109 protein-coding genes, 3 tRNA genes and 1 pseudogene (2 of these 113 cut by a window edge) are annotated in these 112255 nt (G+C 58.8%); 58 read left to right on the forward strand and 55 right to left on the reverse strand.

All coding sequences use genetic code 11. From position 1 onward, the window contains the following. From uvrA to PLUT_RS08600, 3 genes are all read left to right on the forward strand, one after another. Positions 1-30, forward strand: the end of a protein-coding gene (uvrA, locus tag PLUT_RS08590) for an excinuclease ABC subunit UvrA (RefSeq protein WP_011358388.1). Its footprint begins 2847 nt before the window's first position; 30 of the gene's 2877 nt are visible here — the last part of the coding sequence; its start codon lies beyond the left edge, outside the window; the stop codon is at positions 28-30. A 27-nt stretch (positions 31-57) separates the two neighbouring features. Beyond that, positions 58-507, forward strand: coding sequence for a PPC domain-containing DNA-binding protein (locus PLUT_RS08595; RefSeq protein WP_011358389.1), 450 nt, complete (start codon positions 58-60; stop codon positions 505-507). An 83-nt stretch (positions 508-590) separates the two neighbouring features. Next, positions 591-1217, forward strand: coding sequence for a DUF1003 domain-containing protein (locus tag PLUT_RS08600; protein WP_157858249.1), 627 nt, complete (start codon positions 591-593; stop codon positions 1215-1217). A 15-nt stretch (positions 1218-1232) separates the two neighbouring features. Here the strand turns inward: PLUT_RS08600 and PLUT_RS08605 are convergent, their stop codons facing one another. From PLUT_RS08605 to PLUT_RS08640, 8 genes are all read right to left on the reverse strand, one after another. Continuing rightward, the gene (locus PLUT_RS08605; RefSeq protein WP_011358391.1) at positions 1233-1745 is read right to left on the reverse strand and encodes a UpxY family transcription antiterminator; all 513 of its coding nucleotides are present in this window, start codon (positions 1743-1745) and stop codon (positions 1233-1235) included. A 177-nt stretch (positions 1746-1922) separates the two neighbouring features. Continuing rightward, positions 1923-2663 carry a YdcF family protein gene (locus tag PLUT_RS08610; protein WP_011358392.1) on the reverse strand — a complete coding sequence of 247 codons (741 nt, stop codon included), beginning with the start codon at positions 2661-2663 and terminating at the stop codon, positions 1923-1925. Continuing rightward, a complete protein-coding gene (gene recQ, locus PLUT_RS08615) occupies positions 2657-4504 on the reverse strand; it encodes a DNA helicase RecQ (RefSeq protein WP_011358393.1) in 1848 nt (615 codons plus the stop codon). Before recQ ends, PLUT_RS08610 begins: the two co-directional genes overlap by 7 nt. Before the next feature lie 123 nt (positions 4505-4627). Further along, positions 4628-6466 carry a B12-binding domain-containing radical SAM protein gene (locus tag PLUT_RS08620; RefSeq protein ID WP_011358394.1) on the reverse strand — a complete coding sequence of 613 codons (1839 nt, stop codon included), beginning with the start codon at positions 6464-6466 and terminating at the stop codon, positions 4628-4630. Positions 6467-6686: 220 nt separating this feature from the next. Beyond that, positions 6687-8315 (reverse strand): hydroxylamine reductase, encoded by a 1629-nt coding sequence (gene hcp, locus PLUT_RS08625; protein WP_041463893.1) that lies wholly within the window; start codon positions 8313-8315, stop codon positions 6687-6689. Positions 8316-8335: 20 nt separating this feature from the next. Further along, positions 8336-8752: a hypothetical protein gene (locus PLUT_RS08630; protein WP_011358396.1), complete on the reverse strand. Its 417-nt coding sequence runs from the start codon at positions 8750-8752 to the stop codon at positions 8336-8338. A 19-nt stretch (positions 8753-8771) separates the two neighbouring features. Next, positions 8772-9626 carry an ATP-binding protein gene (locus PLUT_RS08635; protein ID WP_011358397.1) on the reverse strand — a complete coding sequence of 285 codons (855 nt, stop codon included), beginning with the start codon at positions 9624-9626 and terminating at the stop codon, positions 8772-8774. A gap of 14 nt (positions 9627-9640) precedes the next feature. Next, positions 9641-10114 (reverse strand): RrF2 family transcriptional regulator, encoded by a 474-nt coding sequence (locus tag PLUT_RS08640; RefSeq protein WP_041463894.1) that lies wholly within the window; start codon positions 10112-10114, stop codon positions 9641-9643. Positions 10115-10340: 226 nt separating this feature from the next. On the opposite strand from PLUT_RS08640, the gene PLUT_RS08645 reads away from it, so the two are divergent. The 9 genes from PLUT_RS08645 (at position 10341) to nth (ending at position 19932) form a co-directional block, all read left to right on the forward strand. Continuing rightward, a complete protein-coding gene (locus PLUT_RS08645) occupies positions 10341-11285 on the forward strand; it encodes a class I SAM-dependent methyltransferase (protein ID WP_238974579.1) in 945 nt (314 codons plus the stop codon). 43 nt (positions 11286-11328) lie between these two features. Continuing rightward, positions 11329-11781 carry a heme-binding domain-containing protein gene (locus tag PLUT_RS08650; protein ID WP_041463895.1) on the forward strand — a complete coding sequence of 151 codons (453 nt, stop codon included), beginning with the start codon at positions 11329-11331 and terminating at the stop codon, positions 11779-11781. 15 nt (positions 11782-11796) lie between these two features. Next, a complete protein-coding gene (locus PLUT_RS08655; protein WP_011358401.1) occupies positions 11797-12750 on the forward strand; it encodes a site-2 protease family protein in 954 nt (317 codons plus the stop codon). A gap of 13 nt (positions 12751-12763) precedes the next feature. Further along, positions 12764-13675: a dihydropteroate synthase gene (gene folP / locus PLUT_RS08660; protein ID WP_011358402.1), complete on the forward strand. Its 912-nt coding sequence runs from the start codon at positions 12764-12766 to the stop codon at positions 13673-13675. Between the two features lie 125 nt (positions 13676-13800). Next, positions 13801-17334 (forward strand): chromosome segregation protein SMC, encoded by a 3534-nt coding sequence (gene smc, locus PLUT_RS08665; protein WP_011358403.1) that lies wholly within the window; start codon positions 13801-13803, stop codon positions 17332-17334. Positions 17335-17352: 18 nt separating this feature from the next. Further along, a complete protein-coding gene (locus PLUT_RS08670; RefSeq protein ID WP_011358404.1) occupies positions 17353-18054 on the forward strand; it encodes an HAD family hydrolase in 702 nt (233 codons plus the stop codon). 10 nt (positions 18055-18064) lie between these two features. Continuing rightward, on the forward strand, positions 18065-18556 hold the full coding sequence (gene nusB, locus PLUT_RS08675) for a transcription antitermination factor NusB (protein WP_011358405.1): 492 nt from the start codon (positions 18065-18067) through the stop codon (positions 18554-18556). 18 nt (positions 18557-18574) lie between these two features. Beyond that, the gene (locus tag PLUT_RS08680) at positions 18575-19282 is read left to right on the forward strand and encodes a metallophosphoesterase family protein (RefSeq protein ID WP_011358406.1); all 708 of its coding nucleotides are present in this window, start codon (positions 18575-18577) and stop codon (positions 19280-19282) included. Between the two features lie 11 nt (positions 19283-19293). Then, positions 19294-19932, forward strand: a complete 639-nt coding sequence (gene nth, locus PLUT_RS08685) for an endonuclease III (RefSeq protein WP_011358407.1) — start codon at positions 19294-19296, stop codon at positions 19930-19932. Positions 19933-20011: 79 nt separating this feature from the next. Here the strand turns inward: nth and PLUT_RS08690 are convergent, their stop codons facing one another. From PLUT_RS08690 to PLUT_RS08700, 3 genes are all read right to left on the reverse strand, one after another. Beyond that, positions 20012-20464 (reverse strand): hypothetical protein, encoded by a 453-nt coding sequence (locus PLUT_RS08690; RefSeq protein ID WP_011358408.1) that lies wholly within the window; start codon positions 20462-20464, stop codon positions 20012-20014. Between the two features lie 61 nt (positions 20465-20525). Further along, complete coding sequence (gene pabB, locus PLUT_RS08695) at positions 20526-22373, reverse strand: aminodeoxychorismate synthase component I (RefSeq protein WP_011358409.1); 1848 nt, start codon at positions 22371-22373, stop codon at positions 20526-20528. A gap of 1 nt (position 22374) precedes the next feature. Next, a complete protein-coding gene (locus PLUT_RS08700; RefSeq protein ID WP_041463896.1) occupies positions 22375-23934 on the reverse strand; it encodes a Ppx/GppA phosphatase family protein in 1560 nt (519 codons plus the stop codon). A 192-nt stretch (positions 23935-24126) separates the two neighbouring features. Between PLUT_RS08700 and PLUT_RS08705 the strand changes: the two genes are divergently transcribed. Both PLUT_RS08705 and PLUT_RS08710 read left to right on the forward strand, forming a co-directional pair. Next, on the forward strand, positions 24127-24783 hold the full coding sequence (locus tag PLUT_RS08705; RefSeq protein ID WP_011358411.1) for a diacylglycerol/polyprenol kinase family protein: 657 nt from the start codon (positions 24127-24129) through the stop codon (positions 24781-24783). A gap of 15 nt (positions 24784-24798) precedes the next feature. Continuing rightward, positions 24799-25746 carry an L-threonylcarbamoyladenylate synthase gene (locus tag PLUT_RS08710; RefSeq protein ID WP_011358412.1) on the forward strand — a complete coding sequence of 316 codons (948 nt, stop codon included), beginning with the start codon at positions 24799-24801 and terminating at the stop codon, positions 25744-25746. Here the strand turns inward: PLUT_RS08710 and PLUT_RS08715 are convergent, their stop codons facing one another. Genes PLUT_RS08715 through hisH form a run of 5 tightly spaced genes read right to left on the reverse strand, consistent with a single transcriptional unit; the run spans position 25747 to position 30678 of the window. Beyond that, a complete protein-coding gene (locus tag PLUT_RS08715) occupies positions 25747-27825 on the reverse strand; it encodes a hypothetical protein (protein WP_011358413.1) in 2079 nt (692 codons plus the stop codon). It abuts the gene before it with no gap. Between the two features lie 28 nt (positions 27826-27853). Next, positions 27854-28606 carry a pseudouridine synthase gene (locus tag PLUT_RS08720; RefSeq protein WP_011358414.1) on the reverse strand — a complete coding sequence of 251 codons (753 nt, stop codon included), beginning with the start codon at positions 28604-28606 and terminating at the stop codon, positions 27854-27856. Next, positions 28575-29216 carry an SMC-Scp complex subunit ScpB gene (gene scpB / locus PLUT_RS08725; RefSeq protein ID WP_011358415.1) on the reverse strand — a complete coding sequence of 214 codons (642 nt, stop codon included), beginning with the start codon at positions 29214-29216 and terminating at the stop codon, positions 28575-28577. The genes PLUT_RS08720 and scpB overlap by 32 nt, the downstream gene beginning before the upstream one ends. 43 nt (positions 29217-29259) lie before the next feature. Beyond that, the gene (hisA, locus tag PLUT_RS08730) at positions 29260-30030 is read right to left on the reverse strand and encodes a 1-(5-phosphoribosyl)-5-[(5-phosphoribosylamino)methylideneamino]imidazole-4-carboxamide isomerase (RefSeq protein WP_011358416.1); all 771 of its coding nucleotides are present in this window, start codon (positions 30028-30030) and stop codon (positions 29260-29262) included. A 42-nt stretch (positions 30031-30072) separates the two neighbouring features. Further along, complete coding sequence (hisH, locus tag PLUT_RS08735) at positions 30073-30678, reverse strand: imidazole glycerol phosphate synthase subunit HisH (protein ID WP_011358417.1); 606 nt, start codon at positions 30676-30678, stop codon at positions 30073-30075. A gap of 145 nt (positions 30679-30823) precedes the next feature. On the opposite strand from hisH, the gene PLUT_RS08740 reads away from it, so the two are divergent. Together PLUT_RS08740 and gltA are read left to right on the forward strand one after the other, a co-directional pair. Beyond that, positions 30824-31669, forward strand: a complete 846-nt coding sequence (locus PLUT_RS08740; protein WP_011358418.1) for a sulfide/dihydroorotate dehydrogenase-like FAD/NAD-binding protein — start codon at positions 30824-30826, stop codon at positions 31667-31669. Positions 31670-31722: 53 nt separating this feature from the next. After that, on the forward strand, positions 31723-33174 hold the full coding sequence (gltA, locus tag PLUT_RS08745; RefSeq protein ID WP_011358419.1) for an NADPH-dependent glutamate synthase: 1452 nt from the start codon (positions 31723-31725) through the stop codon (positions 33172-33174). A gap of 10 nt (positions 33175-33184) precedes the next feature. Here gltA and PLUT_RS08750 read toward each other — a convergent pair whose 3' ends face one another. Together PLUT_RS08750 and PLUT_RS08755 are read right to left on the reverse strand one after the other, a co-directional pair. After that, positions 33185-34090 carry an AEC family transporter gene (locus tag PLUT_RS08750; RefSeq protein WP_011358420.1) on the reverse strand — a complete coding sequence of 302 codons (906 nt, stop codon included), beginning with the start codon at positions 34088-34090 and terminating at the stop codon, positions 33185-33187. 24 nt (positions 34091-34114) lie between these two features. After that, complete coding sequence (locus PLUT_RS08755) at positions 34115-35197, reverse strand: efflux RND transporter periplasmic adaptor subunit (RefSeq protein ID WP_011358421.1); 1083 nt, start codon at positions 35195-35197, stop codon at positions 34115-34117. 166 nt (positions 35198-35363) lie between these two features. Here PLUT_RS08755 and hisI point away from each other — a divergent pair, with 166 nt between their 5' ends. The 3 genes from hisI to PLUT_RS08770 all read left to right on the forward strand — a co-directional run bounded on the left by hisI (position 35364) and on the right by PLUT_RS08770 (position 37819). Then, positions 35364-35777 carry a phosphoribosyl-AMP cyclohydrolase gene (gene hisI / locus PLUT_RS08760; RefSeq protein WP_011358422.1) on the forward strand — a complete coding sequence of 138 codons (414 nt, stop codon included), beginning with the start codon at positions 35364-35366 and terminating at the stop codon, positions 35775-35777. Further along, positions 35761-36510 (forward strand): bifunctional demethylmenaquinone methyltransferase/2-methoxy-6-polyprenyl-1,4-benzoquinol methylase UbiE, encoded by a 750-nt coding sequence (gene ubiE, locus PLUT_RS08765; protein ID WP_011358423.1) that lies wholly within the window; start codon positions 35761-35763, stop codon positions 36508-36510. Before hisI ends, ubiE begins: the two co-directional genes overlap by 17 nt. Before the next feature lie 172 nt (positions 36511-36682). Next, positions 36683-37819 carry a putative porin gene (locus PLUT_RS08770; RefSeq protein ID WP_011358424.1) on the forward strand — a complete coding sequence of 379 codons (1137 nt, stop codon included), beginning with the start codon at positions 36683-36685 and terminating at the stop codon, positions 37817-37819. A gap of 109 nt (positions 37820-37928) precedes the next feature. On the opposite strand, the gene ligA is transcribed toward PLUT_RS08770, so the two are convergent. The 8 genes from ligA to PLUT_RS08810 form a co-directional block, all read right to left on the reverse strand. Further along, on the reverse strand, positions 37929-39953 hold the full coding sequence (gene ligA / locus PLUT_RS08775; protein ID WP_041464183.1) for an NAD-dependent DNA ligase LigA: 2025 nt from the start codon (positions 39951-39953) through the stop codon (positions 37929-37931). Between the two features lie 8 nt (positions 39954-39961). Continuing rightward, a complete protein-coding gene (locus PLUT_RS08780; RefSeq protein ID WP_011358426.1) occupies positions 39962-41506 on the reverse strand; it encodes a hypothetical protein in 1545 nt (514 codons plus the stop codon). Between the two features lie 18 nt (positions 41507-41524). Next, positions 41525-42247 (reverse strand): ABC transporter ATP-binding protein, encoded by a 723-nt coding sequence (locus tag PLUT_RS08785; RefSeq protein ID WP_011358427.1) that lies wholly within the window; start codon positions 42245-42247, stop codon positions 41525-41527. Positions 42248-42317: 70 nt separating this feature from the next. Then, positions 42318-43388, reverse strand: a complete 1071-nt coding sequence (arsB, locus tag PLUT_RS08790; RefSeq protein WP_011358428.1) for an ACR3 family arsenite efflux transporter — start codon at positions 43386-43388, stop codon at positions 42318-42320. After that, a complete protein-coding gene (locus PLUT_RS08795) occupies positions 43381-43818 on the reverse strand; it encodes an arsenate reductase ArsC (protein ID WP_011358429.1) in 438 nt (145 codons plus the stop codon). The genes arsB and PLUT_RS08795 overlap by 8 nt, the downstream gene beginning before the upstream one ends. A gap of 22 nt (positions 43819-43840) precedes the next feature. Beyond that, the gene (locus tag PLUT_RS08800; protein WP_011358430.1) at positions 43841-44866 is read right to left on the reverse strand and encodes a permease; all 1026 of its coding nucleotides are present in this window, start codon (positions 44864-44866) and stop codon (positions 43841-43843) included. A 13-nt stretch (positions 44867-44879) separates the two neighbouring features. Continuing rightward, positions 44880-45164: a thioredoxin family protein gene (locus PLUT_RS08805; protein WP_011358431.1), complete on the reverse strand. Its 285-nt coding sequence runs from the start codon at positions 45162-45164 to the stop codon at positions 44880-44882. A gap of 91 nt (positions 45165-45255) precedes the next feature. Then, positions 45256-45591, reverse strand: coding sequence for an ArsR/SmtB family transcription factor (locus PLUT_RS08810; RefSeq protein WP_011358432.1), 336 nt, complete (start codon positions 45589-45591; stop codon positions 45256-45258). Between the two features lie 324 nt (positions 45592-45915). Between PLUT_RS08810 and modD the strand changes: the two genes are divergently transcribed. The 11 genes from modD to PLUT_RS08865 all read left to right on the forward strand — a co-directional run bounded on the left by modD (position 45916) and on the right by PLUT_RS08865 (position 56223). Beyond that, entirely contained in the window at positions 45916-46773 is an 858-nt protein-coding gene (gene modD, locus PLUT_RS08815) for a ModD protein (protein WP_011358433.1), read from the forward strand. Between the two features lie 12 nt (positions 46774-46785). Next, positions 46786-47559 (forward strand): molybdate ABC transporter substrate-binding protein, encoded by a 774-nt coding sequence (gene modA, locus PLUT_RS08820; RefSeq protein WP_011358434.1) that lies wholly within the window; start codon positions 46786-46788, stop codon positions 47557-47559. Positions 47560-47572: 13 nt separating this feature from the next. Continuing rightward, positions 47573-48259: a molybdate ABC transporter permease subunit gene (modB, locus tag PLUT_RS08825; RefSeq protein WP_011358435.1), complete on the forward strand. Its 687-nt coding sequence runs from the start codon at positions 47573-47575 to the stop codon at positions 48257-48259. Then, complete coding sequence (modC, locus tag PLUT_RS08830) at positions 48256-49311, forward strand: molybdenum ABC transporter ATP-binding protein (RefSeq protein WP_011358436.1); 1056 nt, start codon at positions 48256-48258, stop codon at positions 49309-49311. The genes modB and modC overlap by 4 nt, the downstream gene beginning before the upstream one ends. Before the next feature lie 9 nt (positions 49312-49320). Beyond that, a complete protein-coding gene (locus PLUT_RS08835; protein WP_011358437.1) occupies positions 49321-49749 on the forward strand; it encodes a TOBE domain-containing protein in 429 nt (142 codons plus the stop codon). Further along, positions 49746-50645 carry an ABC transporter ATP-binding protein gene (locus PLUT_RS08840; protein WP_011358438.1) on the forward strand — a complete coding sequence of 300 codons (900 nt, stop codon included), beginning with the start codon at positions 49746-49748 and terminating at the stop codon, positions 50643-50645. Before PLUT_RS08835 ends, PLUT_RS08840 begins: the two co-directional genes overlap by 4 nt. A 41-nt stretch (positions 50646-50686) precedes the next feature. Beyond that, positions 50687-51424 (forward strand): SDR family NAD(P)-dependent oxidoreductase, encoded by a 738-nt coding sequence (locus PLUT_RS08845; RefSeq protein WP_011358439.1) that lies wholly within the window; start codon positions 50687-50689, stop codon positions 51422-51424. 74 nt (positions 51425-51498) lie between these two features. Next, positions 51499-51774 carry a DUF883 family protein gene (locus PLUT_RS08850; RefSeq protein WP_011358440.1) on the forward strand — a complete coding sequence of 92 codons (276 nt, stop codon included), beginning with the start codon at positions 51499-51501 and terminating at the stop codon, positions 51772-51774. A gap of 1 nt (position 51775) precedes the next feature. After that, a complete protein-coding gene (locus PLUT_RS08855; RefSeq protein WP_011358441.1) occupies positions 51776-52153 on the forward strand; it encodes a phage holin family protein in 378 nt (125 codons plus the stop codon). Then, complete coding sequence (locus PLUT_RS08860; RefSeq protein WP_011358442.1) at positions 52146-52571, forward strand: hypothetical protein; 426 nt, start codon at positions 52146-52148, stop codon at positions 52569-52571. Before PLUT_RS08855 ends, PLUT_RS08860 begins: the two co-directional genes overlap by 8 nt. 154 nt (positions 52572-52725) lie before the next feature. Continuing rightward, positions 52726-56223, forward strand: a complete 3498-nt coding sequence (locus tag PLUT_RS08865) for an alpha-amylase family glycosyl hydrolase (protein WP_011358443.1) — start codon at positions 52726-52728, stop codon at positions 56221-56223. A 332-nt stretch (positions 56224-56555) separates the two neighbouring features. Here PLUT_RS08865 and PLUT_RS08870 read toward each other — a convergent pair whose 3' ends face one another. From PLUT_RS08870 to gltX, 5 genes are all read right to left on the reverse strand, one after another. Then, positions 56556-57845, reverse strand: coding sequence for a cytochrome b (locus tag PLUT_RS08870; RefSeq protein ID WP_011358444.1), 1290 nt, complete (start codon positions 57843-57845; stop codon positions 56556-56558). A gap of 37 nt (positions 57846-57882) precedes the next feature. Then, a complete protein-coding gene (locus PLUT_RS08875) occupies positions 57883-58428 on the reverse strand; it encodes a ubiquinol-cytochrome c reductase iron-sulfur subunit (RefSeq protein ID WP_011358445.1) in 546 nt (181 codons plus the stop codon). 191 nt (positions 58429-58619) lie between these two features. Beyond that, positions 58620-59762, reverse strand: a complete 1143-nt coding sequence (locus PLUT_RS08880; RefSeq protein ID WP_011358446.1) for a carotenoid 1,2-hydratase — start codon at positions 59760-59762, stop codon at positions 58620-58622. Positions 59763-60333: 571 nt separating this feature from the next. Beyond that, positions 60334-60406 (reverse strand) — tRNA-Phe (locus PLUT_RS08885). A gap of 114 nt (positions 60407-60520) precedes the next feature. Next, the gene (gltX, locus tag PLUT_RS08890) at positions 60521-62029 is read right to left on the reverse strand and encodes a glutamate--tRNA ligase (RefSeq protein ID WP_041464184.1); all 1509 of its coding nucleotides are present in this window, start codon (positions 62027-62029) and stop codon (positions 60521-60523) included. A gap of 248 nt (positions 62030-62277) precedes the next feature. On the opposite strand from gltX, the gene ftsH reads away from it, so the two are divergent. Genes ftsH through PLUT_RS08905 form a run of 3 tightly spaced genes read left to right on the forward strand, consistent with a single transcriptional unit; the run spans position 62278 to position 64988 of the window. Next, positions 62278-64263 carry an ATP-dependent zinc metalloprotease FtsH gene (gene ftsH, locus PLUT_RS08895; RefSeq protein WP_041463897.1) on the forward strand — a complete coding sequence of 662 codons (1986 nt, stop codon included), beginning with the start codon at positions 62278-62280 and terminating at the stop codon, positions 64261-64263. Further along, complete coding sequence (locus PLUT_RS08900) at positions 64260-64643, forward strand: sulfite exporter TauE/SafE family protein (RefSeq protein WP_238974580.1); 384 nt, start codon at positions 64260-64262, stop codon at positions 64641-64643. Before ftsH ends, PLUT_RS08900 begins: the two co-directional genes overlap by 4 nt. 36 nt (positions 64644-64679) lie before the next feature. Beyond that, complete coding sequence (locus PLUT_RS08905) at positions 64680-64988, forward strand: HU family DNA-binding protein (RefSeq protein ID WP_011358450.1); 309 nt, start codon at positions 64680-64682, stop codon at positions 64986-64988. A gap of 43 nt (positions 64989-65031) precedes the next feature. On the opposite strand, the gene PLUT_RS08910 is transcribed toward PLUT_RS08905, so the two are convergent. From PLUT_RS08910 to PLUT_RS08925, 4 genes are read right to left on the reverse strand one after another with little or no spacing between them, the layout of a single operon-like run. Continuing rightward, complete coding sequence (locus tag PLUT_RS08910; protein WP_011358451.1) at positions 65032-65418, reverse strand: hypothetical protein; 387 nt, start codon at positions 65416-65418, stop codon at positions 65032-65034. A gap of 38 nt (positions 65419-65456) precedes the next feature. Then, the gene (locus PLUT_RS08915) at positions 65457-66860 is read right to left on the reverse strand and encodes a sodium:proton antiporter (RefSeq protein ID WP_011358452.1); all 1404 of its coding nucleotides are present in this window, start codon (positions 66858-66860) and stop codon (positions 65457-65459) included. Further along, positions 66861-67394, reverse strand: coding sequence for an adenine phosphoribosyltransferase (locus PLUT_RS08920; protein ID WP_011358453.1), 534 nt, complete (start codon positions 67392-67394; stop codon positions 66861-66863). Between the two features lie 39 nt (positions 67395-67433). Continuing rightward, on the reverse strand, positions 67434-68750 hold the full coding sequence (locus PLUT_RS08925) for a MiaB/RimO family radical SAM methylthiotransferase (protein ID WP_011358454.1): 1317 nt from the start codon (positions 68748-68750) through the stop codon (positions 67434-67436). Between the two features lie 267 nt (positions 68751-69017). Here PLUT_RS08925 and PLUT_RS08930 point away from each other — a divergent pair, with 267 nt between their 5' ends. Continuing rightward, complete coding sequence (locus PLUT_RS08930) at positions 69018-69464, forward strand: hypothetical protein (RefSeq protein ID WP_011358455.1); 447 nt, start codon at positions 69018-69020, stop codon at positions 69462-69464. Between the two features lie 51 nt (positions 69465-69515). Here PLUT_RS08930 and rodA read toward each other — a convergent pair whose 3' ends face one another. Continuing rightward, on the reverse strand, positions 69516-70739 hold the full coding sequence (gene rodA, locus PLUT_RS08935; RefSeq protein WP_011358456.1) for a rod shape-determining protein RodA: 1224 nt from the start codon (positions 70737-70739) through the stop codon (positions 69516-69518). Positions 70740-70836: 97 nt separating this feature from the next. Here rodA and era point away from each other — a divergent pair, with 97 nt between their 5' ends. Continuing rightward, positions 70837-71754 (forward strand): GTPase Era, encoded by a 918-nt coding sequence (gene era / locus PLUT_RS08940; protein WP_011358457.1) that lies wholly within the window; start codon positions 70837-70839, stop codon positions 71752-71754. A 135-nt stretch (positions 71755-71889) separates the two neighbouring features. Here the strand turns inward: era and rpsA are convergent, their stop codons facing one another. Both rpsA and cmk read right to left on the reverse strand, forming a co-directional pair. Next, positions 71890-73659: a 30S ribosomal protein S1 gene (gene rpsA / locus PLUT_RS08945; RefSeq protein WP_011358458.1), complete on the reverse strand. Its 1770-nt coding sequence runs from the start codon at positions 73657-73659 to the stop codon at positions 71890-71892. A gap of 98 nt (positions 73660-73757) precedes the next feature. Beyond that, positions 73758-74474 (reverse strand): (d)CMP kinase, encoded by a 717-nt coding sequence (gene cmk, locus PLUT_RS08950; protein ID WP_011358459.1) that lies wholly within the window; start codon positions 74472-74474, stop codon positions 73758-73760. 108 nt (positions 74475-74582) lie between these two features. Here cmk and ychF point away from each other — a divergent pair, with 108 nt between their 5' ends. The 4 genes from ychF to PLUT_RS08970 all read left to right on the forward strand — a co-directional run bounded on the left by ychF (position 74583) and on the right by PLUT_RS08970 (position 79530). Further along, entirely contained in the window at positions 74583-75674 is a 1092-nt protein-coding gene (gene ychF / locus PLUT_RS08955; RefSeq protein WP_011358460.1) for a redox-regulated ATPase YchF, read from the forward strand. Between the two features lie 13 nt (positions 75675-75687). Further along, positions 75688-76503 (forward strand): glutamate racemase, encoded by an 816-nt coding sequence (gene murI / locus PLUT_RS08960; RefSeq protein WP_011358461.1) that lies wholly within the window; start codon positions 75688-75690, stop codon positions 76501-76503. A 103-nt stretch (positions 76504-76606) separates the two neighbouring features. Then, positions 76607-77569 (forward strand): 4-hydroxy-3-methylbut-2-enyl diphosphate reductase, encoded by a 963-nt coding sequence (locus tag PLUT_RS08965; RefSeq protein WP_011358462.1) that lies wholly within the window; start codon positions 76607-76609, stop codon positions 77567-77569. Further along, positions 77566-79530: an FAD-dependent oxidoreductase gene (locus PLUT_RS08970; protein ID WP_011358463.1), complete on the forward strand. Its 1965-nt coding sequence runs from the start codon at positions 77566-77568 to the stop codon at positions 79528-79530. The genes PLUT_RS08965 and PLUT_RS08970 overlap by 4 nt, the downstream gene beginning before the upstream one ends. Here PLUT_RS08970 and PLUT_RS08975 read toward each other — a convergent pair. Beyond that, positions 79510-79785, reverse strand: coding sequence for a hypothetical protein (locus PLUT_RS08975; protein WP_157858175.1), 276 nt, complete (start codon positions 79783-79785; stop codon positions 79510-79512). The two genes, PLUT_RS08970 and PLUT_RS08975, sit on opposite strands and share 21 nt — an antisense overlap. A 22-nt stretch (positions 79786-79807) precedes the next feature. After that, a complete protein-coding gene (gene lpxB, locus PLUT_RS08980) occupies positions 79808-80956 on the reverse strand; it encodes a lipid-A-disaccharide synthase (protein ID WP_011358465.1) in 1149 nt (382 codons plus the stop codon). 183 nt (positions 80957-81139) lie between these two features. Between lpxB and PLUT_RS08985 the strand changes: the two genes are divergently transcribed. The 5 genes from PLUT_RS08985 (at position 81140) to PLUT_RS09005 (ending at position 85052) form a co-directional block, all read left to right on the forward strand. Beyond that, a complete protein-coding gene (locus PLUT_RS08985) occupies positions 81140-82522 on the forward strand; it encodes a phosphoglucomutase/phosphomannomutase family protein (protein ID WP_011358466.1) in 1383 nt (460 codons plus the stop codon). 75 nt (positions 82523-82597) lie between these two features. Continuing rightward, positions 82598-83140 (forward strand): RNA polymerase sigma factor, encoded by a 543-nt coding sequence (locus PLUT_RS08990; RefSeq protein WP_011358467.1) that lies wholly within the window; start codon positions 82598-82600, stop codon positions 83138-83140. 96 nt (positions 83141-83236) lie between these two features. Further along, the gene (locus tag PLUT_RS08995) at positions 83237-83614 is read left to right on the forward strand and encodes a hypothetical protein (RefSeq protein WP_157858176.1); all 378 of its coding nucleotides are present in this window, start codon (positions 83237-83239) and stop codon (positions 83612-83614) included. A gap of 24 nt (positions 83615-83638) precedes the next feature. Then, entirely contained in the window at positions 83639-84202 is a 564-nt protein-coding gene (locus tag PLUT_RS09000; protein WP_011358469.1) for a periplasmic heavy metal sensor, read from the forward strand. A 28-nt stretch (positions 84203-84230) separates the two neighbouring features. Further along, positions 84231-85052 (forward strand): DUF4405 domain-containing protein, encoded by an 822-nt coding sequence (locus tag PLUT_RS09005; RefSeq protein ID WP_011358470.1) that lies wholly within the window; start codon positions 84231-84233, stop codon positions 85050-85052. On the opposite strand, the gene PLUT_RS09010 is transcribed toward PLUT_RS09005, so the two are convergent. Both PLUT_RS09010 and PLUT_RS09015 read right to left on the reverse strand, forming a co-directional pair. Then, entirely contained in the window at positions 85049-86572 is a 1524-nt protein-coding gene (locus PLUT_RS09010; protein ID WP_011358471.1) for a lipopolysaccharide biosynthesis protein, read from the reverse strand. The genes PLUT_RS09005 and PLUT_RS09010 overlap by 4 nt on opposite strands. Before the next feature lie 20 nt (positions 86573-86592). After that, on the reverse strand, positions 86593-86946 hold the full coding sequence (locus tag PLUT_RS09015) for a hypothetical protein (RefSeq protein ID WP_011358472.1): 354 nt from the start codon (positions 86944-86946) through the stop codon (positions 86593-86595). A gap of 113 nt (positions 86947-87059) precedes the next feature. Here PLUT_RS09015 and PLUT_RS09020 point away from each other — a divergent pair, with 113 nt between their 5' ends. Further along, positions 87060-88040 (forward strand): KpsF/GutQ family sugar-phosphate isomerase, encoded by a 981-nt coding sequence (locus PLUT_RS09020; protein WP_011358473.1) that lies wholly within the window; start codon positions 87060-87062, stop codon positions 88038-88040. A gap of 129 nt (positions 88041-88169) precedes the next feature. Here the strand turns inward: PLUT_RS09020 and sucD are convergent, their stop codons facing one another. Both sucD and gatA read right to left on the reverse strand, forming a co-directional pair. Continuing rightward, a complete protein-coding gene (gene sucD / locus PLUT_RS09025; RefSeq protein WP_011358474.1) occupies positions 88170-89069 on the reverse strand; it encodes a succinate--CoA ligase subunit alpha in 900 nt (299 codons plus the stop codon). 12 nt (positions 89070-89081) lie between these two features. Beyond that, positions 89082-90539, reverse strand: a complete 1458-nt coding sequence (gene gatA / locus PLUT_RS09030; RefSeq protein ID WP_011358475.1) for an Asp-tRNA(Asn)/Glu-tRNA(Gln) amidotransferase subunit GatA — start codon at positions 90537-90539, stop codon at positions 89082-89084. 226 nt (positions 90540-90765) lie between these two features. On the opposite strand from gatA, the gene PLUT_RS09035 reads away from it, so the two are divergent. The 3 genes from PLUT_RS09035 to PLUT_RS09045 all read left to right on the forward strand — a co-directional run bounded on the left by PLUT_RS09035 (position 90766) and on the right by PLUT_RS09045 (position 94850). After that, positions 90766-91641 carry an isoprenyl transferase gene (locus PLUT_RS09035; RefSeq protein ID WP_011358476.1) on the forward strand — a complete coding sequence of 292 codons (876 nt, stop codon included), beginning with the start codon at positions 90766-90768 and terminating at the stop codon, positions 91639-91641. Beyond that, positions 91638-94100, forward strand: coding sequence for an outer membrane protein assembly factor BamA (bamA, locus tag PLUT_RS09040; RefSeq protein WP_011358477.1), 2463 nt, complete (start codon positions 91638-91640; stop codon positions 94098-94100). Before PLUT_RS09035 ends, bamA begins: the two co-directional genes overlap by 4 nt. A gap of 177 nt (positions 94101-94277) precedes the next feature. Beyond that, positions 94278-94850 (forward strand): outer membrane protein, encoded by a 573-nt coding sequence (locus tag PLUT_RS09045; RefSeq protein ID WP_041464187.1) that lies wholly within the window; start codon positions 94278-94280, stop codon positions 94848-94850. A 107-nt stretch (positions 94851-94957) separates the two neighbouring features. Here the strand turns inward: PLUT_RS09045 and PLUT_RS09050 are convergent, their stop codons facing one another. The 9 genes from PLUT_RS09050 to rpsT form a co-directional block, all read right to left on the reverse strand. Continuing rightward, positions 94958-95563: a bifunctional nuclease family protein gene (locus tag PLUT_RS09050; RefSeq protein WP_011358479.1), complete on the reverse strand. Its 606-nt coding sequence runs from the start codon at positions 95561-95563 to the stop codon at positions 94958-94960. Positions 95564-95619: 56 nt separating this feature from the next. Next, on the reverse strand, positions 95620-96582 hold the full coding sequence (locus tag PLUT_RS09055; RefSeq protein ID WP_011358480.1) for an electron transfer flavoprotein subunit alpha/FixB family protein: 963 nt from the start codon (positions 96580-96582) through the stop codon (positions 95620-95622). Next, positions 96582-97331: an electron transfer flavoprotein subunit beta/FixA family protein gene (locus PLUT_RS09060; protein WP_011358481.1), complete on the reverse strand. Its 750-nt coding sequence runs from the start codon at positions 97329-97331 to the stop codon at positions 96582-96584. Before PLUT_RS09060 ends, PLUT_RS09055 begins: the two co-directional genes overlap by 1 nt. Before the next feature lie 77 nt (positions 97332-97408). Further along, a tRNA-Leu gene (locus tag PLUT_RS09065) sits at positions 97409-97490 on the reverse strand. 36 nt (positions 97491-97526) lie between these two features. After that, positions 97527-97599, reverse strand: a tRNA-Lys gene (locus tag PLUT_RS09070). Between the two features lie 253 nt (positions 97600-97852). Further along, on the reverse strand, positions 97853-99142 hold the full coding sequence (rho, locus tag PLUT_RS09075; RefSeq protein ID WP_011358482.1) for a transcription termination factor Rho: 1290 nt from the start codon (positions 99140-99142) through the stop codon (positions 97853-97855). A 265-nt stretch (positions 99143-99407) separates the two neighbouring features. Then, positions 99408-100709, reverse strand: coding sequence for a bifunctional folylpolyglutamate synthase/dihydrofolate synthase (locus PLUT_RS09080; RefSeq protein ID WP_041463898.1), 1302 nt, complete (start codon positions 100707-100709; stop codon positions 99408-99410). 10 nt (positions 100710-100719) lie between these two features. Continuing rightward, complete coding sequence (ruvA, locus tag PLUT_RS09085; protein WP_011358484.1) at positions 100720-101322, reverse strand: Holliday junction branch migration protein RuvA; 603 nt, start codon at positions 101320-101322, stop codon at positions 100720-100722. Between the two features lie 41 nt (positions 101323-101363). Further along, on the reverse strand, positions 101364-101639 hold the full coding sequence (gene rpsT / locus PLUT_RS09090; RefSeq protein WP_011358485.1) for a 30S ribosomal protein S20: 276 nt from the start codon (positions 101637-101639) through the stop codon (positions 101364-101366). A gap of 234 nt (positions 101640-101873) precedes the next feature. Between rpsT and glmM the strand changes: the two genes are divergently transcribed. The 3 genes from glmM (at position 101874) to PLUT_RS09105 (ending at position 105668) form a co-directional block, all read left to right on the forward strand. Next, the gene (gene glmM, locus PLUT_RS09095; protein ID WP_011358486.1) at positions 101874-103286 is read left to right on the forward strand and encodes a phosphoglucosamine mutase; all 1413 of its coding nucleotides are present in this window, start codon (positions 101874-101876) and stop codon (positions 103284-103286) included. Further along, complete coding sequence (locus tag PLUT_RS09100) at positions 103279-105114, forward strand: ABC transporter ATP-binding protein (RefSeq protein WP_011358487.1); 1836 nt, start codon at positions 103279-103281, stop codon at positions 105112-105114. The genes glmM and PLUT_RS09100 overlap by 8 nt, the downstream gene beginning before the upstream one ends. Before the next feature lie 263 nt (positions 105115-105377). Further along, the gene (locus PLUT_RS09105) at positions 105378-105668 is read left to right on the forward strand and encodes a nucleotidyltransferase family protein (protein WP_041464188.1); all 291 of its coding nucleotides are present in this window, start codon (positions 105378-105380) and stop codon (positions 105666-105668) included. Positions 105669-105798: 130 nt separating this feature from the next. On the opposite strand, the pseudogene PLUT_RS11565 reads toward PLUT_RS09105, so the two are convergent. Then, positions 105799-105876: pseudogene (locus tag PLUT_RS11565) on the reverse strand (ISAzo13-like element transposase-related protein); the annotation flags it as partial. A gap of 1 nt (position 105877) precedes the next feature. Then, positions 105878-107146, reverse strand: a complete 1269-nt coding sequence (locus tag PLUT_RS09110) for an ABC transporter permease (RefSeq protein WP_011358489.1) — start codon at positions 107144-107146, stop codon at positions 105878-105880. 108 nt (positions 107147-107254) lie between these two features. Here PLUT_RS09110 and fni point away from each other — a divergent pair, with 108 nt between their 5' ends. From fni to PLUT_RS09145, 7 genes are all read left to right on the forward strand, one after another. After that, positions 107255-108340, forward strand: coding sequence for a type 2 isopentenyl-diphosphate Delta-isomerase (fni, locus tag PLUT_RS09115; RefSeq protein WP_011358490.1), 1086 nt, complete (start codon positions 107255-107257; stop codon positions 108338-108340). 11 nt (positions 108341-108351) lie between these two features. Further along, positions 108352-109344, forward strand: a complete 993-nt coding sequence (locus tag PLUT_RS09120) for a polyprenyl synthetase family protein (protein ID WP_011358491.1) — start codon at positions 108352-108354, stop codon at positions 109342-109344. A gap of 50 nt (positions 109345-109394) precedes the next feature. Further along, positions 109395-110279 (forward strand): DNA-processing protein DprA, encoded by an 885-nt coding sequence (gene dprA / locus PLUT_RS09125; protein WP_275245743.1) that lies wholly within the window; start codon positions 109395-109397, stop codon positions 110277-110279. A 164-nt stretch (positions 110280-110443) separates the two neighbouring features. Further along, positions 110444-110992, forward strand: a complete 549-nt coding sequence (locus PLUT_RS09130) for an OmpH family outer membrane protein (RefSeq protein WP_041464190.1) — start codon at positions 110444-110446, stop codon at positions 110990-110992. 27 nt (positions 110993-111019) lie between these two features. Continuing rightward, positions 111020-111604, forward strand: a complete 585-nt coding sequence (gene lptC, locus PLUT_RS09135) for an LPS export ABC transporter periplasmic protein LptC (RefSeq protein WP_011358494.1) — start codon at positions 111020-111022, stop codon at positions 111602-111604. Between the two features lie 25 nt (positions 111605-111629). Continuing rightward, positions 111630-112016 (forward strand): aspartate 1-decarboxylase, encoded by a 387-nt coding sequence (panD, locus tag PLUT_RS09140; RefSeq protein WP_011358495.1) that lies wholly within the window; start codon positions 111630-111632, stop codon positions 112014-112016. Positions 112017-112079: 63 nt separating this feature from the next. Continuing rightward, on the forward strand, positions 112080-112255 hold the 5' portion of the coding sequence (locus PLUT_RS09145) for a sugar phosphate nucleotidyltransferase (RefSeq protein ID WP_011358496.1). It continues 559 nt past the right edge of the window; only the first 176 of its 735 coding nucleotides appear in the window; it begins with the start codon at positions 112080-112082; its stop codon lies off the right edge, out of view.

The raw sequence follows: 112255 nt of genomic DNA on the forward strand, positions 1-112255 counted from the left end.
AAACGGGTTGAGGCCTGCACGGCAGGCTGAGGACAGCAAACCAATAAAACAGTCACTATGGCAATACGGCAGGCCGTTGAAGGGCAGCGCCGCATCATGGGGCGGCTGGAGAAGGGAGCGGATATCCTTGAGGGGCTCAGTGCCGTCTGCAGGGAGGAAAACGTGAGCATGGGGCGCATTGAGGCGATCGGTGCCGTCACCGGGGCCCGGATAGGCTACTACGACCAGCATGCGGGAACGTACCGCTACAGCAGCATCCACGGAGGCAGGGAGATCGTCTCGCTGACGGGCAACATCTCCCTTTCAGAAGGGAACCCGATGATCCACGCCCACATTGCGCTGGCCGACCGGGAGGGAAGGATGAACGGAGGCCATCTGGCGCCCGGCACCACGGTGTTCGCCTGCGAATACCTCATTGAGGAGTTCAGCTCCGTCGGAGGCACACCGCTTAGCCGATCTCCGGACCGGGAAACGGGACTGCTGCTCTGGGGAGGAGAAGAACGGTGAGCGGGACGGGGGAAGAGCCGGAACAGCATGAGGCGGCCTGCCAGATATGCGGAAAGACAGAGAAATCCGCACTCCGCAGGGCCATGACCGTCCGACCGGCGATATCACGCATGATCGAGCAGCAGTGGGGCGGTTGGGATGAAAACGGATGGATATGCCTCGACGACCTGCATGACTATCAGCATCGCTATGTGCAGAAACTGTTAGAGGAGGAGCGGGGAGAGATCAGCTCGCTCGACAAAGAGGTGCTGCAGGCGCTTGAGGAGCAGGAGCTGCTCTCACGCAACCCCGACATCGACTTTGAAGCAGGACTGAGCACCGGCCAGCGGCTTGCCGACAGGATTGCAACATTCGGCGGCAGCTGGACCTTCATTATCGCCTTCGGCATCTTCATCCTGCTCTGGATGGGGCTGAACACCTGGCTCATCACAACCCGGCCTTTCGACCCATTTCCCTATATCCTCCTCAACCTCGTCCTCTCCTCTCTGGCCGCCCTGCAGGCACCGGTCATCATGATGAGCCAGAACCGCCAGGAGGCGCGAGACAGGGCGCGCGCCATCAATGACTACCAGGTCAACCTCAAGGCTGAACTGGAAATCCGCCAACTCCACCAGAAGATCGACCACCTGCTCTCCCGCCAGTGGGAACGCCTGATGGAAATCCAGGAGATCCAGATTGAATTGATCAACGAAATAAAGAAAGAGCGGTAGGGAGGGAACGGGACTTCACTTCAGCTGCAGGAGAAGGTCGGGGCTGATCGACACTTCGATGCCCTGCATGATGCTCTCGAAAAACACCACCAGCCGCTCTTCGCGGCCCTCTTTGACCACCACTCCCTCAAGGTCCTTGAAGGGGCCGGCCAGCACGCGGACCTTTTTGCCGTAAGGGATCGATGAAACGGTCTGGTGCAGCGCGTCGGGCTCACGGACCAGCGTTTTGAGCCACTCGATGTCACGCGGGCTGATCACTGAAGGGTTCCGGCCGATGCCGATGAACTTCACTACCCCTTCGGTTTCAAGCACCTTCACGTGTTCGTGCTTCATGTCTATCTGGACGAACACATAACCCCGGAACAGGGGTTCGTAGACTTTTTTCTTCCGGTCGCTCCACTGACGGACCGTCTCCAAAAGGGGAAGGAAACTGTTCAGCTCCTTTTCCAGCATCCACTGATGAACCTTTTTTTCGTACCGCGACCGGACATATACCGCATACCAGTGCGGATCCAAACCTTCAATCATACACTAACAGCCTAAAATTTACAGTCTCCCCCTCCGGCGGACGGAAACTCCCCGCAATTCCGGCGGCTCACTGCGTAAAACCATGCGCAACAAGGGGGGGGCAAAGTAATCACTGCCGGGCTAAATACAGCACTGTACATCAAAATAATCGCAAAAATCGCGAACACAGTCAAGTTCTCACAGCGAAAGCACACGGTACCATACAATTCCCATAATCTCCCGCAACGCTATGAACGACTGCTGGAGCGCTTCAGGGTCCGGCATGAATGAAAGAACAGTCATCCGTTCAGCAGGCTGGACCCTGTAATCAACCCGGCAGGGCACCACGCTGAACCCCGCACGATGGAACAGCAGAATCGAACGGGGCATGTGGAACGCACTGGTGACGAGGATGATCTTTTTTGACGGGCCAAGCAGTTCAGCTGCAGCACCGGCTTCATCCGAAGTATTGCCGGCAATGCCTGTGACCAGGACCGAAGCGCGGGGGATGTCCAATTGAAGGGCACGCAGGGCGAGAAGCTCACCCTCAGGCACGAAATTCTCCCGCCAGGGAAGACGGCCGCCGGTGAAGACCAGAAGCGGAGCCTTTCCTTCGCGGTACAGATCGATGCCCGCCTCGAAGCGGTCGGCAGCCTCACCCCACTCGCCAAGGGGGGCTCCGGGAAGCTGCATTGTCATCCCGCCGAGCACCACGATGGCATCGGCATGCGCCACAGAAGCTGCCGGCACCCTTCTGGCGGGGCCTTCGAGGATCCCAATGAGCGAATTACCCACGACAGGCATGGAGGCAATCAAGAGCATCGCCACTCCTGCCCATGCCAGCATGCGGCGACGCAGCAGCAGGCCGAGAGAGACAAGCACCACGGAGAGGCCCGGAGGCAGAAGCAGAAACGGCAGGATCTTGTGCAGCATCAGCATGGGGCCACCTCCCTGCCGGCTACAGTGGGATGTTCACTCCGCCAGCGCCCGATGAGCTGCAGGAACTGGCTGCCGTACCGCTGAAGCTTGGCCTCTCCAACACCCGATACCGCAAGCATCTCATCGCCGTTTTCAGGCAGCAGTGATGACATCTCCCGAAGAGAACGGTCGGAAAACACCACATAGGGAGGAACGCCCTGTTCGTCGGCAATCTCCTTTCGCAGCGCCCTGAGCTGTTCGAACAGTCCGCTGTCGTATCCGCCAGGGTCCGGCTCCGCCTTTTTCCGTTCGGCCTTCGGGGCATCAGCCCGCATAAGCATCTCGATTCCGGCCTCACCTCTCAGCACTGCAACCGCCTTTTCGGTCAGGATGATGACAGGATAGAGCCCCTCTGTTTTCATGATCACCCCGCGCACCAGCAGCTCGTCGACAAGCCGCCGCCAGAACTTTTTGTCACGCCCTTTTCCGGCTCCGAACGTCTTGATGCGGTCGTGGCCAAGCTCCTTGATTTTTTTGTTCAAGCTGCCGGTGACAATGTCGATGACATGACAGGCGCCGAACCGTTCATCGGTGCGCACCATGGCAGATAGGAGTATCTGCGACTCAACGCTGCAGTCGATTGTGTCGAAGTTCCCGGTGCAGACATCACAGGAACCGCAGTTGTCTTTCGAATAGGCCTCGCCGAAATGCTCGAGAAGCGCTCTGCGCCGGCAGACTGCCGAGGCGGCAAAAGCAGAAACTGTCGAGAGGGCAAATAGAGCACGTGCGCGCTCCTCCCCGTCCGCCATCGCATCGATGAAAAAGCGGACCTTCGCGATATCTCCCTGACTGTAGAGCAGCGTGCAGTGCGCCGGCTCGCCATCGCGTCCGGCACGACCGGTCTCCTGGTAGTAGTTCTCGATGCTTTTAGGGAGGTCGGCGTGGATGACGAACCGGATGTTCGACTTGTCGATTCCCATGCCGAAGGCCACGGTGGCTATGATCACGTCCACCTCATCGCGGATGAAGGCATTCTGGTTCTGCTCCCGTTCCCTGTCGTCAAGCCCTGCATGGTAGGGAAGCGCACGGAACCCCTTCGCCCGAAGCATGGCGGCGGTGTCGTTGACGCTTTTGCGGCTTGCGCGGTAGATGATGCCTGCCTTACCGCTGAACCTGCGCAGTATCGAGAGTATCTGGCGGTCGGCACTGTCCTTGAAGAGCACCTCGTAGGAAAGGTTCGGGCGGTCGAACGAGGCCCTGACGAGAAACGGATCACGCAGGGCGAGACGCAGGAGGGTATCGGCCTGCACCCGCTCGGTGGCCGTTGCCGTGAAGGCCGCCACAGGGGCCATACCGGCAAGGTCCACAAGTGCGGAGAGGGAGAGATAGTCGGGCCGGAAATCGTGGCCCCACTCGGAGATGCAGTGCGCCTCGTCGATAACGGCCATGCTGATCCGAATGCCCCTGAGCATCGCCCGGAAGGAGTCGACGGCAAACCGCTCGGGTGCGACATAGAGCAGCTCGAGCTCTCCCGACTGCAGCGCATTCGCCACCATCTGCCGCTCTTCGGGAAGCTGCGAACTGTTGAGGAAGGCTGCACGGATGCCGTTGGCACGTGCGCCGTCGACCTGGTCTTTCATAAGGGCGATAAGGGGACTGACAACGATGCAGGTGCCGGGAAGCAGCACGGCCGGAAGCTGATAGCAGAGCGACTTTCCTCCGCCCGTCGGCATCACCGCAAACACGTCCCGGCCCTCAAGGATAGCCCGTACAACCTCACGCTGGTTCGGCCGGAACGCCTGGAACCCGAATACCCGCTGCAGGGCCTCATGCACCGCTTCGTCAGAAATCTGGACCCTCATGGCATTCAAACCTGAAAAATTTGATCGCTCCGGAACCGTCCGGCAAAACCCGCAGGACCCGAAAAAAAATGCAGAACCTTTATATACGCAGATCACGCCGGAAAGCAAAGGGAGAGAGAAGCCTCACCCCTTTTCGGCAGGCATTCGGAGCGCACCGGGGAGAAGCCGGAGGAGTCGCGAAGCGGAACCGAGCAGAACGGGGTCAAAAAAGAAAGGCAGGAACCTCCGGGCAACCTCTCCGCCATGACCGTGGTTGTTGCGCATCCACTCCCCCTGATAGAGCACCGACATCAGGCGGTCCATTGAAAGCGAAAACACGAAACGCACCAGCCCGTCAAGCCGAAGGCCGGAAGCGCCGCGGGAGCCATCAGCAACCGATGGAGTCATGAAAAGCCACCGGCGGCCGTCACCCTCTTCCAGCCGGAAATCAATAGCTCTCCCGCGGTTCAAGAGCAGGCGGAACCCGAGAGGCTGCAGCGGCTTTGCTTCGGTACCAGTCTGCCATTCCCTGCTGATGGAACCCCCCTCACGCTCTGCAAACTCAAGCAGTGCCTCCGAAACGGCATCTTCAACATCACCCGGAGAGAGACTTTTATTGACCCGCAGGAGCAAACAGACATGCAGCAGCTCCGACATGCAGCTGATAATGAGGCTGATGAGGTCCTTTCTCTTAAGGAGCGGCATGAAGCTGTTGAAGGCAAGATCGCAATAGGCCAGAAGCTCCACCAGCTCCTGCCGGTCCATCCCCCCGGCAGAGACCACCGGGCTGAAATTGTTGTAGAGGTCCCAGTCATGGGAGTGGATCCGGTTCTCGCGCAGATATGCGCCGTAGACCTCAGTGCCGGGATAGGGCGTCATCACCATGAAAAGCGCCTGCTGGAGGCCGATCGAGCGGGCATAGGCGGGATAGGTCCGGCTCTCACTGGCCGTTTCGTTCAGGCTGCCGAGGATGAAGTACCCCTCGGTCCCGATGCCGTATTTCCGGCAGAGTGCGATAGCTTTTTCGACATCGTCCGCCGTGTTCTGCTTGTTGAGCAGCCGGAGGGTCTCGGGGTTCGGGCTCTCGATGCCGATGCCGACTTTATTGAGCCCCACCGCCTTCAGTTTCGGCAGGATCCGTTCCGCCCGCACAAGATCGGCAGCACGTGTTTCGGTCATGATCCGGAAGTTCGTCAGCCCGCGCTCGATCATGAGATCGCAGATCCGTTCGGCCCGCTTGATGCTGGTCAGGAAATTGGCATCCCAGATCTTCAGCAGTTTCTTCATCTTCTGATCGTGGAGGAGTGCGATCTCCTCCACCACATTCTCGGCTGAGCGGGCACGCCACTTTCCGTGCATCTGGCCGTTGGCGCAGAACGAACAGGACCACGGGCACCCGCGCGACGTATAGATGGTGTCAATGGAATAAGCGGAACCATGTTCCCCGTACCGACCCGGACGAAGGCTCCGGAGCGGAAAGGCAATGGAATCGATATCCCGGATGACCGGCCGCGGAGCGTTCTCGACAACGGTTCCGCCATCCCTGAACGCCAGCCCGGCAATACGCTCTGAAGGGCCATGGAGCACCAGTTCCCGGAACGTTTCCTCCCCCTCACCCTTCACCACCGCATCAATGTCGGGCTCCCGGAGCACCTCCGTTGCGAGGGCTGTCGGGTGGAAGCCTCCGACGACCACGAACGCGCCCGCTTCACGGGCAATGCGCGCGAGGCGAAGCGCCTGGCTCCAGGCACCGGTCATAGAAGAAATGGCAACGAGATCGCAGGGGCTTTTCCTGAGAAGGCCGCGAAGGCTCTCGAAGAGTCTTTCATCATAATAGTGTTCCGGCATGACGATGCTCTCCACCGCATCCTTCACCGCCGCGGCAAGGTAACAGACACCGATGCAGTCGGAAATGTAGCGGGGAAACGGAGTAATGACCGCCTGCGGAGCCTCGATGAGGCACAGGTTCCTGAAATATGCCATACAGCCTTACGGCTAATGATCCTGAAAAACCTGCAAGGAAGACTGCCTCTTCACTTGCCCGCCCATCTGAAACACGGCACTGTGGGGATGCCAGGGAGCGGCTGAACGAGAGATGTGTGTAGGGTAATGTACGTAAACTCGGCGCAGATAAAAAAAAGCCGCCCTGGAAATACTCCGGGCGGCCCAGAAAATACTGCAGAAGAGAACGAGGCACAGCCGCTCAGGCGCCGGCCATCATGGCCTCGACATCGGCTCCCACCGTTCCGATAGGCTTGATGCCGAACTTCTCCACCAGGACGGCGGCGACGTTCGGGGTCAGGAATTCGGGAAGTGTCGGTCCGAGGCGGATGCCTTTCACGCCAAGATAGAGGAGCGCAAGGAGCACGGTGACAGCTTTCTGCTCATACCATGCGATATCAAAAGAGATCGGCAGGTCGTTGATGTCCTCAAGCCCGAATACTTCTTTGAGCTTCAGGGCAATGACCGCCAGCGAATAGGAGTCGTTGCACTGGCCTGCGTCAAGCACCCTCGGGATGCCGCCGATGTCACCGAGCTGAAGCTTGTTGTAGCGGTACTTGGCGCATCCGGCCGTCATGATCACCGTATCCTCCGGCAGCGCTTCGGCAACCCCTGTATAGTACTTCCGTGACGCATGCCGTCCGTCGCATCCGGCCATCACCACGAAACGCTTGATGGCACCAGACTTTACGGCATCGACCACCTTGTCGGCAAGGGCAAGCACCTGGTTGTGGGCGAAGCCGCCCGTGATCTCCCCGGTCTCGATTTCAACCGGCGGCTGGCAGGTCTGTGCAAGCTCAACCAGTGCCGAAAAGTCCTTGCTCCCGCCCTCGGGGCGTGCAGAAATATGCTGAAGCCCGGGGTAGCCGGCCATGCCGGTGGTGAACATCCGCTGGCGGTAAGACTCCCGGACCGGCACGATGCAATTCGTCGTCATGAGGATCGGGCCGTTGAACGACTCGAACTCACGGTCCTGCTTCCACCATGATCCACCGTAGTTGCCGACGAAATGCGGGTACTTGCGGAATGCGGGATAGTAGTGCGCCGGCAGCATCTCGCAGTGGGTGTACACGTCCACCCCGGTCCCCTCGGTCTGCTTCAGGAGGTCCTCCATATCGCGGAGGTCGTGACCCGAAATCAGGATGCCGGGCTTCATGCCTACACCGATGTTGACCTTCGTGATCTCAGGGTTTCCGTAAGTCGAGGTGTTGGCACGATCGAGCAGCGCCATCGCTTTGACCGCAGTAGCACCGGTCTGAATGACGAGTGCGGTCAGCTCATCGGCGGAAAGATCCTGGACCATCGCTTCGAGGCCCCTGGCATAGAATGCGTAAATCTCATCGTCCTCGAAGCCCAGCACCGAAGCGTGGTCGGTATAGGCGGCAAGCCCCTTGAGACCGTAGAGAACAAGGCTTTTAAGCGAGCGGAGATCCTCATTGATGTCATAGGACTCCACGCCCGCAGTAAGCGCCTTCTGCAGGAACTCGTCCCTGGTGCTGCCTGTCCAGCTGGACGCGTCATGCTCCGGAACCGATGGAAGAAGCGCGTTGAGCTGGTCGCGCATGGCGAGGGTTTTACCGATCTCCTCCACAATGGCAACATCGTCGAAATTGGTGTTGGTGACGGTGACGAACAGCGACTCGCTGATCCGGCGGCCCGCATCCCGCGGTACGCCTCCCTGCTGACGGCCCGCCGCAATGGCAAGCCCCACGCTGGCGTATACAAGCGCATCCTGCAGCTTTGCCGTCATCTCGTCCTTGCCGCAGACTCCTCTTGCGGTGCATCCTGTTCCATGGATACTCTCCTGACACTGGTCACAATACATTCCCATGATCGTCTTCTCCTTTGCGTTTATGTTGTCGTCTGTTCGGCCGGAAGCAGGTCGGCCAGTTTCCTGTCGGCCTTCGCCCCCTCCCTGTCGCCTTTCCTCTCTTTCATCTCCGCCCGGCTCCTCAGCGCCGCCCGAAGCAGCCGCCGGTTGTTCGGATGTTTCTCAACGATGGCGCTGAAATCACCGATCGCCCCGTCGATGTCGCCGAGTTTCGCTCTTGCAACGCCCCGGTTCCCGAGGGCGATGATGCTTTCACGGAACCTCAGGCCCGTTTTCATCGCCATGGTGTAGTCAAGGGCAGCACCCTCCCAGTCACAGGAACTGCTTCGGGCATTACCGCGATCAAACCAGGCCATGGGGTCCGTAGGCCGCTCCTTGATCGTCCGGCTGATCTCCTCGACACTTCCCCGGTAGAGACCCATCGCATCTTTCAGCATGCTTCCTCCTGCATCCCGTTCACCCTACCCACTCCTCACCGAGCACCTCTCCCTGCACCGACACCACCACCTTCTTCACCCTCACCCAGCGCGAAGCCCTCCTGCAGGCTTCCTGCACTGCGCCCATGAGTCCGCCGCAGCAAGGCACCTCCATCAAGAGCACCGTGATGGTGTTGATGCCGCCCATATCAATCATGGCGATCAGTTTCTGTACATAGACATCCATACCCGAGTCTAGTTTGGGACAGGCGATTGCCAGACTCTTGCCCGGAAGGTGGCGGGTGTGGAAATCGCCCATCGCAAAGGCCGTACAGTCGGCAGCGAGCAGGAGATCGGAACCCCGGTAACAGGGAGCCTCCGGAGAGACGAGGTGCAGCTGCACCGGCCACTGCCGGAGCGCGCTTTCGGGCGCGTCGCTCCCGCCATGCGCTCTTGGTGCCGCAGCGCCGAATGCCATCGGCCGGCTCCCCGGGCACCCGCCGCCCTCATGATGCCCGCCAGCTGAGGGAGCGGCGGAATGCAGCGGGTTTTCGATGCCATGTTCCTGCATGTAGAGCAGCGCTTCCCGGAGATATTCAACCGCTCCGTGGTCCTTGAGATGGCGGAGGTGAGCCGCAAGCACATTGGGTCCCTTCGGCACGATGCTCTCTGCCAGTACCCGCCGTTCGTCATACGGCCCGGCTTCACGGGTCTCGACCCGCATCGCTCCGGTCGGACAGTGCCCGACACAGGCCCCGAGGCCGTCGCAGAAAAGATCGCTGACGAGCCGCGCCTTGCCATCGATCACCCGGAGCGCCCCTTCCGGACATCCGGGAATGCACTGGGCACACCCGGTGCAGAGCTGTTCGTCAATCTGTATCACCTGTCGCTGCATATGCATCCCCTTTGTCAATGGTTTAAACACTCCGCCGGCACCGCACCGTTCACCGGCGTGGAGCCATCCGCCCTTCCTGCCGCCGCAAGGTCGCCAAGCAGGCTTCCGATTGTGATGTTTTCGAATTCAGCACGCACCACCTGTTCGATGCGCAGGATCTGGTGTCGCAGCACGCACCGCGCACGGTTCCCGCAAAGCTTCTTGCGGAACAGGCACTCCGACACCTGCACCGGTCCCTGAAATATCTCGATCAGCTCCCGGAGCGCGATACCGTCCGGGTCACGATCAAGCTTAAAGCCGCCCGATGCACCCTCGCGCGACACCACCAGTCGATGGCGGATCAGCTCCTGCAGGAGGCGGCGCAGGAACTGGTAGGGTATGTCCTGCTCGGTGGCAATGGTCTTTGCCGACAAATAAACGCCCTGCGACCCTGCCAGGGAGAGGAGTGCGCGTACGGCGTAATCGGTATTTTTGTTCAGCACTTTCATTGTCAGGCGTTTAATTGATACTAGTTTAGTATCAGTTAGAATAAGGAGAATCGATTCCATCCCCAAATAATTTCGCGGGCGATGATTTTTTCAAAAAAGAATTCCGCATCCCCAGTTCGGGCGTCCGTGGCGCAAGTTCGTGAAATAATGGGCAGGTATGTATATTGAGGACTACGGCTGCAGGACCGTTCATCCCGTTGCAGCTTGAAACGCCCTCCAGGGAGCCATGTCCATGCTGCAACAGAAAACCGCCGCCTACGAGGCAATCGACACGCTCCGGCGCGAAGGCAGGTTCCCGTCGTGCAACGTAGACCCCGGTCAGCTCGAAAAAGCGACTGATGGTTTCATGGCCGACATGCGCCGTCTCCAGAGTGAAGCCGCATGGAAACTCGGCGGGCTCTACCTGCTTCCGGAACTCATCCAGAGCGTGCTCAGAACCGATGCCGGAGAACTCATGGATGACCCATCCCTTCCGGCCGGCCAGAAACTCCGGATGACCCGGGCACTTGGCCGCCAGAGCGGCATGCTCCAGCTCACGGAGAGCTTTGTCGATCTCCTTTCCCCCATCATCACCGAACTGTCCGAACGAAACGGACGCGACACACGGGTGCTTGAACTGGCCGCGGGTGCCGGCAGCCTCTCGCTCGCACTCGGCCGTGCTGCAATGGACGGCCAGCTGGCGTGCCGGGTAACCGGTACGGACATCGTCGAAGCCTACACTCTGGCAGCACAGCAAGACGCCATGCAGGAAGGGATCCCGGCAGAGTTCCGGACGCTGGACGCATGCAGGATGGACACGCTCGAACAGGGATCGGCCGACCTCGTCGTCATCGCCCAGAGTCTCCACCATTTCAGTCCGGGACAGCTTGCTCTCATGATCCACGGCGCAAAGGAGGCAGGAGCCTCCGCATTCATCGGGCTGGACGGTTACCGCAGTCTCCTCCTTGCCGCCGGGGTGCCGCTTGTCGCCGCCATGCAGGGTATATGGGAGTTCGCCCTCGACGGCCTCACCTCGGCAAGGAAATTCTATACGGAGCCGGAACTTGATGCTGTGGCCGAAATCGCCACGGCCGGAAGAAACCATCTTGTCCTCACCCGCTGGCCGCTCACGCTGCTTTTCGTCCGCTTCGACGGCATTCGGGCAACGGAAGCAAGCCTGGAATATGCATGAAACAGAAGAATATCAAACCCAAGCTGAAGAGGAGTACCCGCCAATGAAACCATTGAAAATTGTTGCCATCTCGGCTGCCGCTCTCATCGCCATCCAGTTCGTGCCCTTCGGCAGAGGCCACCTGAATCCTCCGGTAACGGGCGAGCCTGCATGGGACCGCCCTGAAACCCGCGAGCTCTTTTTCCGCGGATGCCGCGACTGCCACTCCAATGAAACCATCTGGCCCTGGTACAGCAACGTCGCCCCCCTCTCCTGGCTCACGGCGCTCGATGTCTCTATAGGACGGGAGAAGTTCAATGTCTCGGAATGGGGCAGAAAAAGCCGGAACGAAGGCGATGAAGCCGCTGAAGAGGTCCGTGAGGGCAAAATGCCGCCATGGTTCTACTTGCCGGCACACCCGGAGGCAAAGCTTTCCATAGAGGAAAAAGAATCCCTCGCCAAAGGCCTCGAGGCGACCTTCGGCACCAAAGGAGGCCATGAAGAAAACGGTCACTAAGAGAGAGGACGGACAATGAAGCGGACCGGCATCCTCCTGCTCCATATCGGACTCTTCCTTCTTACCCTCATCACCACCCTCTGGGCCGGGGTCACCTGGCAGGGGGGCGTGGTGCACCTTGAGAGCCTGGGAGCGCTTGCCCGCTCGCTCACGGCAGGCGCTCCCTACGCCTTCGGCCTCATCATATTCCTCAGCGTCCATGAGTTCGGGCACTACTTCGCTTCAATGCGCCACGGGGTGCAGGCATCACTCCCCTTCTATATCCCGGTACCGCCTCTTCCGTTCCTCCTGAGCCTCGGCACCATGGGCGCCGTCATAAAGATCCGGGACAGGATGCCCGGTACCCGTGCGCTGTTCGACATTGGTGCGGCAGGTCCGCTCTCCGGCTTTGCGGTCTCTCTCGTGCTTCTTGCATGGGGGTTCGGGGGCCTCCCCCCGGAACCCGCCGTGACAGCGCCCATCCCCCTGCAAGCCGCCGGGGATGGACGCCTCGTTTTCGGGAAAAACCTGATCTGGATCCTGATGGAGCGGGCCATCGCGCCGGAGAGCCATCTTTTGATGAGCGACCTCCCTCAGTACCCGCTGCTCTTCACCGGATGGATCGGCACCTTCGTCACCGCGCTGAACCTCCTGCCGGCAGGCCAGCTCGACGGCGGCCATGTCACCTATTCAATGTTCGGCCGCCGGGGACACACCCTTGGGGCCCGGGCAACCCTTGTCGCCATCCTGCTCCTCGGCCTGCCCTCCTCGCTCGACATGCTGCTCCCCGCCATGCTCCCTCACACCCTCACCGCATGGTCCTGGCCCGGCTGGATGCTGTGGGCCGCCATCCTCTGGAAGATCATCGGCACCGGCCACCCGCCGACCATGTACGACCAACCGCTCGACACCGGACGGCATGCCCTCGGGTGGCTGACCATCCTGCTCTTCCTGATCTCGTTTACTCCCGTCCCGTTCACCCTAACCTGACAGAGCCGCCATCATGAGCCCTCATCGCCCAGCCGGCACCACCCCGCCGCTCAAGTGCCGAACGAGAACGCTTGATTTTTCCGAAGGGCCGAAAGTCATGGGCATCCTCAACACCACCCCCGACTCGTTCCACGACGGCGGGACCCTCACCGGCCCAGAGGGAGAACTCGACCTCGGCCTTGCCCTCGAACGCGCCCGCAGGATGCTCAGTGAAGGAGCGGACATCATCGACATCGGCGGCGAATCCTCCCGGCCCGGCGCCAGGGTAATCAGCACCGATGAAGAGATCCAGCGCACCGCGCCACTCATCGAGCTCGTGCGCAGGGAGAGCGATGCCCCGATCTCAATTGACACCTATAAAGCGGCGGTGGCCGAGGCGGCACTGCAGGCCGGAGCCGATATCGTCAACGACATCTCCGGGTTCTCGTTCGACAGCGCCATGCCCTCCGTCTGCAACAGCTACGGGGCTGCAGCGGTCCTCATGCACACGCCGGCAAGGCCTGCAGACATGCAGTGGAGCACCCGGACACCGAACGGCAGTGAAGACATCACCGCCACCGTCATGCACTATCTCGAAGAGGCCGTGCGGCGCGCCGAAGCAGCAGGGGTACAGGACATCATCATCGACCCCGGGTTCGGGTTCGGCAAAAGCGTAGAAGAGAACTTCAGGCTTCTCAAGCGGCTCGGGGAGTTCCGCTCGACAAAGAGACCGGTGCTTGCAGGGCTCTCAAATAAATCTTTCCTCGCTCATATTGCCGCGTCCGGGGGAAAGCCGGTACGGCCGACAGCTGAACGGCTCAGCGCAACCCTTGCCGCCGAAACCCTCGCCGTCCTTAACGGCGCAGATATCATCCGGACCCACGACGCAGGTGGTGCGAAAACCTGCATCAGGGTAGTGCAGGCTATGGTGGGTCTGCATGGGTAGGCGGAGGCGCGGAGGCGCGGAGCCCCCGCCTTGCATACGGTTTTTTTTCTTACCTTACAGGCTACGGCAGAGAAATCCGGAACAAGGCCCCATGGCGGCCCCCGACTGAAAAAAGCACCGTCAGGATGTACCTCTCCAAAATTGAGATTTTCGGCTTCAAAAGCTTCGCGCACCGCGTCAGGATAAGCTTTGACAAAGGATTGACTGCCATCGTCGGTCCGAACGGCTGCGGCAAGACGAACGTCGTCGATGCCATCAGGTGGGTTCTCGGCGAGCAGAAATCCTCGCTCCTGCGCTCGGCCAAGATGGAGAACATCATCTTCAACGGCTCGAAAAACCTCAAGCCGCTCAGTTTCACCGAGGTCTCCCTCACCATAGAAAACACCCGGAACGTGCTCCCCACGGAGTACACCGAGGTCACCATCACCCGCCGGATATACCGCAACGGCGAAAGCGGCTTTCTCCTCAACCAGGTACCCTGCCGCCTCAAAGACATCCTCGACCTCTTCACCGACACCGGCATGGGAAGCGACGCCTACTCGGTGATTGAACTCAAGATGATCGAAGAGATCATCAGCAACAAAAGCGAGGAGCGTATGAAGCTCTTCGAAGAGGCCGCAGGCATCACCCGCTACAAACAGCGCCGCAAACAGACCTTCCGCCAGCTCGAAAGCGCATCGCGCGACCTCTCACGCGTCGACGATCTTCTCTCCGAGGTAGAAAAAAAAGTCCGCAGCCTGAAGATCCAGGTCCGCAAGGCCGAGAAGCTTAAAGAGCTGAAAACTGAGTTGCGCGGACTCGACCTCGGGCTCTCATGGCGAAAAATGGAGGAGCTGCAGGAAAAAGTCGATCCCCTTGAGGGAAGGATCCGCCAGGAAGAGATGCAGAACCATGAACTCGCAGCCAGGATGGCCTGCGAAGACAGCGCCATCCAGGAGGCGGAGGTACGGCAGCTTCAGGAGGAAGAGAAGCTTTCCGACAGCCAGAAGAGGCTGAACGCCTGCAACGAAGCGGTGCACGAACTTGAAAAACGCATCCTCCAGCAGACCGAACAGGAGAAAAAGCTCACCGCCGACATCCAGCGAGTCACCACCCTCGCCGCCGAAAAAGCCCGGCAGATTGAGCGGGAAGACGCCCTCTCCGGAGAGCTGGAAGCCCGAAGGCCGGGAACTGAAGAGAAGTGCAGCGAACTCGAAGAGCGCTATAACGCCCTTGCACGGGAGCACGACCAGCTGAACGCCACGCTCCGAGAGCAGCGAAACAGCCTCGCCCGTGAGCGATCGGCGAGTGCAGAACAGCAGAAAGAGGCCAACCGCCTGGCCATGCAGCGCCAGTCGCTCGAAGCCAGAAAAGAGCACCTCCAGAGCACACTTGCGCGTCTGGCGGCAAGAAAGCGGACAGCAGAGGAAAAACTCGAAGCCGCCAGCCCTCTCGGCCTGAAACTTCAGGAGGAACTCGGCACAAAAAAAGAGCGGCTCAAACAGGCAAAAAAAGACGAAGCCGCACAGCAGGAGCAGCGCGAGAAAATCCGCACAGCACTTGAGTCACTCAAGGAGGGGATCCTTTCCCTTCGCTCAGCCGAAGGCCGGCTGCAAAACAGCATTCTTTTGGCCAACTCGGTGCTCGACAGCTTTGAGGGCATGCCGGAGGGAATCGGGTTCCTGGAAAAGCAGAAAGAGGGCAGGACCGGCATGGGATGCATGACAGACCTCATCTCGCTTGAAGAGGAACACCGCAGAGCGCTTAACGCAGCTCTCGGCGAGGGGATGAACTACTATGTCTCACGCACGCTGGAAGATGCCCGCAATGGCGCCGCCTCGCTCCGCCACGCCGGCAGGGGCAAGGTGCACTTCCTCGTACTCGACATGTTCAAAGCCTCGCCGCCGGGGCCGCGTGAAATCGAAGGCGCCCGCCCTGCCCTCGACCTCCTCAGTGCCCCCGGGGAGCTGCAGCCGGCCCTTACGGCCATGCTCTCCGGCTGCTACGTCGTCGACACCCTCGACGAGGCGGAAACCCTTGCGTTCAAACACCCCGACATCACCCTCGTCACCCGCGAAGGCGAAAAGTTTTCCGCGCGGGGAACCCTTCTCGGCGGCAGCCCCAAAGAGAGCGAAGGGTTGCGGCTCGGAAAGAAAACGGAACGGGACCGCCTCCAGAAAGAGCTCGCCCTCCTGCAGCAGTCGATCAGCAAAGAGGATGAACGAAAAAGGGAACTCGAAGGGGAGCTGCAGAAGCTGCAAAGTGATGCTCTTCGCCGCAGCATCTCGGAACTCGAATCCTCAGCGGCCGCCATTGAGCGCCAGATCGCCCGCCATGAAGCCGAAGGAAACTCCCTGAAGCAGGAACTCGCCGGAGCGGACGCTGAAACCCGCTCGACAGCGGAGGCCGAAGCCGAGGCTGACCGTTCACTGAAGGAACTCATTCCCGCGCTCGAACAGGGGGAATCCGGAACCCTGCGCATCCGCAAAGCCATTCAGGCCATGCAGACCGAACTCACCCGGCTCGAGGAACGCCACCATGAGATGGGCCGGGAAGTACAGGCCCGCCAGAGCGGCTGGCGCGATGCCCTTCTCGAACTCGAAAAGCTCCGGATAAGCATCGAGGGATGCCGCAAAAACCGCACCGCCTTCAAGGAGGAGACTGCACGGCTCCTGGAGGAGGAACGCTTAGCCCGCGAAGCACTCAAGGGAGGTGCGGGGATCATCCGGGAACTGCAGAATGAACTTGAAACCCTCATCATGCGCGCCGCAGCCGAACAGAAAAGCCTCAATGAACGCGAATCGGCCTATCGCCAGGAGCAGGTCCGCCATCAGGACGCACGCACGGAGGTACGGGAGATGAGCCGCAAGCTCGAGGTCGGACGGCAGCTGCAGGGCGCCCTGCAGGAGGAGCGGGCCGCAGTCAACCGCGCCCTCGACCACCTCTTCACCGAAGTGCGGCTGAAGCACGGCTGCGACCTCGCCACCATGGACCGGCCCCCGATGGAGGGCACCGAAGACCCTGAAGCGGCAGGGAGAAGACTTGAAGAACTCGAAAAACAGCGTGAACAGTTCGGGGCCGTCAATGAACTGGCCCTGGAGGAGTACGACACGGAAAAAGAGCGCTTCCTGTTCCTCACCGAACAGAAGAACGACCTCAGCACGGCTGAAACCCAGCTGCGCGAAACAATCGAAGAGATCAACCGCACTGCGCTCAAGAAGTTCGATGAGACCTTCCGTGCAGTGCGAAAGAACTTTACTGCCATTTTCCAGGAACTCTTTGACCCGGAGGACGAAGCCGACCTCCTCATCCACACCGGCGAAGACCCGCTTGAAGCACACATTGAAATCATCGCCAAGCCGAAAGGCAAAAAGCCCCTCTCCATCGAGCAGCTGAGCGGAGGAGAGAAGGCGCTGACGGCCCTATCACTCCTCTTCTCAATCTACCTCGTCAAGCCGAGCCCGTTCTGCATTCTTGATGAAGTCGACGCCCCGCTCGATGACGGAAACGTCGGAAGGTTCACGAAGCTCCTGAAAAAATTTGAGAATAACACCCAATTTATTATTGTTACGCACAACAAGAACACCATGGCATCATGCCAGGCGCTCTATGGCGTCACAATGGAGGAGGAGGGCGTATCGAAACTGATACCGGTCCGACTCGAAAAAATCAGGCACTGAAAGGGTGCTGGAGCGTACATGCCAAGAAAACTTGTGTTGTTTGACATAGACGGAACGCTGCTCAATGTAGGCCCCGTCAACCGTCGGGTCATTCAGGACGCACTTCTGGAGGTCTACGGAACCGAAGGAACCGCCGCCACCCACAGCTTCGCCGGCCGCATGGACAATGTCATCATCCATGAGGTGCTTGAGGACACGGGACTCACCCGAACCGAGATCGAGGCGAAGTTCGAACGTGCCAAACAGACCTACATCGATCTGTTCAGAAAGCGCGCAACCAAGGACGACATCACCCTCACTCTCGGCATCCACACCCTGCTTGAAAGACTGCAGGCACACTCCGGCATCATCGTCGGACTCCTTACCGGCAACTTCGAAGCCTCCGGCCGGCACAAGCTCCAGATTCCCGGCATCAACCATTTCTTCCCCTTCGGTGCTTTTGCCGATGACGCCCGTCACCGCAACGACCTGCCCGCCGTGGCTGTGGAGAAAGCCTGGCGCATCACCGGCAAGCGCTTCACGGGACAGGACGTCGTCGTCATCGGCGACACCGAACACGACATCAGCTGTGCCAGAGCCCACAACGCCCGCAGCGTTGCCGTGGCAACCGGCACATACTCCCTCGACCGTCTCAAAGGACACCGTCCTGACGTCCTTCTGGAAAACTTAAACGAGCCGGATGTTGTTATACGGGAGATACTTCGATCACCAACCACTTAACTGCTCTTTTATGAAGACCTACCGTAGACAGATCCGTGAAAAGATCCTGCAGGCGCTCTATACTCTGGAACTCCGTGAAACGGACATCGAATCTGCAGCGGGATGGCTCCTGACCCCTGAGATCCTTGAGGATCCTAACGCCATGAAGTTCTTCAACCTTCTGCTCAAAAGCATCAAGGACAATCGTGAGGAAATCGACCGATACATCGCGGCCCATACATTCAACTGGGACATGAGCCGCATCGCCATCATCGACAAGAACATCCTGCGCATGGCGCTTGCCGAGCTCCTCTACTGCGAAGACATTCCGCCGAAGGTCTCCATCAACGAAGCCATTGAGATCGCAAAGAAATTCAACAGCACCGACAAGAGCAGCAAGTTCGTCAACGGCATCCTTGACGCAATCTTCAACGAGCTGAAAACAGAAGGGAAGATCAAGAAGAACGGACGGGGCCTGATCAACCACTCTCCCGCAAAGGTGCAGAAAACCGAACCGGAATAAAAATCCTGGGGAGTGCCCATGCAGGCAGGCAGCCACCTCACCGAAGAGAACCGGATCATCGCCATCGGCGACGTACACGGCTGCATTCGAACACTGAAAGGGCTGCTCCATGATATCGGGCTCCAGCCCGAAGACCAGCTGGTGTTCCTCGGCGACATCATCGATCGCGGCCCGTCTTCAATGCAGACCGTAGAGTTCGTCCTTGAGCTGCGGGACTCGTTCAGCTGCCACTTCATTGCAGGCAATCACGAGCTCATGCTGCTCGATGCCCTTGATTCAGGCAAACCTGACGCCTGGATCAGGAACGGCGGCATGGAAACCCTTGACTCCTACGGAGGCATCCCTCCGATGGGGTTCCCCGAACCCCATCTGGACCTCTTCAGGGAGTGCCGGCCCTATCTGGAAACAGAGCACTGGTTTTTCGCCCACGGCGGTCTCGACCCCGATATCAGCATACGGGACGGCATACGCCTCCAGTCTCCGGAAGACTTCAGCTGGCAGCGCGCGCATATGCGGCGGGAATACCTTGAACGGAACGAGTACATCTGGGAAAAGACCCTCGTCTGCGGCCACACGCCGGTACCGGCCCCCGTCATGCTTGAACGGCTCATCGCCATCGACACCGGCTGCGTGCACCGGGAAAGGCCGCATCTCGGAACCCTCAGTGCCGTCATCCTCCCGGAACGGCGCATCGTCCAGCAGAAAAACATAGAGCCATATCCGTAACCCTCATCCCCATGAGCCAGACAGCAAAACAGAAAATCGAGTTCCTCCGTGAAGTGCTCGGAGCACGCTACCCCGACCCAAAAAGCGAACTGGTGTTCCATTCCCCCTTCCAGCTCCTCATCGCCACAATCCTGGCCGCCCAGTCAACCGACCGGCAGGTCAATATCATCACCGGAGAGCTCTTCAAGGCTGCCCCCGATGCAGAAAGCATGGCCGTCCTCGACCTTGAGGCAGTGACCGGATACGTCCGCACCATCAACTATTTCAACACCAAGGCAAAAAACATCCTCGCAGCGAGCAGGATACTCGCTGAAGAGTACAACGGCAAGGTGCCGGAAACACGCGAGGCACTCGAGCGGCTGCCGGGAGTGGGACGCAAGACCGCAAATGTAGTCCTGGCCGGAGCCTTCCGCCAGCCGGTCATGCCGGTCGACACCCATGTCCACCGCGTCTCGAACCGCATCGGCCTCTGCCGAACCAGGAACGTCGAAGAGACCGAAGCCGCTTTAATGAAAATCATCCCCGAAGAGTGGGTCGTCGACTTCCACCACTACCTGCTCCTGCATGGCCGCTACACCTGCAAGGCGAAAAAGCCGGCCTGTGCCGACTGCCCGGTCCGTGAAATATGCGCCTACCCGGAAAAGCAGTAAAAAGAAAGGCGCATGGTTCCCCCCCGGGGGGGAACCATGCGCATATGCATCCATCCGGCCCTTGCCCTGAAACGAAGGCCTACAGCAGCTCTATTTTTTTGTCCACAGCATAGAGCCATTCGCCTTCAGGACGCTTGCGGTTGCCGGCCCAGAGCTCAAGGGTGACCCCTTTGGTGGAGGGAATGGGAGAGGTGAAGATTTCAACCTGGTAGATGAACTCGTCGAGCAGGTCCGCCCATGCCTGTTGAAGGTCTGCCCCGCTGTATGCGCCGCAGGGCTGAATGCCATCGGGGCCGGACTGGAAATAGTCGGTAAGGTACACGAAGCTGTCGGGCATCAGGAAGCCGCCGCGGAAAGTGCCACGGGAGCGCTTCATGCCGGGCAGTTCAACCCAGAACTCAAGCAGTGACTCGCTGTCAAGCGTCCTGTCGGCAACGAACCGGTCTACAAGCTGATGGATGGTCCCTGCGATGAGTTCACGGTTCAGGGCGCTGAGTTCGTGCATGGCGAAGTTCGGCGTATGGTCTTGCATGGCGGAAGGAAGAAGTTTGGCGGTTTTGGCGGACGAAGACGATGCTGTTTGAAATATACAGCTATTTCAGCCCTGTTTCAACCTGACGCCCCCGAATGAGCCCGCGGCGCATGCCGCGGACAGCATTGGCCACAAAGATGGCATCGGCCTCCAGAAGGTCCCGGAGGGTGAGGCTCTGCTGCCTGATTTCGGGACGCGTACGCAGCATGTAGGCGCGGAAAACACCGTCGAGAATGCCGGCACTGAGGGGAGGGGTGAACAGGTTCCCCCCTTTCCGGATGAACACCGTACTCACGGCTCCCTCGGCCACTTCCAGTCGCTCGTTGAGAAACAGCACCTCATCGAACCCCTCATCGAGGGCAAGCCGGTACCGGCGGTCATAGAACTCCCGGAGGGTGGTCTTGTGGCGGAGAATCGGGTTCAGGGAGTCGATACGCTCTTCCGGAATGCACAGCCGGAGCGGGAGCATACCTTCATGCGGGGTAACCGGAACGGCAGCGGCGGAAAGTCCTCCCGTCGGGGAAAGATCGAGGCGGACCTTGAAGCGGGGTCCCGCAAGATGCAGTTCCCCTTCAAGCCGCCGCAGCGCTCTTCGTGCATCGGCCTCACTGAAGGGAATCCCGAAGACGACGGCAGAATCGCCGAGGCGACGGCAATGTTCGTCCAGCCAGACATACTCCCCGTTCCAGAGGATGCTCTCGAAAAGCCCGATCGAGGCAACGGGAGGAGCTCCGATAATGGCCGCCTTCAGGCGGCACTCCGCCAGCTCCCCGAGCGGCTTCGAGTCCCATACAATCCCTCCGCCGGCACCGTACACACCGGCACCGTCACTGAGTTCCACGGTCCTGATGGCGACGCTGAACACCATGTCCCGCCCGGGGGAGATCCAGCCGATGGTGCCCGTGTAGGCACCCCTCGGAGAGTCTTCGAGGCGTCCGATCAGCTGCATCGAGCTTAGCTTCGGCGCTCCGGTGATGGAGCCGCAGGGAAAAAGCGCTCGAAAGATATCGTAGAGGCCGGTTTCGGCCCTGAGCTCTCCGCCGATGCGCGAGACCATCTGGTGCAGGGTCGGCCAGGTTTTCATCGCAAAAAGCTCCTGCACCTTGACCGAGCCCGGCCGGCAGATACGGCCGAGGTCATTGCGCAGGAGATCAACAATCATGAGGTTCTCGGCCCGGTCCTTGCCTGAACCGGAAAGACTGCTCAAGAATGAACGATCCTCAACGGGTGAAGTGCCGCGGGGTGCGGTCCCTTTCATCGGCATGGTGTCGATTGCCGGGCCTCTCTTGCTGAAAAACAGTTCGGGGGAAAAGGAGAGGATGCTCCGGCCGGCGGCATTGATGCATGCACTGAAGGATGAGGGCTGCAGAAGACGCAGCCGGCTGTAGAGTGCGGAGGGTGTCAGGTCGGTGCGGAACCGGTAGCGGCCGGTGAAGTTGACCTGGTAGACGTTACCGGCGGCAATCTCCCGGCGGACGGCCTCGATTTTTCGGCTGTACTCCCCGTCCCTTACGCTGAAGGAGAGATCGTAGACTGCGGCATCCGGAACGCAGGAAGAATCGGGGAGATCTTGGGACAGATTCAGCGCCCCGGCCTCTTCGGCCGTGAACCGCTCCGGCGCACCGAACACCCCGAACCAGCCAATCGGTCTATCGTCATCACGGTCGGTGCCAGCCGGGAAGCACTCCGGCTCGAACCCCATCCCCGCCTCGTAGTCCAGCCATCCGGCAAGGTGGAACCCTCGCCCGAGCCACTCCTCCAGTCCGGCAAAAAAACGCCGGAGCCCGTCCGGCCGGTGCAGTACGACCTCCGCCACGGGATCGCTGAAGCGCATGGCATGGCACCCCTCATCCTGACAGAATGCCGATTCAAGCCAGATCGAACCCAGAGGACCGCCGCTGCCGGCCATGTCAGACCCGCTCGAATTGGATGGGGCGCAACAGAACGGTTTCAAGCCAGGACTTCAGCTGGTCGGCCGCCCATATTTCAATGTCGGGATCGAACTTCGTCGTGAGACGCAGCACCAGACGGGAGCCTTCGTCCACCGCCTCGATCGATTCGACGTTCCGCCGGTGCCCCCGCTCAAGGCCGTTGGCAATCCGGAGTATCCCCGACAAAACGTCCACCGCAGTGCGGTGTTTCGCCTTGAGGAAAGCATAGCCGGGGTGCTTGTCCGAAGGGGGAGATTTGCGGTGGTAACGGGCAACGTTGGCAATGATGGCGGTTTCAGAAGGAGAAAAGCCGCGGAGTTCTCCGTTGAGTATGATGTACTGCGAATGCTTGTGGTGCGAGGAAATGGAGATGAAGGTCCCGATGTTGTGCAGGAGGGCTGAGTATTCGAGAAGTTCGCGGTAATGGCCGTCGAGGCCGTGGAGCGGGGCGAGGCCGTCGAACATCTGCAGGCTGATGCGGGCGACCTGCTCCGAGTGCGCCTGGTTCCAGCCGCAGCGGAACCCGAGCTCTCTGGCGCTTTCCATGCGGATATCGAGCTCGGGGTCGGCACAGCGCCGGGGACGGGAGGGCGGACACTGCTGCAGATAGTGCAGCACCATCCCTTCGCGGAGCGAGGAGTCCGATACCACGATCTCCTGCAGGTTGAAGAGCCGGAAAATCATGTTGACGAGGATGAGGCCGGGGACGATGAGGTCCACCCGTTTCTCATCAAGACCGGTCATCTTCCTGCGCTCAACGGAGCCAAGCGGAATCACCGCCCGGTACAGCGCTTCGAACTCGGTGCGGGTAAAGCAGCTGCTGTTGAGCGAACCCTCGCTGTCTATGCCCTGCATCGAGCGGATCATGCGGGCGATGTTCTCGGCCGTGCCGGAAGATGCGATGGCCCGGTCAACCCCGATCGACTCGGCAGCCTCGACCGCAGAGACCATCTCCGCTGCAAAAAACTGTTCGAGCAGCTTGATTTCATGTGCAGTGACGGGGTCGTGGCCGATGAAGCGCTCGAGCATACGGGCAACGCCGATTTTGCGGCTCTCAAGCAGCCGCACACCCTGTTTGTTGGCGATGATGAACTCGACCGAACCACCCCCGATGTCGAACATGAGATCGTATCCCTCACCGAGGGCGACGGCGTTGCGGACCCCGTAGTAGATGAATTCAGCCTCTTCAAGGCCGGAGATCACCTTTACCTTGAGGCCGGTTTCATCGCGGACCCGCTGGAGGAAATCCTGCTGGTTTTTGGCCTCACGTATGGCGCTTGTGGCAAATGCAAGAATGTTTTCACGCTCCACGCCCTGCTGGGAGGCAAGGACAAGGAAGTTCTTCAGTGCGGCGATGCCCTCACGCATGGAGCCATCGTCGAGCATTTTCGTCGAAATGCTTCCGCGACCTATGCAGATCATATCCTTCACCCGGTCGATTTCAACAATCCCCTTTCCGGGACTGTCCTCGACAATGACCATGTGGAAAGAGTTCGTACCCAGGTCTATGGCAGCAACCCTCATGGCGTCGTCCTGCATACTGGTGGTAGGGATAGGAATTCAGGGAAGTGTGATCCTGCCCTCGGGGAAGGCGTGCCTGCAAGGTAGTGAATTTTAACAAAAAAGACGGGCGGGAGAGTTGGAAATTTCGATGTATATTCCGCCTCAGTTCCCCTTTCCGCTGTTCGTGGAAAGCAGCGTTTTCATGATCCAGAGAACCTCCCGTTTCAAATGGAACACAACGACCGCCTGGGCCTGCGCTATGAAGTCGCCCGGAAAGCCATCCATCTGTCCTCGCTGGCAATCGCCGTCATCTACTGCCACATCACGCGGGAACTGGCGCTCATGCTCCTCGTTCCCCTCTTTCTTGGATTCTTCGCCGTCGACCTCCTGAAAAACTTCAAAGGACCGGTTGCCGACTGGTACCACGGCACCTTCGGCTACATGCTCCGCGAGCATGAACTGGAAGGTGAGAAACCCCACATGAACGGGGCGACCTGCATCACTCTCTCGGCCCTCATCCTCGTCATCTTCTTTCCTAAAATCATCGCCATCACCGCATTTTCGATGGTGGCCGTATCCGACGCCATGGCCGCCCTCGTCGGCAAGACCATCGGCCGGCACCGGTTCGGGCACAAAAGCCTTGAAGGAAGCGGCGCGTTTTTCCTCTCAGCACTCGGCATCGTCGCCGTCGTCCCCAACATTGACCCGCTGGCGGGTGTCCTGATGGCCTTAGTCGGAACAGTTGCCGAAGCGTTTGTTGTCCGCATTGCCGGTTTCAGGATCGATGACAACCTGAGCATTCCGATCGTTGCCGCAGCGGCAGGCATGCTCTACTACACCATCTTCATCCCCGAAGCAATCGAGATCCTCTCCATCTGCCGATAGACGGACCAAGCACCCATGCAGACCTGCATCACCGATTCAGCCGAGGAAGCAGCCAGAATCCTCAACGCCGGAAAGATCGTCGCGTTCCCCACTGAAACCGTTTACGGGCTCGGAGCCGGCATCGATTTTCCCGAAGCGGTTGAAGGGTTGTTCCGGGCCAAAGGCCGCCCCTCCGACAACCCGCTCATCGTCCACGTCAGCAGTGTCGAACAGGTGGAGATGGCAGCAGCAAGGGTCACAACGGACGCACGGCGCCTGATGGAGCGCTTCTTCCCCGGCCCGCTCACCATCGTCTTCCCTAAAAGCCCGAGGGTGCCGCATTCGGTCACGGCAGGGCTCGAGACCGTCGGAATCCGCTGCCCCCGGCACCCCGTAGCCCGAGAGTTCCTCTCCCGCTGCTGCTGCCCTGTCGCAGCGCCTTCAGCAAACCGCTCGGGCCGCCCCAGCGCAACCACATGGCAGGCCGTCCAGGAAGATCTCGACGGCCGCATCGACGCCATCCTCAAGGGGGAAGCGAGCAGGATCGGCCTTGAATCGACAATCGTAGACTGCACCGGCCCGCACCCCGTCATGCTGAGAGCCGGAGCCGTCAGTCTGGAAGAACTGCAGAGCATTGTGCCCTCAACCACCGCCGCCCGCCCCTTAAGGGAGGGGGAAACCCCGAAAAGCCCTGGACTGAAATACCCCCACTACGCGCCGGAAGCCACAATCATCCCGATCGAAAAGGAGGAAACGCCCTCTCCAGAAGGACGCGCTGCTTACATCGGTACCGCGCCCGCGCCCAAAGGCATGGCATTCGTCGAGCAGTGCCCTGACCTTGAAGCATACGCCCGGAGCCTCTTCCACTTCTTCAGGGAGTGCGACCGCCGGGCAATCAGCACCATCTACTGCGAACTCCCCCCGACGGCCGGCATCGGCCGCGCCCTTCTTGACCGCATAAACCGTGCCGCCGGCCGCCCGTGATCAGAACGTCCACAGGCACCCGACATGCATCGAAGCCGGAGAGTCCGTGCTGCGCATGTCGGAACCGCTGCTGTAGACCTCCCTGTCGGTATACGTCGTAACCTCATATCGTGCTGCCAGCTTCAGGTTCTCGGCAGCTTTCCATGATGCAAGCAAAAACATCGACGTTCCCCGTCCATTGTATGCACCGAGGTCGAACTGCATCGGAAGGCCGTCCTCATATGCATAGATCTGCGCGTCGGAGCTGTCGGTATTGAACAGGGTTCCGCGCCACTTCAGGCTGAGCCTTCCGGTGGCATAGTTCAGCTGTTCATAGACCATCCATCCGTCATATGAGGGGCTCCCGGAGTAGTAGTCCCTGGTCACCCGCTTGAGTTCGCCGCGGGTACGGGTACTGAACCCTTTCAGCACTTTCAGGTCGCAGTCAAGCCTGATGCGATCAGTCTCGGAGATTACCTCCGTATAGACTTTGCTCTCATCATCGCAGTCCACAAAAACCCCGTCCACAAGCGGGCACTGCGTCACGGCCTCGCCCTTCCGCTTGTGCTGCAGCTGCATCGTCCACGACACTGAACGCGAAGCCTTCCACACCGTAAACAAACGCATATCCTGCCCCTCCGAAGGGTAGGGGTAGGAGGAGGAGCTGAGAAGCGGAAAACGGAACCAATCGAAGTACGCACCAACCTGGACCCGGCGGCTCAGCTTCGCATCGATGCCGACATAGTACCCCTCTTCGTTCGACGCATTTGAACCCCGTTCGGCAAACGCGCCGGCGAATGGCGAATAATAGCGGTCCCCGTAGTTGCGCACTGCCGCTACCGCATTCACCCCGTGCAGCGGCTCGTATGATACGCCGCCGATCCATGAGCCCGCTTCGGGCTTTTGGGAAAAGGCCGCTTCCATGAACATCCCGAGCTTTCCGGACGTGAGCGCCGCCTCAAAGCCCACGAGATCGCCTGAAGAGGCTCCGTCAGGAGAAAAGCCGGAGTCGACAAGCGACTCCAGCGGCTCGGAATACCGGTAGTGCACCATGCTTGCACCAATCCGCCCGTTCAGTCCGGGAGCGCTGAAGTTCCATAAAAGGTTGGCGCCAGAAGCCTCCTCCCGCACCCCGTCCTGACGGGAAATCTCCAGTTCCGTGCGGTGGTAGCCCGACTCGTCAAAACTGGTGATGAGCTCAAGGTCACTGACCCTTCCATCCACGCGGTTGGAGGCGGTGAACGCCGTAACCTCGAAATCACCGGGCCGGAGGGTTGCCGCCGCACCCTGCAGGAACCCGTACTCGGCGCTCGAACTATAGGGGGACAGTCGCCGGGAATGCAGCCGCACGCTTCCGGCAGGATCGGAGCCTTTTGAAAAATACCGGTTCTGGCCCATCAGAAGTCCTTCACCGAAATTGAGGGTGTAGTTGCCGACAACGGCGCTTTTGACGATGCCGATGTCGTATGCATTGAGGCTGAAGGAGGTGAAGTCGTCCAGATCCGGCTCCCCCACGTCCTTTTCCTGAACCACGCTAGCCTTCAGGTGCGGGATGGCAAGCTGAAAGCGATTGTACAGTTTATAATTGTCGCCCTCATAAGCACCGGTCGTGATGCCCTGCCGCTCGGGCATTTCAGTATAGTAGCGACTGTAGAAGGATCCTTCGATCTGGTCGCGGAGAGCCTCCCGACGCAGCATGAGGTCCTTTTCAAAGACAATGTAGGGGATCGTCCGCGCGGCCTTCTCCCTGCCGACGAGGGCAGCGAGGTCCGCTTCGTTGCGGATGGGAGTCCTGCGGCGAGCGGAAAGAATAGCCTGGGCGTCGGTGTTAGTCAGCCAGGGCAGCTGGAGCAGGTCTTCGGCAGTGGCTTCATTCAACGGGATCTTCTGCCGCTTGAGATCGGCAAGGTCTTCAAGGAGGGGTTCAAGGTTGCCCTCTGGTTCGAGGGCACCGAAGACGGACTCGAGCTCGCCCGAATCAGCGGCTTCGGCGGCTTCGGCTGCCTCAGGCGGCCGGGCCAGAAGCACGATGAAAAGATAGCCGGCCATCACCCGCATGGCGTGACCGTTTTCCCTGTTGTGAAAAAGTCTCATTGCCATGGGGGTTAGTCCTGCGTGAGAAAAAATCTCAGGGGCTTCCGGCCAGATGGCGAAGCTGCTGCACCTCTGTGCGCGTAAGATGGCGCCACTGGCCGCGGCGGAGGTCACCGACCGTGAGACCTGCATAGGTCGGCCGATCAAGCCGCGTTACTTCAAAGCCGAGTGTCTTGAACATCCTGCGAACCTGATGGTTCTTTCCTTCATGTATGCTGATCCAGACCTGTGAGCCGTCTCCCATGATCTTGGCTTGGCACGGACTGACCTTCTCCCCGGTATCGCTCAGGCGCATGCCGCCCGTGAGGAGAGGAAGAGACGCCTGCGGGAACGGTGCGTCCAATACTGCAATGTACTCTTTTTTCACATTTGAAGAAGGGTGCATGAGTTTATTTGCCAGCATCCCGTCATTGGTGAGGAGAAGCACGCCGGTGGTCTTGCGGTCGAGACGGCCGACCGGATAGACCCGCTCGTTGACGTCGATGAAATCGAGCACCATCTCACGGTTCCGCTCATCACTGCTGGTGGTGATGACGTTGCGGGGCTTGTTGAAAAGGATGTATATCTTCCTGCCCTCAGGCTGGGCGAATTTCGATCCGTCGACAATCACCTCGTCCTTTCCCGGCACCACCTTCACGCCGGGCTCACTGGCAAGGACGCCGTTGATGGTAACCCGGCCCTCGAGAACCATCTGGTCTGCGGCCCTGCGCGAGGCAATGCCGCACATGGCCAGATACCGGTTGATCCTTACCGCCTCATTCTGTTTCTTCTCCACGTTGCTCCCCATCGGTTATTTCCTGTTCTCCGCCATCAAAGGGTTCCCCTCCGCTGTCCGGCTGTGTTAGATATTCCTGTTCCTCGTGTTCGCGGAGGATCTCCTTGATCTCGCGAAGTTTCGGCAGGTCTTTTGCTGATGAAAGATGAAACAGGTCGAGGAACTCTTTCGTGGTTCCATACTGCAGGGGCTTGCCGGGGGAATCGGCACGGCCCCGCACTTCGATGAGCTCGCGCTCCAGAAGGCGGTCTATGGCATAATCGGGGCTCACCCCCCGGATCTCCTGTATGGAGCTTTTTGTCACCGGCTGGTGGTAGGCGATGACGGAGAGCACTTCGAGAATGGAACGCGACAGACGGCGCCGGATTTTTGGCGACTCAAGCTTCCTCAGCAACTCCGCATACTCCTCCCTCGAAAGGAACCGGTAGCCGCCGGCGAGCCGGTGGATATGGAAGGTTCGCCCCGTTTCCAGATACTCGGCATTCAGCCGCTCAATGATCTCCTGCAGCTCGCCCGAGTCGAGGGAGGTACCGGTCACCTGCCGTATGGTCTGCAGGGTCACCGCCTCCTCGGAGGCGAAGATCACCGCTTCGATCTGTTGCTGCAACGCGAGTTCCTGCATCTCTCTCGGGGGGAATGCTTCGGTTGGGGGAACGGCTGCGGAACTACCTCTTGCGGGCCGTCGAAAAGTTGTGGTCGAGGCAGATGCCCTCTTCGAAATTATACCAGAGTTCCTGGCACGGGAAATTGCACTCGTAAAAGGCTTTTCCGATAATGACCGAATCGACTCCGCAGTACTGCAGACCGGCAAGGCGCCGGAGGTCCTCGGAATTGGTCACGCCGCCCGAGGCAGTCACCTTCATGCCTGCCAGTTCGGCAAAGCGCCTGGTGGTCTCGTAACCGACACCCTGGAGCATACCGTCGCGCGTGATGTCGGTGTAGATGATGCGCTCGATGCCCATGTCCTTCATCCTCTGGGCCAGCTCGAAGTCCTTCAGATTGGCGCTCTCGGTCCAACCCTTGATCTTCGGCACGCCGTTCACGGCATCGATGCCGACAACGATCTTCGATGCGCGCCAGGTTTTCATGAGTTCGCGAACCAGTTCGGGGTTCGTCACAGCCGCAGAGCCGATGACTACCCGTCCGACCCCCATATCGAGGTAGCGCTTCACATCATCGGCAGAACGTATGCCGCCGCCGACCTGGACGGGAATATCGAGTTCTTCGACAATCTGGCGGATGCGTTCAAAATTGACCATCTCGCCTGTCAGGGCAGCGTCGAGGTCGACGATATGGAGCATCTTGGCGTTCTGCTTGCGCCAGATGATGGCCATGTCAAGCGGATTGTCAAGGTAGATCTTCTGCTGGCTGAAATCGCCTCTCGTCAGCCTGACGCACTTTCCGTCCTTTATGTCTATAGCGGGAATAATCAGCATGGCGGGTCGCAGCAATACATAGGTTAAAAAGGGGAGCAGATGCTAGCACTCCGCGAAATTCCGAAGCACCTGCAAACCAGCTTCGGAGCTCTTTTCGGGGTGAAACTGCACCGCAAAAATACCATTTTTTTCAATGGCTGAACAAAAGTTTTTTCCCGCGAACCAGGTCGTCGAGGCAATGCTCGAGGCCTCCAGAGGATCGCAGTAGTATGAGTGTACGAAATAGAAGAAGGAGTGGTCCGCAATGCCCCGGAAGAGGACGCTCTCCTGCTTGAGGTCGATGGAGTTCCATCCGATCTGGGGAATCTTGTCAGAGTCGCTCTGGAAATGGCGGACACTGCCCGGAATGAGACCGAGGCCGCGGTGCGAACCCATCTCTTCGCTATCGGAGAGCATGAGCTGCATACCGAGGCAGATGCCGAAAAGATGGCCGCCTTTGTCAACATGCTCAGAAAGGGCATCAGTGAACCCCAGACGGTCGAGCGCCTCGATGGCCTGACCAAATGCACCGACACCCGGAAGCACGACCTTTCTGCAGCCGGCCATTTTGGCGGGATCGCTGCTGACGGTTGCCGGAATGCCGAGATAATCGAAGGCCTTCTGCACCGAACGGAGGTTACCGGCGCCGTAATCAGCTATAAACACCATGTGCACGCGATCCCCGGGAAGGGCGGCAGGAGCCGCTGTCCAACCCCATTTTTTAATTCAATTTTTAATCCGTATTATGTTAGCTTTTGCGCCCCGCCGAAAAAAAGTACCGGACTCCATAAACCCATACGAAACCGACGAACCAATGTATAGAATTGTTTCCTCAATTTTCTTAGCTGAAAATATCAAAAAATTGGAAATTGAGGCGCCGAGGATCGCCAAAAAGAGAAAAGCCGGTCAGTTTATTATGTTGCGCGTCACCTCGCATGGAGAACGGGTCCCCTTGACCATTGCCGGTTCAGACCCCGAAAAGGGCACCATCACCCTCATCGTCCAGGGAATGGGGAAGTCCACCAGGGAACTCAATATGCTGGAGGCCGGAAAATCGATCGCTGACATCGTCGGTCCCCTCGGCACACCGTCTCACATTGAGAACTTCGGAACGGCAGTCAGCATCGGAGGCGGCGTCGGCACCGCCATTGCCTACCCGACCGCAGTCGCCCTCAAAGAGGCGGGCAACCACGTCATCACGATCAACGGAGCCCGTTCGAAAGATCTCGTCATCCTCGAAAATGAGATGAAGGAAGTCTCGGACGAAGCCTACATCACCACCGATGACGGCTCGTACGGCTTCCACGGCTTCGTCACCCAGAAACTGCAGGAGCTCATCGACTCCGGCCGCAAGATCGACTATGTACTTGCCATCGGCCCCATCCCGATGATGAAGGCCATAGCCGAAGTTACCCGCCCTTACGGCATAAAGACCGTTGTCAGCCTCAACCCCATCATGGTCGACGGCACCGGCATGTGCGGCGGCTGCAGGGTCACGGTAAAGGATGAGATCAAGTTCGCCTGCGTCGACGGACCGGAGTTCGATGCCCATGAGGTTGACTTCACCAACCTCGCCGACCGCAACAGAATCTACCTCTCTGAAGAGAAAGAGTCGGCTGAAGGCACAAGCCACCGCTGCCATCTGCACATGGATAAGTAACCCGGACGGCAATAACGGCAGAGCGCTCAATCATTTTCCAACAGAACACACCTATGGACGCAAAACATATCACGAACAAAGAACGCCTGGCCATTCCCCGCCAGCCGATGCCGGCGCAGGACCCCAAGGTCCGTAGCACCAACTTTCGCGAAGTCAACCTCGGCTACACCCCTGAACTTGCCCAGCAGGAAGCGCTCCGCTGCATCCAGTGCAAGGACCCCGTCTGCATCCAGGGATGCCCGGTGAACATCAAGATCGACGAATTCATACAGCTGGTCGCCGACGGCGACTTCCTTGGTGCAGCCAGAAAAGTCAAAGAAGACAACGTCCTTCCCGCCGTCTGCGGCAGGGTCTGCCCGCAGGAGGACCAGTGCGAAAAGGCCTGCGTCATCGGCAAGAAACACGCGCCTGTTGCCATCGGCAACCTCGAGCGCTTCGTCGCCGACTGGGAGCGGGAGCACGGTGAACCGGATCTTCCCGCCATCAAGGCACCGACAGGCAAGAAAGTCGCCGTCATCGGCAGCGGCCCTGCAGGACTTTCCTGCGCAAACGACCTGATCCGCCAGGGCCACCGGGTGGTGGTGTTCGAAGCGCTCCACGAACTCGGCGGCGTGCTCATGTACGGCGTCCCTGAGTTCCGCCTTCCCAAAGAAATCGTGAAAACGGAAATTGAGGGGCTCAAGAAAATGGGCGTGGAATTCCAGACCGACGTGGTTGTCGGCCGTTCAGTCACCATCGACGAACTGATTGAGGAAGAGGGCTTCGATGCCGTCTTCATCGGCGTCGGCGCAGGACTTCCCTGGTTCATGGGCATCCCCGGCGAAAACCTCGTCGGCGTGCTTGCGGCCAATGAGTTCCTCACCCGCGTCAACCTCATGAAGGCCTATGACTTCCCCGCCGGCAGCGACACTCCGGTGTTCGACTGCAGGGGCAAGAACGTCGCAGTCTTCGGCGGAGGCAACACCGCGATGGACGCGGTCCGCACCGCAAAAAGGCTCGGAGCCGAACACGCCTACATCGTCTACCGCCGTTCGGAAGCCGAGATGCCTGCGCGGGTCGAGGAGATCCACCATGCGAAGGAAGAGGGCATCGAGTTCCTCCTTCTCATGAACCCGCTTGAGTTCCTCGGCAACGACCGCCACTGGCTGACCGGCGTGAAATGCATCAAGATGGAGCTCGGCGAACCCGATGATTCCGGCCGCCGCCGCCCCGTTCCTGTAGAGGGCTCCGAGTTCGTCCTTCCGCTCGACATGGCAGTCATCTCCATCGGCAACGGCTCGAACCCGCTCATCAAGCAGACCACTCCCGACATCGAGGTCAGCAAGCGCGACACCATCATCGTCGACATCAACACCATGGCGACCTCAAAAGAGAACGTCTATGCCGGCGGCGACATCGTCACCGGCGGCGCCACCGTCATCCTCGCCATGGGCGCAGGGCGTACGGCTGCCAAAGCTATCCACGATAAGCTCATGGGTACGGAAGTAAACCACAACGAGTGGTAACCCACCCAGATCAGACGTTTCCGAGAAGCATACTCCAGAGAGCCAGCGTCACAAAGGAAAAAATGATGCCAAGAGCAACCATCAACCCGGCAAGCGGCGGGTTGATGTCATGCTCTGCGGCAATGATGCCAGCGGTTATCATCGGCGGCATCGCTGCTTCGAACAGCATCACCTCCACCCCCGGACCGCGCACCCCGACAATCCCCAGATAGAACACTGCGAGCACAAGCGGCGCAAGCACCAGCTTGAAGCCGAGGCCGAGCGAGAGGTTCCGCCCGTTTCCCTCGAGATGACCGGGACGGAACGCAAACCCTACCGAAAAAAGCGCCAGCGGCGCAAGCGTGTCGCCAAGGCGGCCGAGCACGGCAACCAGCCATGCCGGATAGACAACGGGCATGAGGAAGAGCGCCAGAAGGAGCGCGATGAACGGCGGAAAGATGATGATGCGCTTCAGGATGGCCGGAATTGAAGGGCGCCCCTCTGAATAGATGCCGGCAACCGTGATGCCGAGGGTCGAGAGCACCATGAACGAACCAAGCTGGTCGACGATGATGCCGTGGGCAATGCCTTCACGTCCGTAGAATGCCTCGATCATCGGAAGGCCCAGAAACGAGGTATTGCCGAGCCCGCCGGTCAGGATGAGGGCGCCGACCGTTTTCCGGGGTAGGCGGAGTGCTTTGCCGGCAACGAGAAAAAACGCCGCTGCGAGCATGAAATGCAGCCATGGCATCGAGGCCAGAACGGCGACATCCCCCGTAAGCCGGAGGTCGTGCACATAGAGCAGGGTCAGCGCCGGAAGCGACACATGGATGATGAAGCTGTTGAAGACGGAGGAAGTATCGGCAGGCATGCGGCCGAGCTTTCTGGCGGCTATGCCCAGAAGGAAGCAGATGATGATGAGCGTCAGGTTATGCAACGGGCTCGCGGGATGGGATGCATTCTAGGATTTCGGGCTGGCTGGCACATGCGCCACCATCCCCTCGCGGAACCGATCTTCGGGAACCGATGCCACCAGGTCACCATCCTTGAGTCCCTCGAGCACTTCAACATAGGTGAGGTCCGAGGCCCCGATCCGGATCGGCTGCTTCCTCAGCCGGCCCTCATCGAGTTTCCACACATAGCTGTCGGCACCATCCCGGAACACTGAGCCTTTCGGAACGAGGAGCGCTTTTTGTTTGACGTTGTATATGATGTTGGCCGTCGCCGTCATGCCCCCCTGCACCGCGCCCTTCGGCATGTCGGCTACAAGATAGATCTTCGAGGTTTTCGTCACCCTGTCCGTCATCGGCACCACTCTGGACACTGAAGCCGAAAAACGGCGCTCGGGGTATGCATCGAACACCACTGCCGCCTTCTGGCCAGGCCGGATCCGCGGAACATCGAGTTCATCGATTTCGACAACGACCGCGTACCCGCTGGTGTCGACCACCGTTGCCACAAGGGTACCCGAAGAGACATAATCGCCCGTCTTCACGTCCTGCAGGGTCAGCACTCCCCTGAACGGGGCGCGAACTGTCAGTTTTTTCAGGTCATCTTCGACCATTTTCAGCCGGAACTCCTTCTGGCTCTTAAGCTCACGGGCCTGCACCCGGACTTTTTCCGCCCGGTCGAAATCCTGGCGCGAGACGGCGCCCTCCCGGAACAGGTTCTCTTTTCGTGAAAAATCCAGCTCGGCATCCTTCATGGCGGCCTCCTGTTCCCTCAGGGCGGCCCGGGCCTCCTTTACGGCAAACTCGGGACGCGGACTCTCAAAGGAAAGGATCGACTGGCCCGCTTCGACCATCTCACCCTCTCGTGCACCGATGAAGCTCACCGTCCCGGAATATTCGGCCGAGAGGTTCGCCACCGCGTCAGCCTCCACGTATCCGGTAGCATACACCGCCTGCACCAGTTCCCGGTACTCCACCCTGACGGCATCGACCTCTACGGTTCCACCTTTCAACAGAAGGTAGGTAACCGTCAGGATAAACAAGGCGCCAAGGGCGATGGAGTATTTCGGAAAAATTTTCTGTAGGGACTGCATGGGCCTGCTCAGGGTTGATTAAGTGATTTCAAAGTTACATCTTTTCGCCTTTTTCTCCATTGCGACCTTGGTTTTTCCATAATTTTATCAATCTTTAAAAACCTAATTCCGCTCCGGCCGCATCCGTCGGCCGTTTTCGATCAGGAAAACTTAACAGGCAGTCATCATGGCAAATAACGAAGGTATCGACAACAGCTTTCTCGACACAGTCAAATTCGATGCAAAGGGACTGGTCCCGGCCATCGTACAGGACCATGAAACTGGCAAAGTCCTCATGATGGCATGGATGAACCGCGAGAGCCTGGAGATGACGCTCGAGCGCAAAAAAGCCTGTTACTGGAGCCGCAGCCGCAACAAACTCTGGCTGAAGGGCGAATCGTCAGGCAACATGCAGGACGTGTACGACATCCTCATCGACTGCGACGGTGACACCCTCATCCTGAAAGTCTCCCAGATCGGCGGAGCCTGCCATGTCGGCTATCACTCCTGCTTCTACCGCAGGGTGCTGGAGAACGGCAATATGGAGATCTGCGACACCCTGATGTTCGATCCTGAAGAGGTCTATGGCAAAAAAAGCTGAACCTATGGCAACCCCTGCAAAAAAAACTGCCGAATCGCTCAACCTCACCAAATCGAGGCCCTCTATCCAGCAGATGTTCGACGAAGTCGCTCCGACCTACGACTTCCTCAACCACCTGCTCTCGCTCGGTATTGACAACTACTGGCGTGCAGCGGCAACCAGCCGTGCGCGGAAGCTGCTCTTGAACGTTCCGGCACCGCGTATCCTCGACGTCGCAACCGGCACCGGCGACCTTGCTGCCGCGATGATGAAAATCACCAATGCGAAAGTCAGCGCGCTCGACCTCTCCCCCGAGATGCTCACCATTGCCCGCAAAAAATACCCTTCAATCGAGTTCACCCAAGGCTGCGCCGAAGAGCTGCCGTTCAAGGACGCCAGCTTTGACATCGTCTCTGCCGGGTTCGGGGTGCGCAACTTCGAGGACCTCAAAAAAGGGATGCAGGAGTTTCACCGGGTCCTGAAACCCGGAGGCCATGCGCTCATCATCGAACCGATGATTCCGCGGACTCCGATCCTTAAAGACCTCTACCTCGTCTACTTCAAGAACGTGCTGCCGAAAGTTGCCGCACTCTTCAGCCGCTCGACGTTCGCCTATGACTACCTCCCCCACTCGGTCGAGCAGTTCCCCCAGGCTGAAGCATTCACTGCGATCCTCAAGGAAAGCGGTTTCAGCTCAGCAGAGTACCGTCCCATGACATTTGAGACTTCGATCCTCTACATCGCAAGCAAGTAAGGATATTCGGCGATTCATCCTTATTTTTTTCTGAAAAATCCGGTATTTCCTTGATAACAATTATGAAATCAAGGAAATATCATTTATACTTCCATCGCCCCAGGGCTTTTTTTTACACACAGCGCTATATACTTTAATATATAACGGAAAACACAACAACACCTCCACGGCCATGAAAAAAACTCTGATCATTTTATCCGCCCTTGCCGCAGCAGGATGGGGCCGGGAAGCAGCCACCGCCAGCGAGATTGAATGGAACTGGAAAGGCGACGCGCTCTACCGCTACGAATCCAGCCGCCTTGATGGCGACTCCCGATTTGACGGAAGCCACCGCATCGGCCTCCACTTCGGCGCATTCCCGAAAATCAACGACGAAATCAAGGGCGGCATTGAAGTTGCAACAGGCGCCAGCAACCCGACATCGCGCCTGTACGTCCTTGGAAGCGGCGATGCCTTCAGCATGAGCGACCTGATGCTCAACCAGGCCTACCTGGAAATCCGTCCGCTCTCCTACGGGCTTGAAGGCAACGCGGCCCTGAGCGCCGGCAAGCGCGACGTCAGCGAGTGCCTCGTGAGGGTCAATGACCTGCTCTGGGACACCGACGTCACCCTCGAAGGCCTTACCCTCCAGTACGGCAGGAACGGCAAGAAGCTGCAGCAGGGACTCAGCGCCACCGCCGGCTACTATATCCTTGGAGAGGTGAGTGAAACGGCCACTACAGACAAAACCGTATCTGACGACCCCGCACTCTGGACAGCACAGCTCGCCTGGAGCGGCAAATCGGGCGGAGTCGACTATATGCTCGGGAGCAGCTACTACAACTACCTGAACATCGAGGGGTCCAGCATCACCTGGACCTACGGAGACAAACTGTTCGGCAACACCGGCACCAGCGGAAAGCTCACCTACGACTACAATGTCCTTGAGTTCTTCGCCAACGCGGGCGGGAAATTCGGCAGCGGACTCCCCTGGAAGGTTTACGGACAGTATGCCAGCAACATCGCCAGCGGCGTGGACAATAATGATACCGCCTACCTCGTCGGCGGAACGCTGGGCAAAGCCGACAAGGTTGGAAAATGGTCGTTTGACGCCAACTACTGCTACCTTGAAAAAGACGCCATTCTTGGAGCATTCACCGATGGAACCCGCTTCAAGGGCGGAACCGATGGCCAGGGCATCAAGCTCACCGCCCAGTACCAGCTCATCAAGGACCTGAATGTTGCCCTGAAATACTATAACCACGAAAAAGTCATCGATTCAGGAAACCGCTACCAGCTCTGGCAGGCCGACATGCTCGTCAAGTTCTAAGCCGAAGCCGCATATAGCAATCATGCATAATCGCACTAAAGGCTGCCCGCACAGGCAGCCTTTAGCTTTCTGCCGAAGCATTCTGGACTCGGAGAGGACGTTCAGGAGTTCACAGCATTGCTTCGAACTCTTCCTCACTGATGACCCTGAGTCCCAGCTTGAGGGCCTTTTCCAGCTTGCTGCCAGCCTCTCTGCCCGCCACAACGAGCCCCGTCTTTTTGCTGACCGTAGAAACGATCTTTCCACCCCGCTCCAGCACCAGCTCGGATGCACTCTGGCGGTCGTGGCGCAGGAGCGCACCGGTAAAGACGACACTGAGCCCCTCGAAATTGCTGTTTATGAGCGGCTTCGGATCTTCGGCTGCAAGCGGAAGGCGGGCATCACGGAGTTTTTCAAGGAGCGCGCTAACGGCAGGCGCTTCAAACCACTCCCTGATGCTCCGGGCAATCACCGGGCCGATGTCGGCCACATCGGCAAGTTCCTCCTCGGAGGCGGCCTCAAGCGCTTCAATTGAGGGAAATGCACGTGCGAGCTCACGTGCCGTAGCCTGGCCGACGTGGCGTATACCGAGTGCGAAAAGCAGGCGTGCGTAGCTCTGGCTGCGGCTTTCATCGAGCGCCCTTACCACATTCTGTGCAGATTTCGGTCCCATGCGCTCAAGGTTCCGGAGCTGCGGTTCCTGCAGGAAGTACAGGTCGCCAGGATCATGCACGAGGCCGAATGCAACCAGCTGCTCGACAAGCGCCTCGCCGAGGTTCTGGATGTCCATGGCGTTGCGGGATGCGAAGTGCAGGATCCGGCCTTTCAGCTGCGCCGGGCAACCCGCTTCATTCGGGCAGTAAAAACCGACCTCCCCCTCCTCCCGGACGATCGGCGTGCTGCACGCAGGGCAGCGAGAGGGCAGCTCAACCAAACGGGCGTCGACGGGACGCGCCTCAGTGACGACACGGATCACCTTCGGGATCACCTCGCCGGACTTCTCGATGACAACCCGGTCGCCAATCATTATGCCAAGGCGCCGCATCTCGTCGAAGTTGTGCAGGGTAGAACGCGACACGGTCGAGCCCGCAAGCCGTACCGGCTCAAGTTCCGCAACCGGCGTGATGGTACCGAGCCGGCCCACCTGGAAGACCACGTCACGAAGCACGGTCGTGGCCTGCTGGGCTGGGTACTTGTAGGCGATTGCCCAGCGGGGGCTCTTGCTCGTCGCACCGAGGGTCTTCCACTGCCTCACGTCGTTCAGCTTCAATACAACGCCGTCGGTCTCGTAGGGAAGGTGCCAGCGCTCCTCGTTCCAACGGGCGATGAATGCGGCGATTTCCTGCATACCCTTGCAGAGCCGGTAGTGGCCGCCGGTGAAGAAGCCCGCTGTTTCAAGCAGCTGTAGTCGATGGAAGTGGGGGGTGTCGGGATCCTGGATCCCGTCGAGGTAGTAGGCGACGAACCAGAGCCGGCGCACCGCAACTTCAGCCGAATCCTGCAGCTTGAGGGTTCCGGCCGTGGCGTTCCGGGGATTGGCGAACCGGTCCTCTTCGGGACGGGTATCGTTCAGCGCCGTGAAATCCTCCTTCCGCATGAACACCTCCCCGCGCACCTCCACCTCACGGCCCTCGCCAAGGGAAAACGGAGTGTCGAGGGTCTGGAGCCTGAGAGGCACCGTCGGAACGGTCCGGAGGTTCACGGTGATGTCGTCGCCGCGCCGGCCGTTGCCACGGGTGGCCCCACGCACCAGGACTCCGTCACGGTAGAGGAGGCTTACTGCAACGCCGTCGAACTTCAGTTCCGCCACCATGTCGCGGTCCCGTATGCCCTCCGCCTCAAGCAGGCGTCCCACACGCGCACTGAACTCCTCCACCTCGCCGATGGAGTAGGTGTTGGAAAGGCTGAGCATCGGTTCGCGGTGCTCCACCGGAGGGAACTCCCTCGTGACGGCACCACCGACCCGCCCAGTCGGGCTGTCGGGCGTCACGAGCTCAGGATGCTCCCGCTCCAGCTCTATAAGGCGGAGGAGCAGGCGGTCGAAATCATAGTCCGAGATCTCCGGCTTCGCCTCTACGTAGTACAAATGGTTGTGGCGCTCTATCTCCCGTCTGAGCTCCTCGGCCTCCCTCCGCTGTGCGTCCTCTCGATGCATACTCACCATCAGGGTTGCCGGAACTGGGAGAACGCCCACCCGGAAATGTTCTTGAGGAATCCGACGGAGCCTTCAAAACCGAGCTTGTCCCATGTGGCCTTCAGAACCTTCGGGTACCGCCCGGCGACCTTGAGCATCACCATTGCGAGCTCCTCGATCTTCATTTCATCGCGGAACATGGCCTCGCGGTAGTGTTCCGGGAGGTCGTCGAGAGCAATCATCACCTCGTTCATGAGGTCGTTCACGAAGTTGGGTTCATCGGTTGCACTGTCGAAGCACATGTACTTCATGAGGTTGGCCATGGAGGCCACGTTTGGTTCGTAGGCGCTGACCCGCTCAAGAGACGGCTTCGACAGATCCCCGGAGCTGAGAGCCTCTTCCAGCCCCGAAGTCAGATGCCGGAGGTTTCGAACCATCGAACCGAACCCGCAGAAGGTGAGGGGGGATGCGAGCGAGGCTGCATCGCCAAACAGGATGATCCGGTCATCTGCAATCTCGCGCGTACGATTGAATCCGTCATGGAAATAGGCAGGGATGATGCCGTAGACCGGCCGATGGACCCTGAAATCCTTCCCCGGCTTCTTGTATTCTCCGAGCCGTTTGAAATACGTGTCGAACAGGCCAGTGAGCGACTTGTCGTTCGGGGAGGAGACCTCGTCATAAAAAAAGAGGTAGCTGATGTACTCCTCCCCTTTTGCCGGAAACCCCTCCCAGATGAACTGGCGGCCACGACCGGAAGCCATGTCGGCTGGGCCGGTGCTGGCGAGGATCTCTCCTGTCTCGAAATCAACGTCCTCGAACCCGCTGGCTATTGTACCGACCGTCGGGCAGACATGGGTCTGCGGCCGGCCCCGGTTGAGCTGCATGGCAATGGGTGAAAGAATGCCCATCACGTCAACCAGCACCCGGGCCCGGAACCATGAGGATGTTCCCGATGCGTCCTTTGTCTCCACCACCACGTGGTCGCTGAACCGCCAGCAGCGAACGAACGACAGCCCCGGGCGGACATCGCATCCCGGCACAGACGTCACCTTCTCCATCGCTATGCCGAGCAGCCGGTCCGCCTCGACGGCGCAGTCGAGCACGTTCTCCATATAGAGGCGCTTCTGGCTGCCGTCCTCCTTGTGGAACTCGACCCATCCGTTGCGGTACTTCCGGGCGATCACCGACTCCAGCTCTTCATGGCTGAAAACCCCGGTATCGGCAAGCCGGAACAGCTCGTGGCGGGAAATGTTCCAGTCCCTCGTGGAGCGGCCGGGGGTATGCCGGTCGAACACCAGCACCTTCCGGCCATGGTGCCGTGCCATCACCGCCGCATGCAGCATGCCGAGGGTCCCGCCTGCATAGACAATGTCGTAAGTGCCGCTGATGACGGCACCGGGCGGCAGCGAGGCAGTGTCAGTCACCACCTCCGGCAGGGGACCCTGCAGCCGTTCCCAGTAACGGTCGAGCTCCTGAATGGCGCGGTAGTGTGCCTCGCCGTCCGGCAGCAGGGAAAACGCTTCGTACAGGTGCCTGTGGGAGGTGCGGATGGAATCAAGGGCAGCGTGCATGCAGAGATCAGGTTTAACTCATTGGGAGAGGACCGGGACGCCATCGCGAAGCACCCGGTCGCTCTCGATCTTTCCGTCGACAAGATGGATGCGCCGGCCCGCCCGGTTGGCAAACTCCTCGTCATGGGTCACCACAATCACGGTCTGGCCAAGTTCGCGGTTCAGGCGTTCGAACAGCTGGTAGACCTTGTCGGCGGAACGGGAATCGAGGTTCCCGGTCGGCTCATCGCCAAGCAGCACCTTCGGCTCGTTTGCCAGCGCACGGGCGATGGCCACGCGCTGCTGCTGTCCGCCGGAGAGCTGGCTCGGCTTGTTTGTGTACTTGTCCTGGAGCTCAACCATGTCGAGCAGGGCCATGGCACGCTCCCTCGTCTCCTTACGGGACAGGCGTCCGCCGATCAGCATCGGCATGCTCACATTCTCCACGGCATTGAACTCCGGAAGCAGGAAGTGGAACTGGTAGATGAACCCGATCTTGCGGTTCCGGATCCGGGTCATCTCCTTCTCTTCCGTTTCGGTGATATCCTCCCCGTCAAGAAACACCCTGCCGGAAGAGGGCTTGTCGAGCCCGCCCATGATGTAGAGCAGGGTCGACTTTCCGGACCCCGAAGGGCCTGTGATGGAAACGAACTCTCCCGCCGTTATCCGGAGGGAGAGGTTCGGAATGATCGTCTGGCGGACATCGCGCGACAGCTCAAGCTCCTTCTGTATATGTTCAAGGCGGAGAATTTCGTCGGCCATCACTCGGATTTTTATTCTTGTCGCTCTTGAAGAAGATACGAACAAAAAGGGACTGACGGGAACCGATAAATCAGTCCGCCACAGCTGGCATCCCTTCGGCATCAGAAAAGAAACGCTTCCGGAGGCCGAGCGACACATTGACGAGGCCGATGAGCACCGGAACCTCCACGAGCGGCCCGATGACGGCGACGAACGCTTCGGGTGAATGGATGCCGAACACGCCTACCGCCACGGCAATGGCAAGCTCGAAGTTGTTGCTCGCCGCCGTGAAGGAGAGGGTCGCCGTTTTCTGGTATCCCGCGCCCGCTTTCTTTCCAATGAAAAACGAGGTGAAGAACATCAGTACGAAATAAATGAACAACGGAACAGCGATGCGGACCACGTCCATCGGGATGGCGATGATAGAGGCCCCTTTCAGCGAAAACATCGCAACAATGGTGAAGAGGAGGGCTATGAGGGTAAGGGGACTGATGCGCCTGATGAACTCACGCCGATACCACTCCGCTCCCTTCCAGCGGATGAGAAAGAAGCGGGAGAGGAACCCTGCAGCGAAAGGTATGCCGAGATAGATGGCGACCGAAGCGGCAATCTCGCCGATAGTGATCTGGACGCTGAACGAGGAGAGCCCGAGCCAGCCCGGAAGGACGGAGAGGAAAAACCAGGCGTAGAGCGGGAAAAACAGCACCTGGAAGATCGAGTTGAAGGCAACGAGCCCTGCGGCATACTCCCGGTCGCCGCCGGCAAGGTCATTCCATACGATGACCATGGCGATGCAGCGGGCAAGGCCGATGAGGATGAGGCCCGCCATGTAATGCGGCATGCCGGAGAGGAACAGCACCGCAAGCATGAACATCAGGAGCGGCCCGATGACCCAGTTGAGAAACAGCGAGAGGGAGAGGATTTTGCGATTATGGAACACCTCACCGAGATCCTCATATCGGACCTTCGCCAGCGGAGGATACATCATCACGATGAGTCCTATGGCGATGGGGATGTTGGTCGTCCCTGACTGGAAACTCCCGATGAATGCCGGAACGGCGGGAAAGGCCCAGCCAGCGGCAACACCTGCTGCCATGGCCAGAAAAATCCAGAGCGTCAGGTAGCGGTCGAGAAACGAAAGCCTGCCGGAAATCTTATTCATGAGGGTCTCCCTTGATATCGTTACGATAGAACTCCCCGAAACCCTCTTTGATAAGGTCTCGGACGCTGCGGAACACTTTCAGCACCTCCGCTTCAGTCCCGGACGCCATGGCAGGATCTTCAAATCCGATGTGCAGGCGTTTTCCTACCTTCCCGGTAAACACCGGGCAGGACTCTCTGGCCCCGTCGCACACCGTCACAACAAAATCGAACGGCCTGGAAAGGAACCCGTCAACACTTTTAGGTCGGGCTCCGGAAATATCGATGCCCTCTTCAGCCATGGCCTTTATGGCCATAGGATGCACCGTTCCGGAGGGTTCGGTGCCTGCGGAATAAACCTCAAGATCAAGGTCGAACGAACGGAGAAACCCCTCAGCCATCTGGCTTCGGCATGAGTTTCCCGTACAGAGAATCAGCACTGACGTTTTCATGATCGAGATGCAGTATTTATAGTTAGAGAACCAGATTGAACATATAGCCGACAAGCACGATCCCCGAAGCCACCACCCCTGCGAACACGGCAATCAGCCTGGGCTTGAGGACCTTCCGGAGGATGATCATCTCCGGGGCGGAAAGGGCGATGACGCTCATCATGAATGCCATTACCGTGCCGAGAGCCGCGCCTTTTCCGAGCAGGGCCTGCACTACGGGAATGATCCCCGCCGCGTTCGAATACATCGGCACACCGATGAGGACAGCCGCGGGCACGGACCACCAGGCACTCCGGCCCATGAGAGAGGCCATGAAGTTTTCAGGCACATAGCCGTGGATGCCGGCACCGAGCCCGACGCCGAGCACGATGAAGAACCATACCCTTCCAACGATTTCCCGGACATGGCCAAACCCTTCACGCATCCGCTGCGGCCACTCCATCCGCTGAGAAGTGCCAGTTCCGGCTTCAGCGCTGCCCTGCAGTTTCCGCACCCACTCCTCGAGATGTTCCTCCATCCGGAGCCGCCCGATCACCATGCCGGCAATCACGGCAACCCCCAGACCCATAGCCATATAGAGCAGCGCAACCTCCCAGCCGAACATTCCGAACAGCAGCGCAAGAGCGACTTCGTTCACCATCGGCGCCGAAATCAGAAATGAAAAGGTCACCCCGAGCGGCACGCCCGCCTGCAGGAACCCGATGAAGAGCGGAACGGCCGAACAGGAACAGAACGGCGTGACGATGCCGAGCATGGCGGCAAGCATGTTGCCCACCCCGAGGCGGCGCCCCGAAAGCATGGCCCGGGTCCGCTCCGCAGAGACAAACGTGTGCACCACACCCATCAGGAATACCACGGCCGTAAGCAGCATCATCACCTTCGGCACTTCGTAGAGGAAGAAATACAGAGCTTCCCCGAAAGGCACGGACCGGCTGAGGCCGAGCATCCCGACCAGCAGTTCAGCACCGCCCTCGAGCCTCAGGTAGAGAAACACCCAGAGAAGGGCCGCCAGAAGGAACCCTCCCCACCACAACAGCGACTGTTTCATGCCTCTCTCCCCCTCAGCAGCAGGATGAGCCCGAAGAACCCTTGCAGCAGCACCCTTTGGCTTTCGGCGAAAGCAGCGAACGCAGTTCATCAGCCGAAGGGACCCTGCCCGATGCACGGACTTCCCCGTCGACCACAAGCGCAGGCGTGGACAGCACATTGTAGGACATGATCTTCTGGATGTCCTCCACCTTTTCGACCTCAGCCACAATGCTGTCTGCAGCAATGAGGGCCTTGACCGCATCGGCCAGCTGGTTGCATTTCGCACAACCGGTCCCGAGAATTTTTACCTGTATCATAGTGTTTTCCTGTTTTCTGTTTGAAAAGTTGATCGCAAATGAACGATGATTGGAGTCAAAAAAAATGAACCGCATAAAAATCTGCCGGAAATCAACGGCAGTCGCAAGACGCTGCCCCCCCGGTCTCGAAAAAGACCGAGAAAAGCTCCTTCGCCTCTGCCCACTTTTGAGGGTTGATGCAGTAACGAACCTTCGGCGGATTGATCTCTCCCTGAATCAGCCCGGCCTCAAGGAGCGCCTTCAGATGCTGCGAAATCGTGGACTGCGCCATCGGAATGAGCGTCGTCAGCTCCCCGGTAAAACAGCATGCCTCACACTGAAGCAGCTGCAGGATCCTGATGCGCACCGGATGGCTGAGCGCTTTAGAAAGTACAGCCAGAGCCTCTTCTCCTGAGCTGTAGTCAACCGGGTTCAATGATCGTTTCATTTCATTTTCTCCATGCCAATCCCTTTGTTCATCGTAAATATACGATAGAGAACGGAAGGAAACAAGAAATACTGCCGCAAATTTCATCGAGGAACTGGACCGGTCAAGCCCTATATTACAAAGAAGAGGCAACAGAAAAGCTGCTCTCAGCCCCTAAAACCGCAATCAGGTCTAAACATTTAACGGTTATTGGGTTTTGTTCCTTAATTATTTATCTTAATTGCAGAATTCATCACTTTACGCCGGGCCTGACAGTTCCGGTTTTTTTCAGCTTATCGGTATGCAAGCGATTACATAACGCTTTCCGATGTAAATGACAGTCGTATGATGCTCTACCAACTCCCTGATGTCGATATCGACCGATTTATCGAAGAGGACGTCCCCTATGGAGACCTGACCACCGCGGTACTCGAAATAGGCGACAAGCCCGGCGAAATCACCTTTACCGCACGCCATGAAACCACCCTCTCCGGCACCGAAGAGGCTGCACGGATCCTTGAGCGGTGCGGCGCCCGGCTCACCTCTCTAACCCCGAGCGGCACCACTGTCCCTGAGGGGACCCTGTTCCTCTCGGCCGAGGGGAGCGCACTGTCGCTGCACAGAGGGTGGAAGGTGGCACTGAACATGCTCGAGTACGCCTCCGGCATCGCCACAAGAACAGCCGGCATTGTGAAGAGCGCCCAGAGCGCCAACCCGGCAATCAGCATCGCAACAACCAGGAAGTCGTTTCCCGGCACAAAAAAAACCGCCATCAAGGCCATCCTGGCAGGGGGAGCTACCCCGCACCGGCTCGGCCTTTCAGAATCAATCCTGGTCTTCAGCCAGCATACGGAGTTCCAGGGCGGGCTCGACAGCTTCCTTGAGAGCATCCCTGCAGTAAAAGCACGCGCCCCGGAGCACAAGATTCTGGTCGAAGCCGACGGCCCCGAAGAGGCATTGAAAATCGCAGCGGCAGGAGCCGATGTGGTGCAGGTTGATAAACTCTCACCCGAGTGCCTCACGGAGCTGGTCCATGCCATTCGCGACATTGCGCCCGGCATCAAGATCTCGGCTGCGGGAGGCATCACCCCGCAGAATGCCGCAATTTACGCGGCCACAGGAATCGACATCATCGTACTCTCTTCGGTCTATTTCGGTAAACCGGCCGACATCGCAGCCAGAATGCGTCACAAGCAACCCTAAACAAGAACAACCATGAGCAACCCCGCACTCCGCATGCTGTCCCGAACCCTGAAACACTTCGCCCTCCTTGCACTCTTTGTCGGCACAACTGCAGGCCCGGCCATCGCCGGCGAGCTCCGGCTCAGCGTGGCGGCAAGTTTGAAGGATGCCATCACCGAACTCTCTCTCAGCTATACAAAAAAGCATCCTGAGGCCGTCTTCACGAACAACTTCGGTGCCTCGGGTGCACTAGCCGGACAGATCCAGAACGGCGCCCCTGCCGACCTCTTCATTTCGGCAAACAAAAAATGGATGGAGTTCCTCAAAACAGAGAAAGCCGTTGACCCTCTAAGCGAACGGCCCTTCACGAAAAACACCCTGGTATTCACCGGTACGACATCGTCGAAGGTATCGTCCATGAAAGATCTGGCGAAGCTTGATAAAATCGCCATCGGCAGCCCAAAGAGCGTTCCTGCCGGCGATTATGCAATGCAGGCGCTCAGGAACGCGGGCATGCAGCAGAAACTCGCAGGAAAGATCGTGATGGCAAAGGATGTGCGTGAGTGCCTGATGTACGCCGAGCTCGGCGAAGTAGACGGCGGATTCGTCTATAAAACCGACGCGCTCCTGGCAAAAAAGGCGACCGTCCGTTTCGAAGTACCCCCGGCACTCTACCCGCCGGTTGAGTACCCGATGGCGCTGACCGCCGATGGCGCTTCAAACCCTGAAGCAAAAGCGTTCATCAGCTATCTGGAGGGCCCCGAAGCCGCTGCAGTCCTGAAAAAATACGGGTTCACAACCAGATAATCAGGCTCATACGGTGCACCTCCTCCCCGAAGATATCGACGCCATACGGCTGTCGCTGCAGATAGCCCTCACCGCAACCCTGCTCTCCCTCCCGCTGGGGTTTGCATGCGCATGGCTCGTCTCCTTCAGGACCTTCAGGGGTAAGGTGCTGCTTGAAGTCTTCATAAACCTTCCCCTCACCCTTCCTCCGGTGGTCATCGGCTACTTCCTGCTCCTCATGCTCGGCAGGAACGGATGGGCGGGAAGCATGCTCAACGACGCCGGCATACAGCTCATCTTCACCTGGAAAGCGGCCGTCATCGCTTCGGCCACCGTCGGGTTCCCCCTTATGGTGCGTTCCATCAGGCTCGGCATGGACTCCATCAACCGCCAGCTCATCGATGCGGCACAGAGCCTCGGATCCTCACGGCTCGACACCCTCTTCACCATCATCCTGCCGCTCTCGCTGCGGGGGATCCTGGCAGGTTCGTCACTCATGTTCGCAAGGAGCCTTGGAGAGTTCGGCGCAACCATCATTGTTGCCGGCAACATACCCGGCGTCACCCAGACCATTCCGCTGGCCATCTACGATTATGCCAGCTCCCCCTCCAGCGCCGAAATGGCCATGACGCTCTGCATCGTCTCAGTCGCCATTTCCGTGGTGGTGCTGTTCCTGCATGAACTTCTTGAGGGGCGGCTCGAAAAGGGGAGGAAGAAATGAGGCTGCACTTCGACGCCGAAAAAAAACTGGGTGACTTCACCTTCAGGGCGGAGGCCGACATAGCAGGCCAGCGCATCGGCATCTTCGGCGAGTCAGGCAGCGGGAAATCGACGCTCGCCCACATCCTCTCCGGCCTCATGCGGCCCGACAGGGGTGAAATCACCCTTGACGGGGAGTGCATGTTCAGCTCGAGCCGCCGCCTCAATCTCGCCCCCCGCCATCGGCGCATCGGCCTGGTCTTCCAGCAGGCCATGCTCTTTCCGCACCTGAGTGTCCGAAGCAACCTCTTTTACGGATACCGCCGATGCCCCAAAGCGCTCCGGAGGGCTGACCCCGACGAGCTCATCAGCCTCCTCCGGCTCGACGGCCTCCTGCAGCGCGGTGTCGGAAACCTGTCAGGAGGAGAAAAACAGCGGGTAGCGCTCGGAAGGGCGATGCTTGCAAGCCCGCGCATACTCGTCATGGACGAACCCCTCTCCGCGCTCGACGACGCGCTCCGATTCCAGATCATCCCCTATCTGAAAAGCGTCAGCGAGCGGTTCCAGACCCCCTGCATCTTCATCTCCCACTCGGTGATTGAGATGCAGCTCATGACCGAACGCATCCTCATGGTCAAAAACGGCACCATCACAGCAGAGACAACACCCGACGAGCTGGCACGGCAAAACATGGCAACAAGCCAGCGCGGGTACGTGAATCTGCTCAGGCTTTCAGAGGCCGACATTCAGGGCGGCCTTTACTCCTACGGCTGGGGAACCGGCCGGCTGCTCATCTCTGAGGGAAGGAACGGTGGCCCGTCCCTCTTTGAACTTTCCTCGCGGGACATCATCCTCTTCCGCAAAAACCCGGAAGCCATCAGCGCACGCAATATGCTCGAATGCCGGGTGGAGGAACTCTTCAATGCAGAGCACAGGGTCGGTGTCGTCCTCTCCAGCGGAGGTGAACGGCTGGTTGCTGAAATCGTGCGTTCCGCTGCCGAGGAACTCTCCATCACCCCGGGGACTCAGGTGTTTGCCGCCATCAAGGCATCATCGTTCCGCCGCCTTGTCTGAGCGCTACCGATGAACAGTATCCAGGCCGTCATCACAACCATCGAGAAAAGCGGGCCGCTCTGTTTTCTTGAACTCGATGCAGGCGGCACGATGCTCGCAATGTTGCTGTTCGAGCTCAAGCCGGCTTTTGTTCCGGGCCGCAGCGTAAGGATCCTGTTCAAGGAGACCGAGGTCGCCCTTGCAAAAGGCCCCGCTCTGGACATCAGCATAGCCAACCGGTTCGGGGCCACCATCACTGCCATTGAACGGGGCGCCATGCTTGCCGATCTCACCCTTGAAACCCCGATGGGCACCATCGGCAGCATCACCACCATCCGCGCCATCGAGCGCCTCTCCCTCCAGGTGGGAGATGGAATCACAGCCCTCGTCAAAGCTACCGCACTCTCCCTGGAGAGCACCGGAGCGGACAGCATGGAAAGAGACGAAGAAGGCCGATGATAAGAATCCAGATTGAGAAAACCCTTTCGGGCGCCGAGGGCCCGTTCGTGCTCAGCCTCGATCTCTGTCTTCGACCGGGAAGCTTCAACTGCATCTACGGCCCGTCCGGCAGCGGCAAAACCACGCTGCTGCGCATCCTCTCAGGGCTCGACGTCCCCGACAGGGGGTTCATCGAGGTCAACGGTTGCCGATGGTTCGATGCCGAAACAGGCATCAACCGGCCCCCGCAGGAACGCAGGGTCGGGTTCGTTTTTCAGGACTATGCCCTCTTCCCCACGATGACTGTACGGGAAAACCTCGGCTTCGCACAGCAGAAGAAAGACCGAGGAAAAATCGACGACATCCTGGAGCTCACAGGCCTTACGGCCCTCAGCAACCGCCTTCCCCGCACCCTTTCGGGCGGCCAGCAGCAACGGGTCGCACTGGCCCGCAGCATCCTGCGCGAACCCGACATCCTTCTGCTCGACGAACCGCTCTCGGCCCTCGATGAGGATACCCGGCGCCGCCTCCAGGACGAAATCCGGAACTACCACACCCGGTTCGCTTTGACTACGCTGCTGGTATCACACGACCGGCAGGAGGTGTTCCGTCTTGCCGACACGGTCCATGTGCTCGAGCGCGGAAGAGTGGTGCGCCACGGTTCTCCAATGGAAGCATTCCTCGGCCGCATCACATCCAGCCGGTTCTCCTTCATCGGCACCATACTCTCCATACGCAGCGCCGACTGCATACATCTGGCCGTCATCGCCGCAGGCAACGAACTGGTTGAGGTGGTACTGAGCCGCAGCGATACCCAAACCCTCCATCCCGGCGACCAGGTGCTTGTTGCATCCAAAGCCTTCAACCCCATCATCCGGAAACTCCAGCCGCACGATCCCGCACCGCCAACTTTTTAATTCCATCGACTGTTGGTACCTTTGAGTAAAAACAATGGCATATGACACAACCCGGCAAAAAAGTCTGTTTCATGACCGGAGCCACCGGCCGGCTCGGCAGTGAAATCGCCCTTTCCGTTGCCGGTCAGGGCTATACCATTTTCTTCACCTGGCATGCAAGCGAGCCCAAGGCAGAGGAACTCCTCGAGAAAATCCGCTGGGTCAGCCCCGAGTCAGAGATGGTGCACTGCAGCACCTCAAGCGCCAAAGAGATCCAGGCTGCCTTTGCGGCTTTCCTTAAGCGATTCGATCGGCTCGACCTTCTCATAGCCAGCGCCTCGAACTTCTACGCCACTCCCCTGCCAGATGTATCCGAAGAGGAGTGGGACAGTCTCGTCGACACCAACCTAAAGGGCACATTCTTCACCATGCAGGAGGCGTCCAGAATCATGCAGAAACAGCCATTCACCAGCCGCATCATCACCATGGCCGACATATCCGCCGACCTGGTATGGAAGAACTTCGCCCCCTACACCGTGGCCAAGGCGGGCGTGGTACACCTGACGAAAGTGTTCGCCAAAACCTTTGCACCAAACATCCTCGTCAACGCCATTGCGCCGGGCACCGTCACCCTCAACCCCGGCAAGGACATGGATTCTGAAGAGGAGATGGTTGCACGCATACCGCTCCGCCGCCTCGGCGACCCGCTCGACATCGTGAAAACCGTTCTCTTCCTCCTCGAAAGCGACTACATCACCGGGCAGGTCATCACCGTGGACGGAGGCAGGATGCTCAGCTGACATTTTTTTCAGCCCCCGCCGAGAGATTTCATATATTGCACTGAATCGGTCCCTACAACTTTTTTTCTTCACCTATGGAACAGGAAGTCCCGGTCATCATCCACGGCAAGAGTGAAGCCGACGCACAGAGAAACACGGCGGCGGACGGCCGCATCCCCGAGTCAATCCGGGAGATCAGTGACTCGCTTTCCGATGCATTCTCGCGCTTCAAGCAGAGCGAATCCTACGACAGGATACTTGAGGGCGCAGCCGAGACCAAGGACTACATCCGCCAGAACCCCGGCCCGTCGCTTCTCTACGCCCTCGGAGCCGGCGTGCTCCTCGGGCTCATTCTCGGCAAACGCAGGTAGTATGCAGAAGAGCGACAGACAGCTGCAGCAGGAAGACCGGAAAACCGGCGTATCGAGGCTCCTGGACGACACAATCTCCTCGACCTTCGACGATGTCAAGGCCATCATCGACGCACGCCTGGAACTGATGAAAATCGAGTTCTCAGAAAAAATTGCGCTCCTGGCCGCCGTACTCGTCATCGCATTGATCCTCCTCGGCGGTACCGCCTACCTCGTGACCACCGTGGCGCTTTTCATCGGGGAACTCTCAGGCCGCACATCACTGGGGTTCCTTGCAATCAGCCTCATTTTCATCGGCTGCTTCATCTATTTCACCCGTTTCAGGCCAAGCATCCTGAAAGAGTGGATCCAGAAATTCATCATCTCCCTTTATGACTGAACAGAACAAGCACCTGGAAAGCGTCCAGGAACGTATCGCAGCACTCCATGAAACCATAGCCGAACGTGAGCAGGACATCAGGGATCGGGCCAGGAAGTTCCAGTCCGAGCTGGAACAGGAGATCTCCCCTGCTGAAATCGTCAGACGCCACCCATGGCAGGCCGTTCTCGGAGCTCTCGCCGCCGGCTTACTTACCGGCAGAATGCTCAGAAGCCTCGCCTCCGGACCGGCCGATGGAGCATCCGCCGAGCCCGCGGTCCACGCAGCCCTCGCCCCCATTGCACTCCCCGACAGCGCCATGCGCGACATCCGCCTCGAACTGATCCGCTCGGCAAAAGACCTCGGCGTCAACTACCTCCAGCGCTACATCGAGGGCAAATTCAGGAAAACACCCGAGACTCCCTCCAGCTCACACTGACCCCGTCTTCCGGCGGTTGTAATTAACAAGGGCACCAACGACTTATCAGGGAAATTCCGTACCTTCCCATATCCCTGTTAAGCCCTTTGTGCAGCCCGCCAAGGATGCACGAAAACCACAACCGCCGCAATGCGCCGTCATTGCACCAGAGACTATGACAATCAAGAACACCCTGCCCGAGGCCTTGAACAAAGAACATTTCTACGTCAACAGAAAAGCCCGGCAACTCTTCCACCTGACCGACCCCGACTTTCTTGCCCTGCCCTCAGTTGGTCCCGACAGCCTCAGAACCACCGAAAAGCAGGCGGCAGTCATCAACGAGTACCTGAAACAGGAGAAAGGCGAGGGCGTCAAACCCGTCCTTCCCGCCCAGCTCCACGGTATGAAGCTCCTGCATGAGCTGTTCCACTTCGTCATGGCCCGCTCAATCGCCCGCCGTGAACCTGAAATGCTTGAAAAAGCCTACAGGCGCTTTTCCGACGAGATTTCCCTGGAGCAGTCCAGCGAGTACCTCGCCCGGTTCCTGGCAACATTCCCGACCATAAATATCTTCACCGGCAGCGAAACCCCTGCCGAGGCTCTTCAGCAGAAGAATGTGCGTCTTAACCTGCTTGAGGAATCCTTCCTCGTCTGGCTGAACAACCAGAACCCTGCACTCGAGCAGTTCTCCCTGCTCATCAGCGACAGCGAGCTGATGCGCCAGGAAGCCTACCGGAAGCTGATTCTCTCGCTCCAGTCCTCCATGCAGGCGATGGGCCCCGTCGGCCCAGACAATGAAGACCTTGCCGAACTGCTTACCCGCCCCATGCGCCACGCGCCGGACTCCATACTCGAGCAGCTCCGCTACATCCGCCTCAACTGGTCGGATCTGCTGGAAGGCTCACTCTTCTGGAGCATGCTTTCGGGCGCCATAGAGCTCATTGAAGATGAAGACAAGTACCTCTTTTTCCAGCGCATTTCCGAGGAACAGGAAGGGCGTCACGACAGCGCCTTCTTCGACAAGGATGCCTTCGTGCCGGACTACACCACGCTTGGCGACGGACCGGCAAACTACTCCAGCGACTCCACATGGATGCCTGAGGTGGTCATGCTTGCCAAAAGCACCTATGTGTGGCTTGACCAGCTCGGCAAAACCTACGGCCGCGCGGTACACCGCCTGCAGGATATCCCCGATGAAGAGCTTGACCGCATTGCAGGCCAGGGCTTCACGGCACTCTGGCTGATCGGCCTCTGGCAGCGCAGCCACGCTTCTCGTGAAATCAAGCAGATGCAGGGTAACCCCGAGGCGAAAGCCTCGGCCTACGCGCTTGAGAAATACGACATATCCGATGACATCGGCGGCTACGAAGGGTACCTCAACCTCCGCCACCGTGCCATGCAGCGCGGCATCCGCCTTGCCAGCGACATGGTGCCGAACCATACCGGCATGGACTCGGAACTGGTGCGCGAGCGCCCCGACTGGTTCCTATCGGCCACCACGCCCCCCTACTACAACTACTCCTACACGGGACCGAACCTCAGCCCCGACCCGCGTTACACCATCCAGCTGGAGGACGGTTACTGGAACAGGACCGACGCCGCAGTCACCTTCAAGCGGATCGACCACATGAACGGCGATACCCGTTTCATCTACCACGGCAATGACGGCACCAACATGCCGTGGAACGATACCGCCCAGCTGAACTTCCTCTCCGCTGAGGTCCGCGAAGCGGTCATCCAGCAGATCCTCCATGTGGCGAGGATGTTCCCCATCATCCGCTTCGACGCCGCCATGGTGCTCGCCAAGCGTCACATCCAGCGTCTCTGGTTCCCGCTGCACGGCCACAGCGCTGCAGTGCCCTCACGCTCCGCCTACGCCATGAGCAATGCCGAGTTCGACGCCGCCATTCCTGAAGAGTTCTGGCGCGAGGTGGTCGACCGCATCCATGCCGAAGTTCCCGACACGCTGCTGCTTGCCGAAGCGTTCTGGATGCTCGAGGGCTACTTCGTCCGCACCCTCGGCATGCACCGCGTCTACAACAGCGCGTTCATGCATATGCTGAAGAAAGAGGACAACGCCAGCTACCGCTACCTCATCAAGAACACCCTGGAGTTCGACCCCGAGATCCTGAAGCGCTATGTCAACTTCATGAACAACCCCGACGAAGACACCGCCATCGCGCAGTTCGGACGGGGCGACAAGTACATCGGAGTCTGCATCGTCATGCTCACCGTTCCCGGCCTGCCGATGTTCGGCCACGGCCAGGTGGAAGGGTTCACGGAGAAGTATGGAATGGAGTATGCAAAAGCATATTATGATGAACATCCCGACGAGCATCTCGTCTGGCGCCACTACCAGGAGATCTTCCCGATCATGAAGAAGCGCCCCCTCTTTGCCGAGGTGCAGAACTTCTACCTGTACGATGTCTACTCCCCCGAGGGATCGGTCAACGAGAACGTCTTTGCCTACTCGAACATGCAGGGTGACGAGCGCGCGCTTGTCATCTACAACAACAGCTTCGAGCGGGCTACCGGCTGGCTCAAGACCTCGGTAGGCTACCTCCGCGACGGAGGTATCCGCCAGAGCTCACTTGGCGACGGCCTCGACCTCGGCCATGAAGCTGATCTCTACGTCATCTTCCGCGACCACGCCTGCGGCCTCGAGTTCATCCGTTCCGCGCGTGAAATCCGTGAAAACGGCCTCTTTATGGCGCTCGACGGTTACAAGTACAACGTCTTCCTCGATTTCCGACAGGTCCGCCCGTCGCGCCTGAAACCTTACGACCAGCTGGCACGGGAACTTGACGGACGCGGCACGCAGTCGGTCGAGAGGGACGTGCTGGCAATCAGCCTCTCCCCCCTCCACCGCATGGTGCAGGCGGCGCTTGAATCAGCTCCGATGCCTTCACTGAAGGAGGCGGATGCTGCAGCATTCCAGTCCGTTGCATCTACGCTTCTTACGGACCTCTCCCGGCAGTTCAGCTCCCTGATGGAAAAGCCGCTCAGCGTCCCCCGGGGGCTTGATGTGAAGGCCGCTCTCCTCTTCCTTCAGGCCGCTGAAATCGAAGTCGAACTGGCGAATGAGCCCGCCACCCGGAAACTCCGCGCCACCCTTGCCATGAACGAAGAGGACGCCCCGGGCTATGGCACGCTTGTCGCCCACTGGATCCTGCTCGATGCTGTGCAGGAGATGCTCCGCACAGGGGGCGAACTCCAGCAGAACCTCATCGACGACTGGCTGCTCCAGGACACCCTCCGCAACATCTACCGGGAGGGATCCCTCTGCTCGGTCCCCGGAGAGGGTATCGCCGAACTCATGGCATGCCTTGCAGCACCGGCCACAGCACCCTCAAGCGCAGATCCGGCCTCCGGCGTCATCCGGGCCATGCAGGAGATGCAGCAGAGCGGTTCACGCCATCTGGCAGACATGCTTCAGCTCGAAGAGCACCACCAGAAGCACTGGTTCCGCGAACACCGCTTCAGCATGCTTACCGCCTGGCTTACCCTCCGTTTCATGCTTACCGCAGAAGAGCTCGAGGTGCAAGCCGATGCATCTACAGCCGCAACGCCGCCGATCGACGATATCGCCCGCTGGACCGCCGCGCTTGAATCGCTCGACATGCAGGCGTTCCTTGCCGGCTATGAACTGGGCGCGTTCTTCAAGATGGAGTAAGGCGGGCGCCTCACAGGCCCCAGAAAACCCCCGCGCCACCATCACGCGCAAGACCCGAACCCCTCAGACGGGCCCCTGACAAACAGGGGCCCGTCCCTGTTTTATGGCTGCACTCCCTCACCATAGGGGGGCTTATGGGCTCTCCGGGTTGGGGCCGCTGTGGAAGATGGCTTCCCCGCAAACAGCCGAAATCAACGCCGCTGTGCGGTTGGTTGAAGTGCATAAAAAAAGCCGCCTGATGCGAAATGCATGAGGCGGCTTTATTGTGTTCAGCAGAGCTGGTTGAAAACTCTATGGGGCTGTGGCAGTACTGCCACAACCCCCACGGCAGCTCAGAGGGCGCTGTATTCAGCGTAGACCCTGTAGGTGTTGATCACGAGGAACGCAAGGACCAGAAGGCCGAGGATCGTGAACATCGGGCTCTTCTCTTCCTTCGAAGCCTTCCTGTCGAGGAACGGCACGGCACCCCAGACAACGGCACCGATGGTGAAGAGAATGATGGCCACAAGTTCGCCGCCTTCAAACGTGAAGTCCTTCAGGAGCTGGAACTGTGCCCAGAAGTACCATTCCGGCTTGATGCCGACAGGAGCCGAACCAAGCGGGTCAGCCTGTACGCCGATTTCCCACGGGAAGACAGCGGACAGATAGACCAGAAGGCCGAAGCCGAGCAGCCATCCGATGGCGTCTTTGGCAAGGAAGGTCGGGAAGAACTTCTCGTAGCCTTTGATCATGCCGGACTCCTTGTAGCCGATCGGAGCGGAGGTGCCGAGCACCTGCACCAGCATAAGGTGGGCGGTGAGGACGAGAAGCAGCAGGCCGGGAAGCAGCACCACGTGGAGCGAGAACATCCTGGTCAGGGTCTCGGGGCTGACCTCTTCGCCACCGCGGAGGATGTCGACAAGGATGGCGCCGCCGGGCATGACCTTGGGAACTTCAGTACCGACCTGGGTCGCAAAGAAGGCAAGCTCGTTCCAGGGGAGCAGGTAGCCGGTGAAACCGAAACCGAGGCTCAGCACGAGGAGCACGAAACCGCTGACCCACATGAGCTCACGAGGCTTGCGGTAGGACTTCATGAAGAAGGTGCTGAACATGTGGATGAAGGCCATGCCGACCATGAGGTTGGCGGACCATGCATGGATCTGGCGGATGAGCCAGCCGAACGGCACTTCCTTCTGGATGAACACGAACGATGAGAACGCTTCGCTGCCGGTCGGTTTGTAGTACTGGAGAAGAAGAAGGCCGGTGAGGACCTGGATCATGAAGAAGAACAGGGTAAGGCCGCCGAAGTAGTACCAGAACGACAGGCGGTGCTTCGGAACCTCTTTTTTCTTCAGGTAGGCGATGACGGGCTCAAGAACGTAGAAACGCTCCTGGAACCATGCCGCCACGGGGCTGACCTTCGCATCCTTGAACGGATTCGGGTCGGGGCGCTCTACCGGGGGTTTGTAGACTCCGCCCTGTGCTGCGGCGGGTTTTGCAGCCGCAGGTGCGGCCTGTTTTGCGGCAACAGGTGCTGCAGGCTTCGGTGCTCCCGGAGCTGCCGGCTTGGCGGCACCCGGTGCAGCGGGTTTCGGCTTCGGCGGAACATTCCCCGCACCGGCATTCTGATTGTTTTCAGCCATATTTCCAGACTCCCTTGTTTTTCAGCAATAGTTTAGGTTATACGATCGAGATGATGAGGTCTTCGCCTTCGACCCGGACGCCGTAAGGGGCGAGGGGAAGGGGCTGCGGACCCGAGATGATTTCGCCCAGCTGGGTGTACTTCGCACCGTGGCAGGGGCAGAAGATCTGGTTGTCTTTGTCTTCCCAGCGGACGAGGCAGCCGAGGTGCGTGCAGACTGCGCTGCAGGCGGTCAGCTTGCCGTTGTCGTTGATGACGATGACCTTATCCTTGTTGAATGCGTAGATCTTGCCGCTGTTCACGGGAACTTCAGAAGCCTTGCCTACGACCATTTCCTTGACCTCCTTGAACTCGCGGACGGGGGGAATGATGAATTTGACGACGGGGTAAAGGGTCGAAACCGCAACGGCCGCGCCGATACCGCCGACGACCTTGCCGAGGAAGCCCCGGCGCTCAAAATCGACGCCTTTGAGACCCTCTTCGCGTGCTTTGCCGCCGGCAACCGCTCCAGAGGAAGAGGCCGGTGCACCATCTCCAAGGGCGCCCATCCTGGACGGGCTCTTGAAATTACCTTGTTGTGCCATTACAATGTATCTCCTTTTAAAAGCTATTGTTATGAAGTAAGAAAACAGTTGCCGGAGCGGCCTCTGTCACTATCGGATCGGCTCTGGCCTACAACCGCCTCTGGCCTCGTCGGAATGAAGCGCAGCTCAGTTCTGCTTGCATGCCTACAATATACGGGCGGACGCCGAACAAATTCTGAATTTACCAAATTCTACCTTGTAAACCAATCCAATTGATCTTTAATATAATTATACTGCCGGTACATGACCGACTCCTCTCCGTCACGCCAGATCCGGCTCCGGGTAAAAAATCGCATGAAGCGCGACTCAAGTCGCACGGGGCTGAGGAACTCCGAAATCCCGCGGAGGCCGGTATGATGCTCCCCGTCGAACTCCACGGTGATGCTGGATGAAAAACGGAGGTAAAACGGCCCGGCATCAAGCACCCGCTCCTGATCAACCCTCATCCCGACGTCTCCATCCTGGATGCTGAGCACCCGTCCGTGCGGCGGAGCGAAAAAGCCCCGTGTGAATCCGCTCTCGCTGAACAGAGCGCTGTCCCTGACGAGGGATGCACCGCTCATGTTGTCATTGAGCATGAGCAGCGTGAGCGGCTGGAACGCGGGGTCACGGAAAAAGATCACGTAGTAGATGACGTCTACCCGGTCTGAAAACGCCCTTCCCCAGTACCAGCGGGAAATATACTCCTGCATCGGCATGGTTCCGAGGTTGTGGTCGTGGTACCCTGTAGCACGGACCTCGATGGTCCTGGGAAGCACTCCCTGGCGGCCGTCACGAAGGATAACCCGTCCCCGGACTTCAGCCCTCGGGACCCGGAGCAGCCACTGATGACATGGCACCACCCCGTCGTTATTACCGTCCCTGCGCCGGTAGTCCGCCGTCCTGCATGCACTGAAACAGAGTTCCGCCTGCACGCTCTTCCTGCGTACAGGAAAGTCGAAGTCGATGGAAAGCGTGTACTCTTCTTTCAGCGGGTCGTAGGTGAACCGGTTCCGCTCGAACGCGGCGCCAATAGCACTTCGGGAGCTTTCAAAAAGCTCCCGGCGTCCTTCGCGGATGAAGTTAAGCGTCTCGCGGCCGTGTTCGTAGAGCTGGAAACTGAAGCCGGCATAATCGAGCGGAGCCGGGGCCCCTTCGCGCTCTTCCTTGCCACGGCTGCGCCAGCGCTCGTAATGCTCCTGATAGGAGGGGGAAAAGGGGAACCCTGCAAACCAGATGACGACGATGGAGATGCCGCTCTGCGGGTCTTCGATATCGAAATACCACCACTCATAGGCACCGGGCTCCTGCAAATCATGCCATCGCTCCTCTGCTGGCTCAGTGGTGATGTTCATACCTGGTGACGATGGGGTTCAGGCTCCGGAAGCCGGCATGCGGCTGAATGGAGGGGAGAGAGTAATATGAAAAAATCCCGTTTACACGCAATGCCAGTTGGTTCATAAGACATACGGTACCGAGAACGATACCCGCAAAAAAACCTCTGACGAAGATGTGGAGCTATACTGGACACATGAAGACCTTCTTTCAATGTGAATGTAATGGTTTTGTCTCTATTCTGGCCCCTTTAATTTCCCAGGGCCGAAAGCCAGGAGCCCGATGCGTGCATACAGGGCTCCACTCCACCGCTCATCAACTCACTCTCTGCATTGCTTCAGGCGCCTCGTGGTCTAGGCGCAAGGCTGACATCGCCTCCATACCCCGAAAAAGATCAAATGCTGCAAGAGAGCGCGGTACCCATTTTTTGTCGTGGCCATTGTCAGGACCCATAATGGTACTCATAATGGTACCCATTACTTCCGGGTTATGCTGCACAACGACAAACAGGTGCGGCCACCAGAAACAACAAAGCCCCTGATTTTACAGGGGCTTCGGGGCTTTGGCGTATGTAGGGATACTACGAAAAAGTGGACAGAGAGGGAATCGAACCCACGACACATGGATTTTCAGTCCATTGCTCTACCAACTGAGCTATCTGTCCATCGCATTCAATTGCAAGCCAGAGAGGCAAAATATAGGAAGTTTTTCAAAACCCCCAAACAGGAAAAAGAAAAAAATGGAGCCCGGGAGCGGACTCCGTTCAAGAGGATCTGGTTCAGGCCGGCACCGTGATGCACTCCATCCCCTTCCTGATACGGCGAAGAACCGCTTCCCGGCCGAGCACCTCAAGCATATGGTAGAGGCTGGGGCCGAAGCTGACGCCGGAGGCAAGGATGCGCAGCGGATGGATGAGTACTGCCGCCTTCAGGCCCTTCGGTTCGACAAAAGCCTTGAGGGCTGCCTCGATGGCGTCCGACGTGAACTCCGGGAGCCCTTCGAGCGTCGGCAGGAACTCGCTGAGCAGTGCGGGGGTATCGGAGGTCCAGCGTTTCTTGACCGCCTCCTCCTCCCAGGTTTCGGGCTCGAAGAAGAAGTAGGACGAAAAGGTCACGAACTCGTGCTCGAAGCCGACCCGTTCGCGCATCAGCTCAATAACCTGACGGAGGTAGTCGTCACCGGTGATGACCTCGCGGTCAAGCATGGTCTCTTTCGACGAAAGCTCTTCCTGGAGAAGCGGACGGATGGTCTCGATGATTTTCTCGGCAGGCCGGTTCTTGATATACTGTTTCTCGAGCCAGTTGAGTTTGTCGATGGTGAAGATGGAGCCGGCCTTGCCGACGCGCTCGAGACTGAACCGGTCAATCAGCTGCTCCATGCTGTAGACCTCCTGTTCGCACCCCTCGCCCTCGTTCCATCCGAGAAGGGCAATGAAGTTTATGATCGCCTCCTGACTGTAGCCCTTCTGGATGTAATCCTCCACGGCCACGTCGCCCTGGCGCTTGCTGAGCTTGGAGCGGTCGGGGTTGAGAAGAAGCGGAAGATGGGCGTACTTCGGCGGCTCCCATCCGAAGAACTCATAGAGCAGGAGATGCTTCGGCATGGAGGGTAGCCACTCTTCACCGCGGATGATGTGGGTGAACTCCATCAGGTGGTCGTCGATGACACTCGCAAAATGGTATGTCGGGAACCCGTCTGACTTCATCAGCACCTGGTCGTCGATGGTGGCCGAATCAAACTCGATCGGGCCGCGGATGATGTCCTCGAACCAGACGGAGACATAATCGGGCACCTTCATGCGGATGACGTAGGGTGCTCCGGAGGCGAGCATCTTCTCGGACTCGCTGCGGGGCATCGAACCGCCCATGTCCTCGGGGAGCCATTTCCGGTTGTACTTCGGCTGGAGCCCCTGCTTCATCTGCAGCTGACGGTTCTCCTCAAGTTCCTCGGACGTTGCAAAACAGTAGTAGGCAGTCCCGTCTTCAAGCAGCTGCCGGCAGTACCCGGCGTAAAGCTCGAGCCGCTCGGACTGGAGGTATGGGCCGAAGTTGCCTCCGTGCACAGGGCTTTCATCCGGCACGAGTCCTGCCCATTCAAGGGTCTTGATGAGATTCTGCTGCGCCCCTTCGACCTTCCTGCTCTGGTCGGTGTCTTCGATCCTGATGATGAAGTCGCCGTTCATTTTTTTAGCGAACAGGTAGTTGTAGAGCGCTGTGCGGAGCCCCCCTACATGAAGATACCCGGTTGGAGACGGAGCAAACCTGGTTCTGACCCTTTTACCGACCATGTGCATTGGCTTTTAAATATTTGACACTGCGTTGACGGAATGCCACCGGACCCTCCCCGTTCTCTCCGGTTCGCCGGGGACAACGGAAGGGGGCGCCCGATCGTAAGAGCTTTGAATTTAAGAAAAACTACCTGTTTTTGCACGGAGAAGCCCCCTGGCAAATAAACTTTTTGCTTTCCATCGCAGTTTTACTTTTAATTACTTGTAACGTAGTAAGTTACATTTTACGGCAACGCCAAACGCACTCCATGCCCGAAACACCCGCGAAACCTCCTGGGGACAACAGTTCCCGCAACAGATTCAAGCCGGTCCGTGAACGCGGCGAGGAGCCCGGCTGGATGCAGGGCAACGGAGCAGGACCTCAGGGAAATCTGCCCCGCATCCTGCTGTTCCTCATGATCGGCATCGTCATGCTCTTCGTCATCCAGAGATTCTCTCCTGCTCCGGGCGGTCCCGAAATCATCTACAACAGCTACCGCTCCCTCGTTGACAGCGGAGCCGTATCGGAAATCGACGTCCAGACCCTGGAAGACAAGTCAGTCATCCTCAAAGGCAGGCTCACGGCTCCAGCCAAACTGCAGCTGACCGACAAGACCACGGTTGAGAGCGACCGGTTTTCGGTCCGCCTTCCCGCATTCGGCGTCGAACAGGTCGACATGCTCGCCGATAAAGGAATCCGTGTTCAGGTCGAAGAAGGGCGCGGGGGCATCTACACCTTCCTCGTCCTTTTCGCCCCCTGGCTCATCTTCGGCGCCATCTATTTCTTCTTCATCCGGCGGATGAACAGCCAGAACGCAGGCCAGGCAAAAAACATCTTCAGCTTCAGCAAGAGCCGGGCGAAGCTGGTCAGCGAGTTCGACGTCAAGACCACCTTCAAGGACGTTGCCGGTGTGGATGAGGCTGTCGAGGAGCTTCAGGAAACGGTAGAGTTCCTCACCAACCCGGAAAAGTTCCAGAAAATAGGCGGCAAGATTCCCAAAGGCGTCCTCCTGCTCGGCCCTCCGGGTACCGGCAAGACCCTGCTTGCCAAAGCGATCGCCGGTGAAGCGAAGGTCCCCTTTTTCTCGATATCGGGTGCGGACTTCGTTGAGATGTTCGTCGGCGTCGGTGCAGCAAGGGTTCGCGACCTCTTTGAGCAGGCCAAGAAAAACTCCCCATGCATCGTCTTCATCGACGAGATCGATGCAGTCGGCAGAAGCCGCGGAGCAGGCCTCGGCGGAGGGCACGACGAACGCGAACAGACACTGAACCAGCTGCTCGTCGAGATGGACGGATTCACCACCAGCGACAACGTCATCCTGATTGCCGCCACCAACCGCCCCGACGTGCTCGACACGGCCCTGCTCAGGCCCGGCCGGTTCGATCGCCAGATCACCATCGACAAGCCCGACATCCGCGGCCGGAAGGCAATCCTTGGCATCCATACAAAAAACACCCCGCTCGACCCGGACGTCGACATCTCCATCATCGCAAAGAGCACGCCGGGATTTTCGGGTGCCGACCTGGCCAACCTTGTCAACGAATCCGCCCTGCTTGCAGCCCGCCTCGGCCAGGAGCTGATCACGGCGGAAGACTTCGAACAAGCCCGTGACAAGGTGCTGATGGGCCCCGAGCGAAGGAGCATGTACATCTCTGACGAACAGAAAAAACTGACAGCCTACCACGAAGCCGGCCACGTCCTCGTGGCGCTCCATACCAAAGGCTCGGACCCGATCCACAAGGTCACCATCATCCCGCGCGGCCGCAGTCTCGGCCTGACCGCATACCTCCCGCTCGAGGACCGCTACACCCAGAACAGGGAGTACCTCGAAGCCATGATCACCTACGCCCTCGGAGGGCGGGTGGCCGAAGAGATCATCTTTCAGGAGACCAGCACCGGCGCGGCCAACGACATCGAGAAGGCGACAGAGATCGCAAGAAAGATGGTGCGGCAGTGGGGCATGAGCGACAAACTGGGTCCAATCAACTACGGAGGAAGCCACAAGGAGGTCTTTCTCGGAAAAGACTACTCGCATGTGCGCGAGTACAGCGAGGAAACGGCACTGCAGATCGACGTGGAGGTTCGCAGCATCATCGTCCGGTGCATGGAGAATGCTGAGAGGACCCTCAGGGAGAACACCGAGATGCTTCACCGCCTGGCAGGCAGGCTCATCGAGAAAGAGTCGCTCGGCGCTGAGGAGATCGGAGAAATAACGGGCATTCATCAGGAGATGCTGAAAATGACGGCCGAATGATGGACAGCAGCATTCCGGGAAACCTCACCATGCTGTGCATAGGCATTCTGGCCGGCGTACTCTCCGGCATGTTCGGCATCGGCGGTGGGATCATCATCGTTCCAGCCCTGGTGCTGCTGTTCGGCATGACCCAGCAGACCGCCAGTGCAACGTCTCTCGTGGCACTGCTCCTGCCGGTAGGCATACTCGGAGTGCTGGAATACTATCGGGAAGGGCGGATATCGATGGAGAACGTCTGGCTCGGGCTCCTGCTCGCCGCCGGTCTATTTGCAGGAGCGTATTTCGGGGCAAAAATCGCAACACAGCTTTCAGGAACTGTACTCCGCCGCGCATTCGCTGTGTTCACAGGAATTGTCGCCCTTCGTCTATGGTTTAAGTAACTGTCGCACCACCAATAACCCAATCCATACCTCACTATGGGAACCACTACCACGAAAGCCGATCTGGTCAATGTCATTGCCCACAGGACCGGCCTGACGAAGAATGAGACCGAGACGGTGGTTGATGCGCTGTTCGAAAGCATCATCGACTCGCTCAAAGCCGGCCGTCGCATTGAAATCCGCGGATTCGGATCCTTCAACATCCGCTACAAGAACCTCCGCCAGGCCCGCAACCCCCGGACCGGCGAGAAAGTGACGGTCGAGCCGAAAAACGTGCCAACCTTCAAGATCTCGAAAGAGTTCAAGCAGGCCGTCAGCGAAAGCCTGAAAAGCTCCCAGCCCTGAGGCTAAGACGCTGGCATCCGGCGGCCGCCGGATGCCCCCCCGTTCAGAGCTCGAAGGGATCGTCGATGATCTCCAGGGAAACTTCTTTTCCGTGATCGACAAATCCTATCCTGATGTAATGCAGGTTGTCGGGAAGAAAGATGTCCGAGCCCTTTTCTGCAGCATGCAGGATGATGTGGCCCTTGTGGTGACCCAGCTCTTTTGCCAGATCACCCCACTTCTTCAGGACGATGTTCGTATAGGACTCCCCTTCCCTCAAGGCAACCTGCCCGCAGTCGGTCAAATCACTGATGAGATCAGGTGCTGAAATCAACGACATCTCCTTGCCAACCCAGATGCTCAGCAGTTCACAGTGGAACGGAAGAAACACCGAATTGCGGATTACAAGCCCCTTCCTGCCGCTCTTGACGGCATCGGTAAAACTCTTCATAGCCATGCGTCCCTTGTGTTATACGGGGGTGGTTAATGTCAGAAATTGAAGAACAGGAGCCAGAGCCCGATGAAGATCGGGATCAGGAACGGAATGGAATACTTGTAGATGTACTCCACGAAATCCGGCACGTCGGCTTCAGCCTGTGCGGCAATGTTCTTCACCATGAAGTTCGGGGCATTGCCGATGTAGGTCATCGCACCGAAAAAGACTGAAGCAACGGAGATGGCCATCAGGTAGACGTCTGAAGTGACATCACCGGCAACGGGTGAAGCGGTTCCTGCGGCAAAGGAACGGATCTGGGTCACAGCATCCGCTGCATTGATGTCAAGGCCGAACTTGCCGAGCGCACCGGCCAGGAAGTTCAGGTAGGTCGGCGCATTGTCGAGCACGCCCGAGAGCGCACCGGTCATCCAGTAGAAACGCGTCACCGAGAAATCCCCTGCATGCGCGCTGGCATACTCTCCGATCAGCTGGAGGGCGGGAATCATGGTGGCAAAAATGCCGATAAAAAGGAATGCGACCTCCTTGATCGGCTCGAAGTTGAACTCGTTGCCTTTCAGCGCCTGGCTGTCGGCGGTCTTGTAGGCCACAATGGCTACCGTACCCATGATCAGCTCACGAATGCCGAAGGGCACACCCAGCATCTCCTGCAGGCTCGGAAATCCCGCAATCACGGCAGGGTCGAGAAACACCGCTACAATGATCATGCCGAGATAAAGGAAGTTGCGGGTTCCGGTGATGGAAATGCCTCCGTTCCCGGCCGGTTCTTTCACCCCAGCGTCTCCGGCGCGCATGTCGAGGAACATGAAGACGAGGACCAGAGCAACGACAGCCACAATCCAGGGCAGCCATACCTTCGAAATCACCCAGAAGAACGGAACGCCTTTGAGGAAACCGAGGAACAGCGGAGGATCGCCGATGGGGGTCAGCCCGCCGCCGATGTTGCTGACGATGAAGATGAAAAAGACGATATGGAACGCCTTCAGCCGGCCCTCATTGATGCGCATGTATGGGCGGATGAGCAGCATGGACGCCCCGGTGGTGCCGATGACGTTTGAAAGCACCGCACCAAAAAGCAGAAGGAGACCGTTGACGAGGGGTTTTCCCCTGCGTTCGATATGGATCAGGATACCTCCTGAAACGATGAAAAGCGAGGCAACGAGGGCGATGAAGGATATGTACTCCTCAAGGGTATGAAGGAGGGTTTTCGGACCGTGCTCCATCATGAATGCGTAGTAACCCGCCACAATCGCGCCGAGTCCAACCGCGACCTTCGGATACTGGTGTTCCCAGAAACGGTGGTAGAAAAGCGGTCCGGTGGCAATCATGAGAAGCAGAAGGACGAACGGCAGCACCAGCCAGACGGGAGGCATGTGGTGCAGGCCGGCAACAGATGCGGCAGCCGTAACCGCCGCAGTGTGATGTTCAGCTAAAGCCATTTACTCCCCCTCGAATGCAGTGAGAGAAAACACCTTGTAACCTTTCGCGAGGATCTTCTCTTCGCCGCCGATGTCCGGCAGGTTCACGATGAAGGCCATTTCGGAGACAACGCCGCCGACCTTTTCAATGAGGGGTGCGGCTGCAAGCGCCGTTCCGCCTGTTGCGAGCAGGTCGTCGACGAGCAGCACACGCGCTCCCTTTTCCAGGGCGTCGATGTGGATTTCGATCTTGTCGGTGCCGTACTCAAGCGCATACTCCTGCGATACGGTATCAGCGGGAAGCTTGCCCGGCTTACGGACCGGAACAAAGCCCTTGCCGAGCGCATAGGCGAGCGCACTGCCGATGATGAAGCCACGGGCCTCGATGCCGACGATCACATCGAAATCGACGCCGTTCTCCAGATAGCGCTGGGTCAGGTTGTCAATGACGAGCCGGAACCCGACGGGATCCTTGATGAGGGTGGTGATATCACGGAACATGATGCCCTTCTTCGGGTAGTCGGGAATCGCGCGGATACGGGACTTGATCGGCATGGGAGGTTGCGGTTAAGTTGCGACTGATAAACGGAACCTTCAAGATAACAGTCTCGCATGTAATTGCAAACCCTCGCCGAGCCCCTCCACGTGCACCGGAAGCTCTTTTCCCGCAAGCGGCTCTCCGCCGTCGGGAGGCTCCACAACAACCCTTAGGTACTCGGGCGTGTAGCCGCCATAACCCTCTTCGAAAAGCACCATCTGCCGGCTGCCTATCCGGGAGAGGGCGAATTCCCGGGCCTTCCGTTCTCCAAGCTCAACGAGCAGTGCGCTCCGCCGGGCAGTTTCTTTCGGGTTCACCCTCAGCCGCTCACCCCCGGCGACCTGGCGGCCGAGCAGGGTGCCGGGACGGACCGAGCAGCTGAAGACGTGGAGATAGCTGAGCGGCAGTTGCTCAATGAAGCCGTACATCGCCTGAAAATCCTCTTCCTCCTCGCCGGGGTATCCCACCATCACATCGGCACCCACCGCGCAACCCGGCAGAACCTCCCGGAGTGCATGCACCGCCCGGCGATAGCCCTCCGCTGTGTAGCGCCGGCGCATGGCCCGCAGGACGGGATCCGAACCGCTCTGAAGCGGCAGGTGGAAATGCGGTACGATCCGCGCTGATGAGCCAACGACCTGAAGAAAGGCCGGGCTCAGCATGTCGGGCTCTAGGGAACTGATGCGGATGCGCGACACCGGCACCTCCTCGAGCATCCGGAGGAGAGCCGGAAAATCCACTCCCCCGCTCCGGTAATCCCCGGTATTGACACCGCTGAGCACGATCTCCCGGTACCCCGAACCCGCAAGCCGGTGGGCCTGGCGAAGAACATCTTCCGGCTCGATGGAGCGCGAACGTCCCCTTGCCAAGGGAATGGTGCAGTATGCGCAGAGGTAGTCGCACCCGTCCTGGATTTTCAGGAACGCCCGCGTCCGCCCCGAACCTGCCGGAGGGGAACATCCCGGAGAGGCCGTCTGGAGACGCGACACCGATCCTGCGGCCACTGCCGGCAGAGCGGACCTGCCGCCCTTTGCCACCGCCAGGTATCGATCAAGGTCGAACTTCTCTTTGTTGCCGAAAACCGCGTCCACGCCTTCAATCCCCCCGAGCACCTCGGGACTCAGCTGAGCGTAGCAGCCGATCACCGCAACCCGGCATTCGGGATTGCGGCGGATGAGCTGTCTGATTTTCTGCCGGCATTTCTGCTCTGCCTGCCCGGTGACGGCGCAGGTGTGGACGATAAGGAGGTCTGCACCCTCTTCGGGACCGCACGCCACCCAGCCCCCCTCAACGAGACCCTGGAGAATGGAGGACGATTCTGCATAGTTCAGCTTGCAGCCAAGCGTCACGGCAGCAACTTTTTTATTGCACATGATGTGTTACAACATTTACGAAGTCCATGACGTATCGATTCGAAAACAAATCGATAACAATTTGATAACGATTCAGAAGCCGTTTACCAACAGAACAACAACGCTAAAGAAACATGATACAAACCCTCAGGCCCCATCGCCTGGATACACCATTAACACAATCGCTGTATAGCCAGAAAAGAATATTGGCTTGGAGACAGATTTACATTCTTATATATTTCGTCTGCAACGAATAACATATTCCAAGAACAAAAAGCATAACACACTATGGCACAGGATATCACATCACCGGACAAGTATGATCGCTTCATTCAGAAAATCGATCATTTCCAGTCGCTGGTTGAAGAGAAAAAGAATCTGCAGGCTAAAATAGCACAGATGCGTGATGAGTTCAATGCAACAATCCGCCCGCTCGAAAACGAGCTGGCCGGTATCATCCGCAGCCTTGAAACCAACCTTTCGCGCCTGGAAAGCGGCGCTCCCGTGAAAGCCAGTACCCCGAGGATTTCACGCGGACAGCTCGGCACCGCCGTAAAGGACCTGCTGCGCGCACATCCCGCCAAAGCCTTCAAGCCGAAAGAAATCGGCGATGCACTCGGAACCACAGGTGGCGCCTTCAGCGTCTGGTTCAACAAATACGGCGTGCATGACAACGACATCGAACGTATTCCTACCGGAAAGGAAGGAAAGCGGTTCCTCTACAAAATCAGGTAAGAACAAACGGTTCCATACCGGAAAAAGCGCGCTACGGTGCGCTTTTTCCGGTCAGTAGCCGAGGTTGCGCTTATTATGGAAAAAGTTGAGCGCCAGGCCCACCATGATCATATTTCCCACAAGCGACGACCCACCATAGGAAATAAATGGAAGCGGCACGCCGATGACCGGAATAAGACCTAGTGTCATGCCGATGTTGATGATGACATGAATCAAAAGCAATGAGACAAAACCGGCAAGCGTCAATTCCACGAACCGGTTTTTGATTGAAAAGATTGCCCAGATGAGGCGAAGCGTGAGGGCGGCAAAAAGAAGGATCAGTATCGCCGAACCGATGAAGCCGAACTCCTCGGCAATGACGCAGAAAATGAAATCAGTCCATTGCGCCGGAATGAAGCGCAGCTGGGTCTGGGTCCCTTCGAGAAACCCCTTGCCGAACAACCCTCCCGAACTGATGGCGATCTTTGCCTGCAGCGCATTGTAGCCAGCCCCCTGCGGATCCGACATCGGGTCGAGGAAGGTCTGGATCCGCTTCATCTGGTGCGGCTTGAGGATCTCGCCGGCGAACCGGTGCATGAACAACCCTGCAGCGAGGCCCGAACCCACCACACCGAGCTGGTGCAGCCTGAAGCCCTGCTTCTGTGCGATCATCACCGTAAGCAGCAGCACGCTGAGCCCCACGACAAACCATACACTGAAAAACCCGGTCAAGAGGAGAATCAGTGGTATGACGAGGATCATCAGGATGTAGATATCGAAGCCCGCCATGATGATCATCGGCGCGATGAAGGAGAGGGCGGTCAGTGTGGTGCCCATATCCGGCTGCAGCATGATGAGCAACGCGGGAAAAAGCGGGATGGCAAGGGCTGTCAGGAGGTGCGGAAGGGAGTGGATGTCGGTCTCGTCGTCCGACAGGAACCGTGCCAGGGCGAGGATGGTGACCATCTTGGCAATCTCGGATGGCTGGAAACTGAAGAAGCCGATCCGCACCCAGCTGGTCTGGCCGGCGATCTTTCTGCCGAATATCAATACGGCCACGAGCATCAGCATGCCGAGGATGTAGAAGATGTAGGACCCGTCCTTGATGACGCGTACGTCGTTATAGTAGACGAACACCATGGCAAGCACCCCGACGAGCGCCCAGGTCAGCTGACGGTAGAAAAGCGCCATGTCGCCCGAACCGTTCGTCGCGCTGTAGACCGCCATGAGCCCGAACACGACAAGTCCTGCGAGCGGCCCGAGAAGCCAGTAATCAACTCCATGCTGTTTGGTCATCACGCGTCGTCTTTCAATTTTTCATTGTCTCCGTAACCGGGTAATTTAGTATAGTAAACATTCACAGCACCCGCCAAAAATAACAAGGCTATCCTTCATGCCATCATCTTCATTCTCATGCGGTTTCGCCAGCATCATCGGACCCCCGAATGCCGGCAAGTCCACCCTTATGAACGCACTGCTCGACTGCAAGCTCTCGATTGTCACCCCGAAGCCGCAGACCACGCGCAAACGCATAACCGGCATCTACCACGATAAGCAGATGCAGGTTGTCTTCCTCGACACTCCCGGCATCATGGAACCCATGCAGAAGCTGCATGAAGCGATGCTTCTGGCAACCCGCGACACCCTTCGTGACGCCGATGTCATCATCGCCATGCTCCCCTTCAGAAAAAAAGAGGGGCCCTTCGACCGCGATTTTGCCGCGACACTCCAGAACGACTGGCTGAAAACATCCGGCAAGCCCATCGTTGCCGTCTTCAACAAGAGTGACCTCGTCACCCTTAAAGAACAAAGCGAAGCCGAAGCCTTCATCAGGGAGGCATGGAACCCCGCAGCAGTGTTGAGCATCTCGGCCCTGAAGGGGGTGAACCTCCCGGAGCTCCTCGAGGCTCTCCGGCCGTTCCTGCCGATGAACCAGCCGCTCTACCCCGAAGATGCGCTGAGCACTGCACCCGAGAGGTTCTTCGTGAGCGAAATCATCCGCGAGAAGATCTTCCTGCTGTACGGCCGCGAGGTCCCCTACTCGGCCGAGGTCGTCGTCGACGAGTTCCGTGAACAGCATGAGAATGACCCCTCCCGCAAGGACCTCATCCGCTGCTCCGTCATTGTCGAGCGGGATACCCAGAAACAGATCCTTATCGGCCACAAAGGTCAGGCCCTCAAAAAGCTCGGACAGGCCGCACGTACTGAAATCGAGGAACTCATCGGCCGACCGGTCTTTCTCGAGCTCTTCATCAAGGTCCGCCCCGACTGGCGGAAAAAACATACCCTCCTGAAATCCTACGGCTATTAAAATTCAGGAGCAGCAACCGCAACGCCCCATAGTGCAGCCCTCTCTTCAGGGTCCATTTTTGATAGAACGCAGAAAAGCCCTCCACCTGTAAAGGGGAGGGCTTTTCTCATTGTTATGCTGAGGAGCGAACGGCGCTTACTGCCTGTCGCCTTTCCTGTCCGCCTTCGGCTGGGGTTCCAGCTCGGCGGTGGCGTCCTCGATCTCCTTCTTCTCGTTCGGATGAGCCTGGAGGTACGACTCGATCTCCTCCTTGCTCTTGTCCTTGAAGTACTCAAGCGCGGAGAGGATGATGCGCTTGTTCTCCTTGTCGAACTCAATGACGCGGAGCGGAAGCTCATCGCCTGCCTTGAAGGAGGTGTGGATATCCTTCACGCCGCCCTGGAGCAGATGGGTCACCGGAACGAAGCCATCGACATCGCCGGGAAGGATCACAATGACGCCCTTCTCGATGATCTGGGAGACCTGGCCCGGGGTTTCAGCGCCGACAGCGTACTGCTGCTCGAAGCCGCCCCACGGATCGGGGTTGATCTGCTTGTGGCCGAGGGCGATGCGGCGTGCGTGCACGTCGAACTTCAGCACCTTGACATTGAGCTCCTGGTTCTTCTTCACCAGTTCGCTCGGGTGGCGGATCTTCTTTGTCCATGACAGGTCGGAAATGTGCACCAGACCGTCGACACCTGCCTCGAGCTCGACGAAGACGCCGAAGTCGGTGATGTTGCTGACGGTGCCATTGTGAAGCGACCCTTCAGTGTACTTCTCGCTGAGAGCGATCCAGGGGTCCTCGTTGACCCGCTTCATGGAGAGCGAGAGCTTGGTGTGATCCTTGTCGATGTTCAGAATCACGCACTCGACTTCCTGACCGAGGGTGACGAACTGACCCGGATGCTTGATATGCTGCGTCCAGCTCATTTCGGAGATATGGACGAGGCCTTCGATGCCCTTCTCGATCTCGACGAAAGCGCCGTAATCGGTGATGGAGACAACGCGGCCCTGAGCTTTGGAGCCCACAGGGTATTTGAGTTCGATGTTTTCCCAGGGATGCGCCTCAAGCTGCTTCATGCCGAGGGAGACACGCTTGGTGTTCTCGTCGAAACCGACGACAACGACCTTGATCGGCTGATCGAGCTCAACAACCTCGGACGGATGGTTGATGCGGCCCCAGGTGATGTCGGTGATATGGACGAGACCGTCGAGACCGCCGAGGTCGACGAAGATACCGAAATCGGTGATGTTCTTGACCGTGCCCTCGAGCACCATGCCGACCTTGATGTTGGCAAGCATTTCCTCGCGGCGTGCAGCGTACTCCTCCTCAAGGATGACCTTGTGGCTGACGACGATATTCTGGGTGACGGGGTTGATCTTGACGACCCTGAAGTCCATGGTCTGGCCGACAAGAGCGTCGAAATCGCGGACAGGCTTGACATCGATCTGCGAGCCGGGAAGGAAGGCCTCCACGCCGGAAAGCGAAACCGTCATGCCGCCTTTGACGCGGTTGATGATCTTGCCGTTGATGATCGTGTCGTTCTCGATTGAATCATAGATCTTGTCCCAGATACGAAGGACGTCGGCTTTCTTCTTGGAGAGGATGAGCTGGCCCATCTTGTCCTCGATGTTCTCGAGGTAGACCTCGACATCATCGCCGACCTTGATCTCGTCGTCATCGCGGAACTCGAGCAGGGAGACGATGCCTTCCGACTTGAATCCGACGTCGATGGTGACGTCCTTGTTGGAGATCGAGACGATGCGTCCCTTTACGATCTCGTCTTCGGTGATTTCATTGAGCGTGCTGGTGTACAGCTGCTCCATCTGGGAAAGCTCTGCGGGCTCGTAGTGAGCAAAATACTTGATTTTCTTTCTCGCGGGTTTTTCCTTGACCGTTTTTTCGACTGCTACTGTTTCTAACATGCTTTTTTCCTTTCTCTCAGGTGATTTCCGGGCCTGCCGCGAGAGATTTCGGCAGGGGGTTTCAGGGTTGAAAAAAAATTACTATCGGCAAAAACCCGCTAAGAGCGGTTTTCCCGTTCTTTCTCTACAGCCATTCCATATACCATCTCGACCTGCTCATCGATTGAGAGCCTCGAAGTATCGATCTTTACGGCATCGGGATGCTTCCGGAGGGGAGCGAGCTCCCGCTCGGCATCAGCACGGTCGCGTTCCATAATCTCCCGCTCGAGGGTCTCGAGGTCCGGCAGGCCGGTCCCGTCGGGGGACTTCGCCTGGAGTTCAAGCAGCCGCCTCATGGCCCGCTGGCGGGCATCGGCGACAAGAAATATCTTCAGTTCGGCTTCCGGGAACACAACGGTTCCGATATCGCGGCCGTCCATCACAACCCCGCGGCCGCGGCCAAGCGCCTGCTGCATGACGAGGAGGCTGTCGCGGACCGGCTTAAGGGAGCTGATGAAGCTCACCTCACGGCTCACCCTGTTGTCGCGGATTTCACGGCTGACGTCGCGCCCCTCAAGCAGGACCCGGTCGCCATCAAACGCAATGGAGATTCCCTCAAGGATGCCGGCCACCTGTTCGGGTGCCTGTTTCAGGGTGTCGAGCAGTCCGTTTTCGATCACCTTCAAGGCCACCGAACGGTACATCGCACCGGTATCTATGTAGGTGTAGCCAAGCTTTCCTGCAACCTTCCGCGCTGTCGTGCTCTTGCCCGAAGCGGCCGGTCCGTCAATGGCTATGATGATCTTCTGGGTACTGATTTCGCCGTTCTCCTGCATTTTGAATTAGCCTGCTATTTTATAAAATAAATTTGCTTTTTCCAAACATAATGGTTAGATGAAAAGGCCTTATATTTATGTCCGTTTTGAATCAAAACATTGCTCCATATGGCACTTCGCTGCGGCATCGTCGGCCTCCCCAACGTCGGCAAATCAACCCTCTTCAACGCCATCACCGCAAAGCAGGCGGAAGCGGCCAACTACCCGTTCTGCACCATTGAACCCAATGTCGGCACCGTACTCGTGCCCGACCCCAGGATGCAGGCGATTGCCGACGTTGTCAAGACACCCACTCTGGTACCGACCACCCTTGAAATCGTCGACATCGCCGGCCTCGTCAAAGGTGCGAGCAAAGGCGAAGGGCTCGGAAACCAGTTCCTCTCGCACATCCGCGAGGTCGACGCCATCGTCCACGTAGTCCGCTGCTTCGACGACCCCGACATCATCCATGTCGAAGGAAAGATCGACCCCCTGGACGACATCAACACCATAGATACCGAACTCATGCTCGCCGACCTTGAGGGCATGGAGAAGAAGATGGAGAAGCTCCGCAAGAACGCCCGCAAGGAAAAAGAGCTCCTGCAGCAGGTCGAGCTCGGAGAGAAAATCATCAAGGGCCTTTCCGACGGCATCCCCGCCCGCAGGCTCATTGATACCCCCGAAGAGGCCGAGGCGGCAAAACAGTTCTTCCTCCTCACCTCAAAGCCGCTCCTCTATGCGGCAAACGTCGGCGAAAACGATCTGCCGGACGGCAACGGGTATACGAAACAAGTTGAAGCCATAGCGGCCGAATCCGGTTCGAAGATGCTCATCATCTGCGCGAAAACCGAAGCCGAGATCGCTGAACTTCCCGAGGAGGAGCGCCCAGAGTTCCTCGAGAGCCTCGGCCTCGAGATGTCGGGCCTCGACCGCCTGATCCAGACCGCCCACGACCTGCTCGGTCTGCAGGTATACTTCACGGCCGGAGTCAAGGAGGTCCATGCCTGGACCATCCGCAAGGGTGCCGCCGCACCTGAAGCCGCAGGAGCGATCCACAGCGACTTCGAGAAAGGGTTCATCCGTGCGGAGGTGATGTCGTGGCGCGACCTTGTCGAACTCGGCTCCGAACAGAAAGTCAAAGAGGCCGGCAAGCTCCGCAGCGAGGGCCGCGACTATATCGTCAAGGATGGAGACGTGATCGTCTTCCGCTTCAACGTTTAACCGAAGCACCGCCATGCACCGCAATCCCGGCCCCGAGAGCCCCATCGGCATCTTCGACTCCGGCGTCGGAGGCCTGACCGTTGTCAAAGCCGTCCGCCATGCCCTGCCGGGTGAGCGCATCCTCTACTTTGGCGATACCGCGCGGGTCCCCTACGGGCCGAAGTCACAGGTCACCATCCGACGCTATGCAGAGGACGACACCCAGGCCCTGCTCCGCCACCAGCCGAAAATGATCATCGTCGCATGCAACACCGTCTCGGCGCTAGCCCTTGACGTGGTCGAGCATGCCGCCGATCCGCTGCCGGTGCTGGGTGTGCTCGAAGCCGGGGCCACCCTTGCCGTTGAGGTCACAAAAAACCGCCGCATCGGCGTCATCGGCACCCAGGCGACCGTCTGCTCGAACGCTTACGCCTATGCCATCAACCGCCTCGACCCCCAGATCGAGGTTTTTTCCCGGGCCTGCCCGCTGTTTGTGCCCCTCGCCGAGGAGGGCATGGTGAATGATGAAGCCACCCGGCTCATAGCCCGCCAGTACCTCCTGCCGCTCGTCGGCGAAGGCATCGACACCCTGGTGCTCGGCTGCACCCACTACCCGATCCTGCGCCGGGTCATCGAAGAGACGGTCGGCCCCGCCGTCCGTATCATCGACTCGGCTGAAGCAGTCGCCACGAGGACCGAAACCATGCTCATGAAGGCCGGCATGCTGGCATCCCGCACCGAGCCCCCCGTACCGCACCTGATGGTCAGCGACCTTCCGCAGAAGTTCGGGAGCCTCTACCGCCTCTTCATGGACTCCGAGATGCCGGACGTGGAGCTGGTGGAGGTCTGAGGACCTGAACAGGATCCTCCGGTACTTTCAAACCATCCCATTTCTTCTTACTTTCACTTGCGGCAAATCCGCCGGGATCATTCATCCTATCAAGAGTGCAAGCGTGAAAGTAAACCTCGACAGAAACTCCTCCGGCTTCTGCATCGGCGTGCAGGGAACCATCCATGTCGCTGAAGAAAAGCTCCGGGCCGAAATCGGCCTCTACTCCCTCGGCGACGTAGTCCACAACGAAGTGGAGGTAAAACGCCTCGAAAGCCTCGGGCTCGTGACCATCGATGACCAGGCATTCCGGGAGCTCAGAGACGCACCGGTCCTCATCCGTGCGCACGGCGAGCCCCCCTCGACCTACGAAACAGCCAGAGCAAACAACCTTGAAGTCACCGACACCACATGCCCCGTCGTTGCCAAGCTGCAGCGTACGGCGCGCCAGCTCCATCTGCTCGGCTACCAGGTCATCATCTACGGCAAGCCTGTCCATCCGGAAGTGATCGGCATCAACGGCCACGCCGCCAACAGCGCTGTCATCATCAAGCATGCCGACCTCTCGGACCCTGCTGAAACGGCACCGCTCGACCTCTCAAGGAAAACGGCGCTCATCTCGCAGACCACCATGGATGTCCCCGGGTTCTACCAGCTCAAGGAGAACCTCGAAACCCTGTTCCGCAATGCAGGAAACCCTCAGGAAGGGCCCTGGACCGAGGTGCGCGACATCGACATCACGCTCGGCCTCACCGGCATGCAGCCGACGGCACCCCATGTCTACAAGGACACCATCTGCCGCCAGGTCTCAAGCCGCAACAGCAAACTGCACGACTTCGCTCTTTCGAACGACTGCATCATCTTCGTTGCCGGAAAGAAAAGCTCCAACGGCCAGGTACTCTACAACATATGCCGCGACGCCAACCCCCGCAGTTATTTCATTGAAGATACCGGGGACCTCGACGAAGGCTGGCTGAAAGAAGCAAACGGCTCCCCGGTCGGAAGCGTCGGAATCTGCGGAGCCACGTCCACCCCTATGTGGCTCCTGGAAAAAGTTGCCCGTCACATTGAATCACTGGAGCGATGAACACCATATCCCTCATCATCAACGGCCTACCGGCAACGGCCGCACCCGGCACCACCATCCTTGCCGCAGCGGCCGACGCCGGCGTGACTATCCCGACCCTCTGCCACAGCGAACGACTGGAATCCACCGGATCCTGCTGGATGTGCATCGTGGAGCTGAAAGGCCGGAACCGCTTTGTGCCTGCCTGCAGCACCGCCGCGACGGATGGCATGGAGATCGAGACCGAAAACGCGGACCTCGACAAGATGCGGCGGGAGAGCCTCCAGCGCATCCTCGCCCAGCATACCGGCGACTGCCAGGGCCCATGCGAAACGTCCTGCCCTGCAGGCTGCAACATTCCGGGGTTCATCGACGCCATCGCCGGCGGCAACGACCGCCTGGCAATTGAAATCATCAAGGACTCCATCCCTCTTCCCGGCATGCTCGGAAGAATCTGCCCCGCGCCCTGCGAGGAAGAGTGCCGCCGGAACGGAGTAGACGAACCGGTCTCCATCTGTGCCCTCAAACGCCATGCCGCCGACCTCGACACAGCTTCGACGGAACGCTTCATTCCCCCGCCCGCCCCGGAAACAGGCAAAAAGATCGCCATCATCGGTTCCGGCCCTGCCGGCCTCAGCGCCGCCTACTACCTCCGGAGGATGGGCCACCGGGTCACCCTCTTCGAAGCCGAACCGCAGCCCGGCGGCATGATGCGCCAGGCCATCCCCCGCTTCCGGCTTCCCGAATCGGTCATCAACTCCGACATCGCCCCGCTCGAAGCCATGGGCGTGGAGTTCCGCTGCGGCACCACATTCGGAAGGGATGTCACTATTGACGAACTCAGAAAGGACTACGACGCCCTGCTCCTTGCCGTCGGAGCGCAGCTGTCCGCCCGGCTCGGCATCCCCGGTGAAGATTCCCCGGGGGTCATCTGCGGCATCAGTTTCCTGAAAAAAGCCGCTCTCGGCGAAAAGCTGGAGATCGGCAGAAAGGTGCTTGTCGCCGGAGGCGGCAACACGGCCATCGACGCAGCACGGACCGCCCTCTGCCTCGGCGCAGAGTCGGTGGAGATCATCTACCGCCGCTCGACTGAAGACATGTCGGCCAACCGCCCTGAAATCCGGGAAGCGCTTGGCGAAGGAGTGAGGATCACCCCGTACACCGCGCCACTCTCTATCGAGTCATCCGACGGCCGGCTGGTTCTCACCGCCCTCAGAATGGAAGCCGGAGCCCCGGACGAAAGCGGCCGGCGGAGACCTGTGCCGATCGAAGGCTCAGACTTCACCATCACGGCCGATACCCTCATCACGGCCATCGGACAGGAGATAGACCCGGAGGTTTCAAGAGCAGCCGGACTGTATCCCAGTCACGGCCTCCGCATGCCCGTCGAGCGCGGAACGCTTCAGTCCAGAGAAGGGTGGATATTCGCTGCCGGTGACTGCGTGACGGGAGCCGACATTGCCGTGAAAGCCGTGGCGGCGGGAAAAACAGCAGCCCTCTCAATTGAGAGGTTCCTTGCCGGCAAGGAGCCCTCATCCCCCGTGCGTCCGTTCAACTCCTCCTACGGCTTGCGCCATGAAGCGCCCGATGCACTCAGGGCAAATGCATCGGCTGAAAGCAGAATCCCCATGCAGGAAATCGGACACGAGATGAGAACCAGGGGGTTTGAAGAGATCGCAAAGGGTTACAGCCCGGATGAAGCCCGCAGAGAGGCCCTGCGATGCATGCAGTGCCGCTGCAGCGACGTTGATGCCTGCCGCCTGCGCCAGCTCGCAACCCTCTACCGGCCGGACACACCGCCCGTCGAAACGCTCCACGGCGGATTCAGCCGCCAGGAGCTTGGTGGAATACGGGTTGAACGGGAGAAATGCGTCGACTGCGGCATATGCATCCGCACGCTGCAGGAGGAGGGAAGCAGCAGAATGGAGGTCATTGCGAGGAACTGCCCCACCGGTGCGCTCTCAGTGGCCGAACATGGCTGAGATGAAGTGAAGTGCGGTTGTGAAATGCTGCCAGAGCTGCCCGAAAAGGGGTGAGACGCCGGCGCCGGTAAACGAGAGGTAGGCGGCGTAGAGCACCACAAAGGCTGCCGCAACCAGCACAACCTGTACGACCTTCTTCAGGACGAACATCAATACGAACGCCAGTACTGCGAGCGAGAGCACTACAGCCACGGCGAACAGCGCAGGGTGCTGGGAAAAATATGCGACGATCACCTCCATTACTCCACTCCTCACTCCCCCCGGCAACGGGGGGTTCTCATTGCATTAGATAACCGGCGAGCACGTCGGCTACGTTCTTCGAAGGCGACAGGCTGGCAAGTCCGGAACGGGCCAGGAGCAGCTCTTCACGCATGGCCGCAAGCGCCCGGGGGTCATCGAGCAGGCGCGTCGCCTCGCGGAATATGCCCTCAGCCGACGCAGCACCCTGGATCAGTTCGGGAACCGCCTGCTCGGTGGCGCCGAGTCCCTTTGCGACGATGTTGGCCAGCGAAATGCTCGTCAATTTCACCAGATGGCGGCCGATCGTGTAGTTCAGCCAGCCGGTCCGGTAGATGACGACCATCGGCATGCCGAAGCAGAGCGACTCGAGGGTCGCCGTCCCGGAAGTCACAAGGCCAAGGTCGCTCTGCTGCATCACTTCATAGGCGCTGCACTCCACGACCCGTACCCCCGGATGGTGCCGGAGCGCCTCGAACTGATGCACTTCGAGCTGCGGCGCCCGGCCGAGCAAAAAAACCACGTTACCTGTCTCAGCCAGCATTGCTGCCGCGCCGGCCATCGAGGGAAAAATGTGGGCAAGCTCCTGGCGGCGGCTGCCGGGCAGGAGGCCGACAAGCTGAGTGCCTGGCTCTATGGCGTGGCGGCGCATGAATGCCTCCTTCGGCTCACGCTGCACCTCCTGCAGCTCCTCCACCACCGGGCTGCCGACGAACTCGGCCTTCACGCCGTGGAGTTTGAAGAAGTCGACTTCGAAGCGGAATATGACGAGCAGGCGGTCGACATACTGCCGTATCGCCTCCACCCTGCGCTCCTTCCAGGCCCAGACCTGGGGGGAGATGTAGTAGACCACAGGTATTGCCTGTTCATGCAGGAACTTTGCAAGCATGAGGTTCATGCCCGGATAGTCGACAAGCAGCGCCACGTCGGGTTTTTCACGGACGATGGCCGCCTTGATATCACGGATTGCCCGGCGGAGGAATCGCGCGTGCAGGAGCACGTCGACAAAGCCCATGATGCTCATCTGCCGGGTATCGTAGAGCAGACGGGCGCCCTGTGCCCTCAGCCTGTCGCCTCCCACGCCGAACACCTCCGTCCGGGGGGCCATCTCAAGCAGCCTCGCCACCGGACCCGATGCATGCAGGTCGCCGGATACTTCGCCGGCAAGGACAAAAAGCTTCTTTGGCATCAATGAGGGATCAATGATTAATCAATGAGGACGGATTGATGGCGGTTTGATGGCGGTTTGACAATGATGAGGGAAGATTGCGCCGGAACATTGTATGTACGGGGGGGAAACTGTATTTTGTGAAAGATTTTCAGGGAATCCATCATGGATTTTCATTTCCCATTATATTAAAAACGATACAGAATGCAAGTCAAATTCGGCACTGACGGATGGAGAGCGATCATTGCAAAAGACTATACTTTCGACAACCTTAAACTCGCAGCACTCGCCAGCGCACGGTATTTCCTGAACCACCCGCTGAAGGCAAAAGGGGTCTGCATCGGCTACGACACCCGCTTCATGTCGAAGGAGTTTGCCCGCTACACCGCCGAGGTGTTCTCCTCACAGGGTCTCAGGGTGTTTCTTGCCGACAGCTTCGCTTCAACGCCGGCCGTCTCGCTCTACACCAAGGCCAAGCAGCTTGCCGGCGGCATCGTCATCACCGCATCGCACAACCCCGCCATATACAACGGATTCAAGGTCAAGGCCTCCTACGGCGGCCCGGCCAGCCCTGAAGTGATTTCGGAAATCGAGTCCTATCTGCCGCAGGTTGATCCTGCTGCGGACATCAAGGCGGACCCGAAGCTGATCGAACCGGTCGACATGAAAGGATTCTATGTCAACTACCTCGAAGCCCACATCGACCTCAAGCTGATCCGGCAGTCACGCATCAAGATCGCCCACAACGCCATGTACGGCGCAGGACAGGACATCATCACCCGCCTTTTCGACGAGTCAATGGTGAACTGCTACCACTGCAGCCAGAACCCCGGCTTCGGCGGCATCAACCCTGAACCGATCCCCCCCTACATCGAAGAGTTCGTTGAATTCTTCCGCGAGGTGGAGACCGATGTAGCCATCATCAACGACGGCGACGCCGACCGCATCGGCATGCTCGACGAAAAAGGCGAGTTCGTCGACTCCCACAAGCTCTTTGCCATCATCCTGAAAGACCTTGTCGAAGAGAAGCACCAGCATGGCGAAGTGGCAAAGACCTTTGCGTTGACGGACGTCATCGACAGGATCTGCAAGAAACACGGCCTCATGATGCATGAGCTGCCGGTCGGGTTCAAGTACGTCAGCACCCTCATGGCGACCCGCGACATCCTCATCGGCGGCGAAGAGTCCGGAGGCATCGGCATCACGGCCTTCCTTCCCGAGCGCGACGGCATCTATATCGGCCTGCTCATCCTCGAAATGATGGCCCGCAAGGAAAAGACCCTCTCACAGCTTGTACAGGAGCTCTACGACGAGTACGGCTTCTTTGCATACCGCCGGCTCGATCTCCATGTCAGCGATGTGAAGAAACAGGCCATCATCGACAAGGCGGCAGCGGGCGACCTTCCATCGATTGCCGGCTACCCCGTCGTGAAGTTCAGCGATCTGGACGGCTACAAATACCATTTCGAAGGAGGATGGATGCTCATCCGCCCCTCAGGCACGGAACCGATCCTCAGGATCTACTGCGAAGCTGACTCCTCTGAAAAGGTGGAAAAGGTGCTCGCTTTCGCTTCAAAACTCGCCTGAGCGACCATCGAGGGCGGCGCATACGGAGGGCACCCACCCTCGAAACATAGAACAGGTCCTTAGGGGACAGGGCAGATGACACCGAGGGAAGAACAGTTAAGGGACATCGTAGAAGAGCACCAGGAGATGGTGCTCAATACCTGTTACCGTTTCGTCTTCAACCGCGAGGACGCCGAAGACATCGCCCAGGACGTCTTTATAGAAGTACACCGTTCGCTGGACCGGTTCAGGGAGGATTCGAAGCTCTCCACCTGGATCTACCGCATTGCCGTAACGAAGTCCCTCGACCACCTCCGCCGGCTGAAACGTAAAAAACGGTTCAGTTCGCTGAAGCGGATGATCGGAGCGGAAGACCCGGCAATCAACATCGCGGCTCCTTCGAGGGACAACCCCGAAGAGGCGCTTGAGGACAAGGAACGAATACAGGTGCTGCAAGTGGCGCTGGAGTCGCTGCCCGACAGCCAGAAAACCGCGTTCCTGCTCAGCAAGCAGGACGGCTACAGCAACCAGGAGATCGCCGACATCATGGAAACGTCGGTCTCTGCGGTGGAGTCCCTGGTACACCGGGCGAAGAAAAAGCTGCAGGAGCTGCTCGAGGACTATTACCGGCGCCACTGAAATGAGAGTGCATGCAGAAGCACAAGTTTTATACAGACCTGTCGTCAAATAAAAGAAACACCCCAGGAACAGATGATCAGAAAGAGCCGTAACGACATGCATACCAGAGAAGAAGTGAAGAGAACCATGGCCGTTCTTGATGGAATACGGCCGATCGGGGTGCACCCCAGCTTCCGGGTTCGGCTGATGCAGCGGATCGAAGAAGAATCAAATGCCGGCGCCCTGAAAACGAGCGGCATCGGATCCAGAGTGAACTACCGCTTCGCCCTCATGCTGCTGCTTATCATCATCAATCTGGGCTCCGCGCTTATTGTCCTTCTCCAGAATGCAGGCGACTCCGCCCCGGCCATCAGCGAAATGCTGGGGAGTTTCGGCGACGATTACTCAAGCTCGACGTTTGCCTATTACCAGGAGCCCGCCCCATATGCCGGAGAGCATCTCGAAGCGGCACCCGCAGACCTGCAGACTCCCTGAGGAGGGGAGCTTCGCCACAAACGGATGGCGTACCCCCCTGCCGGGCACCCTCCACATGACTTCACCGATACCATGAACTTCCTTACTACAAAACGGCTCGTCACCACGGCCCTCATCCTGCTCGTCATCCTTAACGTCACCCTGCTCAGCGTGCTCTGGTGGCAGAACATCCATGCCCCGGCACCACGGCCGGTGACCCTCACCCGCGAGGTGAGCCGGCAGATCTACTTCCAGCTCCCGCTCTCCCTCACCCGCAGCCAGGCGGCCTCTTTCCAGGAGCTCCGCCGTCAGCACTTCCGGAAAGTCCGCCCCCAGATACAGGCCATCGGGTCCCTGAAGCAGCAGCTTGTTGAAGAGTCCTTCCAGGAGAGCCCCGACACGATGAAGATCACGGCCCTGGCCACAGAGCTCGGCAACCGTCAGGCGGAGATCGAGCGAGAGCTCGCCCATCACTTCCATGAACTCGCAATGACCTGCACGCCCGCCCAGCGCGACTCGCTGAAAACCATGCTCGGAGAGCTGGCAACCCGCAAAATCATCATGCACCAGGAGCACTGGAAAAGCACTCCTGCCGGCGGGACCCGCTGAACCGAATAACAACAACCATTTTTTCGACATGAAAAAAATCATCAACTGGCGGATCTTCATCAGCCTCGGGCTCGTCACCTCGTTTGTGATGCTCCTCGTCTCCGGTACCGTGCTCTTCATCGCCCCTCCCGGAAGGGTGGCGAACTGGACCGGATGGCAGCTTCTCGCTCTCAGCAAGAGCGAATGGCAGGACCAGCATACCATTTTCGGATTCACCTTCGCCCTTCTGTCGGTGTTCCACCTCTTCGTCATCAACTGGAAGGCGTTTGTCAGCTACATCAAGGCCAAAGCCACCAGCGGGCTCAGCCATCCGCTTGAGCTCGTATCCATTCTCCTGCTCACCATCCTCTTCGGTGTCGGCACCGCACAGCACCTGCAGCCGTTCTCAGCAATCACCACGCTCGGAGAGCAGCTTAAAGGATCATGGGAAAGCAGCATCAAGCAGCCGCCCGTCGCCCATGCCGAAACAATGACGCTTGAAGAGCTCGCCCGGCAGCCATCTGTCGGAAAAAGCGCAGAAGAGATCCTCGAAACCCTCCAGAAAGCCGGCCTTAAGGCGTCCTCAACATCCGAAACCCTCGGTGAAATAGCCCGAAAGAGCGGCATCTCGGCCGAGCAGGCATACAAGCTCCTGGCCCCGGCGAACAAGGAACTGCAGAAAGAGGGGTTCGGCAGAAAGACACTGCTTGAGGTAGCCGAAGAAAACGGCGTTTCGGCTGCATCGCTGCAGCTCGCCCTTGAAGCGAAGGGTATGAAGGCAGAGCCATCAGACAGCATGAGAAGCATTGCCGAATCCAACGGCATCAGCGTTCAGGAACTGCGCCAGCGTCTAGAGGAGATCCTTCGCTAGCTGCGCCGCCGGGTCCTGCTGCGCAGCTTTGCAAAGAGGAGCCCGGATTCAGGGCGGAACATGAGGACGGAAAAGAGCAGGTAGAAACCGAGCAGTGCTCCTTTAAAGCCGGGCCCGACCCACGAGCCGTCCGGCAGGAGCGCAGAGGCCGATACACCGGCCCAGCCGGCCCCGATACCCCCGACAAGCAGAAGAGAGAGTTTTCCCCAGTCATGCTGCACCGGGTATGCACGCAGGGAATAATAGGCCATCATCATGCACATCACCACCGTACCGGCAACGATGGCGTAAGCCGCTCCCTCCATCCCCGACAGAGGAATCAGCCACCAGCAGAAAAGACCGGTCACCGATGCACCCGCAAAGGTCACGACCGGCAGGTACCGGGTCGTCCCCGTGATGAGGATGCCGGCCGAAAGGTTGGTTGAAACCATGTCGAACACATAGCTCAGAAAAATCCACGGCAGCACCGAGAGGCCTATCCAGTAGCCGGGAGGGAGCAGGTAAAGGGCCCCCCCGTAATGGTAGCGCACCAGATCCGGCACGAAAAAGGTTGCCGCAAGCGCCATGAACATGGTGAGCATGGTCGAAATGCTGAGGACGTGGCGGAACAGCCGTTTGGCATCGGGGTCGTTGGAGTGCTGGAGGAAAAAGGGCTGCCATGCGAACCTGAACACCTGGATGAGCAGCTGCAGCACCACCCCGAACGCCACTACCCTGCCGTAGATACCCACCACGTCGGAAGCCTCGAGACCTTTGCCATAGATGCGCTCGATATCGCCGGAGGACATACGGATCAGGATGTTGCGGTCTATGAGGTGGATAAGGAGGCCGGCGATGCCTGTCGGCACGTAGGGAAGGCCGATACGAAGCATATCGCGAAGGTCGGCGAACGAGAACGCCGCCCGGAGGCGGCGGAGGACAGGAAAGAGCAGGATGAGGGTAAGGAGGGAACCAAGAATATTGGAGAGAAATGCACCGCCGAGGCCCGCCTGCAGGGGCCCGAGGAGGATGAAGGCACTGATGACAACGGCCACGACGCCCGCGATGCGCGCCACGGCGAATCGCACGGCCTGGCGCTTGAGGCGAAGCTCCGCAAAAGGAATCACGAGCAGGGTGTCGATCCAGAGAATCACGGCCGCATAGCGGATGAAGGGCTGTTCGGCGGGCGATAGGCCGATCATGGAGGAAACCGATGGAGCAAGCAGAAAGAGTATCGCGGTAAAAAGGGTTGCGGTCGTAAAGAGTGAGATGAAGGCCGTCGAGAAGAGCGGGCGCTCATCCTTCTGCAGGCGGATCGCATCGGAAGCGGTCTTCAGGTACGAGGTTTCAAGACCATAGGAAAAGATGACATTGGCGATGGCGATGTTCGCGTACACCAGCGTCTGGATACCGTTGTCGAAGGTCGAGAGCTGGTTGGCGTAGAGCGGGACGAGCAGATAGTTGAGGCTGCGGGCCAGTATCGTGCTCGTCCCGTAGATGAGGGTATCCTTGAAGAGAAGCTTGAGCTTTCCAAGCAGCATTGATCGATGCTCCTCTTGGCCTAGGCCTCTTCTGACATGCCGGACTTCCCGGCACCGTCCGCGCTGCCGTTTTCGGCTTCACGGCGGCGGCGCACAGCATCCGCATCAATCTGGAACCGGCCGTCTTTCTCCATGACGGGGATTTTCGAGATCACCTCGCGCAGGTGGGCCTGGGCCTCCTGCTGCTGCTGCTTGAGCTTTTCGAGTTCCGCGCCCGACAGGCCGACGGGGTTGTCGGGATCAATGAGTGAAGACTTGAAGGATTCAATTTCCAGCGACTGCTCCGTTTTCATGTACCCGACAAACTTCCTGAGCAGAAAGATGAAGAAAAAAAACACCAGCAGCGAAAACACCATGATGGGGATCCAGCTCATAATCGCAACAGTCTGTTTGGTGAAGAAAGCGGTAGTTATTGCAATGTAGCCGATATTCCTTTTTATTGAAAGTACAACCAAGGTTCTTTTGCCGAACCCCGCATAACAACACCATGAAGAGAGCTGCATCCCCCGATTCCCTCACCGAAAAAGGCCGCCGGATCCTCCTGCAGGAAGCCGAGGCCATCCTCCGTATGGCCGAACGCCTCGACGGCAGTTTTTCAAGTGCAGTGAGCCTTCTTGCAGGCTGCAAGGGCAAGATCATCATATCCGGTATGGGCAAATCGGGCATCATCGGCCAGAAAATGGCGGCCACCATGTCCTCGACCGGCTCGACTGCAGTCTTCCTCCACCCGGCCGAAGCCGCCCACGGCGACCTTGGCATCGTCCAGAAACACGATGTTGTCATCGGCCTCTCCAAAAGCGGTACCACCGAGGAGCTCAACTTCATCATTCCACCGCTCCGCCAGATCGGAGTGAAAATCATCGCCATGACCGGAAGCCGCCGTTCTTTTCTCGGTGAGAACGCCGACATCACGCTCGATACCGGCATCGGCACCGAAGCCTGTCCCTACGACCTTGCTCCGACAACTTCCACAACCGCCATGCTCGCCATGGGAGACGCTCTGGCCATTGCGCTCATGGAGGAGAAACAGTTCACACAACGTGACTTCGCCCTCAGCCACCCCAAAGGCGCACTCGGTCGGCGCCTGACCGTCCGTGTCGGCGACATCATGGCAAAGGGAGATGCGGTTCCGGTGGTTCACGAAAGCTCGTCCCTTTCGGACCTGATCCTTGAAATGACTTCAAAGCGCTACGGGGTCAGTGCCGTTGTCGATAGCGATGGGCGCCTGAAAGGGATCTTCACCGACGGTGACCTCCGCCGCCTTGTCCAGAAAGGCGAAGAGTTCCTCTCACGGACTGCAGGCGATGTCATGACGGCCGGCCCGAAAACCGCCGGGCCTGACATGCTCGCAAAAGAGTGCCTCGACATCCTCGAAACCTGGCGCATAACGCAGCTCATGGTCTGCGACGCCCTGAACCGCCCTATAGGCCTCATCCACCTGCATGACCTGTTGACACTCGGTCTCTGAGCCGCCACCCGGGAAGCAGTACCCCGGCAAGCAGCACCCGATAAAGCAACACCCATAAAGCACTGAACCCCCGCCAAAGGCAGGGGTTCAGTGTTATAGTACCCGGCATGAGCGGGAAAAGAGCAACGCTTAGCGGCCGAGCGCTTTCAGCATTGCTTCGCCGATATCGGCAGGGCTGTCGACGACGTGGATGCCTGCGGCCTCCATCGCCTTGATCTTCTCCTCTGCAGTACCTTTGCCGCCCGAAACGATGGCGCCGGCATGGCCCATCCTGCGGCCCGGAGGCGCGGTGCGGCCTGCGATGAAGCCGACAACCGGTTTCTTGAAATATTTCCTGATGTACTCGGCAGCTTCTTCCTCGGCGCTGCCGCCGATTTCGCCGATCATGATGAGTCCTTCGGTTTCATCGTCCTTGGCAAAAAGCTTTACGGCATCGATGAAGCGGGTGCCGATGATAGGGTCGCCGCCGATGCCGATGCAGGTCGACTGGCCGAGCCCGACGCTCGTCAGCTGGTGGACGGCCTCATAGGTCAGGGTGCCGCTGCGCGAAACCACGCCGATGGTGCCCTTCTTGTGGATGAAGCCCGGCATGATGCCGATTTTCGCTTCACCGGGGGTGATGACGCCAGGGCAGTTCGGCCCGACAAGCACCGCGCCCTTCTCCTGGACAAATGCATATGCCTTCATCATGTCGTTCACCGGAATGCCCTCGGTGATGCAGATGATGACCTTCAGCCCCGCATCGGCGGCCTCCATGATGGCGTCGGCGGCAAAAGCGGCCGGCACGAAAATCACCGTGGCATTCGCCTCGGCTTTCTCAACAGCGTCCTTCACGGTGTTGAATACCGGAACGGGGCGGCAGAACTTGTCGCGGTCGTTGCCGTGGTACAGCACCCCGCCCTTGCCGGGCGTCACGCCAGCAACAACGTTGGTGCCGTACTCAAGAATCTGGGAAGTATGGAAGGTCCCCTCGCCGCCGGTGATGCCCTGGACGACCAGGCGGGTATCCTTGTTGACCAATACACTCATAATATCGATGATTTAATGGTTGCTGGGAGCTGGTATGCGTGAGGAGTCCGGCCGCTGCATGTGGCGGGCGATGCCGAGCATTTTCCCCTCCTCGAAGAAATTGCAGATAAGGTGGATGCCCACCGGAAGGCCGAGGCTGTCATAGCCCACGGGAACACTGAGGGCCGGCATGCCGACGATGCTGGCAGGCACCGTGAACACATCGGCCAGGTACATTTCAAGAGGGTCTGCCGTCTTGTCGCCGATGCCGAACGGAGGAAAGGGTGAAGTGGGGCCGGCGATGACGTCAACCCCCTTGAGCGCCTCGCGGTAGCGGTCCTGGAAGAGACGGCGGACCTGCTGGGCCTTCTTGTAGTAGGTATCGTAGTAGCCTGCAGAGAGCACGTAGGTACCGAGCATGATGCGACGCTTCACTTCAGCCCCGAACCCTTCGGTCCTCGACTTCACGTACATCGAGGAGAGGTCATCGGCCGCTTCCGAACGGTACCCGTACCGGGCACCGTCGAAGCGGGCAAGGTTGGATGATGCCTCAGCCGTGACGAGGATGTAGTAGGCCGCGATTGCATAATCGCTCTGCGGAAGGGTGAGGTTGACAAGCTCGGCACCCTGCAGACGCAGCTCCTCAAGCTTGGCTCGTACGACACTGGCAACATCGGGGTTCAGGCTCTCGTTGAAAAACTCTTCGGGAACGCCGATCCGGAGCCCTTTGAGACTGACGTCCGTCATTTCGGCTGCGTATGCTGGAACCGGATGCGCGGAGGATGTCGCATCCTTGCCATCGACTCCTGCCATCACCTCAAGCACGAGCGCGGCATCATCGCAGTTCAGGGCAAGCACGCCGATCTGGTCGAACGAGGAAGCGAATGCCACGAGACCGTAGCGGGAGATCCTTCCGTAGGTAGGCTTCAGTCCTACGATATCGCAGAACCCTGCCGGCTGGCGGACTGAACCACCCGTGTCGGATCCAAGGGCCACCATGGCGAGGCCTGCTGCCACGGCAGCTGCCGATCCGCCGGAACTGCCACCCGGCACCCGTTGGTTATCGAACGGGTTCGGCACAGGACCGAACGCCGAGTTTTCGTTCGAGCTGCCCATGGCGAACTCGTCCATATTGGTCTTGCCGAGAAAGATGGCATCCTCGGCTTCAAGGCGGAGCACGGCTGTGGCGTCATAGACGCTCGTGTATCCCTCAAGCATTTTCGAAGCGCAGGTAAGCGGGGCCCCCTTCATCGAGATGTTGTCCTTGATGGCCATCGGCATGCCGAACAGCCGGCCGGGAGTCCCGCCTCCAGCGAGCTTCAAGTCGAGTGAACGGGCCCGCTGCAGAGCCTCATTCTCGAACACCGTTATGTATATGTTGTCGCCCTCGTGGCTTCGTATGCGGTCGAGGTAGTGGCGGGCCACCGCTTCACACGTCACCGCATGCGACAGCAGTCTGGAGCGCAGATCTTCGTAACTACTGAATTGCACGGTTCTAATGAATGGTTATAATGGACGGCCCGGGACAGCGGAGCCTTGACATCCGGCCCCGAAAACCCTTTGAAATTGCAGGGGGCCCGATTGACTGTAAGGTTTGTATAATAACAAATAGATCCATATTATTCAATTTGAACCGTTTTGAAGAGCTATTCGTGATCCCGCTGCATTACGCCAGAGAATACGCACCGGAACCATAGACACCGAGCAGAGAAAGAACATGGCCCTGATAAAAAAACTGGACCCGTCGGCCACGAAAAAGGCCCACTGGTTTTCCGGGGAGATTGCAACCGCAGACGACAGGGCACAGGCGGAGCTTAAGGCAACGTGTGAGCTCCCATCCCACATCGCCATCATCATGGACGGTAACGGCCGCTGGGCACGTCTGAAGGGCAAAACACGCATCGAGGGGCATGCCGCCGGAGTCAGCTCGGTCCGTGATGTGGTGGAGGCATCTATCCAGCTCGGCGTTCCCTACCTCACCCTCTTCACCTTTTCCACCGAAAACTGGAAACGCCCCGAAAAAGAGGTTTCCGCCCTGATGCAGCTGATCGTGCGCATCCTCGCCCGTGAAACCCGCGCGCTGCACGACAACAACGTTCGGCTGAACGTCATCGGCAACACGGCCCTCCTGCCGGATAAAGTCCGCACGGTGCTGGAAAACACCATAGAGATCACCAAAAACAACAGCCGCCTCGTCCTCAACATCGCACTCAGCTACAGCGGCAAATGGGATGTCACCCAGGCCTGCGCCTCCATCGCCCGCGATGTGAAGGCCGGGCTGCTCGATCCTCCTGCCGTCACCGAACAGCTGATCGAATCACGACTTTCCACAGCATCCATGCCGGACCCGGAGCTCATCATCCGCACCAGCGGGGAGTTCCGCATCAGCAACTTCATGATCTGGCAGAGCGCGTATTCGGAAATCTATTTCACCAACACCTACTGGCCCGATTTCCGCCGGGCCCAACTCTACGAGGCCATCCGGGACTATCAGGGCAGGGAACGCCGTTTCGGCCAGACCAGCGACCAGGTCCAGAACACCGGTGCACATCATACAGAAGCATTAACCCGTCTGAAAGAAAACGCTCGATGAACATTCCACAGAAACCCGCATTTATCCTCCTCCTTGCCGCACTCCTTCTTTCCCCTTCGGGGAACATAGGGGCCGCGACTGTCCAGAAAACGGCAGCCGCACCACAGCATGAGCTCTACACCCTCGGCACCATCTCATTCAGCGGCCTCCAGTCGATCAAGGAGGAAGACATAAAGGGAAGCATGCCATTGAAGGAAGGCCAGCGGATCGCCATCCCCGGCCCCGAGATCTCCACTGCGATGCAGTATCTCTGGAACCTCGGCTACTTCAGCGACATCAGAATCGAGCAGAACGACCTCGGAGGCCGGAGGATCGCCCTGAAGTTCGTTGTCGGAGAGCTTCCGGTGCTGGAGGGAGTTGCGTTCAGGGGAAACAAGAAGATCAAGACTGAAGAGCTTGAAAAAACCGCAGCCCTCCCGGTAGGTAAAACCGTAACCGAGCAGGAACTGGTCACCGCAGCAAACAAAATCGAGAAAATCTACGCCGGCAAGGGGTACCTGGCGGCCGGCGCCGAGTTCAAGCTGCAGCGCTCAGAAAAGAAGAACCATGTCAACGCCCTCTTCACCATCACCGAAGGGCGGAAGGTGTCGATCGAGAAAATCACATTCCACGGCAACAAGGCCTTCGACCAGGGCAAACTCCGCAGTGTCTTCAAAGAGACCCACCAGAACTCCTGGTGGCGGAAGTTATTCGGCAGCCCGAAACTCGACCGCGACAAGCTGCAGGAGGACCAGGACCTCCTCGTGGAGTTCTACCGCAACAACGGCTACCGCGATGCACGCGTCCTGCGCCACGATGTGGCCTACACGAAAAACAACAAGGGGCTGCTGCTTGACATCTACATCCTTGAAGGGCCAAAGTACGTCATCCGCAACATCACCTGGACCGGCAACTCGAAGGATTTCGCAACCACTCAAATCCTCAACACCACCTTCGCCATCAAGAAAGGTGACGTATACAACGCAAAGCGGATACAGGAGCGGCTCAACTACTCTGAGGACAATACCGACGTCAGCTCACTCTACCTTGACCGCGGCTATCTTTCCTTCCGTGCCAAACTCCAGGAGCAGGTGGTTCGTCCCGACTCCATCGACATCCTCATCAACATTGAAGAAGGCGGCCAGTTCCAGCTGAGCAGCATCAACATAAAGGGCAACACGAAAACCAAGGACCATGTCATCCGCCGTGAGCTCCACACGGTACCCGGCGACATGTTCAGCCGCAAAAATGTTGTGCGCAGCATCCGTGAGCTCAATATGCTCAACTACTTCAATCCGGAAACCCTGACCCCGGACATCGACCCGAATCCGGAAAACAACACCGTGGACCTTACCTACAATGTCGAGGAGAAGCAGACCGACACGTTCAACGCCTCGGTCGGTTACAGCGATGCCGGATTCACCGGAGCACTCGGCGTGACCTTCAACAACTTCTCACTTGAAGACATCTTCAATGCCGAGGCTTACAAGCCCATCCCGCACGGCGACGGACAGAAACTCGGCTTCCAGTGGCAGTTCGGAAGCGACGAATACCGGACCATCTCGCTGAACTTCACCGAGCCATGGGCATTCGACACCCCGACCTCCGTCGGCTTTTCGGCCTTCACCAGCCACCGCTCCTACGACTACACGACCAACGACGTATATGATCCGCAACCCATTGACCAGTACGGCACAACCTTGTCGATCGGTAAGCGCCTGACATGGCCCGACGACTACTTCTCCATCAACTGGCGGCTCAAGTACCTCCACAGTGAAGGAAGCTTCCTCTCCTTCATTGATGACACTGCCCCTGAACAGGCCGACGAGTTCTCCATCACGCAGACCATCACGCGCAACAGCATCGACAACCCGATCTACCCAAGACACGGCAGCAAAAGCTCGATATCGGCCCAGCTGGCCGGCGGAGTCCTGCCCGGCACCGTCGACTTCTACAAGTTCACCGGCAGCACCAGCTGGTACGTACCGCTCGACAGGAAGTTCGTCCTGAACCTCTCGACCCAGCATGGCTACCTCTCGACTTTCGACGACAAGGACTACATCCCCTATACCGAGTACTTCTATATGGGCGGCAGCGGCATGTCATCACTCCCGACCGTGGCCCTGCGCGGCTATGACGACCGCAGCATCGGCACGCAGTTCGGAACAGACACAACCTCCGATCTGTACGGAGGAAAAATCTATTCGAAGTTCACCTCCGAAATCCGCTATCCGCTGACCCTCTCCTCTTCGGCCAGCGTCTATGCTCTGGTCTTTGCCGAGGCCGGCAACCTCTGGATGAGCGCTTCGGACGTGGATCTGTCCAAACTGAAAAAGTCCGCAGGCATCGGCATGCGGCTCTACCTGCCCATCATCGGCCAGGTCGGACTTGACTACGGCTACGGGTTCGACGCACCCCGCCCGGGCGAGGATAAACAGGGGTGGAACTTCCTCTTCAGTTTCGGCACCGGCATGGAATAACTGCTGACAAATCAGCGGCAATAAAAAAGCCGGCCTCAACAGGCCGGTTTTTTTATTGTCTATTCTGTTGCCGAACTCTACGAAAACATATACATTATATATATGAAGGTACCCCCAAAGCAGTAAGATGTATATCAGAAGAACGATCAAAATGACAACCACTAAATGATTACTGCCATGAAAAAGCAACTTGCACTTCTCTTCACAGGATTGGCTCTGGCTGGATTTACAGCCCAACCAGCTGTCGCTGCTGACATGTATGGCAGCCTACACGGAGGCATCTCATGGATGGATGACATGGACAATGCGCCCAATCTGGGAGACGATATTGAAATGAATGGCGCCTACATGGTACTCGGAGCCATCGGCTGCGATTACGGCAACTACCGTGTTGAGGCTGAAGCCGGCTATCAGGAGAGCGAGGTAGACGGCTACAACGCCGTTGCTTCAAGCGGCGACGTGAAGATCTTTTCGCTTCTGGCCAACGGCTACTATGACATCGATGCCGGCGGCTTCGAGCCCTATCTGACGGCAGGCGTCGGCGTTGCCAATGTCAACTTCAACAATGTAGCCGCCACCGACCCCAATGAAACCACACTTGCCTACCAGATTGGTGCAGGTCTGGCCATACCGGTTGCTGATGGTGTCATGCTCGACGCACGCTACCGCTACTTCTCCACTCTGGAATTCCTGGACAATACGCAGGCGGGAAGCCACAGCGCGCTATTGGGATTCAGGGTCGGATTCTGAAGGGTTGAACCTCAGCGGACAAACGCTGTAGGGGTGTAAACGACGGAGGGGGTGTCGCGGCTTTGCCGCGACACCCCCTCTTTTCATTTCTTAAGACCGAAGCGATCTCAAGAGCTGCTCTTCAGCCGTGAGATCTCATCGCGCAACCGGGCGGCCTCTTCGTAGTTCTCGCTCTTCACGGCCTCCCCGAGCGCAGCCTGCAGCTCATCAAGGCGGGCACCGGGACCGGGGGTGAGGAATTCCGCCTGCTCCGGCTCGATGGCTTCTTCAGCCGCGATTTCCGACAACTCGTCCTCATCTTTCTGTTCCTCCCTGATGCCTGCTTCAGCCATGATTTCCTCGCTTACATACACAGGTGCGCCGAAGCGCACCGCAATGGCGATGGCATCGCTCGGCCGGGCATCGATTTCCTGTATCTCGCCGTTCACCTCACACACCACCTTCGCATAAAAGGTCTCGTTGTGCAGCTCGTCGATGAAGATTTCGTTCACATGGAGATTGAAAGCGTCTGCGATGTTCTTGAAGAGGTCGTGGGTGAATGGACGGGGGGGCTTGATGTTCTCAAGCTTCAAGGCAATGGCCTGAGCTTCGAACCCCCCGATGATGATCGGAAGGCGACGGTTCCCTTCAAGTTCATATAGAATGAGGGCATAAGCTCCGTTCGTATGGGGGCTGGTCGACAGCCCCAGTATGTCTACCTGTACTTTCTCCATGGTATCGGTCTCTGGGGGAATTTACTTTCCGAATATCAACAACAATGTACTGCTAATCATTTCAATTCCTGCAACTCCCTCACTGCAAGAGTGAAGGCGGGAAGGGCTGTGTGAAGATCGGCGATGAGGCCGTAATCGGCTGCACCGAAAATCGGCGCATGGGGGTCGCTGTTTATGGCGACGATCGTTCCGGCACGCCCTATGCCGGCAAGGTGCTGGACCGCCCCGGAAATTCCGCAGGCGATGTAGAGGGCAGGGGCGACGGACTTGCCGGTCTGGCCGATCTGCTCAGAATGGGGCCGCCACCCTTCGTCGACCGCCGAACGGCTGGCCCCGACCGCGCCACCGAGCAGGAGAGCAAGCCCTTCAAGCATCCGGAACCCTTCCGCGCCTCCCACTCCCCTGCCGCCGGCAACAATGATTCCAGCTTCCGAGACGTCCGGCATGCCGCTCTGGAGCACCACCTCGCGGACCAGTGCTGAGAGCCCCGTGGACTTTGTGACCGGGAGGGGAATCACCCGGAGCGAGCCTCCTCCAGCCGGTGTCGGGCGTTCCGGCGGGGGGCTGAGGGTGAGGATGCGGAGCGGAGCGGAGGATGTGAACTCCCCTATCGCCGCACCCGAATAAAGTGGTCGCATGGAGGGCCCGCCCGGAGCAGGGAGCCCGGAGCATCCCTGGAGCAGTGAAGCATGGAGGCGAACGGATAGCAGCGGGGCAAGGTCGTGCGCAAGTGCGGTGTCGGCGAACAAAAGCTCAACGGCACCCTCCAGAGCGAGAACCTCCTGTATGAGGGCAGCGTAGCTGTACTGATTATAGAGCGCAAGGGAGGGGTCGGATGCGTGGTACAGCGTCCCCTCCACAGGCGGAAGGCCGGCGGTCTCGACCGGTCCCGGAAGCACTGCTGCTACAGGGCCGGAACCCGAAGCGCGGGCCCGCTCGGCAGCAAGGAGCAGAAGGTCGAGGGATGCCTTTTTCAGCTGCCCCTCGCGCTGTTCAAGAAATACAAGCACCTTTCCCATCAGAAGAGGCCCTCATGAGTGTTGAGCCGCCGGACAAGTTCATCCACCCCGTCAAGCATATGGCAGGGCTTTCTCTTCACAGCAGGCCGGATTGCAGAAAGAGCAGCCCTCGGAGCGTGCGTCTCTGTTTGCGGCAGGATATCCACCGGTTTCTTGCGGGCTTCCATGACCCCTTTCATGCTGGTTTTACGCGGGATATTCAACCCCTTCTCAGTGCTGAACAGAACCGGCATCCCGACACTCATGTGCTCCGCTCCGCCTTCGATCTCGCGCACCAGAAGAAACGACCCGTCCGGGGCGACATCAAGCGACACAACTGCGGAGACCGACGGCATACCGAGAAGCGCGGCAAGCATGCCCGGCACCTCACCGCTCCCGAAATCGGTCGACCGACGACCGCAGAAAACCATATCCGGCATACTGTCCCCGTACACTTCAGCGAACGCATCCCTGAGCGCAGAGGCCGTCTGCCAGGGATCGGGAGTTGCGGGACCCTCAACAATCACCAGCCGGTCAGCACCCATGGCAAGAGATTTCCGGAGCAGCTCCTTTTTCTCGGGGGAAGCAACACTGAACACCCGCACCACTCCGCCACCCGGACCCTCACGCATCCTGAGCGCCTCCTCGAGGGCATATTCGTCATACGGGTTCATGACCTCGCTTACCCTCGTCATGTCGAGCCGGCCGTCCTGAAAACCTATGACGGAAGCAGTGTCGGGAACGAGGCAGACGCAGACGGCAATTTCCATAGTGCACCACACTCTATCGGTTCAGAAAAGCATATCAACCAGAAAAGCCGCTCGAAAGCGGCTTTTTCTGGGCTGTGTGCCCGAGAGGAGATTCGAACTCCTACACCTTGCGGCGCTACCCCCTCAAGATAGTGTGTCTACCAATTCCACCACTCGGGCACGAAACAAATTCCAACGTTCTGCAATGAACAATTGTGAGAATAGAAGGGCTCGAACCTTCGACCCTCTGCTTAAAAGGCAGATGCTCTACCAACTGAGCTATATTCTCAACCTGACTTACAATCCGCTCAGCGACAACACCCGAACTTACTTGTTCTGGTAACGCAGACGCTTCTTATGACGGTTCTTACGGCGCATTTTTTTGCGTTTGTGGACCGCCATCTTATGTCTTTTTCTCTTTTTTCCGCAGGGCATGTAGTAACCTTTCCTCTTGTTTTAAAGGCTGATAATATATGAACTTTTTTATAAACCAAAAACAGAAAATGAAAGAATTCGCAACTTCAATCCAGATTGAACGGAACTCATCGGTTCATGTACTTGAAAAACTCTTTATTGTCCTTGGTGTCGGAGAGCTTCTCGCGCATGAACTCCATGCACTCTATCGGGTTCTTCTCGGCAAGGTACTTGCGGAGCAGCCAGGTGCGGGACAGCTCTTCCTGGCTGAAGAGCAGCTCTTCTTTACGGGTGCCGGAACGAAGGATGTCTATGGCAGGGAAGATCCTGCGTTCGCTGAGGCGGCGGTCAAGCACCAGCTCCATGTTGCCGGTACCCTTGAACTCTTCGAAGATGACATCGTCCATCCTTGAGCCGGTGTCGACGAGCGCCGTGGCTATGATGGTAAGGCTGCCTCCCTCCTCGATGTTGCGGGCTGCGCCGAAAAAGCGCTTCGGCTTGGTCAGCGCGTTGGCATCGATACCACCCGAAAGGATCTTGCCGGAGTGCGGGATGATGGTGTTGTGGGCACGGGCGAGGCGGGTGATGGAGTCAAGCAGGATCACCACATCACGGCCAACCTCGACCAGGCGCTTGGCCTTTTCCATGACCATGTCGGCCACCTGCACATGGCGCTCGGGATCTTCGTCGAAGGTCGAGCTCACCACCTCGGCCTCGACGCTGCGGGCCATGTCGGTCACCTCCTCAGGGCGCTCGTCGATGAGGAGCACGATAAGGTAGACTTCGGGGTGGTTCTTGATGATGGCATTGGCGACCATCTGGAGAAGCATGGTCTTGCCGGTTTTGGGCTGTGCCACGATCAGTCCCCTCTGCCCCTTGCCGATCGGGGTGAAGATGTCCATGATGCGGCCGCAGTACTCGTTCTGCTTCGTCTCGAGCTTCAGACGCTCATGCGGGAACAGCGGGGTCAGGTTCTCGAAGAACGGCCGCTCCCGGGTAATGTCGGGATCGGCACCGTCAATGGTGTTGATCTTCAGCAGCGCGAAGAACCGTTCGCCCTCTTTCGGCGCACGCACCTGGCCGGAAACCGTGTCGCCGGTCCGCATGCTGAAGCGCTTGATCTGTGAGGGGGATACGTAGATGTCGTCGGGAGAGGAGAGGTAATTGTAGTTCGAGGAGCGGAGGAAGCCGTAGCCTTCGGGGATCACCTGCAGGACGCCGGTGTTGACCATGACATTGCCGCTTTCCGGATCGGAGCTCTTCTGCGACTGTGCTTCGATGATCTTGAAAATAAGCTCTTCTTTTCGAAGCCCTGCGGCAGAAACGCCAATCTCCTTGGCCATGGCGTTCAGCTCGTAAACCTTCTTTTTCTGGAGCATGTTGATGTCCAGACTTGCGGCAACAGGATTGTTCGACATTTTTTCGGTGTGCTTGTGTTAAGCGCCCTTTGGTGCGCCTTTTAATACATGATGGAGAGGAAAAAGGAAGTCCCGAAACCCGCATGCGGACGGCAGTACGCCATTTAATGGCATGGAATGGGAACAATCGGGGAATAGCTGTATTGGCAATGGGATAGTGTCGTGAAGAGGATCCTTCGGGATGCTTCTCCCTGAGCATTGAAGCCAGGTTCGTTTAAGCGCAGATCCTGATTGAATATACAACTTTTTCGATAAAAAAACCTGTTCACCCGGCCTTCCCCGCTGTTCCTTTTTCAAGCAGGGCTCCGGCCAGATAAAAAGACCCCGTAATAAGAATAAGCGAATCCGGCGAGGCCTCTTCCCGAAGGAACTGCAGCGCCTCGGGCGGCGAGGAAAACGCGACCGCTTCAGCCCCTAGGCCGCGGCATATTTCCGCCAGTTCTTCAGATGCAACACCCCGCTCACTCGGAAGTCCGGTAGTGGCGAACCGGCACCGGAGCCGCATGAGTTCCCTGATCATCGATTCCGAATCCTTGTCGGAAACAAGACCGAAGAGCACCCGGGCGTCCCGGTACCGGGAAAGAAACGGCATGAGGGCATCGACGGTGGCCCTCATGCCGTCGGCATTGTGCGACACGTCGAGGAAGGTGTCCGGCCGGTGTCCCAGAAGTTCAAGGCGTCCGCGGTAGCCTGTCGAAGCAAGCGCGTCGAGCCCCTCCCGCACCGCTTCCGGCCCCACGCCGGCGTCTTCAGCCACCGCAACCGCAGTCGCGATACCCGGCGCATGGAACGCACCCGTCACAGGGACCCTGAGCCCCTTATAGTGACAGGAGGCAGTCACGACATCCAGCTGCAGCAGCCCCGGCTCAGCCACGACACCCCCGAAACTGAAATCCCGCCCCACCACCTGCAGCGGAGCGCCACACCCCTGTGCCGCATCCCTGACGGGTCCGAACGCCTCCGACTGACCGGGGTCAGCGTCGGGATTGATTGAGGTGAACACCCGGGAGGAGGGCTTGATGATGGCCGCCTTCTCCCCGGCAATGGCACTGATCGTGGAGCCGAGCCATTCGGTATGATCAAGTCCGATCCTGGTGAGCACCGCATAGTCGGACTCAACCACGTTCGTCGCATCCAGCCGGCCGCCCATCCCCGTTTCAAGCACCGACACCTCCACACCGCAGTCGGCGAACCAGGCAAAGGCGATGGCTGTCGTCACCTCGAAAAACGTCGATTGATGCTCCAGTGCGGCAGGCTTCAAAAGGGTGGCGTAACGGGCGGCAGCATCTTCCGGGATCCTCCGTCCGTCGATCCGTATCCGCTCAGTGAAGTCGACAAGGTGTGGAGAAGTGTAGAGCGCCGTCTTCTTCCCCGCAGCCGTGAACATCGATGCCATGGCCGATGCGGCCGTTCCCTTCCCGTTCGTTCCCGCCACATGCACCACCATGCCGAGACTGCGCTCGGGCGAGCCTGCTGCCTGGAGAAGCATGCGCACCCGCTCGAGGCCCGGTTTGATGCCGAAGCGGTGAAGGGGAAACAGAAAATCAAGCGTTTCCTGGTAGGTCACGGGGTAACGGCTAACGGTTATGCATAGCAAGCAGTGCCGACTTCACCACATCCTCGACACTCCCGCCGGGGTTCGCTTCAAGCACCCCTGCAACCGCCTGCTGGGCAGCAGTTCGGGAGAAGCCGAGTGTCAGAAGGGCGTTTGTGGCGTCCTCTCGTATTCCGCACTGAACCGCGCCGGCCGGAGTGGCGGCGGCGCCTGGAGGAGAGAGCTTCAAAATCCTGTCGCGCAGTTCGAGGATGATGCGCGCCGCCGTCTTGCGGCCGACGCCGGTCACGCCAAACAGTCGTTCAGGCGCATTGGCGAGGATGGCCTCATGGACCTCCGCGACCGGAAGCCCCGAAAGCACTGCAAGGGCGAGCTTCGGGCCAACGCCGGAGACAAGGAGGAGCAGGCGGAACAGCTGCTTTTCCTCTTCACTTGAAAAACCGTAGAGCTGGAGAGCATCCTCCCGGACGGAAAGATGCGTATAGAGGATGGCCTCATTGCCCGCCTGGGGAAGGCTGCGGGAAGTGCCGGTGGAAATGAGGAACCGGTATGCAATGCCCGATACCTCGAGAACCGCCTCTTCAGGCAGGACAGAAACGACCCTGCCGCGGAAATATGCGTACATGGAAGACAGTGGAAGCCCGGCCCCGGAGGGCCGGACGCGGGTTACTCGGCCTCGGCGTAGCCGTTGAACAGGCGTGTAAGCTGCGACTTCTTGCGCGATGCCTTATTGGCGTGGATGTAGCTCTTCACGCCCAGACGGTCGAGCTTCTGGACGGCGGAACGGTAGGCAGACTCGACCTCGGACTTGGCTGCACGGGCCTCGATGAGTTTCTGCATGTTCTTGATCAGGGTCTTCAGCTCTTTTTTGCGAGCCCTGTTCCTGGCATTCCTTCTTTCAGACTGACGCAGTCTTTTTTCAGCCGACTTGTGTAAAGGCATAAATCGATCGCTCTTGATGAAAATTGATGTAACGAAACCCGGGTGTCCACCTGAATCCCGGCATCACACCGGAACCCGATAACAAAGGGCATGTAATATAGCAGAAGCATGCAAAAAATCAAAAACCCATCCCCTCTTTTTTCTTATATTGGCCCAAAACGTCCACCGGCACGGCAACACCCGCATACATAAAGAAATAAGCAGCTCCCGACGCAACCCATATCTCTCCTCCGCATGAGCCTGATGATCAGCGTTTCCGGCATCAGGGGTGTCGTAGGCGAAAGCCTCACCCCGAAAAACCTCACAGCATTCAGCATGGCCTTTGCCCGATGGATCTCGGCCGACCGGGTCCGCCGGGGAAAGACTGAGGGGAAAGCCCGCATCGTCATCGGCCGCGACACACGGCCGACAGGCCCCGCCATCCTCGGCCTCGTCGAGAACGCCCTTGCCCTCTCCGGATGCGATGTGCTGGACATCGGGGTAGCAACTACCCCGACCGTGGAGCTTGCCGTCACGGAGGAAGGTGCCGACGGAGGCCTCATCATCACCGCATCGCACAACCCCGTCAAGTGGAACGCGCTGAAGATGCTCAACAGCCGCGGAGAGTTCCTAGACGCCGCCGAAGTAGAGGAACTGCTCCGGATTGCTGCTGAAGACGCGCCGGAAAGTGCGGGGTGGGACGCCATCGGGACCATCAGCGAAAGCCGCCGCCATGACGGCCTCCATATCGAAAAGATCCTCCGGCTGCCCTTCATCAACCCCGAAGCCATCAAAAAAGAAGGGTTCCGGGTGCTTGTCGACTGCGTCGAAGGCGCTGGCGCCTCAATCGTCCCCGAACTCTGCCGCCAGCTCGGCGTCAAGGAAATCATTCCTGTAGCCTGCGGCGGAACCGGCATCTTCCCGCGCAACCCCGAACCCATTGAAGAGAACCTGCAGTCGAGCATCGCAGCCCTGAAGGAATCGGGTGCCGACTTCGCACTCGTCGTCGACCCTGATGTCGACCGCCTCGCCCTCATCAATGAAGACGGCACCCTCTTCGGCGAAGAGTACACCCTCGTCGCCTGCGCCGACTTCCATCTCCGCCACAGCCCCGGCCCCGTCGCCAACAACCTTTCCAGCAGCCGCGCACTCCGCGACATCGCAGAACGCTACGGGGTAGCATGTTACAGCGGCAAGGTCGGCGAAGCCAACGTGACCGAAGTCATGAAGGCCAAAGGAGCCGTCATCGGCGGCGAGGGCAACGGAGGGGTCATCCTCCCGGAGCTCCATTACGGCCGCGACGCCCTCGTCGCCATCGCCATCTTCCTCCAGGCGTTCGCCCTCTGGCGCCAGAGCCACCCCCGTGGCCCCCTGTCGGCGTTCAGGAAAGAGTTTCCGGACTATGAGATGTCAAAGCAGAAGGTCGAACTCGGCAAAAACGGCCGCGAAAAGCTCCCCGAGCTCTTCGACGCTGTCAGGAACAAGTTTCCGGATGCGGCCGTGGACATGCAGGACGGCCTGAAGCTCGACTTCCCGAAGAGCTGGGTACACCTCCGCCCCTCCAACACCGAACCGATCGTGCGCATTTACTCCGAGGCCCCCACGAAAGAAGAGGCAGAAGCGCTGGCAACCTCGGTACAGAGCACCCTGGAATCGCTCAATGGGTAAAGGGCCAAGAGGGCAGGGCGGATTCACGACCCAGCAGGACGACACTCTCCATGGCCGGAAAAAGGGGTCGGTGGACAGCTATATCGTCTCCCGCCTGCTCCAGTACATCAAGCCGCTCAAGGGGCTTGTCGCAACGGCGATCATCATAACCGTCGGCGGCTCGTTCCTCGGCCCCCTGCGCCCCTACCTCACGAAAGTCGCCATCGACGACCACATCTCTAAAGGGGACCTCCAGGGGCTGGGGGCCATCAGCCTCATTCTCGGCGCCGTCATACTGCTCGACGGCATCAAGCAGTACGCCGCCACATGGCTCGCCCAGGTCATCGGCCAGAAAGCGGTATTCAACATCCGCATGGACGTGTTCCGCCACCTCCAGAAACTCCCCGCCCGCTTCTACGACCGCAACCCCATCGGCCGGCTCATCACCCGAACGACCAATGACATCGAGTCCCTGAACGAACTGCTCTCGAGCGGCATCGTCACCATCCTCGGCGACACGCTCCAGCTCGTCTTCATCGTAGGGATCATGGTATGGATCGACTGGCAGCTCACGCTGGTGGTGCTTGCCATCCTGCCGCTCATGCTCTACGCCACCGTCTTCTTCAAGAGCCGGGTCCGCATCGCATTCCAGGACGTGCGTACCCATGTCGCCCGGCTCAACACCTTTTTCCAGGAACATATCACCGGCATGGCGATCGTGCAGCTCTTCAACCGCCAGGAGCGGGAAAGCGAAGCGTACGCCGCAATCAACCGCGACCACCGCGATGCCAACATCCGCACTGTCTTCTACTTCTCCATCTACTACCCCCTCATCGAAACCCTCAGCGCCGTAGCCGCAGGCCTGGTGATCTGGTACAGCGGTGTACGCCTCCTGAAGGCCGATCTCACCATCGGTATCGTCATCTCGTTCGTACAGTACATCTCGCTCTTCTTCCGTCCCCTGCAGCACCTGTCCGACAAGTTCAACACCATGCAGACAGCCATTGCCAGCTCAGACCGCATCTTCCGGCTGCTCGACGAAAAGGAAGGCCTTGAGGATGAGGGTGAAAAGGACGCCGCGTCCCCCCTCGATACCTTCACCGGCAGCATCGAGTTCAAGAACGTCTGGTTCGCCTATGAGCATGAGAACTGGGTTCTGAGGGACGTCTCCTTCAGTATCCGGCACGGGGAAAAGATTGCCATCGTCGGCGCCACCGGCAGCGGAAAGACCACCATCATCAACATCCTCTCGCGCCTCTACCCCTACCAGCAGGGCGAAGTCCTCGTTGACGGCATCCGGCTCGAAGAGATCCCCCAGCAGTCTCTGCGCAGCCTTGTCGGCGTGGTCATGCAGGACGTGTTCCTCTTCTCCGGCACCATTCAGGAGAACCTCGCGTTCGGCAACCCTTCCGTGCCTTTTGAAACGCTCCGTCAAGCCGCAGAAACGGTCGGCGCCGACCGGTTCATCCGGAAACTTCCCGGCGGCTACAGCTACCGCGTCCTTGAAAACGGCACCGGCCTGTCAACCGGCCAGAAACAGCTCATCGCCTTCGTCCGCGCCCTGCTCTACAACCCCGAGATCCTCGTCCTCGACGAAGCCACCAGCTCTGTCGACACCGAAACCGAAGGGCTCATCGACCGCGCCACCGAGCGGCTCATGAAAGACCGCACATCCATCATCATCGCCCACCGCCTCTCCAGCGTGCAGAAAGCAGACCGCATCATCGTCCTGCACAAAGGGGTCATCCGCGAAACCGGTTCCCATCAGGAACTGTTGAAAGAGCGCGGACTCTACCACAAGCTCTACCTCCTGCAGCACCCCGAGACCCTTACCGCCGAAGGCGCGTAAAGCAAAACGCTTGCGGCTACGACCGCTCAGTACTGCAACACTCCCCCTGTCAGTGGTACTGACCGAAAATCCCGCGGCAGTCGCCGCCCCCTCCACAACGGTTACCATCGAGCCCTATGGTTTTCCTTTTTCATGTATATATTAAAGTATGAGGCTCAGCTGTACTCCTCTACCAAACAGGAAGGCTCAAGTGACTGCTTCTGTCACGGGCTCAGTCACGTTATGATACTATTGATGCGTACAGTCAGACTGGAGGCTATATGATGAACAAACAAAGCGCTCTCGAACTGCTGAGCAGCAGCAAGCCTGAACTGCAAGCCCGTTTCGGTGTAGTCAGGCTGGCGTTGTTCGGTTCTACTTCCCGCAATACGGCAACCAGTGAAAGCGATGTTGATGTGTTGGTTGCTTTCGACGGACCTGCCACCGCCAAACGCTATTTCGGGGTGCAGTTCTTTCTTGAAGACCTCCTTGGCCGCCCGGTAGATCTGGTCACTGAAAAAGCCCTTCGAACAGAGTTACGCCCATTTATAGAACGGGAGCAGATCAATGTCTGATACCAACCAGCGCCAGTGGCGTTTGTCAAGGCAACAGTAAGATATGAGGGCCCCCGCCCGGGCAAGGTCGAGACCAGGGGGTCAGCAACGAACTGCCGCACCCATCCTGCCACCTCATGTCACCTTATGCCACCTCATGACTGATCAAGGGCTGAGCGCGCCAATGCATGCTGATGAAGGAGAACAGTCGATGCTCGATGCTGTTCCAGTTACAGCGAGCTGTCGCGCAGCACCTGCACCGGCTCGAGCTTCGCGGCGCGGGCGGAAGGGAATATGGCGGCGAAGGTGCTGATGAATACCGTGACGCCGATCACATAGAGGAAGTAGAGCGGGTTCGTCGACATGCTGAACCCGGTTTTCGAGATGGGGCCCTGCGAGTTCTCGATGGGGATGCTGGCGAAGATATCGATGGAGCCGATGGCAAGGATGCCGCCGAGCACCGCCCCGACAAGCCCCACAAGGAACCCCTCGAGCACGAAGAGCGACACCAGCTGCAGGCGTGAGAAGCCGAACGACTTCATGATGGCAATGTCGCGGCTCTTCTCGAACACGGTGGTCACGAGAATGTTTGCCACACCGAACCCGGAAACCACCCCCACGAACGCCACCAGCGAAAACACGATAGTGCCGATGCGGGCAAACAGGGAAAGCACGCCCGAGTTGGCCTCCTGCCAGGTGAGGGTGCGGTAGCCGGTGAGCGACTGGAGTTCCCGGGCAAGTAAGGTGTTGTCGAGCGGGTCCTGCACCTTCAGGGCGATGCCGCTCACCTTGTCCGGCGGCATGCCCTCAATGATCTGGGCCAGCTTGAGGGAGGAATAGACGCTGTTGTCGGTGGCGTTGACCCCCGAAAAGAAAATCCCCGACACCTTGCACTGCCGGCTCGGGCCCGTTCCGGGAATGATGGTCACCTCGTCGTTCAGCTTGAGCTCCATGTCGCGCGCAACCGTACGACCGACGAGCAGTCCGTTCGAGGTGCGGGCGAAGAGCGCGGCATCGCCTTCGGTCAGCTTGCCGTTGATGCCGCTGATGCTGTCCTCACGCTCAAGGTCCACCCCTTTCAGGAGCAGCGGCTCGTTCAGCCGGCCTTTCACCAGCATCACCTGCGATTCCACATAAGGGGAGGCGGCCGTCACCCTCAAATCGTAAGGCGGAGCGGCAAGCAGCGACAGGATGCGCCGGTAACTCCGGACCTCGTCACGCTCCAGTTTTTCAATATTGTCCACAACGAACGCCACCGACGACGGGCGGGCCTTGGCAAGCACGTTGACCGGAACCGGATCGATCTTCTCCCCTTTCAGGGTAATGTGCGGGGCGACGTCGATGATGGTCTCGACAAAGGAATCGAGCAGGCCGCGCGTGAGGGAAATGGTGGTGATCAGCACCATGGTGCTGACGGCCACCCCGATAATGGTGGTCAGGCTTTGGCGCCGCCGGCCGAGAAGGTGCCGGATGGCTATCTGGAACAATGTCTTCAGCATGGCGGGCGGGCGGTTCAGAAGGAAATATTATGGGATTTTTTATTAAGTTATGACTTTTACATAGAAGTATGAAACACAGGTAAAGGGCAAGAGAAGCAACCGGGCGGCATGAGCACCACCATCACCAACAGCACCGCAGAGCGGAAACACAGCCATGTCGACATCTGCCTGAACGGCGATGTTGCATTCAGCACCCCTACGACCGGGTTTGAGCGTTACCGGCTCCGCCACAACGCCCTCCCTGAAGTAAGCTTCGCCGACATCACGACAGAAAGCCGGTTCCTCGGCCGCAGGATAGGCGCACCGCTCATGATCTCCTCCATGACAGGAGGATACAGCGAGGCCGCAGAACTCAACCGCCAGCTGGCAGAAACCGCCGAACGCTTCCAGCTGCCTCTCGGTGTCGGCAGCATGCGCCAGGCGCTTGAAGACGACGCATACCGCGACAGTTTCTCCGTCGTGCGCCGCCACGCCCCCACCATACAGATATTCGCCAACATCGGCGCACCAGAGGTCGCCAAAGGCCTGTCCGACAAGGATCTTCACATCATGCTTGAGATGATCCGGGCCGACGGCCTCATCATCCATCTCAACGCCGCACAGGAACTTTTCCAGCCGGAAGGCGGAACCGATTTCCGCCGGGTGCTCGACAACATCGCCGACATTGCGGCCAAACTCCCCGTACCGGTCATCGCCAAGGAGGTCGGCTGCGGCATCTCCGGAGCAGTTGCCCGCAAACTCCTTGAGGCAGGGGTCCAGGTGATCGACGTGGCCGGTGCCGGCGGCATCAGCTGGCAGAAAGTCGAGGAAGCGCGCTACACGAGACGGTTCGGCTCCGACACGCGTTTCAGCCAGGAAGGGATCGAGGAACTGCTGAACTGGGGTATCCCCACCGCAGCGTGCGTGGTGGAAGTCGACGCCCTCAGGCCGAGGACAGCCGGAGGGCGTCCGTTCTCCATCATTGCCTCCGGCGGCATCCACAGCGGCCTTGACATCGCAAAATCAATCGCGCTCGGCGCGGACCTTGCCGCATCGGCCGGAGCACTCCTGCGTGCGCTCCACCACGGGACCCTCGAGGCAACCATCACCGCATGGCTCCAGGACCTCAGGGCCTCGATGTTCCTTACCGGATCGGCCAATGTAGCGGAACTGCAGAACAACAGACCCATCGGCGACACCGCCAAGCAACCTTGACACAACCAGCCATGACCGTCACGCACGAGCTCGTAGAACAAAAATACAGGGCATACCATAAGAGGATCAATGATGCGCTTGGGGCGTGCTTCAGCGCCACGACCCCGGCCACCCTCTATGCTCCGGCCCGATACATCCTTGAGGGCAAGGGCAAGCGCATCCGCCCATTCCTCACCCTGCTCGCCTCCGAAGCCGTCAGCGGCAACTCTGAAAATGCCCTGAAGGTTGCGCTCGCCGTCGAAGTGCTGCACAACTTCACCCTCATGCATGATGACATCATGGACGAGGCTGAACTCCGCCACAACCGACCGACCGTGCACCGGGAGTGGAACGCGAATGTCGCAATCCTCTCCGGCGACATGATGATCGCCTACGCCTACGAGCTTGCGCTCGAGGCCGAGAGCCACCGCCACTGCGAGCTCATCCACATCCTCAACCATGCCAACATCACCATCTGCGAAGGCCAGGCGCTTGACATGGAGCTTGAGGAGAAGCAGGACGCCACCATCGCCGACTACCTCGACATGATCTCCAAAAAAACAGGACGGCTCATCTCCGCGGCACTCGAAGCCGGCGGCGTATCGGCCGATGCAACCCGGGAGCAGCTCCAGAGCCTCGTTCTTTTCGGAGAGAAGATCGGCCGCGCCTTCCAGATCCAGGACGACTACCTCGACATCATGGCCGAAGACGGCAAGTCTGGCAAGATGGCCGGAGGAGACGTCATCAACGGCAAGAAAACCTACCTCCTGCTCCGCTCGCTCGAGCTCACGAGCGGTGCGGACAACGAACTTCTCCGCTCCATCTATATGAACAAGGGAATCGGCAAGGAACGCGTTCCCGATGTCAGGGCCGTCTTCGAACGCTGCGGGGTGCTCAAGGAGACTGCCGCCCTCATCAACAGCGATACCGAAGAGGCGCTTCAGGCACTCGAGAACCTCCCGAACGCCGAGGGCAGGGACTACCTCCGAGGCTTTGCCAACATCCTCATGAAGAGGGACTTCTGAAGGAGCCCGGGCGGCTTGACCCCCGAACCCTCCTGCTCGCCCTCACCCGGATTGCAGGCATCGGTCCGGCAAAGATGAAGGCACTCCTGGCCAGCGTCACTGAACCAGCGGAAATTGCCGGTCTCAGCCGGGACCGGCTCGCCCTCATCCCCGGCATCGGCGGACAGCTCTCGGGTGAAATCCACTCCTTTTTCCACCGCCCGATGGGGCTTCAGCAGTCGCTCGACGAAGCCCGCCGTCAGCTCGAACAGCTCCACCGCCTCGGCGGCAGGATGATGACGATCCTCGACCCGGACTACCCTCCCCTGCTCCGCGAAATCTACGACCCGCCGGCATGCCTGTTCATCCGTGGCACCCTGCCCCCTCAGCCGCAACCGGGGCTCGCCGTTGTCGGCACACGGCACTCTTCGACCTACGGCAAAGCCTGCGCCGCTCTGTTTTCCGGAGGACTTGCGGCATGCGGCATCACCATCTACAGCGGCCTGGCCTACGGCATCGACATGGCCGCCCATGAAGCAGCACTCAAGGCCGGAGGCACAACCGTGGCCGTGCTCGCCAGCGGAGTCGACACCGTATACACCGACCCAAAAGGGCGGCTCTGGCCGAAGATCGTGGAACGGGGGGCTCTCATCTCGGAAGAGTGGATAGGCTCGGAACTCAGTGCAGGGAAGTTCCCCAAACGCAACCGCATCATATCCGGAATCACCAGCGGCACCATCGTCATCGAGTCCGCCCTCAAGGGAGGCTCGCTCATCACCGCATCAAGCGCCCTTGAACAGAACAGGGAGGTGTTCGCCGTTCCCGGCTCAATCTTCAGCGCCCATTCAGAGGGCACGAACATGCTCATCCAGGAAGGCCGGGCCAAACCGGTCATGAAGATTGATGATGTGCTGGCGGAATTCGGGACGATGCTGCCGCCTTCACGAAAGGAGTGAAAGTATCCCTATCGCCGGGGGTGGAGGCATGAAAAGAATTCCCGCCGCCCGACAGGGAGCGCTATAGTTTTTAATCGCGGAATTATTACCTTTGAACATGTATTTCGTTCCATGGAACGACCATGGAACCGCAAGGAATCACTTCAAAATCAAACACGACCAAGATGAACCGCACCCGAGACCTTATGAGCCTGTGCCGCCGCACCGCCCTGGCCGCCGTATTCAGCATCATCGTCACCGTCCCCTCCCTGCAGGCCGCTCCGGTTGCCGGCAAGGTCGGAGTCGTCGATTTTCCGAGGATCCTCCAGCAGATGCCGGAAGCCAAACAGGCCGAAACAACCCTGAAAGCCACTGCCGCTCCCTTTGAAAAGGAGCTCCAGCGCCAGCAGGCCGAACTGCAGAAATCGGCTGAGGCATACGGCACCGCACGCGCATCAATGACCAAGCAGGCCCGCGACCTTAAAGAGAAGGACCTGAACCTGAAAGCCCAGGGCATGCAGAAATACAAACAGGACAAGTTCGGCCAGGGCGGCGTGCTTGACCTCAAGCAGCAGGCGCTCATCACCCCCATCCGCCAGAAGCTCCTTACAGCGGTCAAGACCGTTGCCGACCGTGAAGGCTACTCGCTCGTCCTAGACAAGCAGGCCATGGTGTACGGATCGGCGGACAGCGACCTCACCTTCAAGGTCATGAACCAGCTCAACATCAAGTAACCGTTCCGTTCACCACCAGTCAGCTTCATGGGCATCCCTCGACAGCATACCGCCACCGCACAACGGGGTGCCCATACCATCCTTATTACTGCCTTCATCCTCTTCTTCTCTGCCGGCTGCACTGCGCCGAAAGGCAATGAGCCCCGGCCGGATGCCCCCGTCGTCAAAAACAACAGCCCCGTTCAGGAAAGCTGGAGCTTCCGGTTCACAGTCACCGAAGAGGGCATCAGGAAATCACTGATCACGGCCGGCCATGCCGCCGAGTACAGGATTGAGGGCGGCAGCGAGCAGCATCTTGATGAGGGCGTGGCTGTCAACTTTTTCGATGCAGACGGCAACACCACCACCCACATCTCGGCAGACCGCGCCATCGTCTATGAGAATCAGGACATCGAGGGAATGGGCAACGTGGTGATATCCTCCAAAGACAGTACCGTCATCAGAACAGAGTACGCCCGGCGCTCAGGCAGCGACCGCATGATCCGCTCTGAGCGGTTCGTCACCATCAAAAGGCCCGGTCAATCAATCAACGGATACGGATTTGAAAGCGATCAGGAACTCAAGCATTATCGTATATTCCGTGGCAGCGGAGAAGGCCTGATCAACAAGTAACACACACAACGAAGTCCAGTTTTTCATGAAAGTACATCTGCTCAAATCAAAAATCCACAACGCAATCGTCACCAGCGGCGATCTTGAATACGAAGGCAGCATCACCATCGACTGTGAGCTCCTGGAAAAAGCCGACATGATCCCCAACGAAAAGGTCCTCGTCGTCAACAACAACAACGGCGAACGGTTCGAAACCTACATCATCAACGGTGTCAGGGGATCGCGGGTAATCCAGCTGAACGGCGCAGCAGCGCGCTGTGCGCTTCCGGGAGACGAAATCATCATCATGACCTTCTGTGAAATCGATGCCGAAGAGTCCAGGGAGTTCAAGCCCATGGTGCTCATCGTCGACCGCAACAACAACCCCAAGCGCCGCCACCGCATCGGGGAGGAAGACGAGCAGCTCGACTGAACAGCAGCCCGAAAGGCGAAGCACGGAAGAACGAACCACACACACCCGTCAAGTCACCTACCCATGTCCCTCGCAATCGTCATCATGGCAGCGGGCAAAGGCACCCGCATGAAGTCCGACCTGCCGAAGGTCCTCCACAAGGCGGCAGGGCGCGCTCTCATCGAGCACGTCATCCTGAAGTCAGAAAGCCTCAAGCCCGACACCATCATCCTCATCGTCGGCCACCAGGCCGATCAGGT

Origin of the sequence: Pelodictyon luteolum DSM 273 (assembly GCF_000012485.1) — a bacterium.
GTDB lineage: Bacteria > Bacteroidota > Chlorobiia > Chlorobiales > Chlorobiaceae > Chlorobium > Chlorobium luteolum.

What these genes read in the sequence shown, in the direction of transcription:
- PLUT_RS08595 (WP_011358389.1), top strand. Translation starts at nt 58, where the DNA reads ATGGCAATACGGCAGGCCGTTGAAGGGCAGCGCCGCATCATGGGGCGG.
- PLUT_RS08600 (WP_157858249.1), top strand. Translation starts at nt 591, where the DNA reads ATGACCGTCCGACCGGCGATATCACGCATGATCGAGCAGCAGTGGGGC.
- PLUT_RS08605 (WP_011358391.1), bottom strand. Translation starts at nt 1,745, where the DNA reads ATGATTGAAGGTTTGGATCCGCACTGGTATGCGGTATATGTCCGGTCG.
- PLUT_RS08610 (WP_011358392.1), bottom strand. Translation starts at nt 2,663, where the DNA reads ATGCTGATGCTGCACAAGATCCTGCCGTTTCTGCTTCTGCCTCCGGGC.
- recQ (WP_011358393.1), bottom strand. Translation starts at nt 4,504, where the DNA reads ATGAGGGTCCAGATTTCTGACGAAGCGGTGCATGAGGCCCTGCAGCGG.
- PLUT_RS08620 (WP_011358394.1), bottom strand. Translation starts at nt 6,466, where the DNA reads ATGGCATATTTCAGGAACCTGTGCCTCATCGAGGCTCCGCAGGCGGTC.
- hcp (WP_041463893.1), bottom strand. Translation starts at nt 8,315, where the DNA reads ATGGGAATGTATTGTGACCAGTGTCAGGAGAGTATCCATGGAACAGGA.
- PLUT_RS08630 (WP_011358396.1), bottom strand. Translation starts at nt 8,752, where the DNA reads ATGCTGAAAGATGCGATGGGTCTCTACCGGGGAAGTGTCGAGGAGATC.
- PLUT_RS08635 (WP_011358397.1), bottom strand. Translation starts at nt 9,626, where the DNA reads ATGCAGCGACAGGTGATACAGATTGACGAACAGCTCTGCACCGGGTGT.
- PLUT_RS08640 (WP_041463894.1), bottom strand. Translation starts at nt 10,114, where the DNA reads ATGAAAGTGCTGAACAAAAATACCGATTACGCCGTACGCGCACTCCTC.
- PLUT_RS08645 (WP_238974579.1), top strand. Translation starts at nt 10,341, where the DNA reads ATGTCCATGCTGCAACAGAAAACCGCCGCCTACGAGGCAATCGACACG.
- PLUT_RS08650 (WP_041463895.1), top strand. Translation starts at nt 11,329, where the DNA reads ATGAAACCATTGAAAATTGTTGCCATCTCGGCTGCCGCTCTCATCGCC.
- PLUT_RS08655 (WP_011358401.1), top strand. Translation starts at nt 11,797, where the DNA reads ATGAAGCGGACCGGCATCCTCCTGCTCCATATCGGACTCTTCCTTCTT.
- folP (WP_011358402.1), top strand. Translation starts at nt 12,764, where the DNA reads ATGAGCCCTCATCGCCCAGCCGGCACCACCCCGCCGCTCAAGTGCCGA.
- smc (WP_011358403.1), top strand. Translation starts at nt 13,801, where the DNA reads ATGTACCTCTCCAAAATTGAGATTTTCGGCTTCAAAAGCTTCGCGCAC.
- PLUT_RS08670 (WP_011358404.1), top strand. Translation starts at nt 17,353, where the DNA reads ATGCCAAGAAAACTTGTGTTGTTTGACATAGACGGAACGCTGCTCAAT.
- nusB (WP_011358405.1), top strand. Translation starts at nt 18,065, where the DNA reads ATGAAGACCTACCGTAGACAGATCCGTGAAAAGATCCTGCAGGCGCTC.
- PLUT_RS08680 (WP_011358406.1), top strand. Translation starts at nt 18,575, where the DNA reads ATGCAGGCAGGCAGCCACCTCACCGAAGAGAACCGGATCATCGCCATC.
- nth (WP_011358407.1), top strand. Translation starts at nt 19,294, where the DNA reads ATGAGCCAGACAGCAAAACAGAAAATCGAGTTCCTCCGTGAAGTGCTC.
- PLUT_RS08690 (WP_011358408.1), bottom strand. Translation starts at nt 20,464, where the DNA reads ATGCAAGACCATACGCCGAACTTCGCCATGCACGAACTCAGCGCCCTG.
- pabB (WP_011358409.1), bottom strand. Translation starts at nt 22,373, where the DNA reads ATGGCCGGCAGCGGCGGTCCTCTGGGTTCGATCTGGCTTGAATCGGCA.
- PLUT_RS08700 (WP_041463896.1), bottom strand. Translation starts at nt 23,934, where the DNA reads ATGCAGGACGACGCCATGAGGGTTGCTGCCATAGACCTGGGTACGAAC.
- PLUT_RS08705 (WP_011358411.1), top strand. Translation starts at nt 24,127, where the DNA reads ATGGAACACAACGACCGCCTGGGCCTGCGCTATGAAGTCGCCCGGAAA.
- PLUT_RS08710 (WP_011358412.1), top strand. Translation starts at nt 24,799, where the DNA reads ATGCAGACCTGCATCACCGATTCAGCCGAGGAAGCAGCCAGAATCCTC.
- PLUT_RS08715 (WP_011358413.1), bottom strand. Translation starts at nt 27,825, where the DNA reads ATGGCAATGAGACTTTTTCACAACAGGGAAAACGGTCACGCCATGCGG.
- PLUT_RS08720 (WP_011358414.1), bottom strand. Translation starts at nt 28,606, where the DNA reads ATGGGGAGCAACGTGGAGAAGAAACAGAATGAGGCGGTAAGGATCAAC.
- scpB (WP_011358415.1), bottom strand. Translation starts at nt 29,216, where the DNA reads ATGCAGGAACTCGCGTTGCAGCAACAGATCGAAGCGGTGATCTTCGCC.
- hisA (WP_011358416.1), bottom strand. Translation starts at nt 30,030, where the DNA reads ATGCTGATTATTCCCGCTATAGACATAAAGGACGGAAAGTGCGTCAGG.
- hisH (WP_011358417.1), bottom strand. Translation starts at nt 30,678, where the DNA reads ATGGTGTTTATAGCTGATTACGGCGCCGGTAACCTCCGTTCGGTGCAG.
- PLUT_RS08740 (WP_011358418.1), top strand. Translation starts at nt 30,824, where the DNA reads ATGTATAGAATTGTTTCCTCAATTTTCTTAGCTGAAAATATCAAAAAA.
- gltA (WP_011358419.1), top strand. Translation starts at nt 31,723, where the DNA reads ATGGACGCAAAACATATCACGAACAAAGAACGCCTGGCCATTCCCCGC.
- PLUT_RS08755 (WP_011358421.1), bottom strand. Translation starts at nt 35,197, where the DNA reads ATGCAGTCCCTACAGAAAATTTTTCCGAAATACTCCATCGCCCTTGGC.
- hisI (WP_011358422.1), top strand. Translation starts at nt 35,364, where the DNA reads ATGGCAAATAACGAAGGTATCGACAACAGCTTTCTCGACACAGTCAAA.
- ubiE (WP_011358423.1), top strand. Translation starts at nt 35,761, where the DNA reads ATGGCAAAAAAAGCTGAACCTATGGCAACCCCTGCAAAAAAAACTGCC.
- PLUT_RS08770 (WP_011358424.1), top strand. Translation starts at nt 36,683, where the DNA reads ATGAAAAAAACTCTGATCATTTTATCCGCCCTTGCCGCAGCAGGATGG.
- ligA (WP_041464183.1), bottom strand. Translation starts at nt 39,953, where the DNA reads ATGCATCGAGAGGACGCACAGCGGAGGGAGGCCGAGGAGCTCAGACGG.
- PLUT_RS08780 (WP_011358426.1), bottom strand. Translation starts at nt 41,506, where the DNA reads ATGCACGCTGCCCTTGATTCCATCCGCACCTCCCACAGGCACCTGTAC.
- PLUT_RS08785 (WP_011358427.1), bottom strand. Translation starts at nt 42,247, where the DNA reads ATGGCCGACGAAATTCTCCGCCTTGAACATATACAGAAGGAGCTTGAG.
- arsB (WP_011358428.1), bottom strand. Translation starts at nt 43,388, where the DNA reads ATGAATAAGATTTCCGGCAGGCTTTCGTTTCTCGACCGCTACCTGACG.
- PLUT_RS08795 (WP_011358429.1), bottom strand. Translation starts at nt 43,818, where the DNA reads ATGAAAACGTCAGTGCTGATTCTCTGTACGGGAAACTCATGCCGAAGC.
- PLUT_RS08800 (WP_011358430.1), bottom strand. Translation starts at nt 44,866, where the DNA reads ATGAAACAGTCGCTGTTGTGGTGGGGAGGGTTCCTTCTGGCGGCCCTT.
- PLUT_RS08805 (WP_011358431.1), bottom strand. Translation starts at nt 45,164, where the DNA reads ATGATACAGGTAAAAATTCTCGGGACCGGTTGTGCGAAATGCAACCAG.
- PLUT_RS08810 (WP_011358432.1), bottom strand. Translation starts at nt 45,591, where the DNA reads ATGAAACGATCATTGAACCCGGTTGACTACAGCTCAGGAGAAGAGGCT.
- modD (WP_011358433.1), top strand. Translation starts at nt 45,916, where the DNA reads ATGATGCTCTACCAACTCCCTGATGTCGATATCGACCGATTTATCGAA.
- modA (WP_011358434.1), top strand. Translation starts at nt 46,786, where the DNA reads ATGAGCAACCCCGCACTCCGCATGCTGTCCCGAACCCTGAAACACTTC.
- modC (WP_011358436.1), top strand. Translation starts at nt 48,256, where the DNA reads ATGAGGCTGCACTTCGACGCCGAAAAAAAACTGGGTGACTTCACCTTC.
- PLUT_RS08835 (WP_011358437.1), top strand. Translation starts at nt 49,321, where the DNA reads ATGAACAGTATCCAGGCCGTCATCACAACCATCGAGAAAAGCGGGCCG.
- PLUT_RS08840 (WP_011358438.1), top strand. Translation starts at nt 49,746, where the DNA reads ATGATAAGAATCCAGATTGAGAAAACCCTTTCGGGCGCCGAGGGCCCG.
- PLUT_RS08845 (WP_011358439.1), top strand. Translation starts at nt 50,687, where the DNA reads ATGACACAACCCGGCAAAAAAGTCTGTTTCATGACCGGAGCCACCGGC.
- PLUT_RS08850 (WP_011358440.1), top strand. Translation starts at nt 51,499, where the DNA reads ATGGAACAGGAAGTCCCGGTCATCATCCACGGCAAGAGTGAAGCCGAC.
- PLUT_RS08855 (WP_011358441.1), top strand. Translation starts at nt 51,776, where the DNA reads ATGCAGAAGAGCGACAGACAGCTGCAGCAGGAAGACCGGAAAACCGGC.
- PLUT_RS08860 (WP_011358442.1), top strand. Translation starts at nt 52,146, where the DNA reads ATGACTGAACAGAACAAGCACCTGGAAAGCGTCCAGGAACGTATCGCA.
- PLUT_RS08865 (WP_011358443.1), top strand. Translation starts at nt 52,726, where the DNA reads ATGACAATCAAGAACACCCTGCCCGAGGCCTTGAACAAAGAACATTTC.
- PLUT_RS08870 (WP_011358444.1), bottom strand. Translation starts at nt 57,845, where the DNA reads ATGGCTGAAAACAATCAGAATGCCGGTGCGGGGAATGTTCCGCCGAAG.
- PLUT_RS08875 (WP_011358445.1), bottom strand. Translation starts at nt 58,428, where the DNA reads ATGGCACAACAAGGTAATTTCAAGAGCCCGTCCAGGATGGGCGCCCTT.
- PLUT_RS08880 (WP_011358446.1), bottom strand. Translation starts at nt 59,762, where the DNA reads ATGAACATCACCACTGAGCCAGCAGAGGAGCGATGGCATGATTTGCAG.
- gltX (WP_041464184.1), bottom strand. Translation starts at nt 62,029, where the DNA reads ATGGTCGGTAAAAGGGTCAGAACCAGGTTTGCTCCGTCTCCAACCGGG.
- ftsH (WP_041463897.1), top strand. Translation starts at nt 62,278, where the DNA reads ATGCCCGAAACACCCGCGAAACCTCCTGGGGACAACAGTTCCCGCAAC.
- PLUT_RS08900 (WP_238974580.1), top strand. Translation starts at nt 64,260, where the DNA reads ATGATGGACAGCAGCATTCCGGGAAACCTCACCATGCTGTGCATAGGC.
- PLUT_RS08905 (WP_011358450.1), top strand. Translation starts at nt 64,680, where the DNA reads ATGGGAACCACTACCACGAAAGCCGATCTGGTCAATGTCATTGCCCAC.
- PLUT_RS08910 (WP_011358451.1), bottom strand. Translation starts at nt 65,418, where the DNA reads ATGAAGAGTTTTACCGATGCCGTCAAGAGCGGCAGGAAGGGGCTTGTA.
- PLUT_RS08915 (WP_011358452.1), bottom strand. Translation starts at nt 66,860, where the DNA reads ATGGCTTTAGCTGAACATCACACTGCGGCGGTTACGGCTGCCGCATCT.
- PLUT_RS08920 (WP_011358453.1), bottom strand. Translation starts at nt 67,394, where the DNA reads ATGCCGATCAAGTCCCGTATCCGCGCGATTCCCGACTACCCGAAGAAG.
- PLUT_RS08925 (WP_011358454.1), bottom strand. Translation starts at nt 68,750, where the DNA reads ATGTGCAATAAAAAAGTTGCTGCCGTGACGCTTGGCTGCAAGCTGAAC.
- PLUT_RS08930 (WP_011358455.1), top strand. Translation starts at nt 69,018, where the DNA reads ATGGCACAGGATATCACATCACCGGACAAGTATGATCGCTTCATTCAG.
- rodA (WP_011358456.1), bottom strand. Translation starts at nt 70,739, where the DNA reads ATGACCAAACAGCATGGAGTTGATTACTGGCTTCTCGGGCCGCTCGCA.
- era (WP_011358457.1), top strand. Translation starts at nt 70,837, where the DNA reads ATGCCATCATCTTCATTCTCATGCGGTTTCGCCAGCATCATCGGACCC.
- rpsA (WP_011358458.1), bottom strand. Translation starts at nt 73,659, where the DNA reads ATGTTAGAAACAGTAGCAGTCGAAAAAACGGTCAAGGAAAAACCCGCG.
- cmk (WP_011358459.1), bottom strand. Translation starts at nt 74,474, where the DNA reads ATGCAGGAGAACGGCGAAATCAGTACCCAGAAGATCATCATAGCCATT.
- ychF (WP_011358460.1), top strand. Translation starts at nt 74,583, where the DNA reads ATGGCACTTCGCTGCGGCATCGTCGGCCTCCCCAACGTCGGCAAATCA.
- murI (WP_011358461.1), top strand. Translation starts at nt 75,688, where the DNA reads ATGCACCGCAATCCCGGCCCCGAGAGCCCCATCGGCATCTTCGACTCC.
- PLUT_RS08970 (WP_011358463.1), top strand. Translation starts at nt 77,566, where the DNA reads ATGAACACCATATCCCTCATCATCAACGGCCTACCGGCAACGGCCGCA.
- lpxB (WP_011358465.1), bottom strand. Translation starts at nt 80,956, where the DNA reads ATGCCAAAGAAGCTTTTTGTCCTTGCCGGCGAAGTATCCGGCGACCTG.
- PLUT_RS08985 (WP_011358466.1), top strand. Translation starts at nt 81,140, where the DNA reads ATGCAAGTCAAATTCGGCACTGACGGATGGAGAGCGATCATTGCAAAA.
- PLUT_RS08990 (WP_011358467.1), top strand. Translation starts at nt 82,598, where the DNA reads ATGACACCGAGGGAAGAACAGTTAAGGGACATCGTAGAAGAGCACCAG.
- PLUT_RS08995 (WP_157858176.1), top strand. Translation starts at nt 83,237, where the DNA reads ATGCATACCAGAGAAGAAGTGAAGAGAACCATGGCCGTTCTTGATGGA.
- PLUT_RS09000 (WP_011358469.1), top strand. Translation starts at nt 83,639, where the DNA reads ATGGCGTACCCCCCTGCCGGGCACCCTCCACATGACTTCACCGATACC.
- PLUT_RS09005 (WP_011358470.1), top strand. Translation starts at nt 84,231, where the DNA reads ATGAAAAAAATCATCAACTGGCGGATCTTCATCAGCCTCGGGCTCGTC.
- PLUT_RS09010 (WP_011358471.1), bottom strand. Translation starts at nt 86,572, where the DNA reads ATGCTGCTTGGAAAGCTCAAGCTTCTCTTCAAGGATACCCTCATCTAC.
- PLUT_RS09015 (WP_011358472.1), bottom strand. Translation starts at nt 86,946, where the DNA reads ATGAGCTGGATCCCCATCATGGTGTTTTCGCTGCTGGTGTTTTTTTTC.
- PLUT_RS09020 (WP_011358473.1), top strand. Translation starts at nt 87,060, where the DNA reads ATGAAGAGAGCTGCATCCCCCGATTCCCTCACCGAAAAAGGCCGCCGG.
- sucD (WP_011358474.1), bottom strand. Translation starts at nt 89,069, where the DNA reads ATGAGTGTATTGGTCAACAAGGATACCCGCCTGGTCGTCCAGGGCATC.
- PLUT_RS09035 (WP_011358476.1), top strand. Translation starts at nt 90,766, where the DNA reads ATGGCCCTGATAAAAAAACTGGACCCGTCGGCCACGAAAAAGGCCCAC.
- bamA (WP_011358477.1), top strand. Translation starts at nt 91,638, where the DNA reads ATGAACATTCCACAGAAACCCGCATTTATCCTCCTCCTTGCCGCACTC.
- PLUT_RS09045 (WP_041464187.1), top strand. Translation starts at nt 94,278, where the DNA reads ATGAAAAAGCAACTTGCACTTCTCTTCACAGGATTGGCTCTGGCTGGA.
- PLUT_RS09050 (WP_011358479.1), bottom strand. Translation starts at nt 95,563, where the DNA reads ATGGAGAAAGTACAGGTAGACATACTGGGGCTGTCGACCAGCCCCCAT.
- PLUT_RS09055 (WP_011358480.1), bottom strand. Translation starts at nt 96,582, where the DNA reads ATGGGAAAGGTGCTTGTATTTCTTGAACAGCGCGAGGGGCAGCTGAAA.
- PLUT_RS09060 (WP_011358481.1), bottom strand. Translation starts at nt 97,331, where the DNA reads ATGGAAATTGCCGTCTGCGTCTGCCTCGTTCCCGACACTGCTTCCGTC.
- rho (WP_011358482.1), bottom strand. Translation starts at nt 99,142, where the DNA reads ATGTCGAACAATCCTGTTGCCGCAAGTCTGGACATCAACATGCTCCAG.
- ruvA (WP_011358484.1), bottom strand. Translation starts at nt 101,322, where the DNA reads ATGTACGCATATTTCCGCGGCAGGGTCGTTTCTGTCCTGCCTGAAGAG.
- rpsT (WP_011358485.1), bottom strand. Translation starts at nt 101,639, where the DNA reads ATGCCTTTACACAAGTCGGCTGAAAAAAGACTGCGTCAGTCTGAAAGA.
- glmM (WP_011358486.1), top strand. Translation starts at nt 101,874, where the DNA reads ATGAGCCTGATGATCAGCGTTTCCGGCATCAGGGGTGTCGTAGGCGAA.
- PLUT_RS09100 (WP_011358487.1), top strand. Translation starts at nt 103,279, where the DNA reads ATGGGTAAAGGGCCAAGAGGGCAGGGCGGATTCACGACCCAGCAGGAC.
- PLUT_RS09105 (WP_041464188.1), top strand. Translation starts at nt 105,378, where the DNA reads ATGAACAAACAAAGCGCTCTCGAACTGCTGAGCAGCAGCAAGCCTGAA.
- PLUT_RS09110 (WP_011358489.1), bottom strand. Translation starts at nt 107,146, where the DNA reads ATGCTGAAGACATTGTTCCAGATAGCCATCCGGCACCTTCTCGGCCGG.
- fni (WP_011358490.1), top strand. Translation starts at nt 107,255, where the DNA reads ATGAGCACCACCATCACCAACAGCACCGCAGAGCGGAAACACAGCCAT.
- PLUT_RS09120 (WP_011358491.1), top strand. Translation starts at nt 108,352, where the DNA reads ATGACCGTCACGCACGAGCTCGTAGAACAAAAATACAGGGCATACCAT.
- PLUT_RS09130 (WP_041464190.1), top strand. Translation starts at nt 110,444, where the DNA reads ATGAACCGCACCCGAGACCTTATGAGCCTGTGCCGCCGCACCGCCCTG.
- lptC (WP_011358494.1), top strand. Translation starts at nt 111,020, where the DNA reads ATGGGCATCCCTCGACAGCATACCGCCACCGCACAACGGGGTGCCCAT.
- panD (WP_011358495.1), top strand. Translation starts at nt 111,630, where the DNA reads ATGAAAGTACATCTGCTCAAATCAAAAATCCACAACGCAATCGTCACC.